The sequence below is a fragment of the Pseudomonas sp. MAFF 730105 genome (assembly GCF_055380705.1).
In genome coordinates, this window is the sequence record NZ_AP018438.1 from 1230882 (window position 1) to 1344960 (window position 114079).

103 protein-coding genes and 4 pseudogenes (2 of these 107 only partly in view) are annotated in these 114079 nt (G+C 61.2%); 78 read left to right on the forward strand and 29 right to left on the reverse strand.

Annotation, left to right across the window (positions count from 1 at the left end):
- Positions 1-239: the 3' portion of an AbrB/MazE/SpoVT family DNA-binding domain-containing protein gene (locus PCOSP_RS05355; protein WP_139646055.1), read on the forward strand. Its footprint begins 7 nt before the window's first position; only the last 239 of its 246 coding nucleotides appear in the window; the start codon falls outside the window, past its left edge; the stop codon is at positions 237-239.
- On the forward strand, positions 239-640 hold the full coding sequence (locus tag PCOSP_RS05360; RefSeq protein WP_047702114.1) for a type II toxin-antitoxin system VapC family toxin: 402 nt from the start codon (positions 239-241) through the stop codon (positions 638-640). Before PCOSP_RS05355 ends, PCOSP_RS05360 begins: the two co-directional genes overlap by 1 nt.
- A 58-nt stretch (positions 641-698) precedes the next feature.
- On the opposite strand, the gene PCOSP_RS05365 is transcribed toward PCOSP_RS05360, so the two are convergent.
- The 7 genes from PCOSP_RS05365 to PCOSP_RS05395 form a co-directional block, all read right to left on the reverse strand.
- Positions 699-2123 carry a gamma-aminobutyraldehyde dehydrogenase gene (locus PCOSP_RS05365; protein ID WP_464710495.1) on the reverse strand — a complete coding sequence of 475 codons (1425 nt, stop codon included), beginning with the start codon at positions 2121-2123 and terminating at the stop codon, positions 699-701.
- A 129-nt stretch (positions 2124-2252) separates the two neighbouring features.
- On the reverse strand, positions 2253-3071 hold the full coding sequence (locus tag PCOSP_RS05370) for an ABC transporter permease (RefSeq protein ID WP_139646059.1): 819 nt from the start codon (positions 3069-3071) through the stop codon (positions 2253-2255).
- On the reverse strand, positions 3061-4005 hold the full coding sequence (locus PCOSP_RS05375) for an ABC transporter permease (RefSeq protein WP_464710496.1): 945 nt from the start codon (positions 4003-4005) through the stop codon (positions 3061-3063). Before PCOSP_RS05375 ends, PCOSP_RS05370 begins: the two co-directional genes overlap by 11 nt.
- A 1-nt stretch (position 4006) precedes the next feature.
- The gene (locus PCOSP_RS05380) at positions 4007-5044 is read right to left on the reverse strand and encodes an ABC transporter ATP-binding protein (RefSeq protein WP_139646063.1); all 1038 of its coding nucleotides are present in this window, start codon (positions 5042-5044) and stop codon (positions 4007-4009) included.
- Positions 5045-5275: 231 nt separating this feature from the next.
- Positions 5276-6427, reverse strand: coding sequence for a putative ABC transporter substrate-binding protein YdcS (gene ydcS / locus PCOSP_RS05385; protein WP_139646065.1), 1152 nt, complete (start codon positions 6425-6427; stop codon positions 5276-5278).
- Between the two features lie 85 nt (positions 6428-6512).
- On the reverse strand, positions 6513-7970 hold the full coding sequence (locus tag PCOSP_RS05390; RefSeq protein ID WP_139646068.1) for a gamma-aminobutyraldehyde dehydrogenase: 1458 nt from the start codon (positions 7968-7970) through the stop codon (positions 6513-6515).
- A 141-nt stretch (positions 7971-8111) separates the two neighbouring features.
- Positions 8112-9026, reverse strand: coding sequence for a LysR family transcriptional regulator (locus PCOSP_RS05395; protein ID WP_464710497.1), 915 nt, complete (start codon positions 9024-9026; stop codon positions 8112-8114).
- A 186-nt stretch (positions 9027-9212) separates the two neighbouring features.
- Between PCOSP_RS05395 and PCOSP_RS05400 the strand changes: the two genes are divergently transcribed.
- The 15 genes and pseudogenes from PCOSP_RS05400 to PCOSP_RS05470 all read left to right on the forward strand — a co-directional run bounded on the left by PCOSP_RS05400 (position 9213) and on the right by PCOSP_RS05470 (position 25900).
- The gene (locus tag PCOSP_RS05400) at positions 9213-9932 is read left to right on the forward strand and encodes a tellurite resistance TerB family protein (protein ID WP_139646072.1); all 720 of its coding nucleotides are present in this window, start codon (positions 9213-9215) and stop codon (positions 9930-9932) included.
- 342 nt (positions 9933-10274) lie between these two features.
- Positions 10275-11897 (forward strand): methyl-accepting chemotaxis protein, encoded by a 1623-nt coding sequence (locus tag PCOSP_RS05405; RefSeq protein ID WP_175385120.1) that lies wholly within the window; start codon positions 10275-10277, stop codon positions 11895-11897.
- The gene (locus PCOSP_RS05410) at positions 11897-12433 is read left to right on the forward strand and encodes a chemotaxis protein CheW (RefSeq protein ID WP_175385119.1); all 537 of its coding nucleotides are present in this window, start codon (positions 11897-11899) and stop codon (positions 12431-12433) included. Before PCOSP_RS05405 ends, PCOSP_RS05410 begins: the two co-directional genes overlap by 1 nt.
- Positions 12430-13691 (forward strand): annotated as a pseudogene (locus PCOSP_RS05415) (CheR family methyltransferase). The gene PCOSP_RS05410 and the pseudogene PCOSP_RS05415 overlap by 4 nt, the downstream one beginning before the upstream one ends.
- On the forward strand, positions 13691-14362 hold the full coding sequence (locus PCOSP_RS05420) for a chemotaxis protein CheW (RefSeq protein ID WP_464711873.1): 672 nt from the start codon (positions 13691-13693) through the stop codon (positions 14360-14362). Before PCOSP_RS05415 ends, PCOSP_RS05420 begins: the two are co-directional and overlap by 1 nt.
- Positions 14359-16611 carry a hybrid sensor histidine kinase/response regulator gene (locus PCOSP_RS05425; RefSeq protein WP_175385116.1) on the forward strand — a complete coding sequence of 751 codons (2253 nt, stop codon included), beginning with the start codon at positions 14359-14361 and terminating at the stop codon, positions 16609-16611. The genes PCOSP_RS05420 and PCOSP_RS05425 overlap by 4 nt, the downstream gene beginning before the upstream one ends.
- Complete coding sequence (gene cheB, locus PCOSP_RS05430; protein WP_139646086.1) at positions 16608-17618, forward strand: chemotaxis response regulator protein-glutamate methylesterase; 1011 nt, start codon at positions 16608-16610, stop codon at positions 17616-17618. The genes PCOSP_RS05425 and cheB overlap by 4 nt, the downstream gene beginning before the upstream one ends.
- Positions 17619-17663: 45 nt before the next feature.
- Positions 17664-18665: a response regulator gene (locus PCOSP_RS05435; protein WP_139646088.1), complete on the forward strand. Its 1002-nt coding sequence runs from the start codon at positions 17664-17666 to the stop codon at positions 18663-18665.
- Positions 18666-18952: 287 nt separating this feature from the next.
- A protein-coding gene (gene prfB / locus PCOSP_RS05440) for a peptide chain release factor 2 (protein ID WP_139646090.1) occupies positions 18953-20048 on the forward strand; the annotation gives its coding sequence in 2 pieces (ribosomal slippage) (positions 18953-19024 and positions 19026-20048; 1095 coding nt in all).
- A gap of 107 nt (positions 20049-20155) precedes the next feature.
- Positions 20156-21658 carry a lysine--tRNA ligase gene (lysS, locus tag PCOSP_RS05445; protein ID WP_464710499.1) on the forward strand — a complete coding sequence of 501 codons (1503 nt, stop codon included), beginning with the start codon at positions 20156-20158 and terminating at the stop codon, positions 21656-21658.
- 115 nt (positions 21659-21773) lie between these two features.
- The gene (locus PCOSP_RS05450) at positions 21774-22478 is read left to right on the forward strand and encodes a TetR/AcrR family transcriptional regulator (RefSeq protein ID WP_217505338.1); all 705 of its coding nucleotides are present in this window, start codon (positions 21774-21776) and stop codon (positions 22476-22478) included.
- 174 nt (positions 22479-22652) lie between these two features.
- The gene (locus PCOSP_RS05455) at positions 22653-23204 is read left to right on the forward strand and encodes a hypothetical protein (RefSeq protein WP_139646096.1); all 552 of its coding nucleotides are present in this window, start codon (positions 22653-22655) and stop codon (positions 23202-23204) included.
- 51 nt (positions 23205-23255) lie between these two features.
- On the forward strand, positions 23256-24533 hold the full coding sequence (locus PCOSP_RS05460; RefSeq protein ID WP_047702097.1) for a flavohemoglobin expression-modulating QEGLA motif protein: 1278 nt from the start codon (positions 23256-23258) through the stop codon (positions 24531-24533).
- 135 nt (positions 24534-24668) lie between these two features.
- A complete protein-coding gene (locus tag PCOSP_RS05465) occupies positions 24669-25574 on the forward strand; it encodes an alpha/beta hydrolase (protein WP_139646098.1) in 906 nt (301 codons plus the stop codon).
- Positions 25571-25900 carry a hypothetical protein gene (locus PCOSP_RS05470; protein WP_139646106.1) on the forward strand — a complete coding sequence of 110 codons (330 nt, stop codon included), beginning with the start codon at positions 25571-25573 and terminating at the stop codon, positions 25898-25900. The genes PCOSP_RS05465 and PCOSP_RS05470 overlap by 4 nt, the downstream gene beginning before the upstream one ends.
- Before the next feature lie 185 nt (positions 25901-26085).
- Here the strand turns inward: PCOSP_RS05470 and lptF are convergent, their stop codons facing one another.
- The 3 genes from lptF to PCOSP_RS05485 form a co-directional block, all read right to left on the reverse strand.
- A complete protein-coding gene (lptF, locus tag PCOSP_RS05475) occupies positions 26086-26874 on the reverse strand; it encodes a lipotoxin F family OmpA-related lipoprotein LptF (RefSeq protein ID WP_139646134.1) in 789 nt (262 codons plus the stop codon).
- 51 nt (positions 26875-26925) lie between these two features.
- Positions 26926-27339 carry a DUF4398 domain-containing protein gene (locus tag PCOSP_RS05480; protein WP_041024801.1) on the reverse strand — a complete coding sequence of 138 codons (414 nt, stop codon included), beginning with the start codon at positions 27337-27339 and terminating at the stop codon, positions 26926-26928.
- A 275-nt stretch (positions 27340-27614) separates the two neighbouring features.
- A complete protein-coding gene (locus tag PCOSP_RS05485; protein ID WP_175385114.1) occupies positions 27615-27959 on the reverse strand; it encodes a pilin assembly protein in 345 nt (114 codons plus the stop codon).
- Positions 27960-28151: 192 nt separating this feature from the next.
- Between PCOSP_RS05485 and ppc the strand changes: the two genes are divergently transcribed.
- From ppc to PCOSP_RS05520, 7 genes and pseudogenes are all read left to right on the forward strand, one after another.
- Positions 28152-30782 carry a phosphoenolpyruvate carboxylase gene (gene ppc, locus PCOSP_RS05490; protein WP_464710500.1) on the forward strand — a complete coding sequence of 877 codons (2631 nt, stop codon included), beginning with the start codon at positions 28152-28154 and terminating at the stop codon, positions 30780-30782.
- A gap of 291 nt (positions 30783-31073) precedes the next feature.
- On the forward strand, positions 31074-31724 hold the full coding sequence (gene adk, locus PCOSP_RS05495; protein ID WP_041024798.1) for an adenylate kinase: 651 nt from the start codon (positions 31074-31076) through the stop codon (positions 31722-31724).
- Positions 31725-31818: 94 nt separating this feature from the next.
- Complete coding sequence (gene tsaB / locus PCOSP_RS05500) at positions 31819-32496, forward strand: tRNA (adenosine(37)-N6)-threonylcarbamoyltransferase complex dimerization subunit type 1 TsaB (RefSeq protein ID WP_464710501.1); 678 nt, start codon at positions 31819-31821, stop codon at positions 32494-32496.
- A 185-nt stretch (positions 32497-32681) separates the two neighbouring features.
- Positions 32682-32990, forward strand: coding sequence for a hypothetical protein (locus tag PCOSP_RS05505; protein WP_139646114.1), 309 nt, complete (start codon positions 32682-32684; stop codon positions 32988-32990).
- Positions 32990-33849, forward strand: a pseudogene (locus PCOSP_RS05510) (DUF72 domain-containing protein). Before PCOSP_RS05505 ends, PCOSP_RS05510 begins: the two are co-directional and overlap by 1 nt.
- Before the next feature lie 33 nt (positions 33850-33882).
- Positions 33883-34704 carry an isocitrate lyase/PEP mutase family protein gene (locus PCOSP_RS05515; RefSeq protein WP_464710502.1) on the forward strand — a complete coding sequence of 274 codons (822 nt, stop codon included), beginning with the start codon at positions 33883-33885 and terminating at the stop codon, positions 34702-34704.
- A 22-nt stretch (positions 34705-34726) separates the two neighbouring features.
- Positions 34727-35419 carry an extensin-like domain-containing protein gene (locus PCOSP_RS05520; protein WP_464711876.1) on the forward strand — a complete coding sequence of 231 codons (693 nt, stop codon included), beginning with the start codon at positions 34727-34729 and terminating at the stop codon, positions 35417-35419.
- On the opposite strand, the gene PCOSP_RS05525 is transcribed toward PCOSP_RS05520, so the two are convergent.
- Complete coding sequence (locus PCOSP_RS05525) at positions 35420-36040, reverse strand: energy transducer TonB (RefSeq protein WP_139646123.1); 621 nt, start codon at positions 36038-36040, stop codon at positions 35420-35422.
- 108 nt (positions 36041-36148) lie between these two features.
- On the opposite strand from PCOSP_RS05525, the gene PCOSP_RS05530 reads away from it, so the two are divergent.
- The gene (locus PCOSP_RS05530) at positions 36149-36931 is read left to right on the forward strand and encodes a class I SAM-dependent methyltransferase (protein ID WP_464710503.1); all 783 of its coding nucleotides are present in this window, start codon (positions 36149-36151) and stop codon (positions 36929-36931) included.
- Positions 36932-37245: 314 nt separating this feature from the next.
- On the opposite strand, the gene PCOSP_RS05535 is transcribed toward PCOSP_RS05530, so the two are convergent.
- The gene (locus tag PCOSP_RS05535) at positions 37246-37881 is read right to left on the reverse strand and encodes a TetR/AcrR family transcriptional regulator (RefSeq protein ID WP_175385110.1); all 636 of its coding nucleotides are present in this window, start codon (positions 37879-37881) and stop codon (positions 37246-37248) included.
- Between the two features lie 93 nt (positions 37882-37974).
- Here PCOSP_RS05535 and PCOSP_RS05540 point away from each other — a divergent pair, with 93 nt between their 5' ends.
- Positions 37975-39075 carry an efflux RND transporter periplasmic adaptor subunit gene (locus PCOSP_RS05540; RefSeq protein ID WP_139647323.1) on the forward strand — a complete coding sequence of 367 codons (1101 nt, stop codon included), beginning with the start codon at positions 37975-37977 and terminating at the stop codon, positions 39073-39075.
- 6 nt (positions 39076-39081) lie between these two features.
- Complete coding sequence (locus PCOSP_RS05545; protein ID WP_139647324.1) at positions 39082-42147, forward strand: efflux RND transporter permease subunit; 3066 nt, start codon at positions 39082-39084, stop codon at positions 42145-42147.
- 664 nt (positions 42148-42811) lie between these two features.
- Here the strand turns inward: PCOSP_RS05545 and PCOSP_RS05550 are convergent.
- The 3 genes from PCOSP_RS05550 to plsB are packed head-to-tail and all read right to left on the reverse strand — an operon-like array spanning position 42812 to position 46472.
- Positions 42812-43489: a DUF4197 domain-containing protein gene (locus tag PCOSP_RS05550; protein ID WP_041020847.1), complete on the reverse strand. Its 678-nt coding sequence runs from the start codon at positions 43487-43489 to the stop codon at positions 42812-42814.
- 30 nt (positions 43490-43519) lie between these two features.
- The gene (locus tag PCOSP_RS05555) at positions 43520-43918 is read right to left on the reverse strand and encodes a YbaY family lipoprotein (RefSeq protein ID WP_139647328.1); all 399 of its coding nucleotides are present in this window, start codon (positions 43916-43918) and stop codon (positions 43520-43522) included.
- A 52-nt stretch (positions 43919-43970) separates the two neighbouring features.
- Positions 43971-46472, reverse strand: coding sequence for a glycerol-3-phosphate 1-O-acyltransferase PlsB (gene plsB / locus PCOSP_RS05560; RefSeq protein ID WP_139647330.1), 2502 nt, complete (start codon positions 46470-46472; stop codon positions 43971-43973).
- A gap of 226 nt (positions 46473-46698) precedes the next feature.
- Here plsB and PCOSP_RS05565 point away from each other — a divergent pair, with 226 nt between their 5' ends.
- Entirely contained in the window at positions 46699-46908 is a 210-nt protein-coding gene (locus PCOSP_RS05565) for a cold shock domain-containing protein (RefSeq protein WP_003198198.1), read from the forward strand.
- Positions 46909-47056: 148 nt separating this feature from the next.
- Here PCOSP_RS05565 and PCOSP_RS05570 read toward each other — a convergent pair whose 3' ends face one another.
- The 3 genes from PCOSP_RS05570 to dapE all read right to left on the reverse strand — a co-directional run bounded on the left by PCOSP_RS05570 (position 47057) and on the right by dapE (position 49478).
- Entirely contained in the window at positions 47057-47434 is a 378-nt protein-coding gene (locus PCOSP_RS05570) for a hypothetical protein (RefSeq protein WP_258631331.1), read from the reverse strand.
- Between the two features lie 83 nt (positions 47435-47517).
- The gene (locus PCOSP_RS05575) at positions 47518-48327 is read right to left on the reverse strand and encodes a putative RNA methyltransferase (protein ID WP_139647332.1); all 810 of its coding nucleotides are present in this window, start codon (positions 48325-48327) and stop codon (positions 47518-47520) included.
- The gene (gene dapE, locus PCOSP_RS05580) at positions 48327-49478 is read right to left on the reverse strand and encodes a succinyl-diaminopimelate desuccinylase (RefSeq protein WP_139647334.1); all 1152 of its coding nucleotides are present in this window, start codon (positions 49476-49478) and stop codon (positions 48327-48329) included. Before dapE ends, PCOSP_RS05575 begins: the two co-directional genes overlap by 1 nt.
- 269 nt (positions 49479-49747) lie before the next feature.
- Here dapE and tcdA point away from each other — a divergent pair, with 269 nt between their 5' ends.
- Positions 49748-50548 carry a tRNA cyclic N6-threonylcarbamoyladenosine(37) synthase TcdA gene (gene tcdA / locus PCOSP_RS05585; RefSeq protein ID WP_175385107.1) on the forward strand — a complete coding sequence of 267 codons (801 nt, stop codon included), beginning with the start codon at positions 49748-49750 and terminating at the stop codon, positions 50546-50548.
- 31 nt (positions 50549-50579) lie between these two features.
- Here tcdA and PCOSP_RS05590 read toward each other — a convergent pair whose 3' ends face one another.
- From PCOSP_RS05590 to map, 8 genes are all read right to left on the reverse strand, one after another.
- The gene (locus PCOSP_RS05590; protein ID WP_139647339.1) at positions 50580-51005 is read right to left on the reverse strand and encodes a SufE family protein; all 426 of its coding nucleotides are present in this window, start codon (positions 51003-51005) and stop codon (positions 50580-50582) included.
- Entirely contained in the window at positions 51002-52207 is a 1206-nt protein-coding gene (locus tag PCOSP_RS05595; protein WP_175361622.1) for an aminotransferase class V-fold PLP-dependent enzyme, read from the reverse strand. Before PCOSP_RS05595 ends, PCOSP_RS05590 begins: the two co-directional genes overlap by 4 nt.
- Before the next feature lie 171 nt (positions 52208-52378).
- Positions 52379-53413: a 2,3,4,5-tetrahydropyridine-2,6-dicarboxylate N-succinyltransferase gene (gene dapD / locus PCOSP_RS05600; protein WP_047702245.1), complete on the reverse strand. Its 1035-nt coding sequence runs from the start codon at positions 53411-53413 to the stop codon at positions 52379-52381.
- 33 nt (positions 53414-53446) lie between these two features.
- On the reverse strand, positions 53447-53809 hold the full coding sequence (locus PCOSP_RS05605) for an ArsC family reductase (RefSeq protein WP_139647342.1): 363 nt from the start codon (positions 53807-53809) through the stop codon (positions 53447-53449).
- A 403-nt stretch (positions 53810-54212) separates the two neighbouring features.
- Complete coding sequence (locus PCOSP_RS05610) at positions 54213-54515, reverse strand: Fis family transcriptional regulator (protein WP_464710506.1); 303 nt, start codon at positions 54513-54515, stop codon at positions 54213-54215.
- A 344-nt stretch (positions 54516-54859) separates the two neighbouring features.
- Positions 54860-56059: a succinyldiaminopimelate transaminase gene (gene dapC / locus PCOSP_RS05615; RefSeq protein WP_175385104.1), complete on the reverse strand. Its 1200-nt coding sequence runs from the start codon at positions 56057-56059 to the stop codon at positions 54860-54862.
- A gap of 128 nt (positions 56060-56187) precedes the next feature.
- Positions 56188-58890 carry a [protein-PII] uridylyltransferase gene (locus PCOSP_RS05620; RefSeq protein WP_139647346.1) on the reverse strand — a complete coding sequence of 901 codons (2703 nt, stop codon included), beginning with the start codon at positions 58888-58890 and terminating at the stop codon, positions 56188-56190.
- 48 nt (positions 58891-58938) lie between these two features.
- Positions 58939-59721, reverse strand: a complete 783-nt coding sequence (map, locus tag PCOSP_RS05625; RefSeq protein ID WP_139647348.1) for a type I methionyl aminopeptidase — start codon at positions 59719-59721, stop codon at positions 58939-58941.
- A 430-nt stretch (positions 59722-60151) separates the two neighbouring features.
- Here map and rpsB point away from each other — a divergent pair, with 430 nt between their 5' ends.
- The 23 genes and pseudogenes from rpsB to ispD all read left to right on the forward strand — a co-directional run bounded on the left by rpsB (position 60152) and on the right by ispD (position 86422).
- Positions 60152-60889, forward strand: coding sequence for a 30S ribosomal protein S2 (gene rpsB, locus PCOSP_RS05630; protein ID WP_033034560.1), 738 nt, complete (start codon positions 60152-60154; stop codon positions 60887-60889).
- A 194-nt stretch (positions 60890-61083) separates the two neighbouring features.
- On the forward strand, positions 61084-61950 hold the full coding sequence (tsf, locus tag PCOSP_RS05635) for a translation elongation factor Ts (protein ID WP_139647350.1): 867 nt from the start codon (positions 61084-61086) through the stop codon (positions 61948-61950).
- A 213-nt stretch (positions 61951-62163) separates the two neighbouring features.
- A complete protein-coding gene (pyrH, locus tag PCOSP_RS05640) occupies positions 62164-62907 on the forward strand; it encodes a UMP kinase (RefSeq protein WP_003198235.1) in 744 nt (247 codons plus the stop codon).
- Positions 62904-63461, forward strand: a complete 558-nt coding sequence (gene frr, locus PCOSP_RS05645) for a ribosome recycling factor (protein ID WP_139647352.1) — start codon at positions 62904-62906, stop codon at positions 63459-63461. Before pyrH ends, frr begins: the two co-directional genes overlap by 4 nt.
- 12 nt (positions 63462-63473) lie before the next feature.
- Positions 63474-64229, forward strand: a complete 756-nt coding sequence (gene uppS, locus PCOSP_RS05650; RefSeq protein WP_024779014.1) for a polyprenyl diphosphate synthase — start codon at positions 63474-63476, stop codon at positions 64227-64229.
- On the forward strand, positions 64229-65035 hold the full coding sequence (locus PCOSP_RS05655) for a phosphatidate cytidylyltransferase (RefSeq protein WP_139647355.1): 807 nt from the start codon (positions 64229-64231) through the stop codon (positions 65033-65035). Before uppS ends, PCOSP_RS05655 begins: the two co-directional genes overlap by 1 nt.
- Positions 65032-66222, forward strand: a complete 1191-nt coding sequence (gene ispC / locus PCOSP_RS05660; RefSeq protein ID WP_139647357.1) for a 1-deoxy-D-xylulose-5-phosphate reductoisomerase — start codon at positions 65032-65034, stop codon at positions 66220-66222. The genes PCOSP_RS05655 and ispC overlap by 4 nt, the downstream gene beginning before the upstream one ends.
- A gap of 52 nt (positions 66223-66274) precedes the next feature.
- A pseudogene (gene rseP / locus PCOSP_RS05665) lies at positions 66275-67625 on the forward strand (sigma E protease regulator RseP).
- Positions 67626-67699: 74 nt separating this feature from the next.
- Positions 67700-70075 (forward strand): outer membrane protein assembly factor BamA, encoded by a 2376-nt coding sequence (gene bamA, locus PCOSP_RS05670; RefSeq protein ID WP_139647361.1) that lies wholly within the window; start codon positions 67700-67702, stop codon positions 70073-70075.
- A gap of 45 nt (positions 70076-70120) precedes the next feature.
- A complete protein-coding gene (locus PCOSP_RS05675; protein ID WP_024779019.1) occupies positions 70121-70624 on the forward strand; it encodes an OmpH/Skp family outer membrane protein in 504 nt (167 codons plus the stop codon).
- 3 nt (positions 70625-70627) lie between these two features.
- Entirely contained in the window at positions 70628-71683 is a 1056-nt protein-coding gene (lpxD, locus tag PCOSP_RS05680; RefSeq protein ID WP_139647363.1) for a UDP-3-O-(3-hydroxymyristoyl)glucosamine N-acyltransferase, read from the forward strand.
- Between the two features lie 106 nt (positions 71684-71789).
- Complete coding sequence (fabZ, locus tag PCOSP_RS05685) at positions 71790-72230, forward strand: 3-hydroxyacyl-ACP dehydratase FabZ (protein WP_139647365.1); 441 nt, start codon at positions 71790-71792, stop codon at positions 72228-72230.
- A complete protein-coding gene (gene lpxA, locus PCOSP_RS05690; protein ID WP_139647367.1) occupies positions 72227-73003 on the forward strand; it encodes an acyl-ACP--UDP-N-acetylglucosamine O-acyltransferase in 777 nt (258 codons plus the stop codon). Before fabZ ends, lpxA begins: the two co-directional genes overlap by 4 nt.
- Positions 73004-73005: 2 nt before the next feature.
- Complete coding sequence (gene lpxB / locus PCOSP_RS05695; RefSeq protein ID WP_464710510.1) at positions 73006-74136, forward strand: lipid-A-disaccharide synthase; 1131 nt, start codon at positions 73006-73008, stop codon at positions 74134-74136.
- A pseudogene (rnhB, locus tag PCOSP_RS05700) lies at positions 74133-74735 on the forward strand (ribonuclease HII); the annotation flags it as partial. The gene lpxB and the pseudogene rnhB, both read left to right, overlap by 4 nt.
- Positions 74736-74983: 248 nt before the next feature.
- Complete coding sequence (gene dnaE / locus PCOSP_RS05705; protein WP_175361615.1) at positions 74984-78505, forward strand: DNA polymerase III subunit alpha; 3522 nt, start codon at positions 74984-74986, stop codon at positions 78503-78505.
- 150 nt (positions 78506-78655) lie between these two features.
- The gene (locus tag PCOSP_RS05710) at positions 78656-79603 is read left to right on the forward strand and encodes an acetyl-CoA carboxylase carboxyltransferase subunit alpha (protein WP_024779026.1); all 948 of its coding nucleotides are present in this window, start codon (positions 78656-78658) and stop codon (positions 79601-79603) included.
- Between the two features lie 132 nt (positions 79604-79735).
- Complete coding sequence (gene tilS / locus PCOSP_RS05715; protein ID WP_464710511.1) at positions 79736-81061, forward strand: tRNA lysidine(34) synthetase TilS; 1326 nt, start codon at positions 79736-79738, stop codon at positions 81059-81061.
- A 274-nt stretch (positions 81062-81335) separates the two neighbouring features.
- Complete coding sequence (locus PCOSP_RS05720; protein WP_024779028.1) at positions 81336-82967, forward strand: CTP synthase; 1632 nt, start codon at positions 81336-81338, stop codon at positions 82965-82967.
- Positions 82968-82971: 4 nt separating this feature from the next.
- Positions 82972-83817, forward strand: coding sequence for a 3-deoxy-8-phosphooctulonate synthase (kdsA, locus tag PCOSP_RS05725; RefSeq protein ID WP_139647375.1), 846 nt, complete (start codon positions 82972-82974; stop codon positions 83815-83817).
- 161 nt (positions 83818-83978) lie between these two features.
- Positions 83979-85268 (forward strand): phosphopyruvate hydratase, encoded by a 1290-nt coding sequence (gene eno, locus PCOSP_RS05730; RefSeq protein WP_024779030.1) that lies wholly within the window; start codon positions 83979-83981, stop codon positions 85266-85268.
- A gap of 171 nt (positions 85269-85439) precedes the next feature.
- Entirely contained in the window at positions 85440-85718 is a 279-nt protein-coding gene (gene ftsB / locus PCOSP_RS05735) for a cell division protein FtsB (RefSeq protein ID WP_024779031.1), read from the forward strand.
- Positions 85715-86422, forward strand: a complete 708-nt coding sequence (gene ispD / locus PCOSP_RS05740; RefSeq protein WP_175385098.1) for a 2-C-methyl-D-erythritol 4-phosphate cytidylyltransferase — start codon at positions 85715-85717, stop codon at positions 86420-86422. The genes ftsB and ispD overlap by 4 nt, the downstream gene beginning before the upstream one ends.
- Positions 86423-86555: 133 nt before the next feature.
- Here the strand turns inward: ispD and PCOSP_RS05745 are convergent, their stop codons facing one another.
- A complete protein-coding gene (locus PCOSP_RS05745; RefSeq protein WP_024779033.1) occupies positions 86556-87452 on the reverse strand; it encodes a LysR substrate-binding domain-containing protein in 897 nt (298 codons plus the stop codon).
- 104 nt (positions 87453-87556) lie between these two features.
- Between PCOSP_RS05745 and PCOSP_RS05750 the strand changes: the two genes are divergently transcribed.
- The 8 genes from PCOSP_RS05750 (at position 87557) to rpoS (ending at position 94765) form a co-directional block, all read left to right on the forward strand.
- On the forward strand, positions 87557-88669 hold the full coding sequence (locus PCOSP_RS05750; RefSeq protein WP_053182417.1) for an S-(hydroxymethyl)glutathione dehydrogenase/class III alcohol dehydrogenase: 1113 nt from the start codon (positions 87557-87559) through the stop codon (positions 88667-88669).
- A 93-nt stretch (positions 88670-88762) separates the two neighbouring features.
- Entirely contained in the window at positions 88763-89608 is an 846-nt protein-coding gene (gene fghA, locus PCOSP_RS05755; protein WP_024779035.1) for an S-formylglutathione hydrolase, read from the forward strand.
- A 43-nt stretch (positions 89609-89651) separates the two neighbouring features.
- Positions 89652-90125, forward strand: a complete 474-nt coding sequence (ispF, locus tag PCOSP_RS05760) for a 2-C-methyl-D-erythritol 2,4-cyclodiphosphate synthase (RefSeq protein ID WP_139647381.1) — start codon at positions 89652-89654, stop codon at positions 90123-90125.
- Positions 90122-91180 (forward strand): tRNA pseudouridine(13) synthase TruD, encoded by a 1059-nt coding sequence (gene truD / locus PCOSP_RS05765; protein WP_175361610.1) that lies wholly within the window; start codon positions 90122-90124, stop codon positions 91178-91180. The genes ispF and truD overlap by 4 nt, the downstream gene beginning before the upstream one ends.
- Positions 91168-91917 (forward strand): 5'/3'-nucleotidase SurE, encoded by a 750-nt coding sequence (surE, locus tag PCOSP_RS05770; RefSeq protein WP_464710515.1) that lies wholly within the window; start codon positions 91168-91170, stop codon positions 91915-91917. Before truD ends, surE begins: the two co-directional genes overlap by 13 nt.
- 38 nt (positions 91918-91955) lie before the next feature.
- Positions 91956-92591: a protein-L-isoaspartate(D-aspartate) O-methyltransferase gene (locus PCOSP_RS05775; RefSeq protein ID WP_175361775.1), complete on the forward strand. Its 636-nt coding sequence runs from the start codon at positions 91956-91958 to the stop codon at positions 92589-92591.
- Between the two features lie 211 nt (positions 92592-92802).
- Complete coding sequence (locus tag PCOSP_RS05780) at positions 92803-93651, forward strand: peptidoglycan DD-metalloendopeptidase family protein (protein WP_139647388.1); 849 nt, start codon at positions 92803-92805, stop codon at positions 93649-93651.
- 106 nt (positions 93652-93757) lie between these two features.
- Positions 93758-94765 carry an RNA polymerase sigma factor RpoS gene (rpoS, locus tag PCOSP_RS05785; protein WP_041022899.1) on the forward strand — a complete coding sequence of 336 codons (1008 nt, stop codon included), beginning with the start codon at positions 93758-93760 and terminating at the stop codon, positions 94763-94765.
- 539 nt (positions 94766-95304) lie between these two features.
- Here rpoS and fdxA read toward each other — a convergent pair.
- The gene (fdxA, locus tag PCOSP_RS05790) at positions 95305-95628 is read right to left on the reverse strand and encodes a ferredoxin FdxA (protein WP_024779043.1); all 324 of its coding nucleotides are present in this window, start codon (positions 95626-95628) and stop codon (positions 95305-95307) included.
- Positions 95629-95761: 133 nt separating this feature from the next.
- Positions 95762-98302 (reverse strand): DNA mismatch repair protein MutS, encoded by a 2541-nt coding sequence (gene mutS, locus PCOSP_RS05795; RefSeq protein ID WP_464711877.1) that lies wholly within the window; start codon positions 98300-98302, stop codon positions 95762-95764.
- 650 nt (positions 98303-98952) lie between these two features.
- On the opposite strand from mutS, the gene PCOSP_RS05800 reads away from it, so the two are divergent.
- The 18 genes from PCOSP_RS05800 to PCOSP_RS05885 all read left to right on the forward strand — a co-directional run.
- A complete protein-coding gene (locus PCOSP_RS05800; protein WP_464710517.1) occupies positions 98953-100341 on the forward strand; it encodes an O-antigen ligase family protein in 1389 nt (462 codons plus the stop codon).
- Between the two features lie 386 nt (positions 100342-100727).
- On the forward strand, positions 100728-101462 hold the full coding sequence (locus tag PCOSP_RS05805) for a LexA family transcriptional regulator (RefSeq protein ID WP_139647677.1): 735 nt from the start codon (positions 100728-100730) through the stop codon (positions 101460-101462).
- A gap of 467 nt (positions 101463-101929) precedes the next feature.
- Positions 101930-102130, forward strand: a complete 201-nt coding sequence (locus PCOSP_RS05810; RefSeq protein WP_464711880.1) for a Com family DNA-binding transcriptional regulator — start codon at positions 101930-101932, stop codon at positions 102128-102130.
- On the forward strand, positions 102127-102768 hold the full coding sequence (locus PCOSP_RS05815; RefSeq protein ID WP_464710518.1) for a hypothetical protein: 642 nt from the start codon (positions 102127-102129) through the stop codon (positions 102766-102768). Before PCOSP_RS05810 ends, PCOSP_RS05815 begins: the two co-directional genes overlap by 4 nt.
- A gap of 195 nt (positions 102769-102963) precedes the next feature.
- Positions 102964-103392, forward strand: coding sequence for a hypothetical protein (locus PCOSP_RS05820; protein ID WP_464710519.1), 429 nt, complete (start codon positions 102964-102966; stop codon positions 103390-103392).
- Positions 103393-103581: 189 nt separating this feature from the next.
- Positions 103582-103932 (forward strand): phage holin family protein, encoded by a 351-nt coding sequence (locus tag PCOSP_RS05825; RefSeq protein WP_024779048.1) that lies wholly within the window; start codon positions 103582-103584, stop codon positions 103930-103932.
- A gap of 36 nt (positions 103933-103968) precedes the next feature.
- Positions 103969-104481 carry a hypothetical protein gene (locus PCOSP_RS05830; RefSeq protein ID WP_464710520.1) on the forward strand — a complete coding sequence of 171 codons (513 nt, stop codon included), beginning with the start codon at positions 103969-103971 and terminating at the stop codon, positions 104479-104481.
- Between the two features lie 3 nt (positions 104482-104484).
- Positions 104485-105096, forward strand: a complete 612-nt coding sequence (locus PCOSP_RS05835; RefSeq protein WP_139647402.1) for a phage baseplate assembly protein V — start codon at positions 104485-104487, stop codon at positions 105094-105096.
- 9 nt (positions 105097-105105) lie between these two features.
- The gene (locus tag PCOSP_RS05840) at positions 105106-105438 is read left to right on the forward strand and encodes a phage baseplate protein (RefSeq protein ID WP_024779051.1); all 333 of its coding nucleotides are present in this window, start codon (positions 105106-105108) and stop codon (positions 105436-105438) included.
- Positions 105435-106430 carry a baseplate J/gp47 family protein gene (locus tag PCOSP_RS05845; RefSeq protein ID WP_464710521.1) on the forward strand — a complete coding sequence of 332 codons (996 nt, stop codon included), beginning with the start codon at positions 105435-105437 and terminating at the stop codon, positions 106428-106430. The genes PCOSP_RS05840 and PCOSP_RS05845 overlap by 4 nt, the downstream gene beginning before the upstream one ends.
- A complete protein-coding gene (locus PCOSP_RS05850; RefSeq protein ID WP_139647406.1) occupies positions 106427-107062 on the forward strand; it encodes a phage tail protein I in 636 nt (211 codons plus the stop codon). Before PCOSP_RS05845 ends, PCOSP_RS05850 begins: the two co-directional genes overlap by 4 nt.
- Positions 107063-109024, forward strand: coding sequence for a phage tail protein (locus tag PCOSP_RS05855; RefSeq protein WP_464710522.1), 1962 nt, complete (start codon positions 107063-107065; stop codon positions 109022-109024).
- Between the two features lie 9 nt (positions 109025-109033).
- On the forward strand, positions 109034-109453 hold the full coding sequence (locus PCOSP_RS05860) for a phage tail protein (protein WP_139647408.1): 420 nt from the start codon (positions 109034-109036) through the stop codon (positions 109451-109453).
- A gap of 88 nt (positions 109454-109541) precedes the next feature.
- On the forward strand, positions 109542-109751 hold the full coding sequence (locus tag PCOSP_RS05865) for a hypothetical protein (protein ID WP_139647410.1): 210 nt from the start codon (positions 109542-109544) through the stop codon (positions 109749-109751).
- Positions 109752-109753: 2 nt separating this feature from the next.
- The gene (locus PCOSP_RS05870; RefSeq protein WP_464710523.1) at positions 109754-110920 is read left to right on the forward strand and encodes a phage tail sheath protein; all 1167 of its coding nucleotides are present in this window, start codon (positions 109754-109756) and stop codon (positions 110918-110920) included.
- Positions 110920-111426, forward strand: a complete 507-nt coding sequence (locus PCOSP_RS05875) for a phage major tail tube protein (RefSeq protein WP_024779059.1) — start codon at positions 110920-110922, stop codon at positions 111424-111426. Before PCOSP_RS05870 ends, PCOSP_RS05875 begins: the two co-directional genes overlap by 1 nt.
- A gap of 140 nt (positions 111427-111566) precedes the next feature.
- Entirely contained in the window at positions 111567-112151 is a 585-nt protein-coding gene (locus tag PCOSP_RS05880; RefSeq protein ID WP_464710524.1) for a phage tail assembly protein, read from the forward strand.
- Positions 112152-112279: 128 nt separating this feature from the next.
- Positions 112280-114079, forward strand: partial view of a phage tail tape measure protein gene (locus tag PCOSP_RS05885; RefSeq protein ID WP_139647416.1) — the 5' portion only. The gene runs 279 nt beyond the window's last position; 1800 of the gene's 2079 nt are visible here — the first part of the coding sequence; the start codon lies at positions 112280-112282; its stop codon lies beyond the right edge, outside the window.

Here is a 114079-nt window from a genome sequence, read left to right on the forward strand (position 1 = left end):
CGACAATGACAAGTAAGGGGCAGGTCACCATTCCCAAGCCCATTCGCGATGCGTTGCACCTGATTCCAGGTTGTGCGGTCGAGTTCAGTGTTAACGCACAGGGAGAAGTGGTGCTGCAGGCCGGTAAGCCTCGAACCGCAGAAAAAGCGGTTCGCGATCGCTTCGAAGCTGCCCGTGGCAAGGCGGATATCAAGTGGCGCACCGATGAGCTGATGGCGCTGTTACGAGGTGACGATTGATGGTGTTGGTCGACACCAACGTGTTGATTGATGTTCTGGAAGACGACCCTGTTTGGGCTGACTGGTCCATCCAGCAGTTGCGTGCCCAATCCCAGATCCATGACCTCGCCATCAACCCGATTGTCTATGCCGAACTCTCCCAGACTTTTTCCACTTTTGAAGCATTGGATGAGGCTGTTACTGAACTGGGTCTGTTGATGCTGGAGATACCTCGACCGGCGTTGTTTTTGGCCGGCAAGGCTTTTGTGCGCTATCGCAAGGTAGGTGGCGGAAAGACTAATGTACTGGCCGATTTTTTCATTGGCGCCCATGCCGCTGTGAAGGGCCTGACTTTGTTGACCCGGGATGCCAAACGTTACCGCAACTATTTCCCCTCGGTCGAATTGATAGTGCCTTACTGACCCTCGCCTGACCACGACCAGGTTTGTTGCCCGGTCGTGGTGTGATGGGCTCTTCGGATCAATGTTTGAACATCACATGCCGCACCACCGTGTAGTCCTCCAGCCCATACATGGACATGTCCTTGCCATACCCGGAATGTTTCTGACCGCCATGGGGCATTTCGCTGACGAGCATGAAGTGGGTATTCACCCAGGTGCAGCCATATTGCAAGCGTGCCGACAGGCGATGGGCCCGACCGACGTCTCGGGTCCATACCGATGAGGCCAGGCCATAATCCGAATCGTTGGCCCAGTCCAGCACCTGCGCTTCATCGAGGAACGGGGTGACGGACACCACCGGGCCGAAGACCTCCCGGCGCACGATCTCATCGTCCTGCTGGGCATCGGCCAGTACCGTCGGTTCGAAGAAGAACCCGTTGCCGTCCACGGCCTTGCCACCGGTGATCAAACGGATATGTGGCTGGGCGATGGCGCGTTCGACGAGCCCGGCCACGCGGTCGCGATGCTGGGCGGTGATCAGCGGGCCCATCTCGGTGTCCGGTGCGGATTGCAGGCCGTACTTGATGCTGCCCACCGCGGCGCCGAGTTTTTCGACGAACTGCTCATAGATACCTCGCTGGGCATAGATGCGGCAGGCCGCGGTGCAATCCTGGCCGGCATTGTAGAAACCGAAGGTGCGGATGCCTTCCACGGCGGCGTCGATGTCGGCGTCGTCGAAGATGATCACCGGGGCCTTGCCGCCCAGTTCCATGTGGGTGCGTTTGACGCTGTCGGCGGTGCTGGAAATGATGTGCGAACCGGTGGCGATGGAGCCGGTCAGCGAAACCATGCGCACTTTCGGGTGCGTGATCAGCGGCTGGCCGACGGTCTGCCCACGACCGAACACCACGTTGAGTACGCCCGCCGGGAAAATCTCCGAGGCCAGTTCCGCCAGACGCAGCGCCGTCAGGGGCGTCTGTTCCGACGGCTTGAGCACAACAGTATTGCCGGCGGCCAGGGCCGGGGCGATTTTCCAGGCAACCATCATCAGTGGATAGTTCCAGGGCGCGATGGAGGCAATGACGCCCACCGGGTCGCGACGGATCATCGAGGTATGCCCCGGCAGGTACTCGCCCCCCGCCGAGCCGTTCATGCAGCGACTGGCGCCGGCGAAGAAACGGAACACGTCGGCAATGGCCGGAATCTCGTCGTTCAGGGCGGCGCTCAGGGGTTTGCCGCAGTTGTCCGATTCCAGCTTCGCCAGTTCTTCGCCATGGGCTTCAATGGCGTCGGCCAGTTTGAGCAGCAGCAGGGAACGGTCCTTGGGTGGGACCTGCGACCAACTGTCGAAGGCGTCATCGGCGGCGCGCACGGCGGCGTCGACCTGGGCTTCGCTGGCTTCGTTGATTTCCACCAGCACCCGACCCAGCGCCGGATTGAACACGGCCTGTCCAGGACCTTCGCCATTCACCAGGCGACCGTTGATCAGCAGTTTGGTTTGCATGTCCATGTCCTCTCAAGTTGTTGTTTTTTGTGGGAGCGAGCCTGCTCGCGAAGGCGTTCCATCAGGCAACCCTTGCACTGACTGGAGCACCGCTTTCGCGAGCAGGCTCGCTCCCACATGGGGTCATCGCTATTTCCCCCCGCTCCCCGCCACGCTCTCACCCCCACGGGTCAGGTAATAGGCGCCCAGTATCGGCAGCATGGTCACCAGCATCACCAGCATGGCGACGACGTTGGTCACCGGCACGTCGCGGGGGCGGCTGAGTTGGTTGAGCAGCCAGAGCGGCAGGGTGCGTTCATGGCCGGCAGTGAAGGTGGTGACAATGATTTCGTCGAACGACAGCGCGAACGCCAACATGCCGCCGGCCAGCAATGCCGAGCCAAGATTGGGCAGGATGATGTAGCGGAAGGTCTGCCAGCCATCCGCCCCCAAGTCCATCGAGGCCTCGATCAGGCTGTGGGAGGTGCGGCGCAGCCGGGCGATGACGTTGTTGTAGACGATCACCACACAGAAGGTCGCGTGACCGACGACGATGGTGAACATGCCCGGTTCGATTCCCAGGGTCTTGAACGTGGCCAGTAACGCAATGCCGGTGATGATCCCTGGCAAGGCAATGGGCAGGATCAGCATCAGCGAGATGCCCTGCTTGCCGAAGAAGTCGCGGCGATACAGCGCTGCCGAGGCCAACGTGCCGAGCACCATGGCGATCAGTGTGGCGATGGTCGCGATCTGCAACGACAGCTTGATCGCCTCCAGCACGTCCGGACGGGCGAAGGCCACGCTGAACCATTTCAGGGTCATGCCCTGGGGCGGGAAGCTGAACGCGGCATCCTCAGTATTGAAGGCATAGAGGAAGATGATCAGGATCGGGAAGTGCAGGAACACCAGCCCGCCCCAAGCCGCGATGCGCAAACCCCATGAAGCCCGGGATGAAGAATCAGAGTGCATCGAAAGCCCCCAGGCGCTTGACGATAGACAGGTAAATGGCGATCAGCACGATGGGCACCAGCGTGAAGGCGGCGGCCATGGGCATGTTGCCGATGGCGCCTTGCTGGGCGTAGACCATGCTGCCGACGAAGTAGCCCGGCGGGCCCACCAGCTGGGGCACGATGAAATCCCCCAGGGTCAGCGAGAAGGTGAAGATCGAGCCGGCGGCGATGCCCGGGACCGACAGCGGCAGGACCACTTGCATGAACGTCTGGCGGGGCCTGGCACCCAGGTCCGCCGAGGCTTGCAGCAGCGAGGGCGGCAGTCGCTCCAGGGACGCCTGGATCGGCAGGATCATGAACGGCAGCCAGATATAGACGAATACCAGGAAGCGTCCCAGGTGCGAAGTGGACAGCGTGCTGCCGCCGACGCCGGGGATTTCCAGCACGAACTGCAACACCGGCCCCAGGCCCAGGTGCTGTATGAACCACTGCGCCACGCCGCCCTTGGCCAGCAACAATGTCCAGGCATAGGCCTTGACGATGTAGCTGGCCCACATGGGCAACATCACCGCGATGTAGAAAAACGCCTTGGTCTTGCCGCTGGTGTAGCGCGCCATGTAATAGGCGATGGGAAACGCGACGACGGCGCTGGCGATGGACACCGCGATGGCCATGCTCACGGTGCGCAGGATGATGTCGAAGTTCGACGGTTGGAACAGTGCCGCGAAATTCGCCAGGGTCAGGTCCGGCGTGACCGCCATGGTGAAATCGTCGAAGGTGTAGAAGCCTTGCCACAGCAAGGTCAGCAGCGAGCCCAGGTAGATCGCGCCGAACCAGATCAGCGGCGGTACCAGCAGCATCGACAGGTACAGGTTGGGCCGTCGGTACAGCAGGTTGGAAAACCGTCGCAGCGAACCCGGTGCAGGTGTCCGGGGGAGAGCCAGTGTATTCATCTCAGGCCTCGCCGCCGACAGTGTCGTGCAGGGTAATCATCGCCTCGCGGGCCCAGCGGACCCTGAGCTGCTGGCCGGTCTGGTGCTGAGCGCTGCTGTCGGCCCACTGAGTGTTGGCCTGACTGAGGTTCAGGATCTGGCCGTTTTCCAGCTTCAGCTCGTAGCGGGTGGCGCTGCCCTGGTATTGAATGTCGTGAAGCCGCCCTTGGACTTCGATCTCATTGCCGCTCAACGGGCCCTCGGCGAAACGCACGTGTTCCGGGCGGATCGAAAACGGCTGTGGATAACCGCTCAGCTGCCGCGCCAGTTCACCACGAATCACGTTGGAGGTGCCGACGAATTCCGCGACGAAGGTGGTCGCCGGTTTCATGTACAGGTTGCGCGGCGTATCCACCTGTTCGATGCGGCCCTTGTTGAACACCGCCACCCGGTCGGACATCGACAAGGCCTCGGTCTGGTCATGGGTGACGAAAATGAAGGTGATGCCCAACTGGCGCTGCAGTTTCTTCAATTCGCCTTGCATCTGTTCGCGCAGCTTCAGGTCGAGGGCGCCAAGGGGTTCGTCCAGCAGCAAGACCCGCGGGCGATTGACCAGCGCACGGGCCAGGGCGACGCGCTGGCGTTGGCCGCCGGAGAGCTGCACCGGTTTGCGTTCGCCATAGCCGCCCAGGGCCACCATCTCCAGCGCTTCGTCGGCACGTTTGATTCGCTCGGCCTTGGCGACGCCTTTGACTTTCAAGCCGTAGGCCACGTTGTCGCGTACGTTCATGTGGGGAAAGAGGGCGTAATCCTGGAACACCGTGTTGACGTCCCGTTGATAGGGCGGCAGCCCGGCGGCCTCCTCGCCATGGATGCGGATGGAACCGGCGCTCGGCTGTTCGAAACCGGCAATCAGCCGCAGGCAGGTGGTCTTGCCCGACCCGGAGGGGCCCAGCATGGAAAAGAACTCGCCGTCCTCGATGTCGATGGAGACCCGGTCAACGGCCTTCACCTCGCCGAATTGACGGGAAACCTGGGTGAACTGGACTGCGAGTGTCATGGGGCGGTGCTCCATAAAGCGGTGCGGCATGAAATTTCAATGATGGGAACACTGTCCTGTGGCGAGGGGATTCATCCCCGCTGGGCTGCGAAGCAGCCCCTGAATCCCACCAACTCGGTTTGTCAGGTGAATTCAGTAGACTGCTTTGGGGCTGCTTCGCAGCCCAACGGGGATGAATCCCCTCGCCACAAAGGCAGTGTTCATCGCCACTTTCGTGGCGAGAGACTGACCTTACCGCCCGCCCATGATCGCGATGTAATCCTGGGTCCAGCGGCTGTACGGCACGAACTTGCCGCCCTCGGCCTGTGGGGTTTTCCAGAAGGCGATCTTGTCGAACTGGTCGAAGCCATTGGTCTTGCACCCTTCGGCCCCCAGCAGCTCGCTGCCCTGGCACGCTGCAGGCACTGCCGGCAAGGAGCCGAACCATGCTGCCACGTCACCCTGGACCTTCGGTTGCAACGACCAGTCCATCCATTTGTAGGCGCAGTTGGGGTGCTTGGCTTCGGCGTGGAGCATGGTGGTGTCCGCCCAGCCGGTGGCGCCTTCTTTCGGAATGGTCGAGGCGATCGGTTGTTTTTCGTTGATCAGGCCATTGACCTGATACGGCCAGGCACCGGACGCCACCACCCCTTCGTTCTTGAAGTCACTCATCTGCACGGTGGTGTCATGCCAGTAGCGGTGGATCAACGGTTGCTGGGCCCGCAGTAGCTCCAGCACGGCCTTGTATTGGGCTTCGTCGAGTTGATACGGATCCTTGATGCCCAGCTCGGGCTTGGCGGTCTTGAGGTACAGCGCCGCATCGGCGATGTAGATCGGACCGTCGTAGGCCTGCACGCGGCCCTTGTTCGGCTTGCCATCGGGCAGGGCCTGGGCGCTGAACAACACGCTCCAACTGGTGGGGGCCTGCTTGAATACGTTGGTGTTGTACATCAACACGTTCGGTCCCCACTGATATGGCGTGCCGTAGGTCTGCTGGTTGACCACGTACCACGGCGCGTCCTTGAGGCGCGGATCGAGGTTCTTCCAATTGGGGATCAATGCAGTGTTGATCGGTTGCACCCGCTTGCCGGCGATCAGTCGCAACGAAGCATCGCCCGAGGCCGTGACCAGGTCGTAGCCACCCTTGCTCATCAGGCTGACCATTTCGTCGGAGGTCGCGGCGGTTTTCACATTGACCTTGCAGCCGGTTTCCTTCTCGAAACCGGTCACCCAATCGTAGGCCTTGTCGCTTTCGCCTCGTTCGATGTAACCCGGCCAGGCCACGATATCCAACTGGCCTTCGCCCTTGCCAACGGTCTTGAGCGGTTCGGCGGCCTGGACGCTGAGGCTGGTCAGCAGCGCCAGGGTGATTGCACTGAGCAATACGGTGTTGTGCGCGTACATGGGAATCCCTCTTGCTTTAATTATGGTCGGGGCAGTTTTTCAATGGTGAAGCGCCATGGATGGCCTGTTATCAGCGTAGTGCTGTTTATAGATGCTGGCCGTGACGGGCCATGATGTGGCGTACCACGCTGTAGTCCTGGAGCGAGTCACTGGACAGGTCCTTCCCATAGCCCGAGCGCTTCAGGCCGCCGTGGGGCATTTCGCTGACCAGCATGAAGTGACTGTTGATCCAGGTGCAGCCGTATTGCAGGCGCGCCGCCACCTGCATCGCCTTGTCCAGGTTCTGGGTCCATACCGAGGATGCCAGGCCGTATTCGGAATCGTTGGCCCAATCCACCGCCTGGCTGAGTTCGTCGAAGCGGGTCACGGTGACCACCGGGCCGAACACTTCGCGCTGGACGATTTCATCGCTTTGCTTGCAGCCGGCCAGCAAGGTCGGTTGGTAATAGAAGCCGGCACCGGAATGCACCGCCGCGCCGGTGATGCGTTCGATGTGCGGTTGGCCGAGGGCGCGTTCGACGAAACTGGCGACGCGGTCGCGCTGGCGGGTGCTGATCAACGGGCCGATTTCGTTGTCGGCGTCGCGTTTGCCGGCAAAACGCAGGCTGCTGACTGCCGTACCGAGTTCGGCCACCAGCCGGTCGTGAATGGCGCCCTGGGCGTAGATCCGGCAGGCCGCGGTGCAATCCTGGCCGGCGTTGTAATAGCCGTAGGTGCGCACGCCATCGACCACCGCCTGGATGTCGGCGTCGTTGCAGACGATCACCGGGGCCTTGCCTCCCAGCTCCAGATGCGTGCGTTTGAGGGTTTTCGCCGCAGCCTGGAGGATTTTCTGGCCGGTAACGATATCGCCGGTCAGCGAGACCATGCGCACCTTGGGATGGCTGACCAGATGGCTGCCGACCCCTTCGCCGCCTCCGCAGATGACGTTGATGACACCCCGTGGCAGGATCTCGGCCAGCAGTGGCGCCAGGGCGAGGATGGACAGCGGCGTGTGTTCCGAGGGCTTGAACACCAGGGTATTGCCAGCGGCCAGGGCCGGGGCGATTTTCCAGGCGGCCATCATGATCGGGTAATTCCACGGGGCGATGGACGCGACCACGCCGATAGGGTCGCGACGCACCATGCTGGTGTAGCCGGGCAGGTACTCACCGCTGAGCTGGCCGGTCTGGCAGCGCACGGCGCCGGCGAAGAAACGGAACACATCCACTGTGGCACTGAGGTCGTCCTGCCGCGCCAGGTGCAATGGCTTGCCGCAGTTCAGCGATTCGAGACGGGCCAGGTGATCGGCATGCTTTTCGACGGCGCCGGCGATCTCCAGCAGCAGGTTCGAGCGTTGTTGCGGGGTGGTGCGCGACCATCCGTCGAAGGCGTGGTGGGCGGCCAGGATCGCTGCCTCGACCTGCTCGATGCTGGCCTCGGCGATATGGGCCAGTACCTCGCCGGTGGCCGGGTTGAGGATTGGCTCGACAAATCCCTCGCCGGAGACAAGCTCCCCATCGATCAGCAACGCGGTGCACAGTGGAGTTTGCGTGCCAGCCATGTCCGATTTCTCTTTTTATCGGTTGAAACACAGAACCTGTGGGAGCGAGCCTGCTCGCTCCCACAGGGATCGTGGTGATGCCGCAAGACTAGTGCGCGGCCTCCGGGTCGACAAATTCTAAATACTCAAGTCTGCATTCGATTAAATAGATGGCTTGCGTCCGCCCTGGGGTTGCTCCCGGGCGACGGTCAGGAATGGATCGACCAGCGCCGGTCGTGACGTGCCGCGGCGCCAGGCCAGCCCGACGTCGAGGGTCTGGTTGAGGTCGGCGATCGGACGCGCTTCGATGATGTCGCCCTCCAGTGACCAAGGGCGGTACGTCATGTCCGGTTGGATCGACACCCCCAGTCCCGCCGCTACCAGGCTGCGTACCGCTTCGGTCGAGGCGGTGCGCAACGTGATCTTCGGTTGCAGGCCTGCGCCACGCCACAGGCGCTGGGCGTTGCGCTCCATCTCATCGACGTTCAGTTGGATCAACGGCTCGCAGGCGACATCCGTCAAGTTGATGCTGTCGTGCTCCAGCAGCGGGTGCTGCGCCGGTAGCCACAAGCGGTGCGGAGAGTGGGTCAGTACTTCGGTCTGCAAGGCATGGCGGTCTTCGAGGTTGGACAGGATGAGCACGCCGACGTCGATTTCACCGCTGACCAGCAGATGTTCGATATAGGGCCGTTCGTCTTCCATCACGCGGATCAACACATTCGGGTAGGCACGTTGGAAGCGGGTCAGCAGATCGGCCAGGTAATAGCCGGCGACCAGGCTGGTCACTCCGACGGTCAGATGGCCGGCTACCTGGTCGGTGCTTTGCTGCAGGCTGCGCTTGGCGTTGTCGACGGTGGCGAGGATCAGGTGGGCCTGGCGCAGGAACTGATGCCCTTGATGGGTCAGGGTCATGCCCTTGGCATGGCGGTTGAACAGGCTGACACCGATCTCCTGTTCCAGTTGCTGGATGGCCAGGGTCAGGGTGGACTGGGAAATGAACGCGGCTTGCGCAGCGGCGGAAATCGAGCCGGTCTCGGCTACGGCGATGAAATGGCGGATCTGACGCAGGGTCATCATGGGCGAATACCCGGTGGGCTGTTTTTATCGATGTTCTGCAGTGTATATCGTTTTTTCTGAAGGGTTGCCGAAGCGCTCTGAGAGGCGAGCAACATCTCGAAGCACTCTCGCCGCCGACTTCGGGCACTTTCGATTTAGGCTGGTGGCCTTGCGAATCCGGTTACCCGAACACGTGGAGGCAGCGAAATGAACACCCGTGGACTACTCGATCAGTTACTCAGGTCCGGCCAGGACCTGTTGCAGAACAAGGCGGGCGGCGCGCAGAACAAGCCGGCCGGTGGGCTTGGTGACCTGCTGGGGGGCAAGGCCGGGTCGGGCGGGCTTGGCGGCCTCCTTTCCGGTGCCGGCGGCGGTGCATTGGCGGCGGGTGCCATGGGGTTGCTGCTGGGTAACAAGCGAGTCCGCAAGACCGGCGGCAAGGTTGCGCTCTACGGCGGTCTCGCCGCGCTGGGCGTGATCGCATACAAGGCCTACGGCAACTGGCAGGCACAGCAGGGCCGCGCGCCGCAAACGGAACCCCAGACCCTGGACCGCATCCCTCCGGCACAGGTCGAGCAGCACAGCCAGGCCATCCTCAAGGCTTTGGTGGCGGCGGCCAAGGCCGACGGTCATGTGGATGAGCGTGAGCGGCAGTTGATCGAAGGCGAATTCACCAAGCTCGACAGTGACCAGGAACTGCGGCACTGGCTGCATGCCGAGCTCAACAAGCCCCTGGACCCCACCGACGTCGCCCGCGCCGCCGGCACCCCGGAAATGGCCGCGGAAATGTACATCGCCAGTGTGATGCTGGTGGACGAAGAGAACTTCATGGAAAAGTCCTACCTCGATGAGCTGGCGCGGCAGCTCAAGCTGGAGCCTGGGTTGAAGGTCGAGCTGGAGAATCAGGTGCGACGGGCTGCCTTGTAGATAACGCCTGACAAACACCATTCTCCTGTGGGAGCACAAACCTGTGGGAGCAAAGCTTGCTCGCGATTGCGGTAAGTCAGTCTGTAGCAATGTTGACTGTTCTGTCGTTATCGCGAGCAAGCTTTGCTCCCACAGGTTTCAAGCTTTGCTCCCACAGGTTTGTGGCTTAACTGACTGGCATCAGGGCTTGCCCGCGATGGCGGCGGCACATTCAATACAGGTGCACGCTGACCCACCGCTTTCGCGAGCAAGCCCGCTTCCACAGTGGTGGCATCCAACATCAGCACACCACGCCCCTCGGCTATACTCCCCAGCATTTCGAAGTCTCCCCGAGGTTTTACTGTGAAGAACTGGACGTTGCGCCAACGCATCCTGGCGAGTTTTGCGGTGATCATCGCCATCATGCTGCTGATGGTGGTTGTCTCGTATTCGCGGTTGTTGAAGATCCAGGACGGTGAAGAGCGGGTACGTACCGATGCAGTGCCTGGGGTGTATTACAGTTCCATGATCCGCGGGGGCTGGGTCGACAGCTACGTCCTGACCCAACAGATCGTCGGCCTCTCGGGCAACCGGGAAATCACCGCCGAGGACAAGGCCCGCTACCAAGGCTTCGAGCAGCATCTGCGTGAAGAAATACAAAACTACCAAAAGCTGATCCAGAACCCGGCCGACCAAGCGTCTTTCGACGAGTTCGAGACCAATCACCAGGCATTCAACCTGGCGATGGCGAAAGTCCTCGACCTCTATCAGCGCAAGGATTACGAAGGTGCGCGGCGGGCACTGGACACAGAGCTGACGGCCGCCTGGATCGGCGGACGGACGCATCTGAATCACATCATCGAACGCAACCGTGAACTGGCGGAGCAGGCCACCGGGACCATAGACAAAGCGGTCTCGGCCGCCAAGGTCGCCATGGGCCTGTCGTTTATCGTCGCGATGGTCGTTGCGGTTCTCTGCGGCCTGCTGTTGATGCGCGCAATCATGGCGCCGATGAACCGCATCGTGGAAATTCTCGAGGTCATGCGCAGCGGCGATTTGAGCGGACGCCTGAACCTGGCGCGCAAAGACGAGTTCGGTGCGGTGGAAACCGGTTTCAACGACATGATGGCCGAGCTGACCTCCCTGGTGTCCCAGGCCCAGCGCTCGTCGGTGCAAGTCACCACCTCGGTGACCGAGATTGCCGCCACCTCTCGCCAGCAACAGGCCACGGCCACGGAAACCGCCGCCACCACCACGGAGATCGGCGCCACCTCTCGCGAGATCGCGGCGACCTCCCGTGACCTGGTGCGCACCATGACCGAAGTCTCCGCCGCCGCCGACCAGGCCTCGGTGGCCGCCGGTTCCGGTCAGCAAGGTCTGGCGCGCATGGAAGAAACCATGCATTCGGTGATGGGCGCCGCCGACCTGGTGAATGCCAAGCTGGCGATCCTCAACGAGAAGGCCGGCAACATCAACCAGGTGGTGGTCACCATCGTCAAGGTGGCCGACCAGACCAACCTGCTGTCCCTCAACGCTGCCATCGAAGCGGAAAAGGCCGGCGAGTACGGTCGCGGCTTCGCCGTGGTCGCCACCGAGGTACGCCGCCTGGCCGACCAGACGGCGGTAGCCACCTATGACATCGAACAGATGGTGCGCGAAATCCAGTCCGCCGTGTCCGCTGGTGTGATGGGTATGGACAAGTTCTCCGAAGAGGTCCGCCGTGGTATGGCCGAGGTGCAGCAGGTCGGCGAGCAGCTGTCGCAGATCATCCATCAGGTCCAGGCGCTGGCGCCGCGGGTGCTGATGGTCAACGAGGGCATGCAGACCCAGGCCACCGGTGCCGAACAGATCAATCACGCCCTGGTTCAACTGGGCGATGCCAGCAGCCAGACCGTGGAGTCCTTGCGTCAGGCCAGTTCTGCCATCGATGAGTTGAGCCAGGTGGCCGTGGGGCTGCGTGGCGGCGTCTCGCGATTCAAAGTCTGATGAGCGAGTTCGAGGCCAGGCGTGGCGCCGCGTCGGCGACCCGTCAAACCTTGTTCCTGATGTTTAGCATCGGCAACGAGCGCTATGCCCTGCAGGCTACCGACGTGGTGGAAGTGCTGCCACGCCTGCCTCTCAAACCGATCGCCCGGGCACCCGCCTGGGTGGCGGGTGTATTCGCCTGGCGCGGGACAGTGGTGCCGGTGATCGACCTGTGCAGCCTGGCCTTCGGCCAACGCGCCGAGGCCCGTACCAGTACGCGGCTGGTGCTGGTGCATTACCGGCCCGACGAGCAATTGCCGGGGCAGGTGCTGGGTTTGATCCTGGAGCAGGCCACCGACACGTTGCGCTGCGATCCGCTGGAGTTCCAGCCTTATGGCCTGGATAACCGACAGGCGCCCTACCTGGGCCCGGTGCGCGAAGATGCCCAGGGGCTGCTGCAATGGGTGCGGGTCAATGACCTGCTCGATGAAGCGGTCCGTGCCGTGCTGTTTCCCACGCCACCGTTGAGTCTCGATGACGTTGGGGCTCAGCCATGAACAGCGACCAGCGTTTTTTCGACTTCCTCAAGGAGCGCATCGGTCTGGATGTCACCTCCGTCGGCACCGCCATCATCGAGCGGGCCGTGCGCCAGCGCATCATCGCCGTACCTGGACGAACCGCCGATGAGTATTGGCAAAGCCTGCAGGCATCGACCCAGGAGCAGCAAGCGCTGATCGAAGCGGTGATTGTCCCGGAGACCTGGTTCTTTCGCTATCCGGAGTCCTTCGCGACCCTCGCCCGACTGGCTGTCAAGCGCCTGGCCGAAATCAGGCACTTGCGCGCCCTGCGTATTCTCAGTTTGCCGTGCTCCACCGGCGAAGAACCTTATTCAATCGCCATGGCCTTGCTCGATGCGGGCCTGGAGCCTCATCAATTCAAGGTCGACGGGCTGGACGTCAGCCCCCTGTCGATAGAGCGAGCCAGAGGCGCGCGTTTTGGCAGGAATTCGTTCAGGGGGGCGGACCTCGGTTTTCGCGAGCGCCATTTCACCCTCGACGGGGAGGGCTACTGCCTCAGCGAACGGGTCCGCGAACAGGTACGCCTGCAAGTGGGCAACCTACTGGATCCGGCACTGCTGGCGAACGAAACACCCTACGATTTTGTGTTCTGCCGCAACTTGTTGATCTACTTCGACCAGCCGACCCAACGGCTGGTGTTCGAGGTGCTCAAGCGCCTGACGCACCAGGACGGCGTACTGTTCATCGGCCCCGCCGAGGGTAGTTTGCTCGGGCGGCTGGGCATGCGCTCGATCGGGGCCGCCCAGTCGTTTGCCTTCAGCCGCCAGGGCGCTCCCGATCCTCAACCGGTGCCAGCCCTGATGCCCACGCCGTTGCCGATTCGCCAGGCACAGCCCCGCGTCGTTCCCCCGCGGTTCGACCCCGCCCGTTCATGACGAGCGTGACGCCAATCGTCGAACCGAAAAGCAGCGACGCCGCCACCTTGCTGGCCAGCATCGCCGCCCTGGCCAATGGCGGCAAAAGCGCCGAGGCCCGTGTGGCGTGCGAGCAATACTTGCGTGACCACACGCCCAACGCCCAGGTGTTCTATTGGCTGGGCCTGCTCAGCGACATGGCCGGCAGTGCGCTCGAAGCCCAGGGCTTTTATCGCAAGGCACTTTATCTTGAGCCGCAGCACGCCGAGGCCCTGGTGCATCTGGCAGCGCTGCTGGCTTCCCAGGGAGACGCGGCCGGAGCCCGTCGATTGCAGGAACGCGCCGCCCGTAGCGGACGCGCGGCTGACAGTGAGCGTAAATGATGAGCGGTTCGGCTTTCCATAACGTCATCCATGACGATGCCCAGGCAATAGACGACTGCTGGAACCGTATCGGCGTGCATGGCGACAAATCCTGCCCATTGCTGACCGAGCATATCCACTGCCGCAACTGCTCGGTGTATTCGGCCGCGGCCACCCGCTTGCTGGACCGCTATGCCTTGCAGCAGGACGACCGGGACCTGGTCCATGCGCCGGTGGAGGTCGATGTGGTGACGCGCTCGCTGCTGATGTTCCGCCTGGGCGAAGAGTGGTTGGCCCTGACCACCCGCAGCCTGGTGGAAGTGGCGCCGTTGCAAGCGATCCATTCGTTGCCGCACCAGCGTTCCCGTGCATTGCTGGGGGTGGCAAATGTGCGCGGGGCGCTGGTGGCCTGCCTGTCGCTGGTCGAGCTGCTGGGACTGGAGCCCGGCCCGACAACGGCCGCCTTCGGGCGGGTCATGCCGCGCATGTTGATCGTCGCCGCCCAGGGCGGGCCCGTGGTGGTGCCGGTGGACGAGGTGGATGGCATTCATGCCATCGACGAACGCATCCTGGCGACTGCTTCGCAGTCCGGCGGCAAGTACACCCGTGGTGTATTGCATTACAAGGGCCGCAGCCTGCGTTGGCTGGATGAGGAACAGCTACTGTCCGCCGTGACCCGGAGCCTGTCATGACCCCCGATCAGATGCGCGACGCCTCGTTGCTGGAACTGTTCAGCCTGGAGGCCGACGCCCAGACCCAGGTGCTGAGCGCTGGCCTGCTGGCCTTGGAGCGTGACCCGACCCAGGCTGACTGTCTCGAATCGTGCATGCGCGCCGCCCATTCCCTCAAGGGGGCGGCGCGGATCGTCGGCGTTGACGCCGGGGTCAGCGTGGCTCATGTCATGGAGGATTGCCTGGTGAGTGCCCAGGAGCGTCGCCTGGTCCTGAGCGCCGAACACATCGACGCCTTGTTGCAAGGAACCGACCTGTTGACGCGCATCGCCACGCCGGGCAACAACGTCGGCACGACGGACGTCGACGGCTACGTGGCGCTGATGGGACGCTTGCTGGATCCCGCCGCGCCACCGGCACCGGTCACGACGCCGCCGATGATCGAGATACCCGCCGAGCCGGTAGCCGTCGAACCGCCGGAGCCGGTCGCGCCGGCGCGCCCCAAGGGCAAGCGGGTCACCGAAGGCGGCGAGCGGGTGCTGCGGGTCACTGCAGAACGGCTCAACAGCCTGTTGGATCTGTCGAGCAAATCCCTGGTAGAGACCCAGCGCCTCAAGCCCTGGCTGGCAACGATGCAACGGCTCAAGCGCCAACAGAGCAATGGTTTGCGCGCTCTGGAAGAATTGAACGTCCACCTCAAGGACCACGCCTTGAGCCTGCAGGCCCAGGAAGCGCTCGGCGATGCCCGCCGCCTGCTCGCCGAGACCCAGCAGTTGCTGGCGCAGAAAACCGCCGAGCTGGACGAGTTCGCCTGGCAGGCCAGCCAACGGGCGCAGGTGCTGTACGACACGGCACTGGCCTGTCGCATGCGGCCGTTCGCGGATGTGCTGTCGGGCCAGGCGCGGATGGTACGGGACCTGGGGCGTAGCCTGGGCAAACAGGTGCGCCTGGAGATCGAGGGCGAGAAAACCCAGGTCGACCGAGATGTGCTGGAAAAACTCGAAGCGCCGCTGACCCATCTGCTGCGCAACGCCGTGGACCATGGCATCGAGTCCCCGGAGCAACGGCTGCTGGCCGGCAAGCCCGCCGAGGGCCTGATCCGCCTGCGCGCGTCCCATCAGGCCGGCCTGTTGGTGCTGGAGTTGGCGGACGATGGCGCGGGCGTGGACCTCGAGCGTGTGCGGCGCAGTGTCGTCGAGCGCGGGCTGTCTCCCGAACAGACCGCCGCCAGCCTGAGTGAAGAGGAGCTGCTGACGTTCCTGTTCCTGCCGGGCTTCAGCCTGCGGGACACGGTCACCGAAGTGTCCGGGCGCGGTGTCGGCCTGGATGCGGTCCAGCACATGGTCCGGCAATTGCGCGGCGCGGTGACATTGGAGCAGACGGCGGGTAAAGGCAGTCGCTTCCACCTCGAGGTGCCGCTGACGCTTTCGGTGGTCCGCAGCCTGGTGGTAGCCGTCGGCGATGAGGCCTATGCCTTTCCCCTGGCTCATATCGAGCGCATGTGCGACCTGGCGCCGGAGGACATCGTGCAGGTCGAGGGGCGCCAGCACTTCTGGCACGAAGGCCGGCATGTCGGGCTGGTCGCGGCCAGCCAGTTGCTCAATCGTCCGGCAACCCAGGACAGTGGCCAGAACCTCAAGGTGGTGGTCATTCGCGAGCGCGAGGCCATTTACGGCGTGGCGGTGGAGCGCTTCATCGGCGAAAGGACCCTGGTGGTCCTGCCGCTGGACGAACGCTTGGGCAAGGTCCAGGACATTTCCGCCGGGGCCCTGCTGGACGACGGCTCAGTGGTGTTGATTGTCGACGTCGAAGACCTGCTGCGCTCGGTGGACAAGCTGCTCGATACCGGACGCCTGGAGCGCATCGCCCGCCAGAACCAGGCCCAGGCTCCGCGCAAACGGATCCTGGTGGTGGATGACTCCCTGACCGTGCGTGAATTGCAACGCAAACTGCTGCTCAATCGGGGTTATGACGTGGCGGTGGCGGTAGACGGCATGGATGGTTGGAACGCGTTGCGTTCGGAGGATTTCGACTTGTTGATCACAGACATCGACATGCCGCGCATGGACGGTATCGAACTGGTGTCGCTGCTGCGTCGCGACAACCGCTTGCAGTCGTTGCCGGTGATGGTGGTGTCCTACAAGGACCGTGAAGAAGATCGCCGCCGTGGCCTGGACGCCGGAGCCGACTATTATCTGGCGAAGGCGAGTTTCCATGACGACGCCTTGCTCGACGCCGTGGTCGAACTCATCGGAGGAGCTCGCGCTTGAAAATCGCCATCGTCAATGACATGCCCCTGGCGGTCGAGGCCCTGCGTCGCGCGCTGGCGTTCGAGCCAGCGCATCAGTTGGTCTGGGTCGCCGCCAACGGGGCCGAAGCGGTGCAGCGCTGTGCCGAGTACACCCCGGACCTGATCCTCATGGACCTGTTCATGCCGATCATGGATGGCGTGGAGGCCACCCGGCGGATCATGGCCGAAACGCCATGCGCCATCGTGATCGTCACCGGTGACAGCCAGCAGAACGTCCATCGAGTGTTCGAAGCCATGGGCCATGGCGCGCTGGACGTGGTCGATACGCCGGCCTTGGGCGTGGGGCATCCCGAGGACGCGGCGGCACCGTTGTTGCGCAAGATCACTAACATCGGCTGGCTGATCGGCGAACGTGCCAGCCGTGAGCGTGCCACGCCGGCTGCGCCGCGTCCCGCCGCGTCGCGGAAAAGCCTGGTGGCCATCGGCTCGTCGGCCGGCGGGCCGGCCGCGCTGGAGGTTCTGCTCAAAGGCCTGCCGCTGCACTTCGCCCCGGCCATTGTGCTGGTCCAACATGTGGATGAGGTGTTCGCCGCGGGCATGGCCGAATGGCTGAGCAGTGCGTCGGGGCACAAGGTTCGCCTGGCGCAACACGGCGAACAGCCGCAAAATGGCACGGTGTTGCTCGCCGGCACCAACCATCATTTACGTCTGTTGAAGGACGGCACCCTGGCCTACACGGCCGAACCGGTCAACGAGATCTATCGGCCCTCCATCGACGTGTTCTTTGAAAGCGTCGCGAGCTTCTGGAACGGCGACGCGGTGGGCATTTTGCTCACCGGCATGGGCCGCGACGGTGCACAGGGGCTTAAACTCATGCGCCAGCAGGGCTATGTGACCATTGCCCAGGACCAGCGGAGCAGTGCGGTGTATGGCATGCCCAAAGCGGCGGCGGCCATCGATGCGGCTGCGCAGATTCTTGCGCTGGATAACATAGCGCCACGGTTGATAGAGATTTTTTCACGATGACAGCCCTCAGCAGTCCTGGCCAAAGCCGTACTCAGGTGAGCCTCCATGAATGAATTACAGCTCGACGGTTTCAAGAGCGATGAGAATGCCGCCATGGTCTTGCTCGTCGACGATCAGGCGATGATCGGCGAGGCGGTTCGGCGCGGGTTGTCGAATGAAGAAAACATCGATTTCCACTTCTGCTCCGACCCTCACCAAGCCATCGCCCATGCGATTCGCATCAAGCCGACGGTGATTCTCCAGGACCTGGTGATGCCCGGCCTCGACGGCCTGAGCCTGGTGCGCGAATACCGTAACCATCCGGCCACCCGCGATATTCCGATCATCGTCCTGTCCACCAAGGAAGACCCGTTGGTCAAGAGTGCGGCGTTTGCCGCCGGCGCCAACGATTACCTGGTCAAGTTGCCGGATAACATCGAGCTGGTGGCGCGTATCCGCTATCACTCGCGGTCCTACACGATGCTGTTGCAGCGCGACGCGGCCTACCGCGCCCTGCGGGTCAGCCAGCAGCAATTGCTCGACACCAACCTGGTGCTGCAACGGTTGATGAACTCCGATGGCCTGACCGGGTTGTCCAATCGCCGGCACTTCGACGAATACCTGGAACTGGAGTGGCGCAGGGCGATGCGGGACCAGTCCCAGCTGTCGCTGTTGATGATCGACGTGGATTACTTCAAGTCCTACAACGACAACTTTGGCCACCTGGAGGGTGACGAAGCCCTGCGCAAGGTCGCCACGGCGATCCGCGACGCCTGCAGCCGCCCATCCGATCTGCCGGCCCGCTACGGCGGCGAGGAGTTCGCCTTGGTGCTGCCCGGCACCTCGCCTGGCGGCGCCCGGTTGATGGCCGAAAAACTGCGCCAGAGCGTGGTCGCCCTGAAAATTCCCCATACCACGCCTGAAGAGGGGGCGAGCCTGACGGTCAGCGTCGGCGTCTCGACCGTCACCCCGCAACAGGGCAGCGACAGCCGACAACTGATATCAGCGGCGGATAAAGGGTTGTATATGGCCAAGCACAATGGGCGTAACCGGGTGGGCATCGAGTAAATCCCAAGGCAACAGAAAAGGCTTTTTGTGGCGAGGGGATTTATCCCCGCTGGGGCGCGTAGCGGCCCGGAAATCCGACAGCTCGGTGCGCCTGGCAGATCGAGTTGGCTATTTTGGGGCTGCTGCGCAGCCCAACGGGGATAAATCCCCTCGCCACAGGTCTGTGTTGCCTGTGGGGGCTGTGTTGAATCTCATTACCCTCCCAAGCCGCCAGGCGGGCTGCCGTCGGCGCTTGATTACGTTATACTCGCCGGCTTTCAAAAGTTCGCCAACGAGTGCTGCCCGCCATGGAAATCAACCCGATCCTTAACACCATCAAGGACCTGTCCGAGCGCTCCGAAACTATTCGGGGGTATCTTTGACTACGATCAAAAGCATGAGCGTCTGACCGAGGTCAACCGCGAGCTTGAAGATCCGAGTGTCTGGAACAAGCCTGAATACGCCCAGGAGCTGGGCCGTGAGCGCTCTGCGCTGGCGCAGATCGTCGAGACCCTGGACGAGTTGTCCAGTGGCCTGGCCGATTGCCGCGACCTGCTGGACATGGCTGTAGAAGAAAACGACGAAGGCGCGGTCGGTGACGTGGTCGCCGAGCTGACACGCCTCGACGAGGCCCTGGCCAAGCTGGAATTCCGTCGCATGTTCAGCGGCGAGATGGACATGAACAACGCCTACCTGGACATCCAGGCCGGTTCCGGCGGCACCGAAGCCCAGGACTGGGCCAACATCCTGCTGCGCATGTACCTGCGCTGGGCCGACAAACGCGGTTTCGACGCGACCATCATGGAGCTGTCGGCCGGTGAAGTCGCCGGGATCAAGGGCGCTACCGTGCACATCAAGGGTGAGTACGCCTTTGGCTGGCTGCGTACCGAGATCGGCGTGCACCGCCTGGTGCGCAAGAGTCCGTTCGACTCCGGCAACCGTCGCCACACCTCGTTCTCGGCGGTGTTCGTTTCCCCTGAGATCGATGACAAGGTGGAAATCGAGATCAACCCGGCGGACCTGCGCATCGACACCTACCGCTCCTCGGGCGCCGGTGGTCAGCACGTCAACACCACCGACTCGGCGGTACGGATCACCCACGTACCGACCAACACCGTGGTCAGTTGCCAGAACGAACGCTCCCAGCACGCCAACAAAGACACCGCGATGAAAATGCTCCGGGCCCGCTTGTACGAGCAGGAGATCCAGAAGCGCAACGCGGCATCCCAGGCGCTGGAGGACAGCAAGTCCGACATCGGTTGGGGTCATCAGATCCGTTCCTATGTGCTCGATGCCTCGCGCATCAAGGACCTGCGCACCAACATCGAACGCAGCGACTGCGACAAGGTGCTGGACGGCGATATCGACGAATACCTGGAAGCGAGCCTCAAACAGGGGCTATAACGCGACACCCATGCGGCGGGCGGGCACGCTTTTTCGAAGCGCGGCTCGCCGGCAAACTCCGGCCCCGGGGCCGGGGGCAACGAACCTGTGATGGAATCCTTAAAGACATGAGCGACCTAGAACTCGACCCGCAAGCCCTGCAACAGGAAGAAAACTCCCTGATCGCCCTGCGCAAGGAAAAGCTTGCTGCCGAGCGCAACAAGGGCCAGGCCTTCCCCAACGACTTCCGCCGCGACGCCTACTGCGACGCCCTGCAGAAGAAGTACGCGGACAAGACCAAGGAAGAGCTGGCCGAGGCGGCGATTCCAGTCAAGGTGGCCGGTCGTATCATGCTCGACCGTGGTTCGTTCCTGGTGATCCAGGACATGACCGGTCGCATCCAGGTCTACGTCAACCGCAAGACCCTGCCGGAAGAAACCCTGGCCGCCGTCAAGACCTGGGACCTGGGCGACATCATCGCCGCCGAAGGCACCCTGGCCCGTTCCGGCAAGGGTGACCTGTACGTCGAAATGACCAGCGTGCGCCTGCTGACCAAATCCCTGCGCCCGCTGCCGGACAAGCACCACGGCCTCACCGACACCGAGCAGCGCTACCGCCAGCGCTACGTCGACCTGATCGTAAACGAAGACGTGCGCCAGACGTTCCGCGTGCGCTCCCAGGTAATCGCTCACATCCGCAGCTTCCTGATGAAGCGCGACTTCCTGGAAGTCGAGACGCCGATGCTGCAGACCATCCCTGGCGGCGCGGCGGCCAAGCCGTTCGAAACCCACCACAACGCCCTGGACATGGAAATGTTCCTGCGCATCGCGCCGGAGCTGTACCTCAAGCGGCTGGTGGTTGGCGGGTTTGAAAAGGTCTTCGAAATCAACCGCAACTTCCGTAACGAAGGCGTTTCGACCCGGCACAACCCCGAGTTCACCATGCTCGAGTTCTACCAGGCCTACGCCGACTACGAAGACAACATGGACCTGACCGAGGAACTGTTCCGCGAGCTGGCGCAGCTTGTTCTCGGGACTACCGACGTGCCATACGGCGACAAGGTATTCCACTTCGGTGAGCCGTTCGTGCGCCTGTCGGTGTTCGATTCGATCCTCAAGTACAACCCTGAGCTGACCGCCGATGACCTCAACGACATCGAAAAGGCCCGCGCCATCGCCAAGAAGGCTGGTGCCAAGGTGCTCGGCTTCGAGGGCCTGGGCAAGCTGCAGGTGATGATTTTCGAAGAGCTGGTGGAGAACAAGCTGGAACAGCCGCACTTCATTACCCAATACCCGTTCGAAGTGTCGCCGCTGGCTCGTCGCAACGACGAAAACCCGAACGTGACCGACCGCTTCGAGTTGTTCATCGGCGGCCGCGAAATCGCCAACGCCTACTCCGAGCTCAATGACGCCGAGGACCAGGCCGAGCGCTTCATGGCCCAGGTGGCCGACAAGGACGCCGGCGACGACGAAGCCATGCACTACGACGCCGACTTCGTGCGCGCCCTCGAGTACGGCATGCCACCTACGGCCGGCGAAGGCATCGGCATCGATCGCCTGGTGATGTTGCTGACCAACTCACCGTCGATCCGGGACGTGATCCTCTTCCCGCACATGCGGCCTCAAGCGTAAATGTTTTCAATTAAAAAACCGCCTGGAAGGCGGTTTTTTATTGCCTGTCTGGTACAAACGTATCAATTGGTTACTTTTTTGAAATAGCGAGGAAAGACCTGTCGTGAATCGTGCAATGTCTCCAGAAGGTGCAGCGGGCGTCGCCACTGCAGTCGCTGAAAGTGTTCAGTACCAAGGCCGCAAGGCGAGCCGACAGGGCAGTGAGCAGCGTCGCCAGGAGATTCTCGATGCGGCCATGCGCATTGTGGTGCGCGATGGTGTGCGAGCCGTGCGACACCGGGCAGTGGCCGCCGAAGCGGGCGTGCCGTTGTCGGCTACCACGTATTATTTCAAGGACATCGATGACCTGCTCACCGATACCTTCGCCCAATACGTGGAGCGTAGCGCGGCGTTCATGGCCAAGCTGTGGACCAACAACGAAGGCTTGCTGCGGGAAATGGTCGCGTATGGCGATGGCAGTCCCGAATCCCGTTCGCAACTGGCCGATGACATCGCCCGGATGACCGCCGACTACGTGCAGCATCAACTGGACAGCCGCCGCGACTACCTGATGGCCGAGCAGGCCTTCCGCCAGGAAGCGCTGCTCAATCCGCGCCTGGCGGAACTGGTGCGCTCGCACCAACAGATCCTGCTGCACGGCACCTGTCAGTTTTTCCAGGTATTGGGCTCCCGTGAGCCGCAACAGGATGCCAAAGTGTTGACGGCGATTATCGGACGGATGGAATATCAGGGCTTGCTCAATGGCGCCGAGCCGGTCGCCGGTGAAGACATGCTCGGTATTTTGACCCGTTACATGCACCTGGTATTGGCGTCTGTCTGAACACACGGTCCTTGTGGCGAGGGGATTTATCCCCGCTGGGCTGCGTAGCAGCCCCAAAACTGGCGACTCAATTAACCTGAAATATTGAGTCGCGTGGTTTCAGGGCCGCTACGCGCCCCAGCGGGGATAAATCCCTCGCCACAAGGGTCCAGTCGCCAGCCATAGGGAGTTCCAATGAAAGCCTGGCGTGCCGTTGTAATGGCCATGTCGTTGCTGCTGCTCAGCGGCTGCCTGGTGTCTTTCAAGGCGCCCTTGCCCGACGCCGAGGCCGCGCCCAAGGGGTTGCTCGGGCACTGGACCAGCACCAATGCCTGGGGCGAGCCGCTGAACCTGGAACTGACGAAAGTCGGCAAGCACCGCTACCAGGCCATCAGCTATTTCAGGGCCAGGCCCCAGGAACGAGAGGCCATTCCCCTGACCGTTTCCCGTCATGGCAGCCGCTGGTACCTGTCGGCCAAGGTGCCGGCCCGGTATGGCGGGCATTTCGTGATTGCCGGTTTCGAACTGACCGACAAGCAGGAACTGGTGGTCTACAACCTGGACATGGAACAGATCAACCAGGCCATCGGCCAGAAAATCCTCAGCGGCCAGCCGAACCGGAGCGAGGAGGGCGATGGGGTCCTGGTGGACAGCGACATGAGCAGGGTCTTCAGTTATCTCGACGACCCGGCCAATTCCGATGTGTTCTCGGAAGCCGTGCGTTACCAGCGGCTCAAAGCCCAATAGACTCAACCATCAATAACAGCAGCAAGCGGACGTTTTTCACAGGAGTTCCGGGTGGACGATTACCAGCAGACGATACGCACCTTGTCCGATCGCATAGTGCTGGCGCAAACGCCGATTCGCATTCTCGACGCGGTGAAATGGGACGAGAACATCCGCAAGGGGTTCCTCAAGGCCAAGGGCAAGGAACCGCCTGCCGTGGACCGTGATTATTACCTCAACCGGCCGCTGTCCTTCGATTCCAGCAAGGTCAAGCTGGAGTTCCAGAACATCGAGCGCGACATTACCCGTCAGCTTGGGCAGTTCAACCCGGTCGGCCAGATCATGCGCCGCATGTGCAAGGAATACCGCATGGTGGTGCGCATGCTCGAAGCGCGCGGCACCGAGGACTTCGGGCTGATTTCCCAGGAGCTCTACGGCGCCGCCTCCGACGCTTTCCATGCCGGCGACCCGACCCTGTCCGACCTGGGCCTGATGCTGTCCGACTACCTGAACAACATCGATGGCCGTGGCGATTTGAAGGACGAGCCCAAGGTTCTCAGCGCCAAGGAAGCGGTCGGCCTGCTGCAGCATCGCCTCAACCGGGTCTTCGGCGAAGCCGAGGAAACCATTCGGGTGTTCGAGTCCGACGGAATCGTCGCGGACGCGGCGGCGGGGGCCGACTACATCAAGATCCGCGCCGATGCGATGTTCAACGAACGGGACGTGCGGGCCCTGGAGGTCCATGAAGGCCTTGTACACGTCGGCACGACCCTCAACGGCTTGAACCAGCCGATCTGCACGTTCCTGTCCAAGGGCCCGCCCTCGTCCACCGTGACCCAGGAAGGCCTGGCGATCCTGATGGAAATCATCACGTTTGCCTCCTACCCGAGCCGCTTGCGCAAGCTCACCAACCGCACCCGCGCCATCCATATGGTGGAGGAAGGGGCCGATTTCCTGCAGGTCTTCGAGTTCTTCCGTGAGCAGGGCTTTGAAATGGCCGAAAGCTACGGCAATGCCAGCCGGGTTTTCCGTGGCTCGGTGCCGAACGGCCTTCCATTCACCAAAGACTTGTCCTACCTCAAGGGCTTCATCATGGTTTACAACTACATTCAGTTGGCCGTGCGTAAAGGCAAGCTGGAGCAGGTGCCGCTGCTGTTCTGCGGCAAGACCACCCTCGAGGACATGCGTACCTTGCGGCAGTTGGTGGACGAAGGCCTGGTGGTGCCGCCCAAGTACCTGCCCGACCAGTTCCGCGACATGAACGCACTGTCGGCCTGGATGTGTTTCTCAAACTTCCTGAACCATCTGAGCCTGGACCGGATCGAAGCGGATTATTCCAATATCCTGTAAGCGAATGTGGGAGCGAGCCTGCTCGCGATAGCGATATGTCAGGAACCTTTGCATCAACTGACACACCGCTATCGCGAGCAGGCTCGCTCCCACAGGGACTGTGTTTCAACTTCAAACTTATGCGAGGTTCACCGGATGCGAACCCTCGGCATCTTTTGCCTGTTGCTGGCCCTGAGTGGTTGCAGTTCGTTGTTGTTCTACCCCGAGCGCGGCCAGCCCTTTACGCCGGAGCGGGCGCGGCTCGAATACCGTGACGTCACCCTGCTCACCGCCGATGGCTTGAAGCTCCATGGCTGGTGGCTGCCGGTCAAGCAGGGTGTCGAGGTCAAGGGGACGGTGCTGCACCTGCACGGTAACGGTGGCAACCTCGCCTGGCACCTGGGCGGTAGCTGGTGGCTGCCGGAGCAGGGCTATCAGGTGTTGATGGTGGATTATCGCGGTTATGGCTTGTCCGAAGGCGAGGCGAGCCTGCCGGCGATCTACCAGGACATCGACGCGGCATTCAAGTGGCTCGACCAGGCGCCGGAGGTCCAGGGCAAGCCGTTGGTGCTACTCGGCCAGAGCCTGGGTGGCGCGCTGGCGGTGCATTACCTGGTCGATCACCCGCAGCGCCAGCAGCAACTCAAGGCCCTGGTACTCGACGGCGTGCCCGCCAGTTATCGCGACGTGGGACGTTTTGCCCTGAGCACGTCGTGGCTGACCTGGGCCTTCCAGGTGCCGTTGTCCTGGCTGGTGCCCGACGGCGACAGCGCCATCGGTTCCATCGCCCAATTGAAAGGCGTGCCGAAGTTGATCTATCACAGCCTCGACGATCCTATCGTGCCTCTTTCCAACGGTATCCGCCTGTATCAAGCTGCGCCGCCGCCGCGAGTCCTGCAACTGACCCGAGGCGGTCACGTGCAGACGTTCGCCGACCCGGTCTGGCGAACCGTGATGCTGCGCTACCTCGACGACCCGCAACACTTCGACGGGCTGCGCCGCCTGGGCGAAGTCCCGAATTACCCGAAATCCCCTGTTGAATCTCCAGAGAGCCCGCAATGAGCGAAGAACGCAACGCCATCCCCCTGATCATCACTGGTATCTGCAGCATCCTCGGCACCGTCGCGGTGCTGTGGTACTACGGCTACCTGCACTTCGCCAAACCCGAGGATGCGCTGTTGCTCAATGAGTTCACCATGCTCAAGACCATGCCGGGAGAAGACTACAAGGTTTCCCTTGAGCCGGCGTCCCAGGTGGCCCAGTGCATCGATGGCGTGCTGGTGCTGTTCGACACCGAACAGAAGGGCCTGACGGGCGTGCTGGTCAATGAAAAGAAACGCGCGGTGCGGTGCATGGGACAGGAGACGCCGCAGAAGCTTCAGCCGTAATGCCATGAAGGTCGGTGAGCCCCTGTGGGAGCGAGCCTGCTCGCGATGGCGGAGTGTCAGTCCATGCATGACTGACTGAACAGACGCCATCGCGAGCCGGCTCGCTCCCACAGGAGGAAAATATTCGGCGATAAAAAGCCCCGCCTGAGTTGCTCAGGCGGGGCTTTTTCGTTGCACTCGATCGATCAGTTGGCGCTCATGCTCGAACGTGGTGCCACTGGCTGGTTGTCGTTGGAGATGGTGACTTCCACCCGACGGTTCATGGCTCGGCCCGAAACGCTGTTGTTGTCGGCCACCGGGAATTCCTTGCCATAACCCTGGGTCACGACGCGGGCTGGATCGACGCCCATTTTCACCAGGGCAGTGCGCACGGAACTGGCGCGGCGTTCGGACAGCGACTGGTTATAGGAATCCGAACCGGTGCTGTCGGTGTAGCCTTCGACGATGACCTTGCGGTCAGGGTTTTCCTGGAGGAACTGGGCCAGTTTATTCACGTTGACCAGGCCGCTGGAACGCAGGTCGGACTTGTTGGTGGCAAACAGCACGTCGCCGAAGGTCACCAGGGTGCCGCGCTCGGTCTGCTTGGCGTTGAGGCTGTCCTGCAGTTGCTTGATCTGCGCGTTGCGGGCGTCGAGCAAGGCACGAGCGCGTTCGTCGCCGGCGTTTTTCAGCTCCATCTCGGCGTTACGCAGGGCAATGGTCTGCTTGGCCACTTCGACGCGCTGGTTGGTCAGGTAGGCCAACTGGTCGACCTTGGCTTCGTCTTCACGATCCAGATAGGCCTTGTCGGCCTTGGCCAGGAAATCGGCGGCGTCTTTGGTTTCCAGCGCGGCCACCTTGGTCGCTGCCGGGTCGGCTTGCAGGCCGTTGTAGTTGGTGCGGGCCTGTTCCAGGTTCGCGTTCGGGTCGTGGGAGCAAGCGGCCAAGGCTACGCAGGCAGCGAGCAGGGCGGGCATCATCAAATGTTTGTGCATCATAGTCTGTCGTCCTTTTATCAATGAGAAATACGTCGTGGCGCGAACGGTTTACTGAACCTTGTTCATGCCTTCCTGACGCAGTTCCTGAACCCCTTTCTGGGAGTCCTTGAGTGCCTGTTCGGCCTTGGCGGCCTGGGCCTTGCGTTCAGCGACGCGGGCGTCCCACTCGGCCTGTTCGGCCAGACGCCTGGCTTCGTCGTATTTCTTGTCGTGCATGGCCAGCTCGGCTTGTTTGAGCTTGTCCTGGGCCGACTTCATTTCCACCGCGGCGAATTCGGTACCGCCGGCGCTGACGGCGCTGTTGACGGCCGATTGCGTGACTGCGTACTGCTCCGAAGGTGGATTGCCGGCGCATCCTGCGAGGATGAAGCTGCTTCCGATGGCCAGGGCAGCCAACTTCAGACCACGCAGGCCATTGAATGAGGGTTTGGCAGTGCAGGTATTCATAGGCTTCAACTCCATTGGAAAACTCCTGGGAAACTACAGATCCATGCCGGAACCGAAGCCTTGACGTCCGTTTTGATGCTGGTGCCAGGCGCGTTTATTTAAACAACCGTTCCAGTATGGTTATTCGGTGTGACCCGAGGCGTTTTTCAAAAGTTCAGCGAAGATGGCCAATCGCCAAAAAGCTTTGCTGACTGATCGGTCAGGCGCAAAAAAGCTGAACTTTCCTGGCGCGCAGCGGTATTTCCAGCGCCGCTCACGGCGCTGGCATCGAGATGAAAACGGAGGAGGTGTCAGTGTTTCGACTTGTCGTTCTGTGAACAGAGCTCATGCAGATGACGACGGGACAGGGCGAGAAAACGCGGCGTTGGGCCGACGTCTTCATACAGCGGGTCGCCTTCTTCATCGGTGGCGACCACTTGGGAGCCCTTGATGTACGGGAAGCTCGCTTCCAGTTCCTCCAGGGCAGCGCCGATCAGTTCACCGAGCAGTTCCTCGGGCTGGCGCTTGGGATACATGTCGCAGATCGCGGCAAGGCGCGCGGCGGCTTCCATATCCAGGTGAATGGTGTAGCCGGTCTGGGTCAGGTGGCCCTTGGCGTTCTCTTCCCAATGTTGGGCAAGCTCACGGATTTTCATGATGACCTCATTAAACCTGTTCGTGGCAGGCACGGTGAGTGACAAGCCGTCGTGTGGCTTACTAATGAGACTAGCTTTGTCCGACAAGGTTTAAAGACCCTTCGTCGCTTGTCATACGTGGCTGGCATCGGCACTCTCTTGTGAACGTCTCACCCAAGAGCTGTCCGGACCTTTTTTGCTGGAGAACTGCTGATGACCGATATCGATGCCCGCTTGCGCGAGGATGTCCACCTGCTCGGGGAGCTGCTGGGCAATACCATCCGCGAACAGTACGGGGACAGGTTTCTCGACAAGATCGAGCAGATCCGCAAGGGCGCCAAGGCCGATCGACGCGGCTCCGTGGACGCCGAACTCAGTGCCAGTCTCAACCAGTTGAGCGAAGACGAACTGCTGCCGGTGGCGCGGGCGTTCAACCAGTTCCTCAACCTGGCGAACATTGCCGAGCAGTACCAGCTCATCCACCGCCGCGAGGAGTCGCAGCCAGCGCCGTTCGAGGCGCGGGTGTTGCCTGAGTTGCTCGCCCGGTTGCGCGCCGAAGGCCATACCGCCGAATCCCTGGCGCGGCAACTGGGGCGCCTGGAGATCGAGCTGGTGCTCACGGCCCACCCCACCGAAGTGGCCCGCCGCACCCTCATCCAGAAATACGATGCCATCGCCGGGCAACTGGCGGCCCAGGATCACCGCGACCTGACCAGTGCCGAGCGTGCACAGATCCACGGGCGTCTGCAGCGGCTGATCGCCGAAGCCTGGCACACCGAGGAAATCCGCCGCACCCGCCCGACCCCCGTGGACGAAGCCAAGTGGGGCTTCGCGGTGATCGAGCATTCGCTGTGGCAGGCCATTCCCAATTACCTGCGCAAGGCCGACCAGGCCCTGCATGCCGCTACCGGGCTGCGCCTGCCGCTGGAGGCGGCGCCGGTGCGCTTTGCTTCATGGATGGGCGGTGACCGCGACGGCAACCCGAATGTCACCGCCGCAGTGACCCGTGAAGTGCTGTTGCTGGCGCGGTGGATGGCGGCGGACTTGTATTTGCGCGATGTCGATCAACTGGCCGCCGACCTGTCCATGCAGAAGGCCAGCGAGGCCTTGCGTGCCCAGGCCGGCGACAGCGCCGAACCCTACCGTGCCGTGCTCAAGCAACTGCGCGAACGCCTGCGCGCTACGCGCAACTGGGCTCAGGCATCCCTGAAAGCCACCACACCGGCGAGCGCGGAGGTATTGCAGAACAACCGCGAACTGCTGGATCCCCTGGAGCTGTGCTACCAGTCGCTGCACGATTGCGGCATGGGCGTGATCGCCGACGGTCCGCTGCTCGATTGCCTGCGTCGGGCGGTGACCTTCGGGTTGTTCCTGGTGCGGCTCGACGTGCGCCAGGATTCGACCCGCCACACGGCGGCCATGACGGAAATCACCGACTACCTGGGGCTGGGGCGCTATGAGGAATGGAGCGAGGAGCGGCGCATCGGCTTCCTGCTGGACGAACTGAATAACCGCCGACCGTTGCTGCCGGCCAATTTCAAGCCGTCGGCCGATACGGCGGAAGTCCTGGCCACCTGCCGGGAGGTCGCGGCGGCGCCGGCGGCGTCCCTGGGCTCCTATGTGATTTCCATGGCCGGCGCGGCTTCCGATGTGCTGGCGGTACAACTGCTGCTGAAAGAGGCCGGGGTGCTGCGGCCGATGCGCGTGGTGCCCCTGTTCGAAACCCTGGCCGACCTGGACAACGCCGGGCCGGTGATCGAGCGGCTGTTGCTGCTGCCGGGTTATCGCGCGCGCCTCCAGGGGCCCCAGGAAGTGATGATCGGCTATTCCGATTCGGCCAAGGACGCGGGGACTACCGCGGCGGCCTGGGCACAGTATCGGGCCCAGGAACGGCTAGTGGAGATCTGTCGCGAGCAGCAGGTCGAATTGCTGCTGTTCCATGGTCGTGGCGGCACGGTCGGCCGTGGCGGCGGCCCGGCCCACGCGGCGATTCTGTCCCAGCCCCCGGGATCGGTGGCGGGACGTTTCCGCACCACCGAGCAGGGCGAAATGATTCGTTTCAAATTCGGCCTACCGGACATCGCCGAGCAGAACCTCAACCTGTACCTCGCGGCTGTGCTGGAAGCGACCCTGCTTCCGCCGCCGCCACCCACGCCCGAATGGCGGCACCTGATGGACGAACTGGCGGCCGACGGCGTCAATGCCTACCGTGCCGTGGTGCGGGAGAACCCCCAGTTCGTCGAGTACTTCCGGCAATCCACCCCGGAGCAGGAACTGGGGCGCCTGCCCCTGGGCAGCCGGCCGGCCAAACGCCGGGCCGGTGGCATCGAAAGCCTGCGGGCGATTCCGTGGATTTTCGGCTGGACCCAGACCCGCTTGATGCTGCCGGCCTGGCTCGGTTGGGAAACTGCCCTGGGCAAGGCCCTGGAACGAGGCGAAGGCGAGTTGCTGGGGCAGATGCGCGAGCAGTGGCCGTTCTTCCGGACCCGCATCGACATGCTGGAAATGGTACTGGCCAAGGCCGATGCCGATATTGCGCGCTCCTACGACGAGCGTCTGGTGGAGCCTGCACTGCGACCTTTGGGGACGCATTTACGCGACCTATTGTCGCAGGCCTGTTCCGTGGTGCTGGGTTTGACCGGCCAGTCGCAACTACTGGCACATAGCCCAGAGACACTCGAATTCATTCGCCTGCGCAACACCTACCTCGACCCCTTGCACCTGTTGCAGGCTGAACTGCTGGCCCGCTCGCGAGAACAGGACGTCGCCCAGGGCAGCCCCGTGGAGCAAGCATTGCTGGTGTCTGTGGCGGGTATCGCCGCCGGATTGCGCAACACCGGCTAAGCTCAAGCGGCGCCTCGAAACGGCTCGCCCGGTGTCGCCGGGCGTTGCCTTGCAGGAATGGGAGCAGGTCGGCCAGGCGACAGTTTGTTGCCCGGTTGCGACTCTCGCCACCTCCTCCAAAGGTCGCGTCGGACGCCGGTTCCTCCGACTTTCGGCGGCTTGTGTGGGTCGGGCCTGCTGTGTATCTTGATCAGCCTTTGGCCGTTTGGGCGGTCACGATTCCAGTTTTCCGCGATTGGCCCGACGAGGCGAATCCGAGCGTTTTACATAAAAAAATTGAGGAGCACATCGATGCGCGTCATTCTGCTGGGAGCTCCCGGGGCCGGTAAAGGTACTCAGGCAAAGTTCATCACCGAAAAATTCGGTATCCCGCAAATCTCCACCGGCGACATGTTGCGTGCAGCGGTCAAGGCCGGCACCGAGCTGGGCATCAAGGCCAAGAGCATCATGGACGCTGGCGGCCTGGTGTCGGATGACCTGATCATTGCCCTGGTCAAGGATCGCATCGCTCAATCCGACTGCGCCAAGGGCTTCCTCTTCGACGGTTTCCCACGCACCATTCCACAGGCCGAAGCCCTGGTGGAAGCCGGCGTGGAACTGGATCACGTCGTTGAAATCGCCGTCGACGACGAAGAGATCGTCCAGCGTATTGCCGGGCGTCGCGTCCACGAGCCTTCCGGCCGCGTCTACCACACCGTCTACAACCCGCCGAAAGTTGCTGGCAAGGACGACCTCACCGGTGAAGAACTGGTGCAGCGCAAGGACGACACTGAAGAAACCGTGCGTCATCGCCTGTCGGTCTACCACTCCCAGACCAAGCCGCTGGTGGACTTCTACCAGAAGCTGTCCGCCAAGACTGGTGGCAAGCCCAAGTACAGCCACATCCCGGGCGTCGGCACAGTCGATGCGATCACCGGCAAGGTGCTTGAAGCGCTGAGCTGAAAAGTCTGCTCGGTTGCACCAACTACGGCCCGCTTGCGGGCCGTAGTTGTTTATACTGGCGCCCCTTTTTTCCCCCTGATTGACGGACACATCGATGAGCACCTTGCTGGCCCTGGACACCGCGACTGAAGCTTGCTCCGTTGCCCTGCTGCACGACGGCAAGGTCACGAGCCATTACGAGGTGATTCCACGCCTGCACGCTCAGAAACTGTTGCCGATGATCCAGCAATTACTCAGCGATGCTGGCACCACCTTGCAGGCTGTGGATGCGATTGCCTTTGGTCGTGGCCCGGGGGCCTTCACCGGTGTGCGCATCGCCATCGGTGTCGTGCAGGGGCTGGCGTTCGCGCTGGAGCGTCCGGTGTTGCCGGTGTCGAACCTGGCCGTGCTGGCCCAGCGTGCCTTGCGTGAACACGGCGCCCATCAGGTGGCCGCGGCCATCGATGCGCGCATGGACGAGGTGTACTGGGGCTGCTACCGCGAGATCGCTGGCGAGATGCGTCTGGTGGGGGCCGAGGCGGTGCTGCCGCCCGAGGTTGCGGCGTTGCCGACCGATGCGACGGGTGAGTGGTTTGGCGCCGGCACCGGTTGGGGGTATGGCGAACGTATTGCCGTCAACCTCAGCGGCCAGGACGCCAGCCTGTTGCCCCACGCCGAAGACCTGTTGGCCCTGGCCCGCTTCGCCTGGGAACGCGGCGAAGCCATCCCGGCCGACGATGCCCAGCCGGTGTATCTGCGGGACAAGGTCGCCACGCCCAAGTCGGAACGGTAACTGCACTCTCAAAGCGGGCGACACGTCATTCCAGAGCCCGGAAGTCACATCCAATATTGCCAGTCGTCATTTTTTTGCCCGGTTTTTAAACCTTTTCGGCTTTATGTGTTCTAGTTATCACTTGCGCATTTGCGCGGCTGGGAAAGTGCCGCTAAATTGCCATCATTGATACAGAGCATTCTGTTATGCGTATAGACGGATATTCACCGCAGTCTTATCCCATCAAGCGCCGGCCTCGGACAGGCAAGGTCGCTGATCAGGAGTCCTTCGACGACGTCGATGGCGACTTGGAGTTTCCGTCTGAAGAGCAACTGGCTGCCCGCGCCGCGAAAGCGTCCGCACAGCGCCTGAGCAATCTTCCCGCCCGCCAGCAGGACATGCTTTATCACCGTTCCATGAGCCGCAGTGTCGCCACGGCCCTGGCCAGCTATCTGAGCACCGCCGGTTTCGTCGATTGGGATATGGAAGTGCTGGGGCTCGACCTCTACATCTGATGGCGTTGCCTTACTACCTCGGCTGCCCCTCCTGGAGCGAAAACGCCTGGCGCGATTATCTCTATCCCCAGGACGCCAAAAGCTCCGAATTCCTGAGTCTCTATTCCCAAGTGTTCAACGCCGTGGAAGGCAATACGACCTTCTATGCGAGCCCTTCCGCGGCCATCGTGCAGCGTTGGGCCGAGAACATGCCCGAGCACTTTCGCTTCACTGCCAAGTTCCCCGGCGAGATCAGCCACAGCGGCGATCTGCGCGAGCACCAGACGGCCGTCGACACCTTCCTGCAACTGCTCAGCCCTTTGGGTGAACGGGTTTCGCCGCTCTGGCTGCAGCTGTCCAAGGCGTTTACGCCGAATCGGTTGCCGGAACTGGCGGGGTTCATCGACGCCTTGGAGCGCCCGTTGGCGGTGGAGGTCCGTCACGATGAGTTCTTCGCCAAGGGGGATGCCGAACGGCAGCTCAATCGCCTGCTGCTCGATCGTGGTGTCGAGCGTATCTGCCTCGATCCCCGGGCCCTGTTCAGTTGCACCTCCACCGATCCCGCGGTGCTCCATGCACAGTCGAAAAAGCCCCGGGTCCCCCTCGGCCAGCAGCCTTTACCCAATGCCCGCAGGTGCGCTTCATCGGTCATCCGGTGCTGGAGGCCAACGAGCCATTCCTGACGCCCTGGGTGGAGAAAATCGCCAGTTGGATCGAAGAAGGGCGCACGCCCTATATCTTCCTGCACACTGCTGACAACCTGCTGGCGGCGAAGCTGGCGCTGCATTTTCATGACCGTTTGATGCAGCGATTGCCTGGATTGCCGGCCCTGCCTGAGTTATACAGGGAGCCCGCCGCCGAGCAACTGGGTTTGCTCTGAGGCCGAATCCTTTTCTGCTCAGGAGTGACCTCCATGGATGCGCAAACCCGTCGGGCCCAGGCGTTCAAAGCCTTGCACGAACGCGAAGGGGCTTTTGTCATTCCCAACCCGTGGGACGCCGGTTCCGCGAAGATGTTGGCCAGCCTGGGGTTCGAGGCGTTGGCCACCACCAGCGCCGGTCACGCTTTTTCCCTGGGACGCCCGGATGGCGCGCTGGGGCTGGAAGACACCCTGGCCAATGTCCGGGCGATCGTGGCCGCCACTGACCTGCCGGTAGCGGTCGATTTCGAGAACGGTTTCGCCGACGCGCCCGAAGCATGCGCCCGCAACCTGCTGCGTGCGGCAGAAGCCGGTGCGGTCGGGGGTTCCATCGAAGATGCCACGGGGCGCGAAGGCAGCCCGATCTATTGCTTCGAGCATGCCGTGGCACGGGTCAAGGCGGCGGCCGAAGCGGTGCGTAGCCTGCCTTATCCGTTCGTGCTGACCGCTCGGGCGGAGAACTTCCTGCACGGCAATCCCGACCTGGATGACACGATCCGTCGACTGAAAGCGTTCGCCGACGCCGGCGCCGACGTGCTCTATGCCCCTGGGTTGAGTACCGCCGAGCAGGTGCTCGCAGTGATACGGGCCGTGGCGCCAAAACCGGTGAACGTGCTGATGTCCGGGGCACTGGACCTGACACTCGCGCAGTTGAGCGAACTGGGCGCCAAGCGCATCAGTGTCGGCTCGGCCCTGGCCCTGGCGGCGTACGGTGAGTTCATGCGCGCCGCCGGGGAAATCCGCGAGCAGGGTACGTTCACCTTTACCCGTCGCTCGATGACGTTCAAGCAGGCCAACCAGTTGTTCAAGGATTGATGGTCGAGGCGTTATCGTGAGGATTGCGAAAGGCATTTCGTTGCTGGTGCTGGTCGTTGGCGCCGCGGTGCTGGGGGTGTGGCGGGGCTGGTTGCCGGTGCCGCCGGCATGGAATCCCTGGGCACCCCTGGACGTCAATGCACCGCCGAACCTGCTGACCCGCTACAAGCTCATGGCCTTGCGCAATGACCCGCAACTGTGTGAGCAGGCTCTGGCCACTGCGGGGCTGAAGGTTGCCCACCAGGCCGACAGCAACCCTGCGGCCAGTTGCCCGCTGACCAATGTGCTACGGGTGCAGGGCGGTGAGGTGGCGTTGAGCAGCAGTTTCCTCGCCAGTTGCTCCCTGGCCGTAGCATTCGCCCTGTTCGAGCGGCATGCGCTGCAACCGGCTGCGCAGGCGGCCTATGGGCAGAAGGTGACGCGAGTCGATCACCTGGGCAGTTTCGCCTGTCGCAACATGTACGGTCGTGAAGACGGCGCGCGTAGCCAGCATGCCACGGCCAGCGCGTTGGACATCGCCGGGTTTCGCCTGGCCGATGGTCGCACGGTCAGCGTCCTCCGGGATTGGCCGAAGGACAGCGCCGACGCGCGTTTCCTGCATCAGGTGCGCGACGGTGCCTGTGACATGTTCAGTGTGGTCTTGAGTCCGGACTACAACGCAGCCCACCGAAACCATTTCCACCTGGATGTGGGGCCTTGGTGGATCTGTAGGTGATCAGGCGGCGATACGCAGGTTCTGCAATACGATCGGGCGTGCCCAGCGGGTGTCGAAGTCCAGGGCTTTCTGCTGGGCGACGATTTCTTCTTCCGGGAACGGCGGGAAGGGCTTGTCCAGCAGGTCGAGTTCGAACTCGGCAATCGGCAGGTGCAACGGGCGTGGCTGCGGCGCCGGGCCGGGTTCCGGCAATGGTTGGCCAGCAGCGAGGACAATGGGGCGAACCCAGTTGCTCTCGAAGTTCTGCTGTTTCTGCTGGGCGCTGATTTCTTCCGGTGGGAAGGGGGGGAATGGCTTGTCCAGCAGGTCCAGTTCGAATTCGGCGATGGGCAGGAACAGCGGTTCAGGCGGCTTGACCTGGGTCTCTTTCACATCGCAGGTGCGCTGGCTGACGATGTGGTCCAGCAGTTCGGCACCGAGGGTCGGTTCAACGGCCTCATCGAGGGCGACGGGCTGGTAGCTGCCCGGCGCTGGCGCGTTTTCACCCAACTGATCGGCCAGGGCCCGGGCAAAAAAATCTTGCCACAGGTGACTGACGCCGCTCAGGGCCTGGGTGTTGCGCAGGCTGTAATCACCGTAACGGGAGATAACGCCTATCGATGTGGAATGAATGTCTGACATTTTTCTCGGTCGACGCTCAGCTCTGGCAAAATGCCGTTCACCGTTGTTATCGGCCGTTTTTGCCGATCCTTAATTTTTTGAGCATGTTTCCATGAATGAACAACTTCCATGAGTGAGCAACCCGCGGCCTGCCGCATCCACGTCGAGGCCCTGGCCCCGGTCTTCCAGCCTCAGGCCGAGCACTGGGCCCAGCGCCTTGGCCTGCCCTTGCAGGTGGACGATGGCGAGTTTGCCTTGCAGGTCGGCGAACACGGGCTGCAACTGCAACAACTGGGGCCGGACGCGCCGGGGCCGGTGCGGGTGGATTTTGTCGAGGGTGGTGCGGCCCATCGCCGGTTATACGGCGGCGGCAGCGGCCAGATGATCGCCAAGGCGGTGGGGATCGCCCAGGGTGTGCGTCCCCGTGTGCTGGATGCTACGGCCGGCTTGGGCAAGGATGCCTTCGTGCTGGCCAGTCTGGGCTGCGAGATGAGCCTGATCGAGCGCCAGCCGCTGATCGGTGCCTTGTTGGAGGACGGTCTGGCCCGTGGCGCGGAGGATTTCGACGTGGCGCCCATTGTGGCCCGCATGCGCTTGCTCAAGGGCAATTCCATCGAGGTGATGCAAAATTGGGAAGGCGAGCCGCCCCAGGTGATCTACCTGGACCCGATGTTTCCACACCGTGAGAAAACCGCCTTGGTGAAGAAGGAAATGCGTCTGTTCCGGCCCTTGGTCGGCGACGACCCCGACGCCCCGGCGCTGCTGGCCGCAGCCCTGGCCCTGGCGACGCACCGGGTAGTGGTCAAGCGCCCGCGCAAGGCACCGTGCATCGAAGGGCCGAAGCCGAGTCATGGGCTCGATGGCAAATCCAGTCGGTACGACATCTATCCCAAGAAAGCGCTCAAGGCTTGAGCTGTGGGAGCAAAGCTTGCTCGCGACGAAGGCGCCTCGGTTTCAGGGCTAAACGCATAAGTTTCATCGCGGGCAAGCCTTGCTCCCACGGATTTGAGCAACGCCATTCCACTGTGGGAAGCGCCCGCGCAAGGCACCGTGCAAAGGCTTGAGCTGTGGGAGCAAAGCGTGCTCGCGACGAAGGCGCCTCGGTTTCAGGGCTAAACGCATAAATTTCATCGCGGGCAAGCCTTGCTCCTACGGGTTTTGAGCGACGCCAATCCACTGTGGGAGCGAGCCTGCTCGCGATCAAGGCCGCTCCGGGCCCCGAAAACCTAGGGCCGATACGCCCGCATGAACAACCCCACCACCTCCTGCACATGCTCCTCGGCCGCTTCTGCCTCCAGCGGCGCGCCGCAGCCATACAGCAAGCGGAAATTCGCCGCGCCCTTGATCAGGCAGAAGAAATGTTCGGCCGCATGACGGGGTTTTTCGATGCACAGGGCACCGCTCTGGTTGACCTTGGCCAGCAACCGCTCCATGCCCGAGAGCATCCGCTCGGGGCCGGCCTGGTAGAAAATCGCCGAAAGCTTGGGGTCCTGGCTGCCCAGGGCCATGATCAGCCGATGCAGGTTCACCGATTCTTCGCTGCTGACCAACAAGTGAAAGCCACGGGCGATGTTCAACAGCACATGTTCGATAGGCACGCCGTCCGGCCACTCGAAGAACAGCGGCGGTACTTGCTCTTCGCACTTGGCAATCACTGCAGCGGAGAACAGCGTTTCCTTGTCATTGAAGTGGCTGTAGACCGTCAGTTTCGACACGCCCGCCTCGGTGGCAACGGTGTCCATGCTGGTATTGGCGTAACCCAACTCTATGAACAGCCGTTTGGCGGCGTCGAGAATGGCCTGGCGCTTGGCCAGGTCCTTCGGGCGGCCGGGGCCGCTGGAGGGTAAAAGATTGTTCGACATTCTTCGCTTTAATACTGGACTGGTGAGTTTGCTATTAATACCATACCCGTCAGTATAATTATTCCAAGCACCATTAGCGAAAGGTCTGCCGCCATGTTGCGCCACGCATTGCCCCTCGCCCTGCCAGTCAGCCTGGTTTTTTTATTATCTGCGTGTGGTCATGACGAACCGGTACCGGTCGCCGTGCGCCCCGCCATGGTCGTGAAGCCAGAGCCTTCGGCCCAGGCCACTGACAGCTACCCCGGCGAAGTGCGGGCCCGTTTTGAGCCGGACCTGGCTTTTCGCATTGGCGGTAAAGTGAGCCGACGACTGGTCGAAGAGGGGCAGCGGGTCAAGGCCAACCAACCACTGGCCGAACTTGATCCCCAAGACGTGCGCTTGCAACTGGAAGCCACCCGGGCCCAGGTGGCCGCGGCCGAGGCCAACCTGAACCTGGTGCGGGCCGAGCGTGATCGCTACAAGAAATTGCTGGACCGGCAGATGGTCAGCCGTTCCCAGTACGACAATGCCGAGAATCTCTACCGCTCCGGTGCCGCGCGTCTCAAGCAGATCCAGGCGGAGTTCGACGTCTCCAGCAATCAGGCCAGCTATTCGGTGTTGCGGGCGCCCCAGGATGGCGTGGTCGCCCGGCGTTCGGTGGAAGTCGGGCAGGTGGTGCAAGCCGGGCAAACCGTCTTTACCCTCGCGACCGACGGCGAGCGTGAAGTGCTGATCAGCCTGCCGGAACAGAGTTTTGGCCGGTTCAAGATCGGCCAGCCGGTCTCGGTCGAACTGTGGAGCCAGCCGGGCCAGCGTTTCAGCGGGCATATTCGCGAACTCTCGCCGGCCGCCGATCCCAAGTCCCGTACCTTCGCTGCCCGTGTCGCATTCGCCGAAGGCAGTGTTCCGGCCGAGCTGGGCCAGAGCGCCCGGGTCTTTATCCAGACCGTCGACAAGGTGCCGTTGTCGGTACCGCTGTCAGCCCTGACGGCTGAAAACGGCGCGACCTATGTCTGGGTGGTCAACGCCAACAACACCTTGAAGAAGGTCCCCGTTCGAGTCGGCGCCTTTGGTGAGAAGAGCGTCCCGGTGCTTGAGGGCCTCAGTGCCAACGACTGGGTAGTGGCGGCCGGCGTGCATGTGCTCCTCGATGGCCAGCAGGTACGGCCGGTGGATCGCTCCAACCGCGTGGTTAACCTGGCGGCCAAGGAGTAATCCCCGATGGGCTTCAATCTTTCCGAATGGGCGTTGCGTAACCGCCAGATCGTACTGTTCCTGATGCTGTTGCTGGCCATCGTCGGCGCACTTTCCTACACCAAGCTGGGTCAGAGCGAAGACCCGCCGTTCACCTTCAAGGCCATGGTCATCAGCACCAACTGGCCGGGGGCCACGGCCGAAGAAGTGTCGCGCCAGGTCACCGAACGCATCGAAAAGAAGCTGATGGAAACCGGCGATTACGAAAGGATCGTTTCGTTTTCCCGTCCGGGCGAGTCTCAGGTGACCTTTATGGCCCGGGACTCCATGCATTCGGCGCAGATTCCCGAGCTGTGGTACCAGATCCGCAAGAAGGTCAACGATATCCGCCATACCTTGCCGCAGGGTATCCAGGGGCCGTTCTTCAACGATGAGTTCGGTACCACCTTCGGCAATATCTACGCCCTGACCGGTGACGGTTTCGACTACGGTGTGCTCAAGGACTACGCCGACCGTGTCCAGATCCAGCTGCAACGGGTCAAGGATGTGGGCAAGGTCGAGTTGCTCGGTCTGCAGGACGAGAAAATCTGGATCGAGCTGTCGAACGTCAAGCTGGCCACCCTCGGCCTGCCTTTGTCAGCGGTCCAACAGGCTTTGGAAAAACAGAACGCAGTCTCGACAGCGGGCTTTTTTGAAACCGGTAGCGAGCGTTTGCAGCTACGGGTGTCGGGGAATTTCCAGACGGTAGAAGAGATCCGCAACTTCCCGATCCGCGTCGCCGATCGCACATTCCGCATCGACGATGTGGCGGACGTGCGCCGCGGCTTCAACGAACCGCCGGCGCCACGCATGCGCTTCATGGGTGAAGACGCCATTGGTTTGGCCGTGGCGATGAAGGAGGGGGGCGATATCCTGATCCTGGGCAAGGCGCTGGAAGCTGAGTTTGCCCGGATCCAGAACAACCTGCCGGCCGGCATGCAATTGCGCAAGGTGTCGGACCAGCCGGCGGCGGTGAAGACCGGCGTCGGTGAGTTCGTCCAGGTGCTGGTAGAGGCCCTGACGATCGTCCTGCTGGTGAGCTTTTTTTCCCTGGGGCTGCGCACTGGGATGGTGGTCGCCCTGGCGATTCCGCTGGTACTGGCGATGACCTTCGCGGCGATGTATTACCTGGGGATCGGCTTGCACAAGATTTCCCTCGGTGCGCTGGTGCTGGCGCTCGGGTTGCTGGTGGATGACGCGATCATTGCGGTGGAGATGATGGCGATCAAGATGGAGCAGGGCTTCGACCGGATCAAGGCGGCCAGCTACGCCTGGACGAGCACGGCGTTCCCGATGCTTACCGGTACGCTGATCACGGCGGCGGGGTTCCTGCCCATCGCCACAGCGCAATCGGGCACTGGCGAATATACCCGTTCGATTTTCCAGGTAGTGACCCTCGCATTGCTGGCCTCTTGGGTGGCCGCTGTGGTGTTCGTGCCCTACCTGGGGGAAAAGCTCCTGCCGGACCTGGCAAAAATTCACGCCGCCAAGCACGGCACCGGTCACGGTCAGCCCGACCCCTACGGCACGCCGTTCTACCAGCGGGTCCGACGGGTGGTGGAGTGGTGCGTGCGTCGGCGCAAAACCGTCATCGCCTTGACCGTGCTGTTGTTTATCGGCTCGGTGATGCTGTTTCGTTTTGTCCCGCAGCAGTTCTTTCCTGCGTCAGGACGGCTGGAGCTGATGGTCGATCTGAAGCTGCAAGAAGGTGCGTCCCTGAGTAACACAGCAGAACAGGTCAAGCGCCTGGAGGCGTTACTCAAGGATCACCCGGGCATCGACAATTACGTGGCCTATGTCGGCACCGGTTCACCGCGTTTCTACCTGCCGCTGGATCAACAACTGCCGGCACCGAGCTTTGCCCAGTTCGTGGTGTTGGCCAAGACCATCGAAGACCGCGAGCCCCTGCGCAGCTGGCTGATCAGTACCCTGAACGAACAGTTTCCGACGATGCGCTCCCGGGTCACGCGCCTGGAAAACGGCCCGCCAGTGGGGTATCCGGTACAGTTCCGGGTGACCGGCGAGCATATTGAAAAAGTCCGAGCCCTGGCGCGCAAAGTCGCGACGAAAGTTCGCGAAAACCCCTACGTGACGAACGTGCACCTGGATTGGGAAGAGCCGAGCAAGGTCGTGTACCTGAATGTCGACCAGGAGCGCGCCCGGGCCCTGGGCGTGAGCACCGCCGACCTGTCGAAGTTCCTGCAGAGTTCCCTCATCGGGTCCAGCGTCAGCCAATACCGGGAGGACAACGAACTGATCGAGATCCTGTTGCGTGGCACGGTGCATGAGCGCACCGAGCTGACGCTGTTGCCGAGCCTGGCGGTGCCTACCGACAATGGCCAGAGTGTTGCCTTGTCGCAGATCGCGACGCTGGAGTACGGCTTCGAAGAGGGCGTGATCTGGCATCGCAACCGCCTGCCTAGCGTGACGGTACGGGCCGATATCTATGGCAAGGAACAACCGGCGTCCCTGGTGCAGCAGATCTTTCCGACCCTGGACCCGATTCGCGCGGAGTTGCCGGACGGTTATCTGCTGGAGGTCGGTGGCACGGTCGAGGATTCGACCCGAGGGCAGAAGTCGGTGAATGCCGGGGTACCGTTGTTCATTGTGGTGGTGCTGACGTTGCTGATGCTGCAATTGCGCAGTTTCTCACGCACGGCCATGGTGTTTCTGACGGCGCCCCTGGGGCTGATTGGCGTCACGCTGTTCCTGCTGGTGTTCCGCCAACCGTTCGGTTTCGTCGCCATGCTGGGCACCATCGCCCTGTCGGGGATGATCATGCGCAACTCGGTGATCCTGGTGGACCAGATCGAACAGGACATCGAGGCAGGGCTGACGCCGTGGCAGGCGATCATCGAAGCGACGGTGCGACGCTTCCGTCCGATCGTGCTCACTGCCCTGGCGGCGGTGCTGGCAATGATCCCTCTGTCGCGCAGCCTGTTCTTCGGCCCGATGGCGGTGGCGATCATGGGCGGGCTGATCGTGGCGACGGCGTTGACGTTGCTGTTCCTGCCGGCGTTGTATGCGGCTTGGTTCAGGGTCAAGAAAACCTGACTGAGAGGCTGTGAACGCCAAATCTTTTTGTGGGAGCAGGCTTGCTCGCGAGAGCGCTGGATCAGCGTGCATCGATGTTGTCTGTGCCGCCGTCATCGCGGGCAAGCCCAGCTCCCACAGGGTCCGAGGTGATCGCAGATTTGCCGTCCACCGCAAAGTCATGTGGGAGCGAGCCTGCTCGCGAAAGCGCTGGATCAGCGTGCATCGATGTTGTCTGTGCCGCCGTCATCGCGGGCAAGCCCGGCTCCCACAGGGTCGGAGGGTGATCGCAGATTTGCCGTCCACCACAAAGCAATGTGGGAGCGAGCCTGCTCGCGAAAGCGCTGGATCAGCGTGCATCGATGTTGTCTGTGCCGCCGTCATCGCGGGCAAGCCCGGCTCCCACACGGTCCGAGGTGATCGCAGATTTGCCGTCCACCGCAAAGCAATGTGGGAGCGAGCCTGCTCGCGATAGCGCTGGATGAGCGTGCATCGATGTTGTCTGTGCCGCCGTCATCGCGGGCAAGCCCGGCTCCCACAGGGTCCGAGGTGATCGCAGATTGCAGTTCACCACAAAGCAATGTGGGAGCGAGCCTGCTCGCGATAGCGGTATGACAGCCAACGAAGAGGTCATGGCTGAAATCGCTATCGCGAGCAGGTTCGCTCCCACCGTTGTTCAGCTCATTCAGAGGCTGCCAAATACCTTCTTCGCCAGGCTGGTGGCCGCGGCCGCCGGGTTCTGGCGAATCGCGGCTTCCTGCTTGCCGATCATTTCGAACAAGCCGTCCAGTGCCTGCTCGGTCACGTAGTTTTCGACGTTGGCGCTTTTGGCATCCAATACACCGAACGTCGCGGCCTGGCCGGCAAAGGCGTTGTATTTCTGCGCCAGGCCGACCTTGTCGGTGGCTTGCTTGACGATGGGCAGGAACTTGGCGCGGATCTGCTCGCGGCTGCTCTTGTTCAGGTACTGCGTCGCCGAGTCGTTGCCACCGCTCAAGATGCCCTTGGCATCGTCCACGCTCATGTTCTTCACGGCATTGACCAGAATCGGCTGGGCCTGGACCACGGCCGTCTCGGCTGCCTGGTTCATGCTGGCTTCCAATTGATCGACCTGATCACCCATGCCGAAGGCTTTCATCTTGCTGGCGACTTTACCGAGTTTGCCCGGCAGTTCGATTTTCACTTCCGGGTTGTTGCTGAATCCCCCAGGCGTGCCCAGTTGCTTGACCGCCACTTGAGCGCCCTGGGTCAAAGCGTCCTTGAGGCCACCCGTGGCATCTTTCTGCGACAGGTCACCGAGGGACAGGGCCATGGCATTGGCACAGGCCAGAAGGCCGGCGAACAGTAGAGTAGAGCGGAGCATGACAGCGTCCTTGAAATGAATTGAAAGGGATCAACGGGCAGGGTTGACGCGGATCTTCAACGGCTGCGGATCTTTGCCATCGAGTTGCACGGTGTGTTGTTCGGTGCTGATGAACATCAACTGGCCGTCTACTTCGATGCGGGCACTCACGGCGTAACGATGGCCGGGCTTGACCTGGGACGGATCATAACTGAGGTGGAATGGCAGGGGGACCTGTCCTTTGACCGGACCGCTCTGCTGATCGAGCACCACCGCCGGAGCATCGGCCAGTGAAACATCTTGCAGGCTCACGCTCAGGGTCGCAGTGGGCGGCAGGGCGATACGTTGCAGGTAGAACACTTCGCCGTCGAGGTGGTTCTTGCTCGCCAGCGGCGCGCTGGAGCAGGCGCCGAGCAGTGCGGCAATGGTCAGCAGGGTCATTTTTTTCATGGCGCAATTCCTTGTTCGAGGGCGCCAGGAAACAGCCTGGCGCCGATGGGAATCAATCCTGGGTCACCGGAGCAACCTGATCCGCCGCATCTTCACTGCGATGCAACGCCACTTGGCGGATCGACAAACGAATCTCCGCCGGCAGCACCCGTTTGGCGGCGCCTTCGGCCAGTTCGCCCAGCAGTTCGTGATAGCTTAGCTTGCCAGCTTCATCCCTGCGCAGAACGTCAAGGTCCAGCATCGTCTGGATGAAATGGCGGAACAGGGTCTTGTCGAAAAACTCCGGCGCGTTCAGGCCGTGCAGAATCGACAGGCGCTGGGCCATGACCGTGCAGAGGTCTTCCAGCTCTTCGGCGCTGATGCTGTTCTGGCCACTGTTGAGCAGCAGCGAGACGGTCATGTAGAAGCGTTGCAGGGCCTGGGCGATGCTTTTGGACAACAGTGTCAGCAGCACGAAGTGCCGCGAACTTGGCGCCGGACGCAGGTACAGGTCATTTTCGAAACGCAGCAGACCCTGTTCGACGAACGCTTCGAGCCATTGGTCGATCACGTCGTCCAGTTGCTCCAGTGACCAGCGAATGAACAGTTCCGATTGCAGGTACGGGTACAGAGCACGGGTATAGCGCAGGATCTGCTCGCGGCTCATGCGCGAGGCGCTCTGGAAAAAGCTCGCCAGCAACGCCGGTAGGGCGAAGATGTGCAGCACGTTGTTGCGGTAGTAGGTCATCAGCACCGCATTCTGCTCATCCAGGTACAGGATCTTGCCCAGGGCATCGTTCTGTTCAGACAGCAGGTCCATGCCTTTCACATGTTCGATCAGCGCCCGGCCATCCCCCTCTGGCAGCGTGGTGTGGGGCGAATACGGTACTTTGCGCAGCAACGCCAGGTACAGGTCCAGCACCCGGGCCATGGCCTGATCGTCGAGCGCCAGGCGGCTGGTGGACAGCAGCGCCAGGGCCACGAGATTGACCGGATTGATGGCGGCGGCTTCGTTCAGGTGCCGGGCCACGCGCTCACCCAGGCGATGGGTGGTGGCGTTGAGCCAGGCCGGTTTGAATTGCGGCCCCAGTTCCTGCTCGCGCCAATCCGGCTGTTCGCCGTCGAGGAATTCGGTCAGTTTGATCGGCTCGCCGAAGTTCACCGCCACCTGGCCGAAGCGTTGCTTGAGGGCACCGATGACCTTGAAGATGTCGAAGATCGACTCCTTCTTCTTGCTGGCTCCACGCAACTCGCCCAGGTAGGTGCGGCCCTCCAGCACTCGCTCATAACCGATGTAGACCGGGACGAACACGATGGGCGTGCGCGACGAGCGCAGAAAGCTGCGCAGGGTGATGGCGAGCATGCCGGTCTTGGGTTGCAGCATGCGCCCGGTGCGCGAACGACCCCCTTCGACGAAGTACTCCACCGGAAAGCCCTTGGTGAACAGCGTGTGCAGGTACTCGTTGAATACGGCGGTGTAGAGCGGGTTGCCCTTGAAGGTACGGCGCATGAAGAACGCACCGCCACGGCGCAGCAGGCTGCCGATCACTGGCATGTTGAGGTTGATGCCGGCGGCGATATGCGGTGGGGTCAGTCCATTGCGGAACAGCAGGTACGACAGCAGCAGGTAATCGATGTGGCTGCGGTGGCACGGCACATAAATGACCTCGTGACCTGGGGCGATGTCTTGCACGCCTTCGATATTGTTGACCTTGATGCCATCGTAGATCTTGTTCCAGAACCAGCTCAGCACCACTTCCAGGAAACGAATGGCGGTATAGGTGTAGTCCGAGGCGATTTCGTTGCCGTAGCGCAGGGCCTGGGCCTTGGCTTTTTCCGCCGAGATTTTTTCCCGCTCGGCCTCGTCGGCAATCGCCTGCTTGACCAATGGCTGGTTCACCAATCCCTTGACCAGGTTGCGTCGGTGGGAAATGTCGGGGCCGATAACCGCCGCCTTCAGGTTGCGGAAATGCACCCGCAGGATCCGCTGGGCCATGCGCACGGTGCGTTCGTGGCCTTTGTCGTGCTCGATCAATTCCTGCAGGTGGATGGGCGCGGAGAACTGCACGCGGGTCTTGCGTCCCAGGATCATGATGCTCAACAGGCGACGCAGGCGTCCGGTGACGGCCCAACTGTCGGCGAACAGCAGTTTCCATGGGCTGGACTCGCTGTCGGGCGACTGGCCCCAGAACACGCTGACCGGGATGATCTGCGCGTCTTCGGCGGCATTGTGGGTCAGCACATTGACCAGTCGCGTCAGGGTCGGTGGCGCACCGCGCTTGTCCTGACGCCCGAGCCAATCCGGCGCAGGCGTCAGGTAGAAGAATGCCGCCGGCTCCAGCAGATTGCCCACCGACACCGGCAACACCGGGCGCGGCAGGCCCGCTTTAGTGCACTCGGTGTCGAGTACCGCCAGGTCGGTCAGCGACGGATCTTGCAGAACGTAGAACACCGGACGGCTGCGGTCGAGGTTGAGGGTGAAGGACGACTGGTTGATCGTCTCTGAGCGAACCCAGAGGTACAACAGCCGGCGCAGGGTGCCAAACACAAGACGGCGGAACGGGGAGCGGGTCATACGGCTTCTGCATGAGTGGATGAGATCAAGCGGCAGGTAGTGTGCCGGATTCGCCGAAAATCGGCAAAAAAGCGCCGAAGTAAAGTCAGTTGAGAGTTTTCTCGAGTGTCATATACTCGGCCGGTGTCTGCCACGGCTTCCCTTATGGAAGGCTGCACGGCGGCTAAAGTTCGTACGGCTTTCTTTCGAAAAGCCGACTCAAAAAATAAAAATGGGAGTGAACATCATGGCAGCACGGGAAACCGGCAGCGTTAAGTGGTTCAACGACGCCAAGGGATACGGCTTCATCCAGCGCGAAGGCGGGGCGGATGTATTCGTGCATTACCGCGCGATCCGCGGCGAAGGCCACCGTTCACTGACCGAAGGCCAGCAGGTCGAATATGCGGTGGTGGAAGGGCAGAAGGGCTTGCAGGCTGAGGATGTGGTGGGGCTGTAACCCACTCTTCCAAAAAACACTGCAAACCCCTTGTGGGAGCGAGCCTGCTCGCGATAGCGGTATATCAGGCAATACATAATCGACTGACATACCGCTATCGCGAGCAGGCTCGCTCCCACATTTGGATCCGTCGAGGATCTGAGCCGGGTCAGGCCGTCCTCCAGGTAATCTCTTCTTCCCCATCAGCACTGATGCGAATCCAGCGATCGGCCGATTCCTCACCTTCCTCTTCCACCCACGAGCCGGGCGCGCAGCGTACTTCTACATTCAGTGCGGCGAATGCGGCACGGGCGCAGGCGATGTCGTCATCCCAGGGGGTCCGATCGCTTTCCAGGTACAGGCTGTTCCATTTCCCAACGGCCTTGGGCAGCCAGGTCACCGGGATGTCGCCGGCCTTGCATTTGTAGGTCTGGCCTTTCTGGGTCCATTCGCTGCACGGGCCCAGTGCCTGGGTCAGCCAGGCGGCGACGGCCTTGTGGTCGACGTCGGCGTCTTTGAGGTAAATCTCGATATCGGGTTGGCGCATGGATGTCCTCATTGCGGTCTCGAAAAATCCATTCGCGGATTTAACTGGTCCCGAGCGACGGCTCGGGACCCGGAATCAAAAGGTTATTGAAGAACGAAATAATCGTAGCGCATCGACACCGTGACTTCGAACGGCTCGGTCTGTTCGATCACGCTGGCGCGGCGCTCGGCACTGGCGCGCCAGCCGTGGGGCGTCATCGCCAGCAGGTTGGCGCGGTCCTGGCCGTTCTCGAGTATCAGCTTGAATTCCAGGGTTTCACTGTGCTCCAGCGCCATGCCCGAAGGGACCAGGGCCAGGTGCTTGTCATCGGTGTACTCGCGCACTTCGTCGTACAAGCGTTCGCGCAGTTCCATCAGGTGGCCGCGGGTAGGGCCGACTTTCATCAGGCCGCCACCGGGGCTGAGCAGGCGCTTGGCCTCTTGCCAGTCCAGCGGGCTGAACACGCTTGCCAGGAATTGACAGCAGCCGTCGGCCAGCGGCACCCGCGCCATGCTGGCGATCAACCAGGTCAGCTGTGGATTGCGTTTGCAAGCGCGCTTGACCGCCTCGCGGGAAATGTCCAGGGCATAGCCATCGGCATCGGGCAGTGCGTCGGCGATTTGTGCGGTGTAGTAACCCTCGCCACAACCGATGTCCAGCCAGCGGCCGGGGCTGCGTTCAGCCGCCAACTCGGCCAGGCGTCGGGCGACAGGGGCGTAGTGCCCGGCGTTGAGGAAGTCGCGGCGGGCTTCGACCATGGCCTGGTTGTCGCCGGGGTCGCGGCTGTTCTTGTGCTGCACCGGCAACAGGTTCAGGTAGCCCTGGCGGGCGCGGTCGAACCGATGCCCGGCCGGGCAGGCCACTCCGTTGTCCACCGCGTTCAGCGGCTCACTGCAGATCGGGCAGGCGAGCATCAGGCGAGCAACTTGATCAGCGTCTTGTAGTAGATCTCGGTGAGTACATCGAGATCGGCCGCCAGTACGCGTTCGTTGACCTGGTGGATGGTTGCGTTGACCGGGCCCAGTTCCACCACTTGGGTGCCCATGGTGGCGATGAAACGACCGTCGGACGTCCCGCCGCTGGTGGAGGCCTGGGTTTCGCGACCGGTTACGTCCTTGATGCTCGACGACACGGCGTCCAGCAGCGCGCCCGGCTCGGTGAGGAACGGCAGGCCGGACAGGGCCCAGTCGATGTGCCAGTCCAGTTGATGTTTGTCGAGAATGTCAGCGACGCGCTGCTGCAGGCCTTCGACGGTGGATTCGGTGGAGAAGCGGAAGTTGAACACTGCCACCAGCTCACCCGGGATCACGTTGGTCGCACCGGTGCCAGAGTTGAGGTTGGAGATCTGGAAACTGGTGGGCGGGAAGAAATCGTTGCCATGGTCCCAATGCTCGGCGGCCAGTTCCGCCAGCGCCGGAGCCGCCAGGTGGATCGGGTTCTTCGCCAGATGCGGGTAGGCCACGTGGCCTTGCTTGCCGCGCACGGTCAGCTTCGCACCGAGGGAGCCGCGACGGCCGTTCTTGACCACGTCACCCACCAGGGCGGTGCTCGACGGCTCGCCGACGATGCACCAGTCCAGGCGCTCCTGACGGGCCTTGAGGCGCTCGACCACAGCCTTGGTACCGTGGTGGGCCGGGCCTTCTTCATCACTGGTGATCAGGAAGGTGATCGAGCCCTTGTGGTCCGGGTAGTCGGCGACGAACCGCTCGGCCGCCACCACCATCGCCGCGAGGCTGCCTTTCATGTCGGCCGCGCCACGGCCACAGAGCATGCCCTCATCGTCGATGACCGCATCGAACGGATCGAGCTGCCAGGCCTGCACCGGACCGGTCGGCACCACATCGGTGTGCCCGGCGAAGCACAGCACCGGACCGTCATGCTTGCCGTGACTGGCCCAGAAGTTATCCACATCCTCGATGCGCATCGGTTCGAGCTTGAAACCTGCATCGCCCAGGCGCTGCATCATCAGTTTCTGGCAATCGGCATCCACCGGCGTCACGGACGGACGGCGGATCAGGTCGCAGGCGAGTTGCAGGGTCGGCGAGAGGTCGGCGTGGGCCGTCATGGAAACTCCGGGAATATTGTGTGAGCGCAAGGCGAGTGCTGAAGCGGGCAGCCTCCCGCAAAATGGCGGTTATCTTATAGCAAAACAGCAATCGTTGGCCCCCGGTGTCTGTCGGTTGGAGCACAAAACCTTGTGGGAGCGAGCCTGCTCGCGATGGCGGAGGATCAGTGGCGGTGATATTGACTGAAGCACCGCCATCGCGAGCAGGCTCGCTCCCACAATGGTTTTCTGGTGCCCTATAATGCGCGCCGGTTTTTGGGGTAATGGTCATGAGTACAGAAGATCCACGGTTTGCCGGTATCGGCCGTTTGTATGGCCTCGAAGGCCTGGAGCGCCTGCGGGCGGCCCATGTGGCGATTGTCGGGGTGGGCGGGGTCGGTTCCTGGGCAGCGGAAGCCATTGCCCGGTGTGGCGTGGGCGAGATTTCGCTGTTCGACCTGGACGACGTCTGCGTCAGCAACGCCAACCGTCAGTTGCACGCCCTGGACAGCACCGTCGGCAAACCCAAGGTCGAGGTGATGGCCGAACGCCTGCGCGGGATCAACCCCGATTGCACGGTGCACGCCGTGGCGGATTTCGTCACCCGCGACACCATGGCCGAATACATCACGCCGAACATCGACTGCGTGATCGACTGCATTGACAGTGTCAACGCCAAGGCTGCGCTGATCGCCTGGTGCAAGCGTCGCAAGATCCAGATTATCACCACCGGCGGCGCGGGCGGGCAGATCGACCCGACGCTGATCCAGGTCTGCGACCTGAACCGTACCTTCAACGATCCGTTGGCTTCGAAAGTACGGTCCACCCTGCGCCGCGACTACGGTTTTTCCCGCACTGTGACCCGTCACTACAGCGTGCCCTGCGTGTTTTCCACCGAGCAACTGCGCTACCCCAAACCCGACGGCAGCATCTGCTTGCAGAAGAGTTTTGTCGGCGACGGTGTGAAGCTCGACTGCGCCGGCGGGTTTGGCGCGGTGATGATGGTGACGGCGACGTTCGGCATGGTCGCGGCGACCAAGGCTGTGGATAAGATTGTCGCGGGTGTGCGGCGGCCGGCGGATAGGACGTGAGATCGTTCCCACGCTCTGCGTGGGAATGCCTCTACGGACGCTCCGCGTTCGGCTGCTGAGTCAGTTCACGCATCCGCTGCAACACCGCATTCAAGCCATTGCTGCGGGAAGGCGACAGCTGTCGCGACAGTCCCAACTGATTGAACCAGTCCGGCAAATCCACCTGCTGCAACGCTTCGGCCGACAAGCCGTTGACCCGTGCCAGCAACAGCGCCACCAACCCGCGAATCAACCGCGCATCACTGCTGGCAGCAAACTGCCAGTGCCCGTCCTGCAACCGCCCCACCAGCCATACCTGGCTTTCGCAGCCATTGACGAGGTTGGTGTCGCACTTGTCCGCCTCGTTCAGCGGCGGCAGGCGGTCGCCCCACTGCATCAGCAGCCGGGCCCGTTGTTCCCAGCCCGAGGCGTCCTGGAAGATTTGCAGCGCTGTGGCGGCATCGACAGGCAGGTTCATCGCAGCATCTCCAGGGCCTGATCGAGGGCTTCGAAGAAACGCTCGATATCGGCGGAGTCGTTGTACAGCGCCAGCGATACCCGGATCGCTCCCGACAGCTGCAGATGCTTGAACAGCGGCATGGCGCAGTGATGCCCGGCGCGCACGGCAATGCCTTGCTCGGTCAGCAAATGAGCGAGGTCGGCGTTGTGCACGCCGTCCACCACGAAACTGACCAGCGCCAGCCGTGGATCGCCCACCAGGCGCACGCCGTTGCGCGCCAGCAGGCCGTGGAGCAGGTAGTCGTGCAACGCAGTCTCATGGTCAATGACATCTTGTGCGTCGAGGGTGGACAGGTAATCCAGGGTCGCCCCCAGGCCGATCACGCTGGCGATGGGCGGTGTGCCGGCTTCGAAACCCAGGGGCGCAGGGCGGAAAGAGGCGCGGTGGTAGTCGGCCTGCTGCACCATTTCGCCACCGAACTGCCAATGACGCAGCTCGCGAAGTGCTTCGTTGCGGCCAAACAATACGCCCAGCCCTTCTGGCCCGTAGAGCTTGTGGCTGGAAAACACATAGAAATCGCATTCCAGGGCCTGCACATCGTGACGGCCGTGGACCACACCCTGGGCGCCATCGATGACCGTCAAGGCGCCCTGGGCCTTGGCCAGTGCCAAGAGCGGCGGCAAGGGTTGCCAGGTGCCAAGCACGTTGGACAATTGGCTCACCGCCAGCAAGCGCGTACGCGGGCCAATCAGATCGGCGGCGGCGTCGAGGTCGATCACCCCGTGGGTGTCGAGCGGCAACACCACCAGCGTCAACGAACGGCGCTCGGCCAGTTGCTGCCAGGGCAGCAGGTTGGCGTGGTGCTCCAGGGCGCTGATGACGATTTCATCGCCTGGATTGAATAGGTGTTCCAGGCCGTAGGCCAGGAGGTTCAGCGCCGAAGTGGCGCCGTGGGTAAACACGATCTGCCCGCATTCCCCCCCATTGAGCCATTGCGACACCTTGAGACGGCTGTCTTCGAACGCCTGGGTGGCATGGGCGCCTGGCAAGTGTTGCGCACGGTGCACGTTGGCCGCGCCGTTGGCGTAGTAATGCGCCAGGGCATCCAGCAGGGCTTGGGGTTTTTGCGTGGTGGCGGCGTTGTCCAGGTAGGTCTGGCCTTGCCGTTGCAGGGCAGCGATGGCCGGGAAATCGGCACGCCAGGGGGATGGAATCAACATGCTTTCGGGCCCTGCTGAAGTGAAGCTGGACCCTGTGGAAGCGGGGCCTGTGGGAGTCGAGCTTGCTCGCGATGGGAGCAACACGGTTTAACTGCAAGACCGTGTCATCGTTCATCGCAAGCAAGCTCGGCTCCCACAAAAGCTTGCACCCACAGGTGACGGTGAAGCGGCTTAGTTATGCGCGTGCAGTGCTTCGTTCAGCTCGATGGCCGACTTGTGGGTCTTGCATTCCACTGCGCCGGTTTCAGAGTTGCGACGGAACAGCAGGTCAGGCTGGCCGGCCAGGTCGCGGGCCTTGACCACCTTGACCAGCTGATTGTTCTCGTCCAGCAGCGCCACCTTGGTGCCGGCGGTCACGTACAGGCCCGATTCCACGGTATTGCGGTCGCCCAATGGAATACCGATACCGGCGTTGGCGCCGATCAGGCAGCCTTCGCCGACTTTGATCACGATGTTGCCGCCACCCGACAGGGTGCCCATGGTGGAGCAACCGCCGCCCAGGTCCGAGCCCTTGCCGACGAACACGCCAGCCGACACGCGGCCTTCGATCATGCCCGGGCCTTCGGTGCCGGCGTTGAAGTTGACGAAACCTTCGTGCATCACGGTGGTGCCTTCGCCCACGTAGGCGCCCAGGCGGATCCGTGCGGCATCGGCGATACGCACGCCGGCCGGAACCACGTAGTCAGTCATTTTCGGGAACTTGTCCACCGAGAACACTTCCAGCAGCTCGCCACGCAGGCGGGCTTCGAGTTGGTGTTCGGCCAGTTCGCTGAGGTCGATCGCACCCTGGCTGGTCCAGGCCACGTTCGGCAGCAGCGGGAAAATGCCAGCCAGGTTCAGGCCATGGGGCTTGACCAGCCGATGGGACAGCAGGTGCAGCTTGAGGTAGGCCTCGGGGGTGGAACTCAGTTGCGCATCTTCAGCCAGCAGGGTGGCGACCAGCGGCTTGTGGCTTTCGGCCAGGCGGGTCAGCAACGCGGCTTGCGCGGCATCGACACCCTTGAGGGCCTCGGCCAGTTGCGAGGCCTGGGCGGTGGTGAAGGTGATGGCCTGGTTGCCTTCGCTGTAGCCCAGGATCGGCGCGATGGCCTTGACGATGTCGGCCGACGGGTTGAGCAGTGGCTGTGCGTAGAACACTTCCAGCCAGGCGCCTTGACGGTTTTGGGTGCCGACGCCGAAGGCCAGGCTGAACAGGGTAGTGGACATGAACATTACCTCAACAAAATGGACTGGGCAGGCTTACTTGATTTCTGCCGCGTAGATATCTGGCTTGAAGCCAATCAGGGTTCGGTCACCGAGATCGAGCACCGGGCGCTTGATCATCGAGGGTTGGGCGAGCATCAGTTCGATGGCTTTCGACTGGTCGAGATCGGCTTTGCGTTCGTCGTCGAGCTTGCGAAAGGTCGTACCGGCACGGTTCAACACCACTTGCCAGCCATGCTCGTCGCACCATTGGGTCAGGTGCTCACGGTCGATGCCGGCGCTCTTGTAATCGTGAAAGTCGTAGCGCACAGCGTGGTCATCGAGCCAGGTGCGCGCCTTTTTCATGGTGTCACAGGCTTTGATGCCGAAAAGGTGCAACGTTTTGCTTGAATCGGTCAAGGAACTGCCCCCTTTGCAGGTGCCGGAAATAAAAGGTGAGGGATTATGCCATGACCGGACGGCTGTGGGAGCGAGGCTTGCCCGCGATGAACGATGACGCGGTCTTCTGGCAGGCCGAGGTGGTTTCATCGCGAGCAAGCTTTGCTCCCACAGTATCCGGTATTGATCACAGGTTGCGTTAGCCCCACAAGTCCACTGTGGGAGCAAAGCTTGCGCGCGATAAATCGAAAGGCAAACACAAAAATACCTGTGAAGCGCTGGACCTGTGGCGAGGGGATTTATCCCCGTTGGGCTGCGCAGCAACCCTAAAGCAGTGAACTCAATCGTTCTGGCACACTGAGTTGTCTGTTTTGGGGGCCGCTGCGCAGCCCAGCGGGGATAAATCCCCTCGCCACAAAAGCGCTTATGCGTGAGCCCCTTCCTGCTCAGGCACCAACCGTACTTCCACCCTCTGACCTAGCGCACGAGCTGCGCTGGCAAGCGTTGCCAGCGTCATTCCTGCATCGTTCTGATCGAGCGCACGATCAACTGCGGTGCGACTGGTGTGCATCCGCTCGCCAAGGCTTTTTTTGGTGACTTTCTGTAGTTTCATTGCCTCGGCAATCTGCCAGGAAATAACGCGTTTGAGCACCGTAGCGGAAACCTCTTCGGCAATGCCTTGCTCGGCGAGGAACTCATCAAAGTCAGATCCAATATGCTTGTTCATTTGCGGTACCTCAGTCATCAGTGAAATGTACCGAAATAGGTGCGTTGCGTAACCGCCGCGTTGCTGAGATTTTGTTCAGTGAGTTCCCGAATACTGCGACCACTCACTATCCAGTATGGGAGCGAGCCTGCTCGCGATTGCATTGGATCAGCTTGCGATGTTATCGACTGTACCGCCGTCATCGCGAGCAAGCTCGGCTCCCACAGGTTTCGGCGTCGCTACGGGGAGAGTGGGAATCCGTAATTCAGTGTGGGAGCGGGCTTGCTCGCGAAAGCGGCATATCAGTCTACGGATAGGCCACTGAACTGACGCCTTCGCGAGCAAGCTCGCTCCCACAACAGCCCTCAACCTCGACGCTGGATGAATGCGCGGATCCGCTCTGCGGCTTCGACGCATTCGGCCAGTGGTGCAACCAGGGCCATGCGCACGCGGCCGGCGCCCGGGTTGACGCCATCGACTTCGCGGGACAGGTAGGAGCCCGGCACCACGGTCACGTGTTCCTGTTCGAACAGATCCCGGCAGAAGGCTGCGTCGTCGCCTGCCACGTTTGGCCACAGGTAGAAGCTGCCATCGGGGCGTTGCACGTCCAGCACCGGGCTGAGGATGTCCAGCACGGCGTCGAACTTCTCCCGGTACAGCGTCCGGTTGGCCCGTACGTGTTCTTCGTCGTTCCACGCGGCGATGCTCGCCAATTGGGTCTGCACTGGCATCGCGCAGCCGTGATAGGTCCGATACAGCAGGAAACCCTTGAGGATGTCCGCGTCGCCCGCCACGAAACCGGAGCGCAGGCCAGGCAGGTTGGAGCGCTTGGACAGGCTGTGGAACACCACGCAGCGCTTGAAGTCCTGGCGGCCGAGTTCGACGCAGGCACTGAGCAGGCCCGGTGGCGGGGTCTGTTCGTCGAAGTACAGTTCGCTGTAGCACTCGTCAGCGGCGATCACGAAGTCGTGCTCGTCGGCCAGGGCGATGAGTTTCTTCAGCACGTCCACCGGAATCAGGGCGCCGGTCGGGTTGCCAGGGGAGCACAGGAACAGGATCTGGCAGCGTTTCCAGATGTCCGCCGAAACGGCATCGAAATCCGGGTTGAAGCCGTTCTCGTCCAGGCACGGCAGGTAGTGCGGCTTGGCCCCGGCCAGGAACGCGGCGCCTTCATAGATCTGATAGAAAGGGTTCGGGCTGACCACCAGTGCATCGTCGCCACGGTTGACCACGGTCTGGGTGAAGGCGAACAGCGCCTCCCGGGTACCATTGACCGGCAGCACATGACGCGCCGGGTCAAGCCAGCCGTTGGGCACGCTGAAGCGTCGTTCGCACCAGCCGGCGATGGCTTCCCGCAGGGCGGGGATACCCAACGTGGTCGGATAGACGGCCATCTGGTCCAGATTGCTGGCCAGGGCTTCGGCGACAAAACTGGGTGAACGGTGCTTGGGTTCGCCGATGGACAATGCAATCGGCCGCTTGTCCGGGTTGGGCGTGACGCTGCCCAGCAGGGCGCGAAGCTTTTCGAACGGGTAGGGCTGCAACTGGTTCAGGGCGTTGTTCATGGGGGCCTCGTTCAATGTGGGACTGTGGGGGCGAGCCTGCTCGCGATAGCGGTGGGGCAGGCGATCTCAATGCTGAATGTCGCGCCGCCATCGCGAGCAGGCTCGCTCCCACAGGGGAATTCATGGGTTCAGATGTTGATGCGTGTCAGGTTGGTATCCGGTTCCTGATTGACGCTCAAATGCTGGACGATCGCGTCCTGCAGGCGACTGCACAGCAGGGGATCGGACAACGGCTGGTTATGGGCGTCGGTGATGAAGAAGACGTCTTCCACCCGCTCGCCAAGGGTGGCGATCTTGGCGTTCTGCAGCGACAGGTCGAACTCCAGGAAAATATGACCGATCCGCGCCAGCAGGCCGGGGCGGTCCGGGGCGCTGAGTTCCAGCACCGTGATCTGGCGCTGGGCATCGTTGTGGATCGTCACCTGCGGGGCGAACGCGAAGTGTTTGAGTTGGCGTGGCACCCGCCGCTGGATGATGGTCGGGTAGTCTGCCGGGTTGCGCAGGGCGCTGGTGAGACCGTCGCGAATCTGTTTGACCCGTTTCGGATTGTCACCAATCGAATCGCCTTCGGTGTCGAGCACGATATAGGTGTCGAGGGTGAACTGGCTGCTGGAGGTGATGATCCGGGCATCGTGGATGTTGAGGTTGAGCTGGTCCATCGCGGCCACGGTCACGGCGAAGAAGTCGTGTTGGTCCGGCGCGTAGATGAAGATCTGCGTGCCGCCTTCGAACTCGCGTTGCGTGGTTTCCTTGATCAACACCAACGGTCCGCCGTCGGCCGGTTGCTGCAGGATCGCGTCGCTGTGCCAGGCCACGTCGCCGGCGGTGTGGCGCAGGAAATAATCATCGCCCAGTTGCGACCAGAGCTGTTCGACGTCGTCCGGGTCGGTGCCACCGCGCACCAGGATATCCAGGGCCGCGCTTTGGGTGCGACGGATCTGCTCCTCGCGGTCCACCGGGTTTTCCAGGCCACGGCGCAAGGCCCGCTTGGTCTCGGTGTACAGCTGGCGCAACAGGCTGGCCCGCCAGGAATTCCACAGGGTCGGGTTGGTGGCGTTGATATCGGCCACCGTCAGCACGTAGAGGTAATCCAGACGGGTTTCATCGCCGACGATCTGGGCGAAGTCGTGGATCACCTGCGGATCGGACAGATCCTTGCGTTGGGCGGTGGTCGACATCACCAGGTGATTCTGCACCAGCCAGACGATCAACCGGCTGTCCCAGATAGGCAGTTGGTGCCGCTGGCAAAACGCCTCGGCATCCATCGCGCCGACTTCCGAATGATCGCCCTGGCGACCTTTACCAATGTCGTGGTACAGCCCAGCCATATAGATCAGTTCAGGCTTGGGCAGCTTGCCCATGAGCTTGCTGGCCAACGGAAATTTTTCCGACACCTGGGTGTACTGAAGCTTACGCAGATGCTTGATCAGGTTCAGGGTGTGGGCATCGACGGTATAGATGTGGAACAGGTCGTGCTGCATCTGCCCGACGATGAAGCCGAACTCCGGCAGGTAACGCCCCAGGATCCCGTAGCGGTTCATGCGTCGCAGGTTGCGGTGTACGCCGATCTTGCACTTGAACAGCTCGATGAACAGGCTGGTGTTGCGGATGTCGTGGCGGAAGTCGTCATCGATCAGGTGACGGTTTTCCCGCAGCAGGCGAATGGTGTCGGCGCGTACTCCCTTGATTTCCGGCTGCTGGGCCATCAGCACGAAGATTTCGAGCATGGCGAACGGGGTGCGCCGGAACACATTGGCATTGCGTGCTTCGATGTACCCGTCGTGCAACTGGAACCGGGAGTTGATCGGCTGCGGCGGCGTCGTATCTTCCGGTGCGAGGATGACTTCCTCGAAGTGCTGGATGATCAGTTCGCTGAGCTGGGCGATGCTCATCACCACCCGGTAGTACTGCTGCATGAAGTTTTCGATGGACTGCTTGGCGTCCTGGCCTTCGAAACCCAGCAGGCCCGCGATGGAGCGCTGGTGATCGAACAGCAAGCGGTCTTCGGAGCGCCCGGCGAGCATGTGCAGTGCGTAGCGGACCTTCCACAAAAATTCCTGGGACGAAGCCAGCAAGGCGTTTTCGCTCTCCACCAGGAAACCCTCGCCGGCCAGGTTCCGAAGGTTCAGCGTGCCGTACTGGCGGCGGGCGACCCACAGGATCGTCTGGATGTCCCGCAGCCCGCCGGGTGAGCCTTTGACGTTGGGCTCCAGGTTGTATTCGGTGTCGTTGTATTTGTGGTGGCGGGCCTTCTGCTCGGCGCGTTTGGCCAGGAAGAAGTCCTTGCTCGGCCACATGTGCGCCGTGCTGGTCACCTCGAGCATGCGCTGGCGCAGCCGTTCGGGGCCGGCAATGGTGCGGCTTTCCATCAGGTTGGTCACCACCGTCAGGTCGGCGCGGGCTTCATCGGCGCACTCCTGTACCGAGCGCACGCTCTGGCCGACTTCCAGGCCGATGTCCCACAGCAGCGTCAGGAAACGCTCGATGGAATCGCGAAAGATCTCGTGATCGGCACTGTCCAGCAGGATCAGCAGGTCGATGTCAGAGTAGGGGTGCAGCTCGCCACGCCCGTAGCCACCCACCGCTACCAGGGCGATGTCGGCATCCAGGCTCCAGTTGAACTGCTCCCAGGCCTTCTGCAGGATGTTGTCGACGAACCAGGCGCGGTCCTCGATCAGCCGACGGATATCCCGCCCATCGCGAAAGCGCTGGTCGAGTACTTCGTGGGCCTGGCGGATCGCCTTCTTGAAGGCCGAGATGGGGCTTGCCTTCAGGGCCAGTTCAGCCTGGAACTGGCCACGGTCGAAGAGTTCGGGATCCACCTGCGGCATTGAATGGCTTTCCTTTCTATCTATCTATAGCTGTGCGCTGTATTGGACTCAGGCGGAAACGCGAGGGATGGTGTCGTCGCTGCGCAGAGTGAAGATTTCGTACCCGGTCTCGGTCACCAGCAGGGTGTGCTCCCATTGGGCCGACAGCTTGCGGTCCTTGGTGATGGCGGTCCAGCCGTCGCCCAGGACCTTGGTGTCGGCGCGCCCCTGGTTGATCATCGGTTCGATGGTGAAGGTCATGCCCGCTTGAAGCTCCATGCCAGTGCCGGCACGGCCGTAGTGCAGGATCTGCGGTTCTTCGTGGAAGACCTTGCCAATGCCGTGGCCGCAGAATTCACGGACCACCGAAAAGCCGTTCTTCTGCGCATGTTTCTGGATCACTTCGCCGATGTCTCCCAGGCGGCAGCCCGGTTTCACCAGTTCGATGGCCATGTACATGCATTCCTGGGTGACCTTCGACAGGCGCTGGGCCCACTCTGGCACGTTGCCGACATGGAACATGCGGCTGGTGTCGCCGTGATAGCCGTCCTTGATCACGGTGACATCGATGTTCAGCGTGTCGCCGTCCTTCAGCGGTTTCTCGTTGGGAATGCCGTGGCAGACCACGTGGTTGATCGAGGTGCAGATCGACTTCGGGAAGCCTTTATAGTTGAGCGGCGCCGGGATGGCCTTCTGCTCGTTGACGATGAAGTCGTGGCAGATGCGGTCCAGCTCTTCGGTGGTCACGCCTGGCTTGACGTAGTCGGCGATCATTTCCAGCACGTCGGCGGCGAGTTTGCCGGCAACACGCATTTTTGCGATGTCCTCGGCAGTCTTGAGGGTAACGGTCATACAGGCTCTCTTTGCGCCCGACGGCGCTGTCCAAAACGAAATGGGCGGCGGATGATGACCAGCACGGCCCTGAAAACGCGATTCTAACAGACGAACAGTACAAAGAGCTCCCCAGGCCGAACTCAGTGGCGAGGGGAGGGGGAGAGCAAAGCTAGCTCGCGACCCAGGTGATTCGACTTCTGAAGGACCGCACAGGCTTCATCGCGGGCAAGCCTTGCTCCCACAATCTCCTCGCCACAGAGGATTTCAGAATCCATGTTCCGTTTTCGCCCTTGCTGTGGTATAAAATGCGCCGCTTTCCGGGGATGACCCCGTGAGCTTAAATCCACACACGTGTCGACACGATGACCTGGGTGCCTTTGGCTTATATAAGCCGCTGGTTGGTCATTGGGATACGTGGAGGCCAAACCCGACTTATCAAGGAACTATCATGTCCCAAGTCAACATGCGCGATATGCTGAAGGCCGGTGTGCACTTCGGTCACCAGACCCGTTACTGGAACCCGAAAATGGGCAAGTACATTTTCGGCGCGCGTAACAAGATCCACATCATCAACCTTGAAAAAACCCTGCCGATGTTCAACGAAGCACTGACCTTCGTAGAGCGCCTGGCCCAGGGCAAAAACAAGATTCTGTTCGTCGGCACCAAGCGTTCCGCTGGCAAGATCGTTGCTGAAGAAGCAGCACGTTGCGGTTCGCCGTACGTCGATCACCGCTGGTTGGGCGGCATGCTGACCAACTTCAAGACCATCCGCGCTTCCATCAAGCGTCTGCGTGATCTTGAAGTCCAGTCCGAAGACGGCACTTTCGCCAAGCTGACCAAGAAAGAAGCGCTGATGCGCACTCGCGATCTTGAGAAGCTGGACCGCTCCCTGGGCGGTATCAAGGACATGGGCGGTCTGCCTGACGCGCTGTTCGTGATCGACGTTGACCACGAGCGCATCGCGATCACCGAAGCCAACAAGCTGGGTATCCCGGTCATCGGCGTTGTCGATACCAACAGCAGCCCGGAAGGCGTTGACTACATCATCCCAGGCAACGATGACGCTATCCGCGCCATCCAGCTGTACATGGGTTCGATGGCTGACGCTGTTATCCGTGGTCGCAACAACGTTCAAGGCGGCACCGAAGTCTTCGCTGAAGAAGCTCCGGCGGCAGCCGCTGAGTAATTGACGCCCTGGCGTTGACTCAGTAAGCAAAAAGGGGGCTTGGCCCCCTTTTTGCCACCTCGAAAACCATTTGTCGCCAGCGCAGCTACCTGTTTGTAATCTGCCGCGGTCTATAAGCAATGGTTTTCCAGGAAGAATTGATCGCCCGTTCGATCGGGTGGAATGGTTGAAAACCTATCCAAGAGGATTTTGAAATGGCAGAGATTACTGCAGCGTTGGTCAAAGAACTGCGCGAGCGTACCGGCGAAGGCATGATGGACTGCAAGAAAGCCTTGACCAAGGCTGGCGGCGACATCGAGAAAGCCATTGATGACATGCGTGCTTCGGGCGCCATCAAGGCTGCCAAAAAGGCTGGCAACGTTGCCGCTGAAGGCGCAATCGCCATCAAGGACGACGGCAAGGCCGCCGTTCTGCTGGAAGTGAACTCCCAGACCGACTTCCTGGCTCTGCAGGACGACTTCAAGGCATTCGTCGCTGCCAGCGTCGACAAGGCCTTCGCTGACAAACTGACCGACGCAGCTCCGCTGATCGAAGCTCAGGAACAAGCGCGCCTGGTACTGGTTGGCAAAACCGGCGAGAACGTCAACATCCGTCGTCTGGTTCGCGTTGAAGGTGACGTGGTGGGTACCTACCTGCACGGCAACAAGATCGGCGTGGCTGTTGTCCTCAAGGGCGGCGACACCGAGCTGGCGAAAGACATCGCCATGCACGTAGCAGCGACCAACCCTGAGTTCCTGCTGCCTTCGGACGTTTCGGCTGAAGCGATCGAGCGCGAAAAAGGCGTTTTCCTGCAGTTGAACGAAGAGAAGCTCAAGGGCAAGCCTGCCGACATCGCCGAGAAGATGGTGGCTGGTCGTATCTCCAAGTTCCTGGCCGAAGCCAGCCTGGTTGAGCAGGCGTTCGTCAAGAACCCTGAAGTCAAGGTCGGTGACCTGGCGAAGAAAGCCGGTGCTGAAATCGTCTCCTTCACCTACTTCAAAGTAGGCGATGGCATCGAGAAGCCGGTCGACAACTTCGCTGAAGAAGTTGCCGCCCAGGTAGCAGCTGCCAGCAAGCAATAAGACAGGTTTTTACAACTGTCGCCCAGAAGAGGCTGCCCGCTCACGCGCGCAGCCTCTTTTCGGATAAGGATGCCGATTTTTATTGGTTTCCTGTCGGAACTGGCTTACAAAGCCGTGTTCCGATGGCGCTGTGTCAGCGTCACGCTAGAGTGAGAGCAGGCTGCAAACAGTCTGCCAAGAATTTTCGTAAATACGCCGCAGGAGAGATTCGCAATGGCTCAGCAGGGCAGTGGTTATCAGGCTCGCTATAAACGCATTCTACTCAAGCTTAGCGGCGAGGCCCTGATGGGCTCGGAAGAGTTCGGGATCGATCCGAAGGTGCTGGACCGCATGGCCCTCGAAGTGGGTCAGTTGGTCGGTATCGGCGTTCAGGTCGGCCTGGTCATCGGCGGCGGCAACCTGTTCCGTGGTGCAGCGCTGAGCGCGGCCGGCATGGATCGGGTTACGGGCGACCACATGGGCATGCTGGCCACTGTGATGAACGCCCTGGCTATGCGCGACGCCTTGGAGCGTGCCAATATCTCGGCCATCGTGATGTCGGCTATTTCCATGGTTGGCGTGACCGATCACTACGATCGCCGCAAAGCCATGCGCCACCTCAACTCCAAGGAAGTGGTGATTTTTGCCGCTGGTACCGGTAATCCGTTCTTCACCACGGATTCGGCGGCCTGCCTGCGAGCGATCGAAATCGATGCCGATGTCGTGCTCAAGGCAACCAAGGTCGATGGTGTCTACACTGCTGACCCGTTCAAGGACCCGCATGCCGAGAAGTTCGATCATCTGACCTACGATGAAGTGCTGGATCGCAAGCTCGGTGTCATGGATCTGACGGCTATCTGCCTGTGCCGCGACCATAAGATGCCGCTGCGCGTCTTCAACATGAACAAGCCCGGCGCCCTGTTGAACATCGTGCATGGCGGCGCCGAAGGAACCCTGATCGAGGAAGTTCAACAATGATCAACGAAATCAAGAAAGACGCCCAAGCGCGTATGCAGAAATCCCTGGAGTCCCTGAGTCACGCGTTTGGCCAGATTCGTACCGGCAAGGCGCACCCGAGCATCCTGGGCAGCGTGATGGTTCCTTACTATGGCACCGACACCCCTATCAGTGGCGTCGCCAACATCACCGTGAAGGATTCGCGCACCCTGCAAGTGGTGGCCTTTGAGCGCAACATGCTCGCGGCGGTCGACAAGGCGATCCAGAGCGCTGGTCTGAACCTCAACCCGACCAACCTGGGCGAGTTGTTGCTGATCTCCATGCCTGCCCTGACCGAAGAAACCCGCAAGGGCTTTACCAAGCAGGCGCGCAGCGCGGCCGAGGATGCTCGGGTTGCCGTGCGCAATATCCGGCGCGATGCCCTGGGCGAGCTGAAGAAGCTGGTCAAGGACAAGGAAATCAGCGAAGACGAAGAGCGTCGCGCAGCGGCCGATATCCAGAAACTGACCGACAAGGCAGAGGCTGATATTGATGCGGCCACCAAGCAAAAAGAAGCGGACCTGATGGCCGTATAAGGGTCTCGTTTCATGGATAAGACCAAGCAGGCCGCGTCGTTCGCGGTGCCACGCCACGTAGCGATCATCATGGACGGCAATAACCGCTGGGCCAAGAAGCGCTTCATGCCCGGTGTCGCCGGGCACAAGGCGGGGGTCGATGCGGTTCGCGCGGTCATCGAAGTGTGCGCCGAGGCTGGCGTCGAGGTGCTGACCCTGTTCGCTTTCTCCAGCGAAAACTGGCAGCGCCCGGCCGACGAGGTCAGCGCCTTGATGGAGTTGTTCCTCAAGGCTCTGCGTCGTGAGGCCAAGCGTCTCAACGAGAACAGCATCAGCCTGCGTATCATTGGTGATCGCTCACGCTTTCATCCGGAGTTGCAGGCCGCGATGCGCGAGGCCGAGGCCGCGACGGCCGGTGCTGATCGGTTTGTCTTGCAGATCGCCGCCAACTACGGCGGTCAGTGGGACATTGCCCAGGCAGCCCAGCGGCTGGCGCGGGAAGTCCAGGCCGGGCACCTGCGGCCGGAGGACATCACGCCTGAACTGCTGCAGACCTGTCTGGCTACGGGTGACCTGCCGCTGCCGGATCTGTGTATCCGCACCGGTGGTGAGCATCGCATCAGCAATTTTCTCCTTTGGCAGCTGGCTTACGCCGAGCTGTACTTCTCCGACCTGTTCTGGCCGGACTTCAAACACGAAGCCATGCGCGTTGCGCTGGCCGATTTCGCTTCCCGTCAGCGTCGTTTCGGTAAAACGAGCGAGCAGATCGAAGCTGGGGCCCGGGTTTAATGCTCAAACAACGAATCATCACTGCACTGATCCTGTTGCCCATCGCCCTGTGCGGTTTCTTCCTGCTTGACGGTGCGGGCTTTGCCCTGTTCATTGGGCTGGTCGTAACGTTGGGGGCATGGGAGTGGGCGCGGCTGGCCGGTTTTGCCGCGCAGTCGGCCCGTGTGACCTACGCCGCAGTCGTGGCGGCCATGCTGTTCATCATGTATGTGGTACCCGGTCTTGCACCCTGGGTGCTGGGCGCTTCGGTGCTGTGGTGGGCGACGGCGACCTTCCTGGTGTTGACCTACCCCCGCACGACCCATCATTGGGCCAATGCCGCGACCAAGCTGATGATCGGTCTCTTGATCCTGTTGCCGGCCTGGCAGGGTCTTATCTGGATCAAGCAAGGCGCGCTGGGCAACTGGCAGATCATGGCCGTGATGGTGCTGGTCTGGGGCGCCGATGTCGGGGCCTACTTCTCCGGCAAGGCGTTCGGCAAGCGCAAGCTCGCACCTCAGGTCAGTCCTGGCAAGAGCTGGGAAGGGGTCTACGGTGGCCTCGCCCTGAGTCTGGTGATTACGACCGTCGTCGGCGTTGCACGGGAATGGACGGCCGGCCAATTGCTGATCGGCCTGTTTGGCGCCGCCCTGATTGTCTTCGTCTCGGTGGTCGGGGACCTGACCGAAAGCATGTTCAAGCGCCAGTCCGGGATCAAGGACAGTAGCAATCTGCTGCCTGGCCATGGCGGCGTGCTGGATCGTATCGACAGCCTTACCGCTGCGGTCCCGATCTTCGCTGTGCTGCTGTGGATGGCGGCATCGTGAGTCGTCCTCAGCAGATCACGGTCCTGGGCGCTACCGGTTCGATTGGCCTGAGTACGCTGGACGTCATCGGCCGGCACCCGGAGCGCTACCAGGTCTTCGCTCTCAGCGGCTTTACGCGCCTGAGCGAGCTGCTGGCGTTGTGCATCCGTCACACCCCGCGGTTTGCCGTGGTGCCCGAAGCCGGTGTGGCGCGAGCACTGCAGGATGACCTGCGTGCCGCTGGCCTGCAAACCCGCGTGCTGGTGGGCGAGGAGGGCCTGTGCGAAGTGGCCTCCGATCCTGAAGTCGATGCGGTGATGGCGGCGATTGTCGGCGCTGCGGGTCTGCGCCCGACGCTGGCTGCGGTGGAGGCCGGCAAGAAGATCCTGTTGGCCAACAAGGAAGCGCTGGTCATGTCCGGCGCGTTGTTCATGCAGGCTGTAGGCAAAAGTGGTTCGGTACTGCTGCCGATCGACAGCGAACACAATGCGATCTTTCAATGCATGCCGCGGGATTTTTCCCGTGGCCTGGGTGCCGTGGGGGTCCGGCGGATCTTGCTGACGGCTTCCGGCGGCCCGTTCCGGCAGACACCGCTGTCAGAATTGGAGCATGTTTCACCCGAACAGGCCTGTGCACATCCGAATTGGTCCATGGGGCGCAAGATTTCCGTGGATTCGGCCAGCATGATGAACAAGGGGCTTGAGCTGATCGAGGCCTGCTGGCTTTTCGATGCCAGGCCGTCCCAGGTCGAGGTGGTGATTCATCCGCAGAGTGTGATTCACTCGCTGGTGGACTATGTAGACGGTTCGGTGCTGGCCCAATTGGGTAACCCGGACATGCGCACGCCCATCGCCAATGCGCTGGCCTGGCCGGATCGAATCGATTCGGGTGTGGCACCGCTGGACTTGTTCGCTATCGCCCGCCTGGATTTCCAGGCGCCCGATGAGCAACGCTTCCCTTGCCTACGCCTGGCGCGGCAGGCGGCCGAGGCGGGCGACAGTGCCCCGGCCATGCTGAACGCCGCCAATGAGGTGGCGGTGGCCGCGTTTCTTGATGGACGTGTCCGTTACCTCGAGATCGCGAGTATCATCGAGGAAGTCTTGAATCTCGAGGCCGTGGTTGCCCTCGATGATCTCGACGCAGTATTCACCGTGGATGCCCGGGCCCGCGAGCTGGCGGGTCAATGGTTGAAGCGCCACGGACGCTGAGGCTGCGGTACGTTAGCCGGGGCTGCCCTGGACAGGATTGCGGAGAAAACAGATGAGCGCGCTCTATATGATTGTCGGCACCCTGGTTGCGTTGGGTGTGCTGGTCACTTTTCACGAATTCGGTCATTTCTGGGTCGCCCGTCGCTGTGGCGTGAAGGTCCTGCGTTTTTCCGTCGGCTTTGGCATGCCCTTGCTGCGCTGGCATGACAAGAAGGGCACCGAATTCGTTGTGGCCGCCATCCCGCTGGGCGGTTACGTGAAAATGCTCGACGAGCGTGAAGGCGAAGTGCCCGCCGATCAGCTCGATCAATCCTTCAATCGCAAGACTGTCCGGCAGCGCATCGCCATCGTGGCGGCGGGGCCGATCGCCAACTTCCTGCTGGCCATGGTGTTCTTCTGGGCGCTGGCCATGTTGGGTAGCGAGCAGGTACGTCCTGTCATCGGCGCGGTCGAGGCCGGCAGCGTCGCGGCCCGGGCGGGATTGAGCGCGGGTGAGGAAATCGTTGCCATCGACGGCGAGCCGACTTCCGGTTGGGCTGCCGTCAACTTGCAACTCGTGCGTCGGCTGGGCGAGAGCGGTTCGTTGCAGTTGATGGTGCGCGAGCAAGGCTCGACGACGGATTCTCCTCGGGAACTGGCATTGGATAACTGGCTCAAGGGGGCCGATGAGCCGGATCCGATCCGCTCCCTGGGTATCCGACCCTGGCGTCCGGCATTGCCTCCGGTGTTGGCCGAGCTCGATCCGAAGGGGCCGGCGCAGGCGGCTGGGCTGAAGACCGGTGATCGCCTGTTGGCCCTCGATGGTCAGTCGGTCAATGACTGGCAGCAGGTGGTCGACGCGGTTCGTGTACGTCCTGATACCAAAATTGTGCTGCACGTCGAGCGCGACGGTGCTCCAATCGACGTCCCGGTGACCCTGGCCGCTCGCGGCGAGAGCAAGACGCCAGCGGGTTACCTGGGGCGGGCGTCAAGGCTGTCGATTGGCCACCGGAGATGATCCGCGAGGTCAGTTTTGGTCCGGTCGCAGCGATTGGCGAGGGTGCGCGTCGTACCTGGACCATGAGTGTCCTGACCCTCGACTCACTGAAGAAAATGTTGTTCGGCGAGCTCTCGGTAAAAAACTTGAGTGGACCGATAACCATTGCTAAAGTGGCGGGCGCTTCTGCCCAGTCGGGCGTTGCTGATTTCCTGAATTTCCTTGCTTATCTGAGCATTAGCCTGGGGGTTCTGAATTTGCTGCCCATCCCGGTACTGGATGGGGGCATCTGCTGTTTTATCTGATCGAGTGGGCGCGTGGTCGTCCCTTGTCGGATCGGGTTCAAGGTTGGGGGATACAGATTGGTATCAGCTTGGTGGTCGGGGTGATGTTGCTTGCCTTGGTCAACGATCTGGGTCGTCTGTAACGCTTCGCTGAATTGCGAATCTGCCGCATTTTGCGGCAGTTTGTTTATTGCCAGTTGGAATAAGAAAGGACTTCATGAAACGTCTGCTGCTAACCGCGGTGTTTACCGTGTTGATGATCGCCGAAGTTCACGCCGAGTCCTTCACTATCTCTGATATTCGTGTCAACGGCCTCCAGCGGGTTTCCGCGGGTAGCGTCTTTGGTGCCTTGCCGTTGAACGTCGGCGAGCAGGCGGATGATCGGCGCCTGGTGGAGTCCACTCGTGCGCTGTTCAAGACCGGTTTCTTTCAGGATATCCAGCTGGGCCGTGACGGTAACGTTCTGGTCATTACGGTCGTCGAGCGGCCGTCAGTCGCCAGCATCGAGATCGAAGGCAACAAGGCGATCTCCACCGAAGACCTGATGAAAGGCCTCAAGCAGTCCGGTCTGGCCGAAGGCGAGATCTTCCAGCGCGCGACCCTCGAAGGTGTGCGTAACGAGCTGCAGCGCCAGTACGTCGCCCAGGGTCGCTATTCGGCCACCGTCGACACCGAAGTGGTGCCGCAGCCACGTAACCGTGTGGGCCTGAAGGTCAACATCAACGAAGGCACCGTGGCAGCCATCCAGCACATCAACGTGGTGGGCAACACGGTTTTCCCCGACGAAGACCTGATCGACCTGTTCGAACTCAAGACCACCAACTGGCTGTCGTTCTTCAAGAACGATGACAAGTACGCCCGTGAAAAACTCTCCGGTGACCTGGAGCGCCTGCGTTCCTACTACCTGGACCGTGGCTACATCAACATGGACATCGCTTCGACCCAGGTGTCCATTACCCCGGACAAGAAGCACGTCTACATCACCGTCAACGTCAACGAAGGCGAGAAGTACACGGTTCGCGACGTCAAGCTCAGCGGTGACCTGAAGGTGCCTGAAGACCAGGTCAAGTCGCTGCTGCTGGTGCAGAAAGGCCAGGTGTTCTCGCGCAAGCTGATGACCACCACGTCCGAACTGATCACCCGCCGCCTGGGTAACGAAGGCTATACCTTTGCCAACGTCAACGGCGTGCCGCAACCACATGATGAAGACCACACCGTCGACATCACCTTCGCCGTGGACCCGGGCAAGCGTGCCTACGTCAATCGCATCAACTTCCGTGGCAACACCAAGTCCGAGGACGAGGTGCTGCGTCGTGAAATGCGCCAGATGGAAGGTGGCTGGGCTTCGACCTACCTGATCGACCAGTCCAAGACCCGTCTGGAGCGCCTGGGCTTCTTCAAGGAAGTCAACGTCGAGACCCCAGCGGTGCCGGGCGTCGACGACCAGGTCGATGTGAACTACAGCGTCGAAGAGCAGGCTTCCGGCTCGATCACCGCCAGTGTCGGTTTTGCCCAGAGCGCCGGCCTGATCCTCGGTGGCTCGATTACCCAGAACAACTTCCTGGGTACTGGTAACAAGGTCAGCATCGGCCTGACCCGCAGTGAATACCAGACCCGCTATAATTTCGGTTTCGTGGACCCCTACTGGACTGCCGACGGTGTGAGCCTGGGCTACAACGCCTTCTATCGCACCACCGACTATGACGAGCTCGACTCCGATATCTCCAGCTATGCGGTGGACAGCTATGGTGTCGGCGCCAACATCGGTTATCCGATCAGCGAGACTTCGCGCCTGACGTTCGGTCTGACTGCCCAGCAGGACAAGATCAACACCGGTAGATACACCGTCGACGAGATCTTCGATTTCGTTAACAAGGAAGGCGACAGCTACCTCAACTTCAAGGCGTCTGCCGGCTGGTCCGAGTCGACCCTGAACAAGGGCGTACTGGCGACACGTGGTCATTCCCAGAGCCTGGTCCTGGAAACGACGACGCCTGGCAGTGACCTGTCGTTCTTCAAGCTCGACTATCGCGGCCAGCTGTTCCAGCCGTTGACCGACACCTACACCATGCGCCTGCATACCGAACTGGGCTATGGTGATGGCTACGGGTCGACCGATGGCTTGCCGTTCTACGAGAACTATTACGCAGGTGGTTTCAACTCGGTACGTGGTTTCAAGGACAGTACCCTGGGCCCACGCAGCACCCCGAGCAAGGGCACCAACCCGGGTACCGTAGCCGACCCGGATCAGGACCCACTGCCGTTTGGTGGCAACGTACTCATCCAGGGTGGTCTTGAAGTTCTGTTCCCGATGCCGTTCGTCAAGGATCAGCGCTCGCTGCGGACCTCGGTATTCTGGGATGTGGGTAACGTCTTCGACTCCAAGTGCAGCGACACCACCAACACTAACGGCACCAAGTCCAACACTCAGTGCAACGACATCAGCCTCAGCAACATGGCCAGTTCCGTTGGTGTAGGCGTGACCTGGGTTACCGCGCTCGGTCCTTTGAGCTTCGCGCTGGCGATGCCGATCAAGAAACCGGATGACGCTGAAACCCAAGTGTTCCAATTCTCCCTCGGCCAGACGTTCTAAGCGTCTGACCCAAGATAACGACAATGGATTTTGTAGGAGTACATCGTGCGTAAGTTGACTCAATTGGTTCTCCTGGCGACCGTGCTGGTCGCAGGTCCGGCTTTTGCCGACATGAAGATCGCCGTTCTGAACTATCAGATGGCCTTGCTGGAATCCGACGCGGCGAAGAAATACGCCGTGGATGCGGAGAAAAAATTCGGCCCGCAACTGACCAAGCTCAAGAGCCTGGAAAGCAGTGCCAAAGGGATCCAGGATCGCCTGGTCGCCGGTGGCGACAAGATGGCCCAGGGCGAGCGTGAGCGTCTGGAGCTTGAATTCAAGCAAAAGGCTCGTGACTTCCAGTTCCAGTCCAAGGAACTGAACGAAGCGAAAGCCGTTGCCGACCGTGAAATGCTCAAGCAGCTCAAGCCGAAACTCGACAGCGCTGTGGAAGAAGTCATCAAGAAAGGTGGTTTTGACCTGGTGTTCGAGCGTGGCGCAGTGATCGATGTCAAACCTCAGTACGACATCACGCGCCAGGTCATCGAGCGCATGAATCAGCTGAAGTAATCCATGACAGCGACTATCAAACTCGGCCAGTTGGCCGAGTTCCTCGGAGCCACCCTGCGTGGCGACCCGGAGAAGGCAATTACTGGGCTAGCCACTTTGCAAGAGGCTGGCCCAGCTCAGTTGAGCTTCCTGGCAAATCCTCAATATCGCAAATACCTGGCCGATAGCCGGGCCGCGGCGCTGTTGCTCAAGGCTGCCGATGCCGAAGGTTTTGCCGGTGACGCGCTGATCGTGCCCGATCCGTACCTGGCGTACGCGCGGATTTCCCATCTGTTCGATCCCAAGCCCAAATCGGCTGCCGGCATTCATCCCAGTGCGGTAATTGCGGCGGATGCGGTGGTCGACCCGACGGCCAGCATCGGTCCTTTCGTGGTCATCGAGAGTGCGGCGCGGATCGGTGCCGGTGTCACGCTGGGTGCCCATTGTTTCGTCGGTGCCCGTAGCGAGATCGGCGAAGGTGGCTGGCTGGCTCCCCGGGTTACCCTGTATCACGATGTGCGCATCGGCAAGCGGGTGGTGATCCAGTCGGGCGCGGTGCTGGGCGGTGAAGGATTCGGTTTTGCCAACGAGAAGGGCATCTGGCAGAAGATTGCCCAGATCGGTGGCGTCACTGTCGGCGATGACGTGGAGATCGGCGTCAATACCGCCATCGACCGCGGCGCGCTGGCTGACACCGTCATCGGCAATGGTGTGAAGCTGGACAACCAGATCCAGATCGCCCACAACGTCCAGGTCGGTGACCACACCGCCATGGCGGCCTGCGTGGGTATCTCCGGCAGCACCAAGATCGGCAAGCACTGCATGCTCGCCGGTGGCGTGGGGCTGGTGGGGCATATCGATATCTGCGACAACGTTTTCCTGACCGGGATGACCATGGTGACCCACTCGATTACCGAGCCCGGTGCCTATTCCTCCGGTACGGCGATGCAGCCGGCGGCCGAATGGCGCAAGAGCGCGGCCCGTATCCGTCAGCTCGATGACATCGCGCGCCGCCTGAAACAGGTGGAAAAGCGTGTAGGGGACGTGACCCCTGGCGGTAATGCTTCATCAGATGGCTGATACCATTTCCATATCAAGTGTGCACGGCCGCCAGGCTTCCTTGATTTGCTAGCGGAGCGCGCGTCTACCGCGCACCTCCCAATCTTTACATAGGCTTCCCCCCGAAATGATGGACATCAACGAGATTCGCGAATACCTGCCTCACCGTTACCCGTTCCTGCTCGTGGATCGGGTAGTGGAGCTGGATGTTGAGGGCAAGCGCATTCGCGCCTACAAGAATGTCAGCATCAATGAGCCGTTCTTCAATGGTCACTTCCCTGCGCATCCCATCATGCCGGGCGTGCTGATCATCGAGGCCATGGCTCAGGCTGCCGGAATCCTTGGTTTCAAGATCATGGACGTGAAACCCGCGGACGGCACGCTCTACTACTTCGTCGGGTCCGACAAGTTGCGTTTCCGCCAGCCGGTGACCCCGGGCGATCAGCTGATCCTCGAAGCCACATTCATCAGTTGCAAGCGCCAGATCTGGAAGTTCGAATGCCAGGCTTCGGTCGACGGCAAGCCTGTCTGCTCCGCTGAAATCATTTGCGCGGAACGCAAACTATGAGTTTGATTGACCCTCGCGCAATCATCGATCCGACGGCCGTCCTGGCCGCCGATGTCGAGGTCGGCCCTTGGTCGATTATCGGCGCAGGTGTGGAAATCGGCGAGGGTACGGTGATCGGCCCGCACGTAGTGCTCAAGGGACCGACCCGGATCGGCCGGCACAATCGCATCTACCAGTTTTCTACGGTAGGCGAGGACACGCCCGATCTCAAATACAAAGGTGAAGAAACCCGCCTGGTCATCGGCGATCACAACGTGATCCGCGAGGGCGTGACGATTCACCGTGGCACCGTTCAGGATCGTTCCGAAACGACCCTGGGCGACCACAACCTGATCATGGCCTACGCCCACATTGGCCACGACAGCGTCATCGGCAACCATTGCATCCTGGTGAACAATACCGCGCTGGCCGGCCATGTCCACGTGGACGATTGGGCGATCCTGTCCGGCTTCACCCTGGTTCACCAGTACTGCCATATCGGCGCCCACAGCTTTTCCGGCATGGGCACCGCCATCGGCAAGGACGTCCCGGCTTATGTCACGGTGTTCGGCAATCCGGCCGAAGCCCGCAGCATGAACTTCGAAGGCATGCGTCGTCGTGGCTTCAGCGAAGATGCGATCAGTGCATTACGTCGCGCCTATAAGGTCGTGTATCGCCAGGGGTTGACCATCGAGCAGGCGCTCGTCGAGTTGACCGAGGCATCGACCCAGTTCCCGGAAGTCGCGGTGTTCCGCGATTCCATCCAGTCTTCGACCCGCGGCATCACTCGCTGACCATGGGTAATTTGCGTGTTGCGCTGGTGGCGGGCGAGGCTTCCGGCGATATCCTGGGTGCGGGCCTGATGCGAGCACTCAAGGCTCAGCACCCGGCGGTCGAGTTCATCGGTGTCGGCGGACCATTGATGCAGGCCGAAGGGTTGACGTCCTATTTCCCGATGGAGCGCCTGTCGGTGATGGGGCTGGTGGAAGTGCTCGGTCGGCTGCGAGAGCTGCTGGCTCGGCGCAAGAAATTGATTGCGACCCTGATTGACGAAAAACCGGATGTGTTCATCGGCATCGATGCGCCGGATTTCACCCTCAACATCGAACTCAAGTTGCGTCAGGCCGGGATCAAGACCGTGCACTACGTCAGTCCCTCGGTCTGGGCCTGGCGGCAGAAGCGTGTGCTGAAGATTCGCGAAGGTTGCGACCTGATGCTGACGCTGCTGCCGTTCGAAGCAAGGTTCTATGAGGAGAAGGGTGTTCCGGTGCGGTTTGTCGGACATACCCTGGCCGATACCATTCCCCTGGAAGCCGACCGGGAGGATGCCCGCCGGGCGTTGGGCTTGTCCGACGGGCCGCTGGTGGCGTTGATGCCTGGCAGCCGGGGCGGCGAGGTAAGTCGCCTGGGTGGTTTGTTTTTCGACGCCGCCGAGCGCCTTCGGGCGATGCGTCCCGACGTGCGTTTTGTCTTGCCGTGTGCCAGTGCGCAGCGGCGTGAGCAGCTCGAAGCGCTGCTGGCCGGCCGCGATTTGCCGGTCACGCTGCTCGACGGCCGCTCCCACCAGGCGTTGGCTGCTTGCGACGCGGTGTTGATTGCATCCGGCACTGCTACTCTTGAGGCGTTGCTGTACAAGCGCCCGATGGTGGTTGCCTATCGTCTGGCACCGCTGACGTTCTGGATCCTCAAGCGCATGGTCAAGAGTCCTTACATCTCCCTGCCGAACCTGCTGGCCCAGCGTTTGCTGGTGCCCGAGTTGCTGCAGGACGATGCAACGGCCGATGCACTGGCCAATACGCTGGCGCCGTTGATCGACGGCGGCCAGGAACAGACCCGCGGCTTTGACGAGATCCACCGCACGTTGCGTCGCGACGCCTCCAACCAGGCCGCAGACGCGGTACTGACCTTGATCGGTGCCAAACCATGAAGCATTCGAAGCAACAGATGGGCCTGGACTTCAACCTGGTCGCCGAAGTCGAAGAGCTGGTGGCGGGCGTCGATGAAGTAGGGCGTGGCCCATTGTGCGGCGCGGTGGTGACGGCGGCGGTGATTCTCGACCCGAACCGGCCGATCCTGGGTCTCAACGATTCCAAGAAGCTCACCGAGGCCCGTCGCGAGAAACTCTACGACGAAATCTGCGAGAAAGCCCTGAGCTGGTGCATCGCCCGGGCCGAGGTCGAAGAAATCGATGAGCTGAATATCCTGCACGCCACCATGCTCGCCATGCAGCGAGCGGTGCAAGGCCTGCACATCACGCCGAAACTGGCGATGATTGATGGCAATCGTTGCCCGAAACTGTCGATGCGCGCCGAGGCGGTGATCCAGGGGGACGCGAAGGTGCCGGCTATCGCGGCGGCATCGATCCTGGCCAAGGTCAGCCGTGACCGGGAAATGAGCGCCTTTGAACTGATTTACCCAGGCTATGGCATCGGTGGCCACAAGGGTTATCCGACGCCTGTGCATCTGGAAGCCTTGGCGCGCCTGGGGCCAACGCCGATCCACCGGCGCTCGTTTGCCCCGGTGCGGTTGGCTTATGAGGCGCGTGAAGGTTTGGTAACAGCGGGTCCCCTTCAGCCAAGTGCAATCCCCTGCGCAAGCGAGCTCTCTCGCGAAGAGGGCGGCACGGCTAACATTGATGTGGCCTGATACACAGCCTTCGCGAGCAGGCTCGCTCCCACAAGGTCGGTATTTCGACTGACGGGCATTCGCCACTCATACCCAAGGCCCGGTACAATCCGGGCCTTGTTGTTTTCATGACTTAACGCAGGATCACTATGCCGGCTTCATTCGTTCATCTACGCCTGCACACTGAGTACTCCCTGGTCGACGGTCTGGTGCGGATCAAACCACTGGTCAAGACCCTGGTGGGCATGAATATGCCTGCCGTGGCGGTCACCGACCAGAACAACATGTGTTCGCTGGTCAAGTTCTACAAGACCGCCATGGGCGGCGGGATCAAGCCGATCTGCGGTGCCGACCTGTGGCTGTCCAGCAAGGATCCGGACGCACCGTTGAGCCGTATCAGCCTGCTGGTCATGAACGCCGTGGGTTACCGCAACCTGACCGAGTTGATCTCCCGTGGCTTCATCGATGGCCAGCGCAACGGTTCGATCATCATCGAGCGCGAGTGGGTGGCCGAGGCCAGCGAAGGCCTGATCATGCTGTCGGCGGCCAAGGAAGGTGAAATCGGCCTGGCCCTGCTCAGCGGCAATGCCGAGGAAGCCGAGACGCTGGCTCGGGAGTGGATGGCGGTGTTCCCGGATCGCTTCTACATCGAAGTGCAGCGCACCAACCGTCCCAACGACGAGGAACACTTGCACGCTGCTGTGGCGCTGGCCGACAAGATCGGGGCGCCGCTGGTGGCGACCAACGACGTGCGCTTCATCAAGCAGGAAGACTTCGAAGCCCACGAGACCCGCGTCTGCATCGGTGAGGGCCGAGCCCTCGATGATCCGCGCCGACCCAAGAACTACAGCGACCAGCAATACCTCAAAAGCGCCGAGGAAATGGCCGAACTGTTCAGCGATCTGCCCGAGGCGCTGGAAAACACCGTCGAGATCGCCAAGCGCTGCAACATCGAAGTGAAGCTGGGCAAGCACTTCCTGCCCAACTTCCCGATTCCCGATGGCATGACCATCGACGAGTATTTCCGCAAGGTGTCGTTCGACGGTCTCGAAGAGCGCCTGAGCGTCCTGCTGCCCAAGGACACCACCGAAGATTACGAAGCCAAGCGCCAGGTCTATGTCGACCGGTTGAATTTCGAACTGGATATCATCATCCAGATGGGCTTCCCTGGTTACTTCCTGATCGTGATGGACTTTATCCAGTGGGCCAAGAGCAACGGCGTGCCGGTAGGGCCGGGGCGTGGATCGGGTGCCGGGTCGCTGGTGGCCTACGTGCAGAAGATCACCGACCTCGACCCGCTGGAATATGACCTGCTGTTCGAACGTTTCCTCAACCCGGAACGGGTTTCCATGCCCGACTTCGACGTCGACTTCTGCATGGACGGTCGTGACCGGGTGATCGATTACGTGGCCGAGAAATACGGTCGCAACGCGGTGAGCCAGATCATCACCTTCGGTTCCATGGCCGCCAAGGCGGTGGTGCGTGACGTGGCCCGGGTGCAGGGCAAGTCCTATGGCCTGGCGGATCGTCTGTCGAAGATGATTCCGTTCGAAGTCGGCATGACCCTGGAAAAAGCTTACGAGCAGGAAGAAATCCTGCGGGATTTCATCAAGGTCGATGAAGAGGCGGCGGAAATCTGGGAGATGGCCCGCAAGCTCGAAGGCGTGGTGCGTAACGTCGGCAAGCACGCCGGTGGCGTGGTAATCGCGCCGACCAAGCTGACCGACTTCTCGCCGATCTATTGCGACGAGGAAGGCGACGGCCTGGTGACCCAGTTCGACAAGGATGACGTCGAGGCGGCGGGCCTGGTGAAGTTCGACTTCCTCGGCCTGCGTACCCTGACCATCATCGACTGGGCGCTGAAAACCATCAACCGCGACCGGGCCAAGGTCGGTGAAGAGCCACTGGACATTGCCTTCATCCCGCTGGATGACAAACCGACCTACAGCCTGCTGCAGAAAGCCGAAACCACGGCGGTGTTCCAGCTCGAATCCCGCGGCATGAAGGAGCTGATCAAGAAGCTCAAGCCCGACTGCCTGGAAGACCTGATCGCACTGGTGGCTTTGTTCCGTCCGGGCCCGCTGCAATCGGGCATGGTGGACGACTTCATCAATCGTAAGCACGGTCGCGCCGAGCTGGCGTACCCGCACCCGGATTACCAGTACGACGGCCTCAAGCCGGTACTGGCGCCGACCTACGGCATCATCCTGTATCAGGAACAGGTGATGCAGATTGCCCAGGTCATGGCCGGCTACACCCTTGGCGGCGCGGACATGTTGCGTCGGGCGATGGGTAAGAAGAAGCCCGAGGAGATGGCCAAGCAGCGCGGCGGCTTCATCGAGGGCTGTGCGAACAACGGCATCGATGCGGACCTGGCCGGTAACATTTTCGACCTGGTGGAAAAATTCGCCGGCTACGGCTTCAACAAATCCCACTCTGCCGCCTATGGCCTGGTGTCGTACCAGACCGCGTGGCTGAAGGCGCATTATCCGGCGCCGTTCATGGCCGCCGTACTGTCGGCGGATATGCACAACACCGACAAGGTCGTGACCCTGATCGAAGAAGTGCGGACCATGAAGCTGCGCCTCGACGCGCCGGACGTGAACGCTTCGGAGTTCAAGTTCACGGTGAACGACGAGGGCCGCATCATCTATGGCCTGGGCGCGATCAAGGGCGTGGGCGAGGGCCCCGTGGAGGCCATCACCGAGGCACGCCAGGATGGGCCGTTCAAGGACCTGTTCGATTTCTGTGCCCGGGTCGACCTCAAGCGTATCAACAAGCGCACCCTCGACGGCTTGATCCGCAGCGGCGCGCTGGACCGGCTAGGTCCCTACTTCCATGACGAGCCCAAGGCCTATCAGGCCAACATCGACCGCAACCGCGCGGTGCTGCTGGCAGCCATGGAAGAAGCGATCAAGGCCGCCGAACAGACCGCTCGCACCCATGACAGCGGCCACGCCGATCTGTTTGGCGGCCTGTTCGTCGAGGAAGATGCCGACGTCTACGGCAACCATCGCAAGGCCAAGGAGCTGACCCTCAAGGAGCGCCTCAAAGGCGAGAAGGACACCCTGGGGCTGTACCTCACCGGCCACCCGATCGATGAGTACGAAGGCGAAATCCGCCGCTTCGCCCGTCAGCGCATCATCGACCTGAAGCCGGCTCGCGATACGCAAACGGTCGCGGGGATGATCATCGCCCTGCGGGTGATGAAGAACAAAAAAGGCGACAAGATGGGGTTCATCACCCTCGACGACCGTTCCGGGCGTATCGAGGCATCGTTGTTTGCCGATGCGTTCCACTCGGCGCAGTCGCTGTTGCAGACCGACGCGATGGTGGTGGTGGAAGGCGAGGTCAGCAACGATGATTTCTCCGGTGGTCTGCGGCTGCGGGTCAAGCGGGTGATGAGCATGGAGGATGCCCGGACCAACCTGGCCGAGAGCCTGCGTCTGAAATTGCAGACCCAGGATCTCAAGGGCGACCAGCTACGCTGGCTGGGCGAGTTGTTCAAGCGCCATCGCGGTGCCTGCCCGATCACCATGGAGTACGTGCGCCCCGATGCCAAGGCCGTGCTGCAGTTCGGCGAGGGCTGGCGGATCGATCCGGCGGATGCGTTGATTCAAGCCTTGCGTGACCAGTTCGGCAAAGACAACGTCTTCCTCCAATACCGTTGACGGCCGGGGGCCACTCCTGGACTTGGAGTGTCCCTGACCGCGACCCGAATTTTTAATCTCGACCTGAACGCGCCTCTCCCTTAAGGTAGGGCGCGAATAGACAACCGGCCGGCCCAAGCTCTCTTGGACGTCGACCCAAGACGGACGCCTATGAACCCGAATTTTCTAGATTTCGAACAGCCGATCGCCGACCTGCAAGCCAAGATCGAAGAGTTGCGCTTGGTCGGTAATGACAATTCGCTGAATATCGGCGATGAGATCTCTCGTCTGCAGGACAAGAGCCGCACGCTGACCGAAGACATCTTCGGCAAGCTGACCAGCTGGCAGATCGCGCGCCTGGCGCGTCATCCGCGTCGTCCATACACCCTGGACTACATCGATCACATCTTCACCGAGTTCGACGAGTTGCACGGTGACCGTCACTTCTCCGACGACGCCGCGATCGTCGGCGGTGTCGCCCGCCTGGACGACCAGCCGGTGATGGTCATCGGTCACCAGAAGGGCCGCGAAGTACGCGAGAAAGTCCGTCGCAACTTCGGCATGCCGCGTCCGGAAGGCTATCGCAAGGCCTGCCGCCTGATGGAGATGGCCGAGCGCTTCAAGATGCCGATCCTGACCTTCATCGACACCCCGGGCGCCTACCCGGGCATCGACGCCGAAGAGCGCAACCAGAGCGAAGCGATTGCCTGGAACCTGCGGGTCATGGCCCGGTTGAAAACCCCGATCATCGCCACTGTGATCGGTGAAGGCGGTTCCGGCGGTGCTTTGGCCATCGGCGTCTGCGACCAGTTGAACATGCTGCAATACTCCACTTACGCGGTAATCTCGCCGGAAGGCTGCGCCTCGATCCTGTGGAAGACCGCCGAGAAGGCGCCGGACGCCGCGGAAGCCATGGGCATCACCGCCGAGCGTCTCAAAGGCCTGGGCATCGTGGATAAAGTGATCAACGAGCCAGTGGGCGGCGCTCACCGTGACCCGGCGGCGGCTGCCGCGCTGATTCGCGCAGAGCTGAGTTCGCAATTGTCGATGCTGAAGAAGTTCGACAACGACGCGCTGCTGGCCCGTCGCTACGAGCGGTTGATGAGCTACGGTCTCTGATTCGAACGCTATACCCCTGTGGGAGCGAGCCTGCTCGCGAAAGCGGTTTAACATTCAACAAATGAGTTGATTGATACACCGTTATCGCGAGCAGGCTCGCTCCCACAGTTGTTTGTGCCAAGGCTGATTCCTATGAACACCCGCGCGGATCTTCCCACCCGGCTCCTCACCCAACTGTCCCCCTGGCGCAACGCTAACGCCTGGCGCATCGCCTTCTCCGGTGGTCTCGACTCCAGCGTCCTGCTGCACCTGCTCGCATCGCTCTCGAGCACACATACACTGCCCCCCCTCAGCGCTATCCACGTCCACCACGGCCTCCAGGTTGCGGCCGATGCCTGGCCGGAGCATTGTCGCCGGGTGTGTGAGGCGCTGGGAGTGCCGTTGCAGATGGTTGAGGTCCAGGTCCGCCCCGGCGCCAGTCTTGAGCGGGCTGCCCGGGAGGCGCGCTACGCTGCCTTCGCCGCGGCGCTCCAGGGCAACGATGTACTACTCACCGCCCAGCACCGCGACGACCAGGCTGAAACCCTGCTGTTTCGCTTGCTGCGGGGGGCGGGCGTGCGGGGCCTGTCAGGGATGCCGAGGCAGCGTCCACTCGGACAGGGATGTTTGCTGCGCCCGTTGCTCGATGTGTCCCGCGGGGAGCTGGAAGCCTATGGGAAACAGCAGGGCTTGAGCTGGATCGAAGACCCGTCCAACAACGATCATCGGTACTCGCGCAACTACCTGCGCCAGCGGGTGTTTCCGCTGCTGACCGAACAGTGGCCCCAGGCTGCGTCGACCCTGGCCCGTGGCGCTGCGCACATGACAGAAGCCCAGGGTTTGCTGGATGACCTGGCGCGGATCGATCTGGCCGATGCAAGGTTCCCAGGCGTGTTTGACTGGCTCGGACTGCCATCCCTGGCGCTGGCACCTTTGCAGGCCTTGTCAGCCGCTCGCCAGCGCAATGCAATCAGCCACTGGCTGGCGGCCCTGACGACGCTGCCCGACAGCGACCACTGGGCCGGTTGGGATTCATTGCGTGACGCCGGGGACGATGCCCGGCCGATCTGGCGTCTGGCCGGCGGTGAGCTGCACCGGGCCGGCAGGCGGGTCTGGTGGTTATCCGACCATTGGCTGCAACCGGTCTCGGGCCGTGTCGAATGGCCCCGGGCCACTGATCCCCTGAGACTGCCGGGCAATGGCCGGGTGACCCTCAGTGGCAAAATCCCTGACGGTCGGCTTTGCGTGCGCTATCGTCAGGGCGGCGAGCTGATGGCGTTGCCCAGTCGTGGTCATCGGGATCTCAAGCGTTTGCTCAATGAAAGTGGCTTGCCGGCGTTCGTTCGCGGCCGATTGCCACTGTTGTATCGGGACGGGCTATTACTGGCGGTGGCCAACCTGCCGGGGCTCGACGGGGACGCTGATGGCACCTGGCAATTGCGTTGGCAGCCATTGGAGCAAGATCTGGGTTTGAGCTGAAAGGGGCTTTCCGGTAGACTACGCTCCCTTCTTGATACAACTTCTGTGGATTCGCCTGAATTGCAGGAGTTGCCGATTACCAAGCAGTCTTTGCTGGGCGATTCCAAAAAATGTGTAGCGAGCAACGTACCGGTGATTTTTCTTCCGGTCTGTCCCAACGCGGCGGTTTTTTTGAAAGGTGCACTGTGATTAATGCAGGTGATCGGGGGCTTCGGCCTTCCTTCGCTTTCCCCGGCGGCTCGGACCGCTTTAACGCAGACTTCTAGGGTTTTTCATGACGCGCTACATATTCGTCACGGGCGGTGTTGTTTCTTCATTGGGGAAAGGCATTGCCTCGGCTTCATTGGCGGCCATCCTGGAGGCGCGGGGACTTAAGGTCACCATGCTCAAGCTGGACCCGTACATCAACGTCGACCCGGGCACCATGAGCCCGTTCCAGCACGGCGAAGTGTTCGTCACCCACGACGGCGCCGAGACCGACCTGGACCTGGGCCACTACGAGCGGTTCATCCGCACGACCATGACCCAGAACAACAACTTCACCACCGGCCGCGTCTACGAGCACGTGCTGCGCAAGGAGCGTCGTGGTGATTACCTGGGCGCGACCATTCAGGTCATCCCCCACATCACCGACGAGATCAAGCGCCGCATCATCAAGGGTGCCGGCGACGCCGACGTGGCGATGGTCGAGATCGGCGGTACCGTGGGCGACATCGAGTCCCAGCCGTTCCTCGAAGCCATCCGCCAGTTGCGTTTCGAAATCGGTGCCAAGCGCGCGATGCTGATGCACCTGACGCTGGTGCCGTACATCGCCACTGCCGGCGAAACCAAGACCAAGCCAACCCAGCACTCGGTCAAGGAACTGCGCTCCATCGGCCTGCAACCGGACGTGCTGATCTGCCGCTCCGATCACCCGATCGATATCTCCTCGCGCCGCAAGATCGCCCAGTTCACCAACGTTGAAGAGCGCGCGGTCATCGGCCTCGAAGACGCCGACACCATCTACAAGATCCCGGGCATCCTGCACTCCCAGGGCCTGGACGATTTCGTCGTCGAGCGTTTCGGCCTGCAATGCGCCGGCGCCGACCTGTCCGAATGGGACGCTGTGGTCGATGCCAAGCTCAACCCTGAGCACGAAGTCACCATCGCCATGGTCGGCAAGTACATGGAACTGCTGGACGCCTACAAGTCGCTGATCGAAGCGATGAGTCATGCCGGTATCAGCAACCGCACCAAGGTCAACCTGCGCTACATCGACTCCGAAGACATCGAGAACCAGGGCACCGGACTGCTCGAAGGCGCCGATGCGATCCTCGTCCCGGGCGGCTTCGGCCTGCGGGGCGTGGAAGGCAAGATCACTGCTGTCCAGTATGCTCGCGAAAACAAGGTGCCGTACCTGGGTATCTGCCTGGGCATGCAAGTGGCGGTCATCGAGTTCGCCCGTAACGTGATGGGCTGGAAGGACGCCAACTCCACCGAGTTCGATCGCGCCAGCGGTCACCCGGTCGTGGGCCTGATCACCGAGTGGGAAGACGCCACCGGTGCCGTGGAAGTGCGGACCGAAACCTCCGACCTGGGCGGCACCATGCGCCTCGGCGCCCAGGAATGCCTGCTCGAAGCCGGCTCCCTGGTGCACGATTGCTACGCCAAGGATGTGATCGTCGAGCGTCACCGCCATCGTTATGAAGTGAACAACAAGCTGCTGCCGCAACTGATCGAAGCCGGCCTGAAAATCTCCGGTCGCTCCGGCGATGGCGCGCTGGTCGAAGTGGTCGAGTCCCCGGATCATCCATGGTTCGTGGCTTGCCAGTTCCACCCCGAGTTCACCTCGACACCACGGGACGGTCATCCGCTGTTCAGCGGTTTCGTGAAGGCCGCTTTGGCTCAACACCAGAAAAAGGCATAAGACGATGGCCCAGAAGATCATTCGCGTTGGCGACATCGAAATTGCCAACGACAAGCCCATGGTGCTGTTCGGCGGCATGAACGTGCTGGAAAGCCGCGACATGGCGATGCAGGTCTGCGAGGAGTACGTCAAGGTGACCCAGAAACTGGGTATCCCTTACGTCTTCAAGGCCAGCTTCGACAAGGCCAACCGGTCGTCCGTGACCTCTTACCGGGGCCCGGGCCTGGAAGAAGGCATGCGGATCTTCCAGGACATCAAGCAAGCCTTCGGCGTGCCGATCATCACCGACGTCCATGAGCCTGACCAGGCCGCGGTCGTCGCCGAGGTCTGCGACATCATCCAGTTGCCGGCCTTCCTGTCGCGCCAGACCGACCTCGTGGTCGCGATGGCCAAGACCGGTGCGGTGATCAACATCAAGAAAGCCCAGTTCCTCGCGCCCCAGGAAATGAAACACATCCTGAGCAAGTGCGAAGAGGCCGGGAACGATCAGTTGATCCTCTGCGAGCGCGGTTCGAGCTTCGGCTACAACAACCTGGTGGTGGACATGCTCGGCTTCGGCATCATGAAGCAGTTCGAATACCCGGTGTTCTTCGACGTGACCCACGCGCTTCAGATGCCTGGCGGCCGTTCCGACTCCGCCGGTGGCCGTCGCGCCCAGGTGACCGACCTGGCCAAGGCCGGCATGAGCCAGTCCCTGGCGGGCCTGTTCCTCGAGGCCCACCCTGACCCGGATAACGCCAAGTGCGACGGCCCCTGCGCCTTGCGCCTGAACAAGCTGGAGCCGTTCCTGTCTCAGCTCAAGGCGTTGGACGAGCTGGTCAAGAGTTTTCCGACGGTAGAAACCGCGTAACGCGGTTTTCTCCGGTAAAGTACCGCTCGATTATCGCTCTGGCCCGCTGGCCGCACTGCTCTTGTGGGAGCATGGCTTGCCAGCGATGGCGCCCTTGAGGCTCCCATCGCCGGCAAGTCGTGCTCCCACAGCGTTTCGTCAACTTTGGAGTGTTTACAACAATGGCAAAAATCGTCGACATCAAAGGTCGTGAAGTTCTCGACTCCCGTGGCAACCCCACTGTTGAAGCGGACGTGCTTCTCGACAACGGCATCATCGGCAGCGCCTGCGCGCCGTCCGGTGCTTCCACTGGCTCGCGCGAAGCGCTGGAGCTGCGTGATGGCGACAAGAGCCGTTACCTGGGCAAGGGCGTACTGAAGGCCGTTGCCAACATCAACGGTCCGATCCGTGACCTGTTGCTGGGCAAGGATCCTGCCGACCAGAAAGCCCTCGACCTGGCCATGATCAAGCTCGACGGCACCGAGAACAAAGCCACTCTGGGCGCCAACGCGATCCTCGCCGTCTCCCTGGCCGCCGCCAAGGCTGCCGCCCAGGACCAGGACCTGCCGCTGTACGCCCACATCGCCAACCTCAACGGTACGCCGGGCGTCTACTCGATGCCGGTTCCGATGATGAACATCATCAACGGCGGCGAGCATGCCGACAACAACGTCGACATCCAGGAGTTCATGGTCCAGCCGGTGGGCGCCAAGTCCTTCTCCGAAGGCCTGCGCATGGGCACCGAGATTTTCCATCACCTCAAGGCTGTGCTGAAGGCCCGTGGCCTGAGCACCGCCGTTGGCGACGAAGGCGGTTTCGCACCGAACCTGGCGTCCAACGAAGACGCGCTGAAAGTCATCTCCGAAGCCGTGGCCAACGCCGGCTACAAGCTGGGCACCGACGTGACCCTGGCCCTGGACTGCGCCGCCAGTGAGTTCTTCGAAGACGGCAAGTACAACCTGTCCGGCGAAGGCCAGGTGTTCACTGCCGAAGGTTTTGCCGACTACCTCAAGGGCTTGACCGAGCGCTACCCGATCATCTCCATCGAAGACGGCCTGGACGAGTCCGACTGGGCCGGCTGGAAAATCCTCACCGACAAGATCGGCGAGAAAACCCAGTTGGTGGGCGACGATCTGTTCGTGACCAACACCAAGATCCTGAAAGAAGGCATCGACAAGAAGATCGCCAACTCGATCCTGATCAAGTTCAACCAGATCGGCACCCTGACCGAAACCCTGGAAGCCATCCAGATGGCCAAGGCCGCCGGCTACACTGCGGTGATCTCCCACCGTTCCGGTGAAACCGAGGATTCGACCATCGCCGACCTGGCCGTGGGCACTGCGGCAGGGCAGATCAAGACCGGTTCGCTGTGCCGTTCGGACCGCGTTTCCAAGTACAACCAACTGCTGCGTATCGAAGAGCAGTTGAACGGCAAGGCCAAGTACAACGGTCGTGCCGAGTTTCGCGGTTAAGCGGTAAATGGTAAAAAGACAGCGGGTTAGGTCGCAAAAGTCGCTATAGCGGCGGTTTTGCTTCTAATCTGATGCCTTATGAAGCACAAGCCTGGTTCTTCCAGGCTTCGTGCTATCAGACGTTTCAAAGTTTGGCATGGCGGTCTTTTTTCACTGGATACCTGATATTCGATGCGCAGTCCCAATTGGTTGTTTCTTGTCTTGCTCCTGTTGCTGGCCGGCCTGCAGTACCGCCTGTGGGTGGGTAATGGCAGCCTGGCGCAAGTGGCCGACCTGACTCAGCAGATTGCCGACCAGCATGCCGAGAACGAGGCATTGCTGGAGCGTAATCGGGTGATGGACGCCGAAGTGATGGAGCTGAAAAAAGGCATGGAGACCGTTGAAGAGCGGGCTCGTCATGAGTTGGGCATGGTCAAGGAGGGCGAAACCCTCTACCAGTTGGCCCAATGAGTATCCGATTGCCGGCCTTCTGGGCCGTGATTCCTGCCGCGGGCGTCGGAGCCCGTATGGCCGCGGACCGTCCCAAGCAATACCTGCAACTGGGCGGGCGCACAATTCTCGAACACAGCCTCGGCTGTTTCCTCGATCATCCGACCGTCAAGGGCGTCGTGGTCTGCGTTGCACACGATGATCCTTACTGGCCGACCCTGGCTTGTGCCGACGACGCTCGCATCCAGCGGGTGGACGGTGGCGCGCAGCGTTCGGATTCGGTGCTCAATGCCTTGCTGCACCTGCATGCCCAGGGCGCCGACGATCACGATTGGGTGCTGGTGCATGATGCTGCCCGGCCCAACCTGTCCCGGGACGATCTGGACACCCTGCTCGGCGAGCTGGCGAACGACCCGGTCGGTGGCCTGTTGGCCGTCCCGGCGCGCGATACCCTCAAACGCGTCGACAAGCACGGCCGTGTAGTGGAAACCGTTGATCGCAGCGTGATCTGGCAAGCCTATACACCGCAGATGTTTCGCCTTGGTGCCTTGCATCGGGCGTTGGCCGACAGCCTGGTGGCGGATGCGGTGATTACCGATGAGGCTTCGGCCATGGAGTGGGCGGGGCAGGCACCTCGGTTGATCGAGGGGCGCTCGGACAACATCAAGGTCACCCGTCCCGAAGACCTGGAGTGGTTGCGCCAGCGTTGGGCTTATCGCCACTGAGTGAAATCGCCATCGCGAGCAGGCTCGCTCCCACAAGGGTTTCTGTCGTACACAGAATATTTGTCGATTTAAGATCCACTGTGGGAGCGAGCCTGCTCGCGATAGCTATTGCCCAGGCCCTGAAACACTGGCTTCATCCCCGGTACTCCGGTCGCTCAGCCAGCCCTTCCTTCAAGTAATCCACCAGCTTGCGCACCTTCGGCGACAGATGCCGTTGCTGTGGATACAACGCCCACACCGCCGTGTTCGGTGGCTGATGCGCCTCCAGCAACGAGATCAACGCGCCGCTGTGCAGATGCTCCAGCACGTAGTAATCCGGCAACTGGCACAACCCGACCCCTTGCAAGGTCGCCTCCAGCACCGCTTGGCCGCTGTTGCAGCGCCAGTTTCCCTGTACGCGCTGGGAAAATTCCCGCCCGTTCTGTTCCAGTTGCCAGAGGTCGGAACTGCCGATCAGGCAGTTATGGCGGCTCAATTCCGACAAGCTATGGGGCCGGCCATACCGTTCCAGGTAAGACGGTGAGGCGCACAGGTACATGCGACGTGGTGCGAGGCGCGTGGCAATCAGACGAGAGTCCTGCAGGCGACCGAGGCGAATCGCCAGGTCCAGCCCTTCGTGGACCAGGTCAAGGGGCCGGTTGCTCAGTTCGATGTCTACCCGCAATTGCGGGTAAAGCCCCATGAACCGTGTCACCAGCGGCACGATGAACCGCTCGCCATAGGCCACCGCACAGGTCATTCGCAACATGCCCTTGGGTTCGCTGGTGAGGTCGCCCACTGCCCGGAGTGCTTCCTCGCGACCATCCTGCAACCGTTGGCAATGCTGCAGAAAGGTTTGCCCGGCCTCGGTCAGGGTCACCCGACGGGTGCTGCGATAGAGCAATCGGGTCTGTAGCCGTTCTTCAAGCCGTACGATCTGTCGACTGATATGCGAGGACGAAACCCCGAGGCGTTCGGCAGCGGCGGTGAATTGGCTGCACTCGGCCACGGCGACGAATTCGTCGATTCCTTCCCAGCGGTTATCGGACATGGATTATCCCTGTATAGCAATAATGTTTTGCTTTTGATTGGATTATTCATCGTCCTGAGGCGGATTACACTCCCGGTCTTGTTTTTATTTGATGGAGAGACCGGATGATCAAGTCGCGCGCTGCCGTTGCCTTCGAGGCCAAGAAACCCCTGGAAATCGTTGAAGTCGACGTCGCCATGCCCAAGGCGGGTGAAGTGCTGTTGCGTGTGGTGGCTTCCGGTGTTTGCCATACCGACGCATACACCCTGTCGGGCGCCGACCCGGAAGGCATTTTCCCGTCGATCCTCGGCCACGAAGGCGGTGCGATCGTCGAAGCCATCGGCGAGGGCGTGACGTCGGTCGCGGTCGGCGACCACGTGATCCCGCTGTACACGCCGGAATGCGGCCAGTGCAAATTCTGCAAGTCGGGCAAGACCAACCTCTGCCAGGCCATTCGCGCCACGCAGGGCAAAGGACTGATGCCAGATGGCACTTCGCGCTTTTCCTACAAGGGCGAAACCATTTTCCACTACATGGGGACCTCGACGTTCTCCGAGTACACCGTGTTGCCGGAAATCTCCGTTGCGAAAATCCCGAAAGAAGCACCCTTGGAAAAGGTCTGCCTGCTGGGTTGCGGCGTCACCACCGGTATCGGCGCGGTGATCAACACCGCCAAGGTCAAACCGGGTGACACCGTGGCCATCTTCGGCCTGGGCGGTATCGGCCTGTCGGCAGTGATCGGCGCCGTGAAAGCCAAGGCCGCGCGCATCATCGCCATCGACATCAATCCGGCCAAGTTCGAGATTGCCAAGCAGTTGGGCGCCACCGATTGCGTCAACCCGAAGGACTTCGACCGTCCGATCCAGGAAGTCATTGTCGACATGACCGACGGCGGCGTGGACTTTTCCTTCGAGTGCATCGGCAACGTCCAGTTGATGCGTGCGGCACTGGAGTGCTGCCACAAGGGCTGGGGCGAGTCGGTGATCATCGGCGTGGCCGGTGCCGGCCAGGAAATCGCTACCCGTCCGTTCCAACTGGTGACGGGCCGCGTCTGGCGCGGTTCGGCGTTTGGCGGCGTACGCGGTCGCAGCGAGTTGCCCAGCTACGTGGAAATGGCCGAGAAGGGCGAGATCCCGCTGGATACCTTCATCACCCACACCATGGGTCTTGAAGATATCAACAAGGCATTCGACCTGATGCATGAAGGCAAGAGCATCCGTACCGTCATTCATTTTTAAGAGCAGCTGCAAGCTAAAGGCTACAAGCTGCAAGTGAAGCGCGGTGCTTTTTCTTGCGGCTTGCAGCTTGGAGCTTGGAGCTGAGGTGAAGTTATGAACCTCGAAAATATCTCCTGCCAGAAAAGCTTCGGCGGCTGGCACAAGCGTTACCGGCACCGCTCCGAAGTGCTCGGCTGTGACATGGTGTTTGCCGTGTACCTGCCACCGCAAGCCGAGCAGGGCGGCAAGTTGCCGGTGCTGTATTGGTTGTCCGGGCTGACCTGCACCGACGAGAACTTCATGCAGAAGGCCGGTGCCCAGCGCATGGCCGCCGAGTTGGGGCTGATCATCGTCGCGCCGGACACCAGCCCACGGGGCGCCGACGTGCCGGGTGATCCGGACGGCGCCTGGGACTTCGGCCTGGGCGCTGGATTCTACCTGAACGCCACCCAGGAACCCTGGGCGCGGCACTATCGGATGTATGACTACGTGGTGCAGGAATTGCCGGCGTTGGTCGAAGCGCATTTTCCGGCGTCGGACAAGCGCAGCATCAGCGGTCACTCCATGGGCGGCCATGGCGCGCTGGTCTGCGCCTTGCGCAACCCGGGACGTTACCGTTCGGTTTCGGCCTTTTCGCCGATCAACAATCCGATGGATTGCCCATGGGGTCAGAAAGCCTTCTCCCGTTACCTGGGGGAAGACCGCTCGAAATGGCGTGAATGGGATGCCTGTGCGCTGATTGCCGAGGCTGACGAGAAGCTACCGTTGCTGGTGGATCAGGGCGATCGTGATGATTTCCTGGCCAACCAGCTCAAGCCTGAAGCCTTGCAACAGGCGGCGAAGGCTGCGGGTCATCCCCTGGAGTTGCGCCTGCAACCGGGCTACGACCACAGCTACTTCTTCATCGCCAGTTTCATTGATGACCATCTGCAACATCATGCACGCGCTCTAAACGTCTAATGCAGGTAGAATCACGCCCTGACAGAAATCAGGGCGTTTTTTTATGCGTATTGGCCACGGCTACGATGTTCACCGTTTCACTGAAGGCGATTTCATTACGCTGGGCGGCGTGCGTATCGCACACAGCTTCGGGTTGCTCGCGCATTCTGACGGTGATGTCCTGTTGCACGCCCTGAGCGATGCACTGCTCGGTGCGGCGGCCCTGGGCGATATCGGCAAGCATTTCCCCGACACCGATCCTCGATTCAAGGGCGTCGACAGCCGCGTGCTGCTGCGCCATGTGGTCTCGCTGATCCACGCCAAGGGCTGGAAGGTCGGCAATGTCGATAACACCATTGTTGCCCAGGCGCCGAAAATGGCACCGCACATCGAGGCCATGCGCCAGTTGATTGCCGAGGATCTTCAAGTTGAGCTGGATCAGGTGAACGTGAAAGCCACCACCACCGAGAAGCTGGGTTTCGTCGGTCGCGAAGAAGGCATTGCCGTCCATTCCGTTGCCTTGTTGCTGCGCCCATGACCGAACTGGAATTGTTGGGGCCGCGTGCCTATGGCGAGTCGCTGGGCAGCGCGGTGCTCAAGGCTACCGCTGAAGATTTTCAGGTCGATGAAGTGCTCGACATCCCGTTGACCGGCGATGGCGAGCATTTGTGGATCTGGGTCGAAAAGCGCGGTTTGAACACCGAGGAAGCGGCCCGGCGAATTGCCAAGGCGGCCGGCGTGCCGCTGCGCACCGTCAGCTACGCCGGGCTCAAGGACCGTCAGGCCCTGACCCGGCAATGGTTCAGTGTCCAATTGCCGGGCAAGGCGGATCCGGACCTGTCGGCGGCAGAGAACGACACGTTGAAAATCCTCAAGACCGGGCGCCATAGGCGCAAGCTGCAGCGCGGTGCGCACTCGGCCAATGGTTTCACCTTGCGCCTGACCCAATTCAAGGGCGATCCGGCGGCCATCGACGCGCGCCTGCAACAGATTGTCCGCCACGGCATCCCCAACTATTACGGCGCCCAGCGCTTTGGCCATGATGGCGGCAACGTCGTCGATGCCCGCGCGTGGGCGGCACGCAAGGCCCTGCCGGAGCAACGCAATGTGCGTTCGCGGCTGTTGTCGACAGCCCGTAGTTTCCTGTTCAACCGGGTATTGGCGGCCCGGGTGGCCGACGGTACCTGGCAACAAGCCCAAGTGGGCGACTTGCTGGCCTTCACCGACAGCCGCAGCTTTTTCCCGGCCGGTGAAGCCGAATGCAACGATCCGCGCCTGGCGATCCTCGATCTGCACCCCACCGGGCCACAGTGGGGCGAAGGCCCTTCGCCGGCCTTGGGTGTGATCCACGATCTGGAACAGGCCGTCGCCGAGCGCGAAGCGGATTTGCGCGATTGGTTAGTAAACGCAGGAATGAGTCACGAACGTCGCATCCTGCGACTGCCCATTGGCGGGCTGTCGTGGCATTATCCCTCGCTAGACATTCTGCAACTGGAATTCGTCCTGCCGGCCGGATGTTTCGCCACTGTCTTGGTGCGCGAACTCGTCGATCTGGTGCCGGTGGGGCAGACGGACAGCCCATGCGTATTCTGATTTCTAACGATGACGGGGTGACAGCACCCGGTCTTGCCGCGCTCTATGCTGCGCTGGCGGATTTTGCCGAGTGCGTGGTGATCGCCCCGGACCAGGACAAAAGCGGCGCCAGCAGCTCGCTGACGCTCGACCGTCCGTTGCACCCCTGTTATCTGGATAACGGTTTCATCAGCCTCAATGGTACCCCCACCGATTGCGTGCACCTGGGCCTCAATGGCCTGCTGGAGCGCGAGCCGGACATGGTGGTCTCGGGCATCAACCTGGGCGCGAACCTGGGAGATGACGTGCTCTATTCCGGTACGGTCGCCGCCGCCCTGGAAGGTCGCTTCCTGGAGCAGCCGTCGTTTGCCTTTTCGTTTGTTTCCCGGCAGGTCGATAACTTGCCTACCGCCGCCTACTTTGCCCGCAAGCTGGTAGAAGCCCATGGCGACCTGGACCTGCCGCCGCGCACGGTGCTGAACGTGAATATCCCGAACCTGCCCCTCGATCACATCCGTGGCATCCAGCTCACGCGCCTGGGCCATCGTGCCCGCGCCGCTAAACCCATGCATGTGGTCGACCCGCGAGGCAAGGCCGGTTACTGGATCGCCGCCGCCGGCGATGCGGAGGATGGTGGGCCGGGCACCGATTTCCATGCAGTGATGCAGGGGTATGTCTCGATTACCCCGTTGCAGCTCGACCGGACCTTCAACGATGCCTTTCGAAGCCTCGATGGCTGGCTGGAGGGGCTGCGTTGATGCGTGAGCAAGACGATATGCTGCGCCGGGGGATCGGCATGACCTCCCAGCGCACCCGGGAGCGACTGATTCAGCGGCTCTATGAAGAAGGCCTGTCCAACGCACAGGTACTGGAAGTGATTCGCCGCACGCCTCGGCATTTGTTCGTCGATGAAGCCCTGGCCCATCGCGCATACGAAGACACGGCGTTGCCGATCGGCCACAACCAGACCATTTCCCAGCCTTATATGGTGGCCCGCATGAGCGAGTTGCTGCTGGAGGCGGGGCCGTTGGACAAGGTGCTGGAAATCGGTACCGGTTCGGGCTACCAGACGGCGGTGTTGTCGCAACTGGTGGAGCGGGTGTTTTCCGTGGAACGGATCAAGGTGCTGCAGGATCGCGCCAAGGAGCGCCTGGTTGAGTTGAACCTGCGCAACGTGGTGTTTCGCTGGGGCGATGGCTGGGAAGGCTGGCCAGCGCTGGCGCCTTATAACGGCATCATCGTTACCGCGGTAGCCACCGATGTACCCCAGGCCCTGCTGGATCAACTTGCCCCCGGTGGCCGGTTGGTCATTCCAGTGGGGTCCGGTGAGGTTCAGCAATTGATGTTGATCGTGCGTGAAGAACACGGTTTTTCACGACATGTCCTGGGGGCTGTGCGGTTCGTGCCGCTGCTCAACGGGCCATTGGCCTGAGCATTTATAAACGGACGCTGAATTCCGAGGCGCGGGTTGTGTCTTACAGCGGCACCCCAGTGCCGAACCGGACTCAATGGCGTCGAGCAAACGTGTGCGACAGCGCTTGGCGCTTCATTAATAGAAGCGCGGTCGCGCCCCGTTATACTTGCATCGTGTCTGCCTGGGCAGGCAATTTCCAATTTTTCAGCCACCACAAAGGGAGCGGCGGGTGAGTCTCACAGTCATTGCGCAGCGTATGGGTATCACGAGCTTTCAGCGCCTGGTGACTGGCCTTGTCTTGAGTACCTTGCTGGTCGGTTGTTCCAGTACACCGTCGGGTAATGTCCGGGTTGTCGATCGCAACAACAATGCTGCACCGCAGCGTCCTACAGTAACGACTGGCCAGTATGTAGTCCGTCGTGGCGATACTCTGTTTTCCATCGCTTTTCGCTACGGCTGGGACTACAAGTCCCTCGCAGAGCGGAACAACATTCCTGCGCCTTATACGATTCATCCAGGTCAGACGATTCGCTTCGATGGTCGCAGCGGTTCAACGCCCACGGCGGTCGTCACGCAGTCGGATTCGACGCCTTCGTCGTCGAGCAAAACCACCGTCATTCGCCGGCCGGTCGGGGCTGCAACGACGACAGTACCGTCCGTCGCGAGCAAACCGGCACCTGCTCCCCTGCCTCCGGCAGGCCCCGCCCCGACGGGCTGGGGATGGCCTTCTAATGGCGTTCTCATTGGAAAATTCTCTTCAAACGGTAGTTTGAATAAAGGAATTGATATCGCCGGGGATTTGGGACAGCCTGTTTTAGCCGCGTCTGATGGCACGGTTGTGTACGCCGGGAGTGGTTTGAGGGGCTACGGCGAACTCGTGATCATCAAACACAGCGATACCTACGTCAGTGCCTACGGTCACAACCGCAGGCTGTTGGTTCGGGAGGGGCAGCAGGTCAAGGTCGGACAGACAATTGCCGAAATGGGGTCAACAGGTACAGACCGGGTGAAGCTGCACTTTGAGATTCGCCGACAAGGTAAACCGGTAGATCCACTGCAATTCCTGCCACGTCGTTGATTTGCTTGTCAGCCTGTTCCGTCACGTAGAGGGAACAGGCTCCAGCGTTGCCAAGGATAAAGGCGTCGCTTGAGCTTGAGGTCGAACTCACCAAAGGACTATAACAATGGCTCTCAGTAAAGAAGTGCCGGAGTTTGACATCGACGATGAGGTTCTCCTGATGGAGACCGGCATCGCTATGGATTCGATGTCGAATGATGAGGGAGCGTCTCCTCCTTCCGTTCGTGCCAAATCCAGACACTCCGCTTCACTTAAACAACATAAGTACATCGATTACACCCGGGCGCTGGACGCCACTCAGCTGTACCTCAATGAAATCGGTTTCTCGCCGCTGCTCTCCCCTGAGGAAGAAGTTCATTTTGCGCGCCTGTCGCAAAGCGGTGATCCGGCCGGTCGAAAACGCATGATTGAAAGCAACCTGCGCCTGGTGGTGAAAATCGCCCGACGCTACGTCAATCGTGGGCTTTCGCTGCTGGACCTGATCGAAGAGGGCAACCTGGGGCTGATTCGCGCCGTCGAGAAATTCGACCCCGAGCGAGGCTTTCGCTTCTCGACCTATGCCACCTGGTGGATCCGCCAGACCATCGAACGGGCGATCATGAATCAGACGCGCACCATCCGGTTGCCGATTCATGTGGTCAAGGAGCTTAACGTCTACCTGCGGGCCGCCCGTGAGCTGACCCAGAAGCTCGATCATGAGCCTTCACCTGAAGAGATCGCCAACCTGCTGGAGAAACCGGTAGGCGAGGTCAAGCGCATGCTTGGGCTCAACGAGCGGGTTTCCTCGGTGGACGTCTCACTTGGGCCGGACTCGGACAAGACCCTGCTGGACACCCTGACTGACGAGCGCCCTACGGACCCTTGTGAACTGCTTCAGGATGACGACTTGTCCCAGAGCATCGACCAATGGCTTTCGGAGCTGACGGACAAGCAGCGTGAAGTGGTGATCCGCCGCTTTGGCCTGCGTGGCCATGAAAGCAGCACCCTGGAAGATGTAGGCCTGGAAATCGGCTTGACCCGCGAGCGAGTGAGGCAAATTCAGGTGGAGGGCCTCAAGCGTCTGCGCGAGATCCTGGAGAAGAACGGCCTCTCGAGCGAGTCGCTGTTCCAATAGCAACCCGGCAAGTGCAGCAGGAAAAGCCCCGACTGGTTCGGGGCTTTGCCGTTTCTGGGAGGGCTGTTTCCGTTCCTGCCGTGTTTCCGGCTCGGCTTGTAAGCTTTTGCCTAGTGTTGTGTAAGCGTTCGGTTTCTCGTGGCCGGGGACAGACGACAATCAAGGCTGTTCATTTTTAGTATCTTGTTGATTTAAATGGGAATTTAAATAGATGAACGAAGCATGACAGGTGCTGTCGGCCGCTTCGGATGAATTGCGCTCGCTGGGGAAAACACTAATATCAGTCCTGTGTCGACGGACAGACACACCCGTCACGGACGATGGGGAAGGAAGGACATCGCAGGATGCGATTCATCAGGATGATGAAAAGGATCAAAGGGATTAGGGAAAAAATGTGGGCGGGTCAAACCGCCCCTTTTTTTTGCCTGCGAATCGTGCCCACGCTCTGCGTGGGTATGCCTCTACGGACGCTCTGCGTTCGATTCGGCCACCGGAAAGCAAAAAGGCCCGCAAGGGGCCTTTTCGGAGAACGCGGATGATCAGCGTTCGAGGTCTGCTATCTTGCCTGGCTTGCCATCCCACTCTTCGGCGTCCGGCAACGCATCTTTCTTCTCGGTGATGTTCGGCCAGATATCCGCCAGCTCGGCGTTCAGCTCGATGAAGTTCTCCATGCCGGACGGCACTTCGTCTTCCGAGAAAATGGCGTTCGCCGGGCATTCCGGTTCACACAGGGCGCAGTCGATGCACTCGTCAGGGTGAATGACCAGGAAATTCGGCCCTTCGTAGAAGCAGTCCACCGGACAGACTTCTACGCAGTCGGTGTACTTGCACTTGATGCAGTTGTCGGTGACGACGAAGGTCATTTCTAATTCTCTCCTCAGGCGGCGGCAGCGGATCCCTCTTCACGGTGGGGTCGCCAGGCTTGGGAGCGGACCAGGCTAATAGTCCGCAGCATCCCAAACCGCGCGCGATTCTAACAGCTTGAACGCCCTTGCGTTAGATCCGTGTCTTCAATGCATAGAGTAAATCCAATGCCCGGCGTGGTGTCAGGTCGTCCAGGTCGAGCTTGGCCAGTTCATCGAGTACGGGATGGGGAAGGCTGGCGAACAGGTCGCTTTGCTGCGGTACGGCCGGTTTGCCTTTGCTCGGGCGCGGTGTTTCATGGGGCAGGCTGGAGGTTTCCAGGCGGCTCAGGTGCTCGCGGGCGCGGCTGATCACCTCGGCTGGCACGCCCGCCAGTTGTGCCACTGCCAGGCCGTAGCTCTGGCTGGCCGGGCCAGGCAGCACATGGTGCAGGAACACGATACGTTCGTTGTGCTCGGTGGCGTTGAGGTGGACGTTGGCCACCAGCGGCTGGCTTTCCGGCAGCACCGTCAGCTCGAAATAATGGGTGGCGAACAGCGTGTAGGCCCGCAGGTGTGCCAGGCGTTCGGCCGCAGCCCAGGCCAGCGACAGGCCGTCGAAGGTACTGGTGCCACGCCCGACTTCGTCCATCAGCACCAGGCTGCGTTCGGTGGCGTTGTGCAGGATGTTGGCGGTTTCGCTCATTTCCACCATGAAGGTGGAGCGCCCGCCAGCCAGGTCGTCGCTGGACCCGATCCGGGTGAATATCCGGTCTACCAGGGACAATTCGCAGCTGGCCGCTGGCACGAAGCTGCCAATGTGGGCCAGTAGCACGATCAGTGCGGTCTGGCGCATGTAGGTGGATTTACCGCCCATGTTCGGACCGGTGATCACCAGCATGCGGGTGTTGTCGTCCAGGCTCAGGTCGTTGGCCACGAACGGGGTGGTCAGTACCTGCTCGACCACCGGGTGACGACCCTGGCTGATGCGCATACACGGTTCGCTGACGAAGCGCGGGCAGTTGAGGTCCAGGTTCAGCGCGCGCTCGGCCAGGTTGCTCAGCACGTCCAGCTCCGCCAGGGCGGCAGCGGTGTCCTGCAGGGGCGGCAGTTGGCTGATCAGGTCTTCGAGCAGCGCCTCGTAGAGCATCTTCTCCCGGGCCAGGGCGCGGCTCTTGGCCGACAGCGCCTTGTCTTCGAAGGCCTTGAGTTCCGGGGTGATGAAGCGTTCGGCACCCTTGAGCGTCTGGCGACGAACGTAGTCGGCCGGTGCTTGTTCGGCTTGTTTGCTCGGCAACTCGATGAAGTAGCCGTGGATGCGGTTGTAGCCGACCTTGAGGTTGCTCAGGCCAGTACGGGCTTTTTCCCGGGCTTCGAGATCGATCAGGAACTGGCCGGCGTTTTCGCTCAGGGCTTGCAGCTCGTCGAGCTCGGCGTCATAGCCGGTTTTCAACACGCCACCGTCACGGATAACGGCGGGCGGGTTATCGATGATGGCTTTTTCCAGCAACGCGGCCAGGTCCGGGTAGGTGCTGGTGATGCGTGCCAGTTGTTGCAGGTGCGGAGCTTCGAGGTCGGTCATCGCCACCTGGAGTTCCGGCAGCGCACCGAGGGCGTCGCGCAGGCGCGCCAGATCCCGTGGGCGAGCGTTGCGCAAGCCGATGCGCGCGAGGATCCGCTCGATGTCACCGATTTCCTTGAGCTGCGGTTGCAACTGCTCGAAGCGATAACGATCCAGCAGGCAGGTAATGGAGGTCTGTCGCGCCAGCAACACTGTCAGATCCCGCAGGGGACGGTTCAGCCAACGTGTCAGCAGCCGGCTGCCCATGGCGGTCTGGCAACGATCGACCACCGACTGCAAGGTGTTGTCCCGTCCACCGGCCAGGTTGGTGTCCAACTCCAGATTGCGCCGGCTCGCCCCGTCCAGCACCACCGTGTCGTCCAGGCGCTCGTGGCGCAAGCTGCGCAAATGGGGCAGGGCGGTGCGTTGGGTTTCCTTGGCGTAGGCCAACAAGCAACCGGCGGCACCGATGGCCAGGGTCAGGTTTTCGCAACCGAAGCCCTTGAGGTCTTGGGTGGAAAATTGCTGGCAGAGACTTTTCAGCGCCGAGTCGCGCTCGAAATCCCACGGCGCCCGACGTCGAACGCCACGGCGTTTTTCTGCCGGCAGGTCCTTGGGCCAGTCGTCGGGAATCAACAGCTCCACTGGGTTGACCCGCTCCAGTTCCGCCAATAGGTTTTCCCAGCCCTTGATCTCCAGCACCGAGAAATTGCCACTGGTGATGTCCAGCACCGCCAGGCCGAACAGGCGCTCGTCCCCCAGCACGGCGGCAATCAGATTGTCCCGGCGCTCATCCAGCAACGCCTCATCACTGACCGTGCCCGGCGTAATGATGCGCACCACTTGCCTTTCTACCGGCCCCTTGCTGGTGGCCGGGTCACCGACCTGCTCGCAAATCACCACCGACTCACCGAGCTTGACCAGTTTCGCCAAGTAACCTTCCGCCGCGTGGTAAGGAATCCCACACATCGGAATCGCCATGCCCGCCGATTGCCCACGCGCCGTCAGGGTGATGTCCAACAGCTTGGCGGCCTTCTTCGCGTCCTCGTAGAAGATCTCGTAGAAGTCGCCCATGCGATAGAACATCAACTGATCGGGGTGCTGATTCTTCAGGCGCCAGTACTGCTGCATCATTGGGGTGTGGCTGGAAACGTCGGTATTCAAAGGCTTTAGCTCTATCTGTCCATTTGACTCGGGGCAAGTTTCTAATACTACAGGGATTTTTTCGGGATTGCCGAAGGCTTGGCTATGTCGCGTTTCGCGAAGGCGCAGGTAACGCGCTGTTATCTTAGCTCCGGTGTGGTTGCCAAGTTGCTACGTATTTTATTGCCCTGTTTGTCGGTATTGGTGAGTGACTGCGCGGAGGTCTTGCAGCGTTACACCGATGACTCCAGCGGCAGTGCCGTTGCGCTTGAACGCACCGATGTTTGCACAACCTGCTCGCAACTCTCTGTGGGAGTATACGTTGCTGGCAATTTCACGGAAATTTCTCGTGGAAATCTCGCCGCCTTGCTGGCGCCCGGAGGAGGTTTTTTTGCAGCGCTTCCCCCTCAGTCAACCTACGGGAAGGTGACCAGATAACCGAGCGGGGGGCATTCCTGGGGAACTGAAACCTAGTGAAACATTTTGGGCTGATGTATCCTCGGCGCACAGTCGTCAAGTGCTCAACCTAGGGTTTCATGCCTTGTGCAGTGCTCTGTCGGCGGAGTTTCGAGTTGATGCATGGGTGAGGGCGCACCTTGCGGCAGTGCTTCAACTCTTTCATCTATCCAGGAAGGGTGAGAATGTCTGTTTCCCAAAAGGTAAATTCTATAAATATGAAGTTCGATGGCAGTGTGTTCGTGCCCATCATTGGCGCTGCTATGTCTCTGCCAATAGTTATGTTTTCACTGATGGGGTACGACATTAACCCGGCCTTTCTGCTCGCACCGCTCATCGGAATTGCGTTCCTGATGAGTTTCGGTCGTACAAGCATTGCTTACCTGTCTGCGATGACGCTTGGGCTGGTTTCGATCTTTGTCGCGAATAAAATTTCGCCTGACGGAGAAGTGGTTAAGCATATATTGTCATTAGTGCTGATTATGTTTGCGCCGTCGTTCCTGTTCCTTGGGAAGTATGTGTCAAAAAGTAATGATATTTCTAAGGTGTTCTTTTGGTTGTCGCTGTTCTCTGCCATTTTCCTCATCGTCGTTACTGTCCGAATACTCTACCTTGAACAGAACGTTCGGATTTATATCGGTCCGAGTGGGTTTGCGGCGATGAATGTCGAGTTCCTCGGGCTTCCTGTATTCGCAACGTTTGGAGTCTTGAGCCTTGCGCACCTGTTGTGCTTGCAGGCGATGATCCTGTGCGGAACGATTATCGGTGGCAAATCCTCCAAGCCTGTTATGGCGCTGCTATGGGTAGCGTTGTTCTGTGCGTTTTTTCTGATCACTGGCAGCGATTCTCGAAGCGCCCAAATCCTGCAGGTGTGGATTCTTGGATCGGTAGTCATCTATGCGCTCCGGCACTCGGCCGCCCGGCGTATTTGCGGCGCGGTCATCCTTGCCATGTTGCTGGCTTTGGTTATGACGTACGTGAGGGGAGCGAGCGAGAGCCGTCTGGTAACTTCTATCCAAGCGCTGTCCGAAGAAACTGGGGGTTCCGGTGGAGCTAGTGAAAAAGCAGATTCCCACCAAGCGCTGTCCGAGGAAACTGGAGTTTCCGGTGGAGCTAGTAGAAAAGCTGATTCCCGGAACCTGGTGAAACAGGCCGACCAATTCGCAACTGGTCGCGTTGAGCTCGCTATTGCTGGCGTTAAGGAAGTTTTGACAAGTCCGCTCATCGGCAACGGTTTTGGGGGGTATGGTCGGTACTCCACCGAGGGAATGACGCCTGGCTTAGAAGCAAACAGCTCGACCCACGTTTATTACCTGACTCTGTTATGGAAGGGCGGGCTGATCTTCTTCATTCCATTTGGGACAATGATCTTTCTAAATCTGAAATCCGCCATAACGGGTAGCAAATCCGCCGAGCGGTCAGCTGAACAATTCTTTGCATGGGGCACCGTGTTGATGGCGTTCGGACCAATGGCCATGGCCTGGGATATCTTGATCGTGCCGAGTGCTGGCGCTCTGGCTTTCTTCCTGTTCGGCTTGCTCGGTGGTCTGAAGAGTCGGACGAAAGCAATTTAACCGGCTATATTTTTTCGGCCCGGCATCGATTTTCGGTGTCGGGCTAGGCCCGGCAGGAATGGAAAAGTACATCGGTAGTCCATTGTTTCTTTAAAGGGGGAGTGTTCCGTCGGCAGAACGCCGGGGAGGACTGGCAAGGTGTCTAGAACCCTCTCGATCTTGCCCACGAGGCTCTCCGCTTTGTGATGCCTGACCTTCCTTGGTTTTCTTCGCTCAGGACATTGCGAGGATTGAATTCAACCGGTCAATGGCTCAGATGTGGGAGTTTGGAGCCGTTATGCAGTTCCAAGCTCCCTCGCCACAATGGACCTAGCAGAACGCGTTTTATGCATTTTTATGCAAATCAGCATTTGTGTTCAGCAAAAAGAACAAGCATCATGCGCATTATGCAAAAACGCAACGTTTCTACCGTATTAAGAGCATTGCTCGATCAGCACGGGATCTCCCCCACGGAGCTTCACCGGCGTACCGGCGTGCCTCAATCCACCCTCTCGCGGATCCTCAGCGGCAAGATCGTCGACCCTTCGGATAAACACATCTCGAAGATTGCCGAATACTTCGCCGTGAGCACCGACCAGTTGCGCGGGCGCGCCGATGTTGCGCCTGCCGGCAACAGCCGCCGCGACGAGCCGCATTCCGAACTCAAGGACATAAGCCTGTGGGACGACGATACCCCTGTCGAAGAAGACGAGGTGTCGGTTCCTTTTCTGCGTGAGGTTGAATTGGCCGCTGGATCAGGAAGATTCGTCATCGAGGAAAGCGAGCGCTCCAGCCTGCGCTTTGGCAAGCGCAGCCTGCGTCATAACGGCGTGCAGTTCGACCAGGCCAAATGCGTGACGGTGCGTGGCAACAGCATGTTGCCGGTGCTGCGCGACGGGGCTACGGTCGGGGTGAACGCGGGCAAATGCGGGATCGGCGACATCGTCGACGGTGACCTCTACGCCATCAATCACAACGGCCAGTTGCGGGTGAAGCAGCTTTACCGCTTGCCCACCGGCATCCGCCTGCGCAGCTTCAACCGCGATGAGCATCCGGACGAAGACTACAGCTTCCAGGAAATGCAGGATGAGCAGATCGTCATCCTCGGTCATGTCTTCTGGTGGGGCATGTACGCCCGCTAACCCTCCCGCTGTCAGATAAAACCCGCCGATGTGCGGGTTTTTTTTCGCCCTCGAAAAGGGCGCCAACCCTCGTCCCTGCTGGGCGAGAATGCGCTGGTGCATTTTCTGTGCATAAATAAATGCATTAGCGCATTGACTGTATATGCATGCATGCATATTCTGTGTCCAAGCCGCTCGACAAAGCCGGCTGGCAACACAGCTCTTTAGTTCCATCAACAGGCAGCGATGAACCGGCCTTAACGGTTCAGAGGGTTGGCAACTGGCCCAGGTGTGCAGCGTAAAGCACCAGAAGCAGTTATCCGGCGGGCAGGGACCGCGGCCGGAGGAACAATTTGAATGGATCCGTACCGCGCCAGTCGCGCCGAAAGATCAAGCGCATTACTGAAAAGCCTGGGCGACCGGGCTTTTTGGAATGCCTGCGCCGTGAGGCGCTTCAAAAAATACCGCCGCCAATGGAGGGCTTTCAAATGCTGAAGGATTTCAGATGCGGTCACTGCAAACGACTTCTGGCCCGAATGGGCGAGAACACCGAACTCCAGATCAAATGTGCCCGGTGTGGGACGTTGAATCATGTGAAGGCCGTTGAGCCTCGAGTGGATCGCCATGGAGCGACATATACGAGTAACACAGAACCCTCCAATCCTCGACTCAATAGGTTATCACTATGAAAAAAATTACCATCGCCTCTGTATTGGGGTTGCTGCTGTTCTCGGGTGTGTCCATCAACGCCTCGGCAGAAACTGCCATGTCCTGGAACTTGGCAAAAGACGTGATTTTTGCAAAAGAGCGTGTGTCCCCAAGCTTGCCATGGGCATTTATGGAAAATACGTCAGGCGTGAATAACCCGGAGAACTATATTCTCCTGCCTTCGTTCACGGCCGATGTCTGCGGCGGAAAAACCGCAACCTGTTGGCAAGATGTGCCGTCGGGCGCGCATGTAACTGTGCATAAGGAAACGTATAACTACAGTGGGAACGGCAGTTTTACTGTACCTGCGGGTAATGTGATTTTCCACCCAGGCATGAATAGCCAAACAGTCATCCGCTGGACCAGCCCTATCACCGGAACCGTCAATATTCTGGGACGTATCAATAGTATCCATGCTGCTTGTGGTGACGGTATAGCGTGGTCTCTTAACCAGGGCAGTACGGTTCTGCAATCCGGTAGCCTGGCCAAAGGTACGGGGGCTGTTTTTTCCCTGAACAATTTACCTGTTACTGCTGCCTCGTCCCTCTATTTTGTGCTGGATAGGAAGTCTAACTATTCGTGCGACTCAAGCACGATCGACATGCTGATCACGAATTAAAGCGGCGGCAAGCGTCTAGGCCCAACTACGGGCTCTTCCATCTGCGACTCTGCCTGGGCGATATCAATACGCACCCCACTGCTAAATCATTAAACGGTTGTCGGCGTTAAATGTCGGTTGACTTTCCGTGCCGGTAAATCGGCGTATGTGCTTGGGCATTCTCCGAGTGATTATTTATCTAAAGGAAATCATTGAATGAAAAAACTCTTCCTTTTGCTGATCGCAGCAGTCCTGGCCACCCAGACTCTTCGAGCATCTGCCGAAACCTCGCCTGTCGGTTCCTGGAAGTTCGCTTCCTACCATGTCCCGGGTGGTGGCTTTTACGCAAACCAAACGATCTGCTTCAAAGCGGACAATACCTGGTACTCAAGTTCCCAGGCTGGCTGGAAGGGCGCGTGGTTTCAGAATGGGGACGACCTCCAATGGAATGGAAGCGTGCCGATGAGTGGAGCAGGAAGCGCCAACAACCTCGCCACCATTGCCATGGGTAAAGTCGTCGCTACTGGCTCGATGGCGGGTAACTACGCGGAGTGGGCGGCCCCCAGTACTCTACCGCTGTCCTGGGACCGGCACTACACCTACACCATGGCTTACCAAGGCGCGACCTGCGCGCCTCCCAAGTGATGCCAGTCCTGTTCAAACTTTAAATCCTTCAAGCCCCTTCGAGTGCCTGCGTCCTTGTTCAGACCTATGCGTTCGTTGGGGCTTTTTGTTCCAGGCTGTCGGTAGCGACTTGATGGGTTGCACTGACCAGACCTCGTTCAGTTTCAAAAAAAACTCCCTGCCCAATCTCAATCACCCCAGGAGGCGTGAATGACAAACGAGCAACAAGCGTTGCTGGACATGCCGATCTGGCTGGTCATCCTGCTCGCCCTGGTGGGCGGGGTGTCCGGCGAGATGTGGCGTGCCGACAAGGAAGGTGCCCGAGGCTGGTCGCTGTTGCGGCGCCTGGCCTTGCGCTCCGGCGCCTGCGTGATCTGCGGTGTCTCGGCAATCATGCTGCTGTATGCCCTCGGCATGTCGATCTGGAGTGCCTGCGCCTTGGGGTGCCTGACCGCCATGGCCGGTGCCGATGTAGCCATCGGTCTTTACGAACGTTGGGTCGCCAAGCGGATTGGCGTTTGCGAAGTGCCACCGCCGGATTCCCGTCCCGACCAACAGTGAGCCGGTGCCGCCGATCCACAGGAATGAGGCCATCCAATGCCCACTCTCATCGAAAAACCCTCGCAGTTGTTTACCGCCATTGTCGAGACGCTGCGTACCACCTTTCCCGGCTTGAAGGTTGGGAGTCTCCAGGACTTTGACGACTCCGGCGATCAGCCTTGGGTATTGATCGCCATCGAACGCGACACGTCAGGCAACCGTGCCAACGATGGGCGTATCGCCCATGTCCTGATGTTTTCCATGCAAGTCGTTTCGCCTGGCACGGGGTTGACGGCCTGCGATCTGGCCTGTGCGTTGAAACGCCTGATCGTCGACAACCGCTGGGATCTGTCGGCTGAGCAATGCAGCCGACCCACGGATATCGAGGGCGTTGCCTCCGTGTTCAGCGGCGGGACCAGACCCTACAGCGCCTGGACCGTTTCATTCACCCAAACCCTGTACCTCGGTCCGACGCTGCTGGAGGACCCGCTGGGCATTCCGAAATTTGCCCGGACCTGGGAAGTGTCGAACATCGACGACCCGGACCAATACACCGCACTCGAGGGCTGAACCATGTTCGATGCACTTCTACGCCTGTACCTGGGGCCGATCATCGAGCGCCTGGCCGGGATGGAAACCGAGCTCGAGGACTTGTACCGGCGCGCAGACAATCTCTGTCGCATCGGCGTCTGCCAGGAAGTCGATGCGGCCACCAATACCTGCAAGGTCGCCCATGGAGAGCTGTTGACCCCGGCGATCCGCTTTTTCAACCCGAGTGCCGGCGCCCAGAGCGAGTCGCGGATTCCCTCCGTGGGCGAGCAATGCCTGCTGCTGAACCATGGCGGCGGCGATGGCGGCGGACAGTCGGTGGCGTTGTTCGGCCTCAACGGCGGTCAGTTTCCCCCCGTCTCGACACAGGCAACGCTGACCCGTCGCCTTTATCCGGATGCTACGGAAAACGGCTACGACCATGCCAGTCATGTCCTGCACTGGAAAAACGGCCCGGCGACATTCACCGGCTCCCGTGAATCCCTCGAATTCACCATCGGCCCGTCGAGGCTGGCGATGACACCTGAGGCCATCGACCTGCAACTGGGTGCCGTCGGCATCCGGCTCGACGCTTCCGGTGTGCACCTGAGCGGCCCGTTGGTGGATCACCAGGGGCGTGTCATCAGTACCGCATAAGAGCTTCCCATGATCGGAATCGATAGAAACACCGGCGCCACGGTGGATGACTGGCCGCAGTTCGTGCAGCGCGCCACCCGGGCGCTGACCACCCCCTTGGGCACCCGCCAGAAACGCCCTTTGTATGGCTGCGCGCTCACGCAATTGCTGGGGCAGAACCTCGGCGATGACCTGCTGATTCTTGCCCAGAGTCACGCAGCCCAAGCCTTCTACAACCCACACAACGGCATCGGCGATTTCGAGCCGCAGGTCATCGTCGCCAGCCGTCAGGGCGCCGGATTGCTGCTGCGTTTCGCCGGCACCTGGAAAAACCGCAAACAGACTTTCGAGGTGGTGACATGAGCATGTTGATACCCGGCCAGAACCAACTGGCCGAACCGGCCATCGTCACCGTTGACGCGTTCGAGGATCTGCTCGCCGAGTTCAAGACCTTCGTGGTCGAGTACGTCGGTGCGCGCTCGCCCGACAGCGCGGCGAGGCTTGCGGTCAGCCTGGAAAACGAAAGCGAGTTGCTGACCCTGGCCCTCGAGGCCTTCTGCGTGCGCCTGCAAACCCACGAACGCAAATACAACGCCCGGATCAAGCAGATGCTGGCGTGGTGGGCCACTGGCAGTAACCTCGATGCCCGCCTGGCCGACATGGGCCTCGAACGCCAGTTGCTCGACCCGGGCGATCCGGCGGCGTTCCCACCCATCGCCCCGGTCTACGAAAGCGACGATGACGCCCGGTTGCGTTATTACCTGGCGCCCCATGCCCCGGCGGCCGGTTCGCGCATGCAGTATCGGCGGGAGATTTTTACCCTTGGCGAACGCCCCGCGGTAAAGGTTGAGAGCAGTGCAGCGGGCGTCGTGACGGTGACGTACACCTTCGATCCGGACGGGCTTGCCGCCCAGGTCAAGGACGGCAACGGACGTCGGACGGCGCCGGGCGAAGTCACGGTGACGGTGCTGTCCCGTGAAGGCGACGGCACGCCCTCCCAGACACTGCTCGACGGGGTCCGCCAGCATTTCGCCCGGCCGGATGTACGACCGGAAACGGATCTGGTCATTGTCCAGGGCGCGCAAGTCAAACCCTACAAGATTCGCGTCGTGGCGAAGATCAATCCAGGTCCTGACTCGGGCTTGACCCAAGCGGCTGCGCAACGGCAATTGCAGGAATACGCCGAGGCGTGCCATCGCCTGGAAGGCCGGGTGGACCCAAGCTGGATCGACTACACATTGCACAGCGCCGGTGCGGTTCGGCTCGAGATTCTCGAACCGTTGGCGCCGATCGTGACAACGGCTTTCCAGGCGCCGTACTGCACGGGTGTCGAGGTCGAGGTGGACACGTTATGAGTGACGACGCCCCGACCCCAAGCCTGCTGCCGGTCAACAGTTCGGCGCTGGAAAGGGCCCTGGATATCGGTTTTGCCCGGCTGCTCGAACGTATCGATCCGCCGTTTCCCGAGCTGATGAACCCGACTGCCACGCCCGTGGCGTTCCTGCCGTATCTCGCGGCGGATCGCGGGGTCAACGAGTGGAGCTCCGCAGCGCCCGAGGCTGAAAAACGCCTGACGGTTGAACTCGCCTGGCCCACCGCACGGCAGGCCGGGACGCGTAAGGCCCTGGAAAATGCGGCCAAGGGGCTGCAACTGACGCCCGAGGTCCGCGCCTGGCATGAGCAAACTCCCGTCGGTCAGCCTTACAGCTTTTCCGTCAGGGCATTCACCGAACAGCCTTACAGCGAAGAAATCGACGCCCGTCTCGACCGCCGTCTGGCCGATGCCAAAAGCGAGCGCGACACCTTGACGGTGTCGGTCGGCTTGAGCGCATCCGGCCGACACGTCATCGGCGCGGCCACATTGTGCGGCGAGCTGACCACGGTTTATCCGATTGTCATCGAAGGGCTGGAAGCCTCGGGCCAGGCCTTCATGGCGGCCGGGCTCTACGTCGTCGAAACATCCACTATTTATCCACAGGGGGCCTGAATGGCTGACTATTACACCCTGCTCACCGATGCAGGCATCGCCTACGAAACCGCCTGCAAGGCGGCGGGCACACCGATCAAGCTCTCGCAGATTTCCGTCGGTGACGGCGGCGGCTCGGTCTACAACCCGGCCGCAACCGCCACGGCGCTCAAGCGCGAAGTCTGGCGCGGGCCACTCAATGCACTGTTCCAGGACGAGAAAAACCCGAGCTGGTTGCTGGCCGAAGTGACCATCCCGCCTGAAGTGGGCGGTTGGTATGTGCGTGAGGCCGGGATCTGGACCGATACCGGGGTTCTGTATGCGATTGTCAAATATCCGGAGTCGTTCAAGCCGGTATTGGCGACGTCTGGTTCGGGGAAAGAGTTTTATATCCGATCGATTTTTGAAACCAGTAATGCGGCGTTGGTCACCCTGTTGATCGACGATACGGTCGTTAAGGCAACTCGCGCCTGGGTCACCAGTTATGTAGCTGATGAACTTTCCAAGCTCGACAGGAAACAGTCGGTGCGGGTGGCGACCACCGCCAACATTGCCTTGAGCGGTGCACAGACCATTGATGGTGTCGCGGTCATCGCCGGGGATCGTGTCCTGGTGAAATCCCAGGCCCAGGCGAAAGACAACGGCATTTATGTCGCCGCGAATGGGGCATGGATGCGGGCGAAAGATGCTGATGCGAGTGTTGATGTTACCTCGGGGTTGAGTGTGCCGGTGGAAGAGGGCGCGACCCAAGCCAATACGTTCTGGCAGTTGATTACTGATGGTGTGATCGTGCTGGGTACCACGGCGCTGACTTTCCAGAACGTGACGCAAGGCTTTGCGCCTCTCAACTCACCAGCGCTGATCAACCCAACGGCGACGACGCCGCCCCAGTTCGATAGCAGTACGCGCGTGCAGACTACGGCTTTCGCCAAGCGAATGGGCGTCGAGTATTCAAGTTTCAGCAGCTACTCGGTGAACACCTCGCTCACGGCAGCGCATGTAGGCGGCCTGCACAGTTTCTCCAATGCGGCGCTGATCACCGCCGTTTTGCCTTCAACCACAGGTGTCGCGCAGGCTGCGACCATCACGCTTGTCTGTGCTGGGGCCGGCGGCCTGACGATCCAGGCGGCGGCTGGCGATGTGGTTTTTACCAGCAACGGTGTAACCGGCTCGCTCACATTGGGCTTGGGAGATACGGCGGAGTTTATTCGGCTTGATGCTCAATGGCGTTTGATTGGCGGGACCATGGCGCTCAAATATGGCGCTGTGATGTCTGCTCCTAACTGGATAACCCAAGCACAGTTTGACAAGAGCAAGGCGTTCGCAACGACCGAGTTCGTCAAGCGAATGGGTATCGAGCTGTCGAACTTCGATTCGCTCAGTACCAGTACGGTTCTGGGCGCAGGAAATGTGGGTGGCGTCGTCAGTGCGTCATCGGATACCGCTATTAGCGTGACCTTGCCGCCAACGGCGACGGTAGCACAAGGTGCCATGATCCTGGTGTTATGTGGTGGGGCGGGGGCGGTCACACTGTTGGTTTCGACGGGTGACGCCATGACGAACGCTAGTGGCGGCGCAATCTCGATTGTGTTGGGGCAAGGTGATTCGGCGCTGCTGACCAGGGTGTCCGGGGAGTGGCGCTTGATCAGCGGGACAGCGGCTATGCGGTACTCGGCTAAGTTCGCTGCAATTCTTGGATATTCCGCTCATCAAGTTTTGCCCAGTGGCTGGACGTTCAAGATTGGACATGCTTCAACGGACGGCTCGACAGGAACCGTGCCTGTTACTTTCCCCGTCGCGTTTCCCAACGCCTGTATGTACGTAGGTGCCATATACGCAGGGGGCAGTTCGGCGACGAATCCCTTGCTTTGCCAGTCGGGCATACCGACGCGTACAGGTTTTACAGGTTATTTCACCAGTGTGGCCACAAATAGTGCCTCCGTTACTAATGGCGGTTACAACTGGCTAGCCATCGGCTATTGAGGAACAGCTATGTTCGCTAAATGGATTGAAGAAGACGGTCGATTTGCCTTCGACTTGACCGATAACGGCGGTATCGAGATATCTGACGATGATCATGCAGCGCTCTTTGATTCGCGGTTGGGGACGAAGATCATTGGCAGAGGAGCTGATGGTCGTCCGCAGTTGCAAGACCCACCATTGCCAACGCTGGCTGAGTTGTCGCTCGTAGAGCGCGCATGGCGGAACAATCAGCTTTCAATGACTGATGGTGTTGTAACGCGCCACCGGGATGAGTTGGAAGATGGGGCAGAAACCACGCTTTCGACTGAACAATACGCTGAGCTTCAAGCGTATCGCCGGTCGCTACGCAACTGGCCGGAGTCCGGGGAGTTTCCTTTACTCGACCACCGTCCGATAGCCCCGTCCTGGCTCCCTGAGCAACCCCAATAAACGCCCCGCACCGACGGGGCGTTTTCTTATCCGTCAAACCCTGAAAGCCCCTCCCCGAAGGGGCTTTTTCGTATCTGGAGAAACCCGAATGGCACTACGCCAAACCTACACCGTACTCGTCCCATTCCCCACCGGAGGCGGCCACTGGTCGACCATCGGCCAGGAACTCGACCTGCTCGACGTCGAGGCCAGCGCCCTGCGTAGCGCCGGTCGTCTGGCGCTGAAAAACACCGAGGTTGCCGATGCGGCCTCTACATCCCAACCGGCCAAAAAGGCCACTACCAAAAAGGCTGAATAACCATGGCTGAGGTTTTGAACTTCGAGCACAACGGCATTACCGTCAATGCCACCGAATCTCCCGAGGCCATGGGTGGCCTGGGGGACAACGTCATCGGGCTGGTCGGCACCACGCCGAAGGCCGATCCGCTGATTCCGCGTAACGCACCGTTCCGCATCAACAGCTTCACCACCCAGGCGTTGCTCGATCCGACCGGCACCGAAGCCGGTACGCTGTATCACGCGGTGTTCCAGATCCTCAAAGTGGTCAAGGTGCCGGTCTACGTGGTGATCGTCGAAGAGGGCGCCACCCCCGCCGATACGCAGAACAACGTCATCGGCGGCATCGAAGCGCAGACCGGTCGCAAGCTGGGCCTGGCGGCCTTGAGTGGCGTGGCCGAGGACTTGACCATCATTGGCGCGCCGGGCTTCACCGGCACCAAGGCGGTGGCCAGTGAGTTCGCCTCGTTCGGCAAGCGCATCAAGGCTCGCGTGGTACTCGACGGCAAGGATGCCGCAGTCGCCGATCAGGTGACCTACAGCCAGGAGCTGGGCGGCGCCGACCTCGGTTTCGACCGTTGCCTGGTGGTGCACAACATGCCAGCGGTCTACTCCAAGGCCGCGAAGAAAAACGTCTTCCTGGCCCCGTCGAGCCTGGCCATCGCCGCGCTCGCCAAGGTCAAGCAATGGGAGAGCCCGGGCAACCAGGTGACCTATGCCGAGGACGTTTCGCGCACCGTGGAATACAACATCCTCGACACCTCCACCGAAGGCGACCTGCTCAACCGCTACGGCATCAGCTACTACGCCCGAACCATCCTCGGCGGGTTCTCGCTGCTGGGCAACCGCTCCATCACCGGCAAGTTCATCAGCTACGTCGGCCTGGAGGATGCCATCAGCCGCAAGCTGGTCAAGGCCGGCCAGAAAGCCATGGCGAAGAACCTGACCAAGTCCTTCATGGACCAGGAGGTCAAGCGCATCAACGACTGGCTGCAAACCCTGGTGGCCGACGAAACCATCCCGGGCGGCAGCGTGTACCTGCATCCGGAACTCAACAGTGTCGAGAAGTACAAGAACGGCACCTGGTACGTGGTGATCGACTACGGCCGCTACGCGCCGAACGAACACATGATTTATCAACTCAACGCCCGCGATGAAATCATCGAGCAGTTCCTGGAGGACGTTCTCTAATGTTTACCAACCGCGTAAGACAGGCCATCGCGGCCACCCTGCAAGGCCTGCCGTTGTCGGCGACCGTGGAAGAATTCACCCCGCCGAAGATCGAGTTCGACATGGAAGAGATGCGCGGCGGGCGCTTCATCACCGAGGAAATGGCCAAAGGCGGCAAGGCCCTCAACGCCAAGCTCAGCCTGCAAGGTGTCGGCCCGGAAATCATGCTGGCGCTGGGTGTCAGTGTCGGTGACGACATCCTGCTGAACGTGCGTGAAGCCGGCCAGGATCAGGATGGCAATACCTGGTTCACCTACCACACCGTCGGCGGCAAGCTGAAATCCCTGGAAGAGACCGCGCTGAAGATGGGTGAGAAGCCCAAGACCAATCTCGAGCTGTCGTGCCGCACCTACAACCGCCTGGAAAACGGCGTTCCGGTGATCGACATCGACGTGCGCACCCAGAAGTTCGTGCTCAACGGCGTCGACATTCTCGGCGATGCGCGCCGTGCGGTGCTGTTGCCTTGACCCTCAGTTGAACACAGTCCCTGTGGGAGCGAGCCTGCTCGCGATAGCAGTGTGTCAGACACCTTGATGCTGAAGGTACTGGCGCATTCGCGAGCAGGCTCGCTCCCACAAGGGGCTCACATTCACCAAGGAATTGATTCATGTCCTGGACGCCTCCCCAACACATTCTGCTGTCACCCATCACCGGTGACGACGGATCGCAGATCGACCAGCTGCAACTCAAACCCCTGTTCTACGCCGCGCAGAAAGACGCCCTGGCCCGTGCCGGTGACGATGAGGACGACCAGTTCTTCGAGTTGGCCAAACTGGCTACCGGCCTGTCGGTCAAGGAACTGGATCAGCTCAAGCGCCCGGACTACGTGAGCATCGCCCAGTACGTGCACGACATGTCGACCCGTCCGGCGGCGTATTTCCTCGAGCAGGTCGCCGAAGCGGACCACGCACTGGCCGATCCCGACCAGGTGCAACTGCTGCAACCGCTCAACGTGGCGGGCCGCAGCGTGACCTCGTTGACCCTGGAAATGCCGGTATTGCGAGCCACCAAGGCGATGAAGAAGCTGAAGACGGCGAAAGAACGCGCCGAATTCATCACCGCCCACTGCACCGGCCTGATGCTGCCCGACCTGGACCTGCTGACCGTGCCCGACTGGACACAACTGCAGGTGCGCATCGACGATTTTTTAAACAAACCGGCGGACTTCTTTCGGAGCGCGACATCGAAGTGATCCTCGATGTCGTGCCGCTCATTTACCCGGTAAGTGAAGCGGAGATTCTCGAATGGGACGCCGGCAAGGCATTGCGCCGTTACGACATCGCGATCACTCGCCTTGGCGTGAAACAGGAGTAGAGCGGGATGGCAGACAGTAAATATTCGCTGTCCTTTGCGGCGAGCACCGATATGCCGACACTCGGCGGTGTGTCTGAAGCGTCGGGGCTGAATCTGGCATTGAGCACGGCCAGTCTCGACATCCGGCTGCTGGTGTCGGAGCAAATGAAACTGCGGGGGACGCTGGCATCGCTGAACACCACGCTCTTGGCGCAACAGTCATTGCTCAAGGCGAATGCAGTGGTGCCAGCGACGAGTGCGGTGCCTAAGTCGAAGCTCAGGGCAGAGGTCGATCAACTGGCGCCTCCTGGTGTCCTCAAGCCTGCAATGGCGATGCAGACGGCCATGGTCGACCTGAACCAGAAGCTGCAGCTGTCACCGGAACAACTGCAGGTGATGTCCAACGAAAACCAGAAGATCGCCGCTGAAAAGCAAGCCGCATCCAGCGGGGCGACCGCTGTGCAACTGGCGCAGATCCAGCTGGCGGCGATCAACGCGGGGCTGCTCAAAGACGTCAAACCCGAAGACCGCCAGCAAGTGCTGACGGATTTCGCCCGCGACAGTTTGGTGATGGCGTCGGCCTACAGGATTGAGGTGCTGAACGCCGGCGCGCTCATGGCTGGCTTGCGCACTGGCTTGAACCTGGATCGAGGGAAAAGTCTCGAATTGGCTAACGCGGCCAACCGCCTTGGCGCCAGCGCCAGTTTGAAAGCCTCGGCGGCGGACATCGGTTCGGTTGCCCAGCGCGGTGGCGAGACCGCCATCGCGGCGGGCATGACACCTGAGCAGGTCGCCGCCATTGCGGCCGCGCTGTTGAACGCCTCTGTCGGCAAGGACGAAGCGGGCGCCTCGCTGAAGACCCTGGGCGCCGCGTTAGGCAAGGGCGACAAGGTCACGCCGGAGCAGCGAACGGCCTGGACTCAACTGGACATCGAGCCGGGGGCGCTGGCCAGCAGGCTGCGCACGGATGCATCGGGCGCGATCAAGGATCTGCTGGCGACGCTGCAGAGCAAACCTGCCGAGCAGCAGAGCTTATTGCTCAAGACGCTGTTCGACGGCGACGAGGGCATCGGCAAGTTGCTGAAGTCGCCCCAGGACCTGAAGACCGCGCTCACCGTGGCATCCGATAAGGGCGATGGAGACAAGGGATCGATGGCCCAAACCGCCGACGCGCTGGGAAACACCTCGCAAGCGCGCTGGAATGCACTGGATGCCAGCGTGACCCGTCTCGATACAGCGATTGGCAGCGCCATCACGCCCATTACCGATCTGGCGATGCTTGGCGTGGACGCGCTGGCGACGGGGTTGAGCGCTGCGGCCGAGTCGCTGCCGAAAGTCACCGCGGCGTTGGCCTTGTTTGGCGCGGCGCTCGCGTCACCGTTTCGCAGCGCCATTCTGGACAAAGTGACGTCGGGCGTTGCCTCCACCCGTGAGGCACTGCTGAAACCGGACGCAGCCATCCAGCCACCGGCAAGCGATGCGCCTGGAACTCAAGCCAAGGACGGCGGGCAGAAGCAACCGGACGCAGGAAAAGCCCGAACTTCCCGCCCTGATATGCGCAGCCGACTGGCAATCTCCGCAGCTCGAGCGAGAACCTTTACCGGCAGGCTGGGCGCGCCCCTGGCGCTGGCCAGTGCCGGCTACGACGGTATCAAAGCTCTTGAGGCCGGTGATTACAAGGCCGCTTCAGGGGCGGCTGGAGCCGGCCTTGGTGGGCTGGCAGGCGGTTATGCCGGTGCCGCCGCCGGCGCGATGCTCGGCAGTTTCGTTCCGGTGATCGGCACCGCGATCGGTGCATTGGTCGGCGGTGCGCTGGGTTCCTATTTC

What these genes read in the sequence shown, in the direction of transcription:
- PCOSP_RS05360 (WP_047702114.1), top strand. Translation starts at nt 239, where the DNA reads ATGGTGTTGGTCGACACCAACGTGTTGATTGATGTTCTGGAAGACGAC.
- PCOSP_RS05365 (WP_464710495.1), bottom strand. Translation starts at nt 2,123, where the DNA reads ATGCAAACCAAACTGCTGATCAACGGTCGCCTGGTGAATGGCGAAGGT.
- PCOSP_RS05370 (WP_139646059.1), bottom strand. Translation starts at nt 3,071, where the DNA reads ATGCACTCTGATTCTTCATCCCGGGCTTCATGGGGTTTGCGCATCGCG.
- PCOSP_RS05375 (WP_464710496.1), bottom strand. Translation starts at nt 4,005, where the DNA reads ATGAATACACTGGCTCTCCCCCGGACACCTGCACCGGGTTCGCTGCGA.
- PCOSP_RS05380 (WP_139646063.1), bottom strand. Translation starts at nt 5,044, where the DNA reads ATGACACTCGCAGTCCAGTTCACCCAGGTTTCCCGTCAATTCGGCGAG.
- ydcS (WP_139646065.1), bottom strand. Translation starts at nt 6,427, where the DNA reads ATGTACGCGCACAACACCGTATTGCTCAGTGCAATCACCCTGGCGCTG.
- PCOSP_RS05390 (WP_139646068.1), bottom strand. Translation starts at nt 7,970, where the DNA reads ATGGCTGGCACGCAAACTCCACTGTGCACCGCGTTGCTGATCGATGGG.
- PCOSP_RS05395 (WP_464710497.1), bottom strand. Translation starts at nt 9,026, where the DNA reads ATGATGACCCTGCGTCAGATCCGCCATTTCATCGCCGTAGCCGAGACC.
- PCOSP_RS05400 (WP_139646072.1), top strand. Translation starts at nt 9,213, where the DNA reads ATGAACACCCGTGGACTACTCGATCAGTTACTCAGGTCCGGCCAGGAC.
- PCOSP_RS05410 (WP_175385119.1), top strand. Translation starts at nt 11,897, where the DNA reads ATGAGCGAGTTCGAGGCCAGGCGTGGCGCCGCGTCGGCGACCCGTCAA.
- PCOSP_RS05420 (WP_464711873.1), top strand. Translation starts at nt 13,691, where the DNA reads ATGAGCGGTTCGGCTTTCCATAACGTCATCCATGACGATGCCCAGGCA.
- PCOSP_RS05425 (WP_175385116.1), top strand. Translation starts at nt 14,359, where the DNA reads ATGACCCCCGATCAGATGCGCGACGCCTCGTTGCTGGAACTGTTCAGC.
- PCOSP_RS05435 (WP_139646088.1), top strand. Translation starts at nt 17,664, where the DNA reads ATGAATGAATTACAGCTCGACGGTTTCAAGAGCGATGAGAATGCCGCC.
- lysS (WP_464710499.1), top strand. Translation starts at nt 20,156, where the DNA reads ATGAGCGACCTAGAACTCGACCCGCAAGCCCTGCAACAGGAAGAAAAC.
- PCOSP_RS05450 (WP_217505338.1), top strand. Translation starts at nt 21,774, where the DNA reads ATGTCTCCAGAAGGTGCAGCGGGCGTCGCCACTGCAGTCGCTGAAAGT.
- PCOSP_RS05455 (WP_139646096.1), top strand. Translation starts at nt 22,653, where the DNA reads ATGAAAGCCTGGCGTGCCGTTGTAATGGCCATGTCGTTGCTGCTGCTC.
- PCOSP_RS05465 (WP_139646098.1), top strand. Translation starts at nt 24,669, where the DNA reads ATGCGAACCCTCGGCATCTTTTGCCTGTTGCTGGCCCTGAGTGGTTGC.
- PCOSP_RS05470 (WP_139646106.1), top strand. Translation starts at nt 25,571, where the DNA reads ATGAGCGAAGAACGCAACGCCATCCCCCTGATCATCACTGGTATCTGC.
- lptF (WP_139646134.1), bottom strand. Translation starts at nt 26,874, where the DNA reads ATGCACAAACATTTGATGATGCCCGCCCTGCTCGCTGCCTGCGTAGCC.
- PCOSP_RS05480 (WP_041024801.1), bottom strand. Translation starts at nt 27,339, where the DNA reads ATGGAGTTGAAGCCTATGAATACCTGCACTGCCAAACCCTCATTCAAT.
- PCOSP_RS05485 (WP_175385114.1), bottom strand. Translation starts at nt 27,959, where the DNA reads ATGAAAATCCGTGAGCTTGCCCAACATTGGGAAGAGAACGCCAAGGGC.
- ppc (WP_464710500.1), top strand. Translation starts at nt 28,152, where the DNA reads ATGACCGATATCGATGCCCGCTTGCGCGAGGATGTCCACCTGCTCGGG.
- adk (WP_041024798.1), top strand. Translation starts at nt 31,074, where the DNA reads ATGCGCGTCATTCTGCTGGGAGCTCCCGGGGCCGGTAAAGGTACTCAG.
- tsaB (WP_464710501.1), top strand. Translation starts at nt 31,819, where the DNA reads ATGAGCACCTTGCTGGCCCTGGACACCGCGACTGAAGCTTGCTCCGTT.
- PCOSP_RS05505 (WP_139646114.1), top strand. Translation starts at nt 32,682, where the DNA reads ATGCGTATAGACGGATATTCACCGCAGTCTTATCCCATCAAGCGCCGG.
- PCOSP_RS05515 (WP_464710502.1), top strand. Translation starts at nt 33,883, where the DNA reads ATGGATGCGCAAACCCGTCGGGCCCAGGCGTTCAAAGCCTTGCACGAA.
- PCOSP_RS05525 (WP_139646123.1), bottom strand. Translation starts at nt 36,040, where the DNA reads ATGTCAGACATTCATTCCACATCGATAGGCGTTATCTCCCGTTACGGT.
- PCOSP_RS05530 (WP_464710503.1), top strand. Translation starts at nt 36,149, where the DNA reads ATGAGTGAGCAACCCGCGGCCTGCCGCATCCACGTCGAGGCCCTGGCC.
- PCOSP_RS05535 (WP_175385110.1), bottom strand. Translation starts at nt 37,881, where the DNA reads ATGTCGAACAATCTTTTACCCTCCAGCGGCCCCGGCCGCCCGAAGGAC.
- PCOSP_RS05540 (WP_139647323.1), top strand. Translation starts at nt 37,975, where the DNA reads ATGTTGCGCCACGCATTGCCCCTCGCCCTGCCAGTCAGCCTGGTTTTT.
- PCOSP_RS05545 (WP_139647324.1), top strand. Translation starts at nt 39,082, where the DNA reads ATGGGCTTCAATCTTTCCGAATGGGCGTTGCGTAACCGCCAGATCGTA.
- PCOSP_RS05550 (WP_041020847.1), bottom strand. Translation starts at nt 43,489, where the DNA reads ATGCTCCGCTCTACTCTACTGTTCGCCGGCCTTCTGGCCTGTGCCAAT.
- PCOSP_RS05555 (WP_139647328.1), bottom strand. Translation starts at nt 43,918, where the DNA reads ATGAAAAAAATGACCCTGCTGACCATTGCCGCACTGCTCGGCGCCTGC.
- plsB (WP_139647330.1), bottom strand. Translation starts at nt 46,472, where the DNA reads ATGACCCGCTCCCCGTTCCGCCGTCTTGTGTTTGGCACCCTGCGCCGG.
- PCOSP_RS05565 (WP_003198198.1), top strand. Translation starts at nt 46,699, where the DNA reads ATGGCAGCACGGGAAACCGGCAGCGTTAAGTGGTTCAACGACGCCAAG.
- PCOSP_RS05570 (WP_258631331.1), bottom strand. Translation starts at nt 47,434, where the DNA reads ATGCGCCAACCCGATATCGAGATTTACCTCAAAGACGCCGACGTCGAC.
- PCOSP_RS05575 (WP_139647332.1), bottom strand. Translation starts at nt 48,327, where the DNA reads ATGCTCGCCTGCCCGATCTGCAGTGAGCCGCTGAACGCGGTGGACAAC.
- dapE (WP_139647334.1), bottom strand. Translation starts at nt 49,478, where the DNA reads ATGACGGCCCACGCCGACCTCTCGCCGACCCTGCAACTCGCCTGCGAC.
- tcdA (WP_175385107.1), top strand. Translation starts at nt 49,748, where the DNA reads ATGAGTACAGAAGATCCACGGTTTGCCGGTATCGGCCGTTTGTATGGC.
- PCOSP_RS05590 (WP_139647339.1), bottom strand. Translation starts at nt 51,005, where the DNA reads ATGAACCTGCCTGTCGATGCCGCCACAGCGCTGCAAATCTTCCAGGAC.
- PCOSP_RS05595 (WP_175361622.1), bottom strand. Translation starts at nt 52,207, where the DNA reads ATGTTGATTCCATCCCCCTGGCGTGCCGATTTCCCGGCCATCGCTGCC.
- dapD (WP_047702245.1), bottom strand. Translation starts at nt 53,413, where the DNA reads ATGTCCACTACCCTGTTCAGCCTGGCCTTCGGCGTCGGCACCCAAAAC.
- PCOSP_RS05610 (WP_464710506.1), bottom strand. Translation starts at nt 54,515, where the DNA reads ATGAACAAGCATATTGGATCTGACTTTGATGAGTTCCTCGCCGAGCAA.
- dapC (WP_175385104.1), bottom strand. Translation starts at nt 56,059, where the DNA reads ATGAACAACGCCCTGAACCAGTTGCAGCCCTACCCGTTCGAAAAGCTT.
- PCOSP_RS05620 (WP_139647346.1), bottom strand. Translation starts at nt 58,890, where the DNA reads ATGCCGCAGGTGGATCCCGAACTCTTCGACCGTGGCCAGTTCCAGGCT.
- map (WP_139647348.1), bottom strand. Translation starts at nt 59,721, where the DNA reads ATGACCGTTACCCTCAAGACTGCCGAGGACATCGCAAAAATGCGTGTT.
- rpsB (WP_033034560.1), top strand. Translation starts at nt 60,152, where the DNA reads ATGTCCCAAGTCAACATGCGCGATATGCTGAAGGCCGGTGTGCACTTC.
- tsf (WP_139647350.1), top strand. Translation starts at nt 61,084, where the DNA reads ATGGCAGAGATTACTGCAGCGTTGGTCAAAGAACTGCGCGAGCGTACC.
- pyrH (WP_003198235.1), top strand. Translation starts at nt 62,164, where the DNA reads ATGGCTCAGCAGGGCAGTGGTTATCAGGCTCGCTATAAACGCATTCTA.
- frr (WP_139647352.1), top strand. Translation starts at nt 62,904, where the DNA reads ATGATCAACGAAATCAAGAAAGACGCCCAAGCGCGTATGCAGAAATCC.
- uppS (WP_024779014.1), top strand. Translation starts at nt 63,474, where the DNA reads ATGGATAAGACCAAGCAGGCCGCGTCGTTCGCGGTGCCACGCCACGTA.
- PCOSP_RS05655 (WP_139647355.1), top strand. Translation starts at nt 64,229, where the DNA reads ATGCTCAAACAACGAATCATCACTGCACTGATCCTGTTGCCCATCGCC.
- bamA (WP_139647361.1), top strand. Translation starts at nt 67,700, where the DNA reads ATGAAACGTCTGCTGCTAACCGCGGTGTTTACCGTGTTGATGATCGCC.
- lpxD (WP_139647363.1), top strand. Translation starts at nt 70,628, where the DNA reads ATGACAGCGACTATCAAACTCGGCCAGTTGGCCGAGTTCCTCGGAGCC.
- fabZ (WP_139647365.1), top strand. Translation starts at nt 71,790, where the DNA reads ATGATGGACATCAACGAGATTCGCGAATACCTGCCTCACCGTTACCCG.
- lpxA (WP_139647367.1), top strand. Translation starts at nt 72,227, where the DNA reads ATGAGTTTGATTGACCCTCGCGCAATCATCGATCCGACGGCCGTCCTG.
- lpxB (WP_464710510.1), top strand. Translation starts at nt 73,006, where the DNA reads ATGGGTAATTTGCGTGTTGCGCTGGTGGCGGGCGAGGCTTCCGGCGAT.
- dnaE (WP_175361615.1), top strand. Translation starts at nt 74,984, where the DNA reads ATGCCGGCTTCATTCGTTCATCTACGCCTGCACACTGAGTACTCCCTG.
- PCOSP_RS05710 (WP_024779026.1), top strand. Translation starts at nt 78,656, where the DNA reads ATGAACCCGAATTTTCTAGATTTCGAACAGCCGATCGCCGACCTGCAA.
- tilS (WP_464710511.1), top strand. Translation starts at nt 79,736, where the DNA reads ATGAACACCCGCGCGGATCTTCCCACCCGGCTCCTCACCCAACTGTCC.
- PCOSP_RS05720 (WP_024779028.1), top strand. Translation starts at nt 81,336, where the DNA reads ATGACGCGCTACATATTCGTCACGGGCGGTGTTGTTTCTTCATTGGGG.
- kdsA (WP_139647375.1), top strand. Translation starts at nt 82,972, where the DNA reads ATGGCCCAGAAGATCATTCGCGTTGGCGACATCGAAATTGCCAACGAC.
- eno (WP_024779030.1), top strand. Translation starts at nt 83,979, where the DNA reads ATGGCAAAAATCGTCGACATCAAAGGTCGTGAAGTTCTCGACTCCCGT.
- ftsB (WP_024779031.1), top strand. Translation starts at nt 85,440, where the DNA reads ATGCGCAGTCCCAATTGGTTGTTTCTTGTCTTGCTCCTGTTGCTGGCC.
- ispD (WP_175385098.1), top strand. Translation starts at nt 85,715, where the DNA reads ATGAGTATCCGATTGCCGGCCTTCTGGGCCGTGATTCCTGCCGCGGGC.
- PCOSP_RS05745 (WP_024779033.1), bottom strand. Translation starts at nt 87,452, where the DNA reads ATGTCCGATAACCGCTGGGAAGGAATCGACGAATTCGTCGCCGTGGCC.
- PCOSP_RS05750 (WP_053182417.1), top strand. Translation starts at nt 87,557, where the DNA reads ATGATCAAGTCGCGCGCTGCCGTTGCCTTCGAGGCCAAGAAACCCCTG.
- fghA (WP_024779035.1), top strand. Translation starts at nt 88,763, where the DNA reads ATGAACCTCGAAAATATCTCCTGCCAGAAAAGCTTCGGCGGCTGGCAC.
- ispF (WP_139647381.1), top strand. Translation starts at nt 89,652, where the DNA reads ATGCGTATTGGCCACGGCTACGATGTTCACCGTTTCACTGAAGGCGAT.
- truD (WP_175361610.1), top strand. Translation starts at nt 90,122, where the DNA reads ATGACCGAACTGGAATTGTTGGGGCCGCGTGCCTATGGCGAGTCGCTG.
- surE (WP_464710515.1), top strand. Translation starts at nt 91,168, where the DNA reads ATGCGTATTCTGATTTCTAACGATGACGGGGTGACAGCACCCGGTCTT.
- PCOSP_RS05775 (WP_175361775.1), top strand. Translation starts at nt 91,956, where the DNA reads ATGACCTCCCAGCGCACCCGGGAGCGACTGATTCAGCGGCTCTATGAA.
- rpoS (WP_041022899.1), top strand. Translation starts at nt 93,758, where the DNA reads ATGGCTCTCAGTAAAGAAGTGCCGGAGTTTGACATCGACGATGAGGTT.
- fdxA (WP_024779043.1), bottom strand. Translation starts at nt 95,628, where the DNA reads ATGACCTTCGTCGTCACCGACAACTGCATCAAGTGCAAGTACACCGAC.
- mutS (WP_464711877.1), bottom strand. Translation starts at nt 98,302, where the DNA reads ATGATGCAGCAGTACTGGCGCCTGAAGAATCAGCACCCCGATCAGTTG.
- PCOSP_RS05800 (WP_464710517.1), top strand. Translation starts at nt 98,953, where the DNA reads ATGTCTGTTTCCCAAAAGGTAAATTCTATAAATATGAAGTTCGATGGC.
- PCOSP_RS05805 (WP_139647677.1), top strand. Translation starts at nt 100,728, where the DNA reads ATGCAAAAACGCAACGTTTCTACCGTATTAAGAGCATTGCTCGATCAG.
- PCOSP_RS05810 (WP_464711880.1), top strand. Translation starts at nt 101,930, where the DNA reads ATGCTGAAGGATTTCAGATGCGGTCACTGCAAACGACTTCTGGCCCGA.
- PCOSP_RS05815 (WP_464710518.1), top strand. Translation starts at nt 102,127, where the DNA reads ATGAAAAAAATTACCATCGCCTCTGTATTGGGGTTGCTGCTGTTCTCG.
- PCOSP_RS05820 (WP_464710519.1), top strand. Translation starts at nt 102,964, where the DNA reads ATGAAAAAACTCTTCCTTTTGCTGATCGCAGCAGTCCTGGCCACCCAG.
- PCOSP_RS05825 (WP_024779048.1), top strand. Translation starts at nt 103,582, where the DNA reads ATGACAAACGAGCAACAAGCGTTGCTGGACATGCCGATCTGGCTGGTC.
- PCOSP_RS05830 (WP_464710520.1), top strand. Translation starts at nt 103,969, where the DNA reads ATGCCCACTCTCATCGAAAAACCCTCGCAGTTGTTTACCGCCATTGTC.
- PCOSP_RS05835 (WP_139647402.1), top strand. Translation starts at nt 104,485, where the DNA reads ATGTTCGATGCACTTCTACGCCTGTACCTGGGGCCGATCATCGAGCGC.
- PCOSP_RS05840 (WP_024779051.1), top strand. Translation starts at nt 105,106, where the DNA reads ATGATCGGAATCGATAGAAACACCGGCGCCACGGTGGATGACTGGCCG.
- PCOSP_RS05845 (WP_464710521.1), top strand. Translation starts at nt 105,435, where the DNA reads ATGAGCATGTTGATACCCGGCCAGAACCAACTGGCCGAACCGGCCATC.
- PCOSP_RS05850 (WP_139647406.1), top strand. Translation starts at nt 106,427, where the DNA reads ATGAGTGACGACGCCCCGACCCCAAGCCTGCTGCCGGTCAACAGTTCG.
- PCOSP_RS05855 (WP_464710522.1), top strand. Translation starts at nt 107,063, where the DNA reads ATGGCTGACTATTACACCCTGCTCACCGATGCAGGCATCGCCTACGAA.
- PCOSP_RS05860 (WP_139647408.1), top strand. Translation starts at nt 109,034, where the DNA reads ATGTTCGCTAAATGGATTGAAGAAGACGGTCGATTTGCCTTCGACTTG.
- PCOSP_RS05865 (WP_139647410.1), top strand. Translation starts at nt 109,542, where the DNA reads ATGGCACTACGCCAAACCTACACCGTACTCGTCCCATTCCCCACCGGA.
- PCOSP_RS05870 (WP_464710523.1), top strand. Translation starts at nt 109,754, where the DNA reads ATGGCTGAGGTTTTGAACTTCGAGCACAACGGCATTACCGTCAATGCC.
- PCOSP_RS05875 (WP_024779059.1), top strand. Translation starts at nt 110,920, where the DNA reads ATGTTTACCAACCGCGTAAGACAGGCCATCGCGGCCACCCTGCAAGGC.
- PCOSP_RS05880 (WP_464710524.1), top strand. Translation starts at nt 111,567, where the DNA reads ATGTCCTGGACGCCTCCCCAACACATTCTGCTGTCACCCATCACCGGT.